The 115,343-nt window shown below is 67.5% G+C and carries 107 protein-coding genes, 3 tRNA genes and 2 pseudogenes (2 of these 112 running past the window's edge); 52 read left to right on the forward strand and 60 right to left on the reverse strand.

The features are described 5' to 3' along the window. The 4 genes from CJ177_RS21415 to CJ177_RS21430 form a co-directional block, all read right to left on the reverse strand. Positions 1-1,272, reverse strand: the 5' portion of a protein-coding gene (locus tag CJ177_RS21415; protein WP_179443258.1) for an Hsp70 family protein. Its footprint begins 189 nt before the window's first position; the window shows 1,272 of its 1,461 coding nt (coding positions 1-1,272); its start codon is at positions 1,270-1,272; its stop codon lies off the left edge, out of view. Between the two features lie 217 nt (positions 1,273-1,489). After that, entirely contained in the window at positions 1,490-2,176 is a 687-nt protein-coding gene (locus CJ177_RS21420; protein WP_095868538.1) for a dienelactone hydrolase family protein, read from the reverse strand. Between the two features lie 11 nt (positions 2,177-2,187). Continuing rightward, entirely contained in the window at positions 2,188-2,481 is a 294-nt protein-coding gene (locus CJ177_RS21425; RefSeq protein ID WP_005249047.1) for a putative quinol monooxygenase, read from the reverse strand. 60 nt (positions 2,482-2,541) lie between these two features. Beyond that, positions 2,542-3,039 (reverse strand): hypothetical protein, encoded by a 498-nt coding sequence (locus CJ177_RS21430; RefSeq protein ID WP_005249048.1) that lies wholly within the window; start codon positions 3,037-3,039, stop codon positions 2,542-2,544. A gap of 31 nt (positions 3,040-3,070) precedes the next feature. Here CJ177_RS21430 and CJ177_RS21435 point away from each other — a divergent pair, with 31 nt between their 5' ends. Then, entirely contained in the window at positions 3,071-3,979 is a 909-nt protein-coding gene (locus CJ177_RS21435) for an SDR family NAD(P)-dependent oxidoreductase (RefSeq protein ID WP_025431559.1), read from the forward strand. Positions 3,980-3,987: 8 nt separating this feature from the next. Here the strand turns inward: CJ177_RS21435 and CJ177_RS21440 are convergent, their stop codons facing one another. Together CJ177_RS21440 and CJ177_RS21445 are read right to left on the reverse strand one after the other, a co-directional pair. Then, the gene (locus tag CJ177_RS21440) at positions 3,988-4,827 is read right to left on the reverse strand and encodes an SDR family oxidoreductase (RefSeq protein WP_095868539.1); all 840 of its coding nucleotides are present in this window, start codon (positions 4,825-4,827) and stop codon (positions 3,988-3,990) included. 1 nt (position 4,828) lies between these two features. Next, the gene (locus tag CJ177_RS21445; RefSeq protein ID WP_095868540.1) at positions 4,829-5,272 is read right to left on the reverse strand and encodes a hypothetical protein; all 444 of its coding nucleotides are present in this window, start codon (positions 5,270-5,272) and stop codon (positions 4,829-4,831) included. A 116-nt stretch (positions 5,273-5,388) separates the two neighbouring features. Between CJ177_RS21445 and CJ177_RS21450 the strand changes: the two genes are divergently transcribed. Next, entirely contained in the window at positions 5,389-6,054 is a 666-nt protein-coding gene (locus tag CJ177_RS21450; RefSeq protein WP_095868541.1) for a TetR/AcrR family transcriptional regulator, read from the forward strand. A gap of 32 nt (positions 6,055-6,086) precedes the next feature. On the opposite strand, the gene CJ177_RS21455 is transcribed toward CJ177_RS21450, so the two are convergent. The 5 genes from CJ177_RS21455 to CJ177_RS21480 all read right to left on the reverse strand — a co-directional run bounded on the left by CJ177_RS21455 (position 6,087) and on the right by CJ177_RS21480 (position 14,552). Continuing rightward, positions 6,087-6,536, reverse strand: coding sequence for a thioesterase family protein (locus tag CJ177_RS21455; protein WP_005249053.1), 450 nt, complete (start codon positions 6,534-6,536; stop codon positions 6,087-6,089). A gap of 22 nt (positions 6,537-6,558) precedes the next feature. Continuing rightward, positions 6,559-7,473 (reverse strand): cutinase family protein, encoded by a 915-nt coding sequence (locus tag CJ177_RS21460; RefSeq protein WP_025431557.1) that lies wholly within the window; start codon positions 7,471-7,473, stop codon positions 6,559-6,561. 181 nt (positions 7,474-7,654) lie between these two features. Continuing rightward, positions 7,655-9,106: a glutamate synthase subunit beta gene (locus CJ177_RS21465; protein WP_005249055.1), complete on the reverse strand. Its 1,452-nt coding sequence runs from the start codon at positions 9,104-9,106 to the stop codon at positions 7,655-7,657. Continuing rightward, positions 9,099-13,697 (reverse strand): glutamate synthase large subunit, encoded by a 4,599-nt coding sequence (gltB, locus tag CJ177_RS21470; protein ID WP_095868542.1) that lies wholly within the window; start codon positions 13,695-13,697, stop codon positions 9,099-9,101. Before gltB ends, CJ177_RS21465 begins: the two co-directional genes overlap by 8 nt. A gap of 306 nt (positions 13,698-14,003) precedes the next feature. Then, positions 14,004-14,552, reverse strand: a complete 549-nt coding sequence (locus CJ177_RS21480; protein WP_095868543.1) for a TetR/AcrR family transcriptional regulator — start codon at positions 14,550-14,552, stop codon at positions 14,004-14,006. A 54-nt stretch (positions 14,553-14,606) separates the two neighbouring features. Here CJ177_RS21480 and CJ177_RS21485 point away from each other — a divergent pair, with 54 nt between their 5' ends. From CJ177_RS21485 to CJ177_RS21510, 6 genes are all read left to right on the forward strand, one after another. Then, positions 14,607-15,629 carry an FAD-dependent oxidoreductase gene (locus tag CJ177_RS21485; protein WP_095868544.1) on the forward strand — a complete coding sequence of 341 codons (1,023 nt, stop codon included), beginning with the start codon at positions 14,607-14,609 and terminating at the stop codon, positions 15,627-15,629. Positions 15,630-15,929: 300 nt separating this feature from the next. Then, positions 15,930-16,790 carry a glycoprotein gene (locus CJ177_RS21490; protein ID WP_095868545.1) on the forward strand — a complete coding sequence of 287 codons (861 nt, stop codon included), beginning with the start codon at positions 15,930-15,932 and terminating at the stop codon, positions 16,788-16,790. A gap of 70 nt (positions 16,791-16,860) precedes the next feature. Then, entirely contained in the window at positions 16,861-17,529 is a 669-nt protein-coding gene (locus CJ177_RS21495) for a hypothetical protein (RefSeq protein ID WP_025431553.1), read from the forward strand. Beyond that, positions 17,526-18,293: a hypothetical protein gene (locus CJ177_RS21500; protein ID WP_005249062.1), complete on the forward strand. Its 768-nt coding sequence runs from the start codon at positions 17,526-17,528 to the stop codon at positions 18,291-18,293. Before CJ177_RS21495 ends, CJ177_RS21500 begins: the two co-directional genes overlap by 4 nt. A gap of 117 nt (positions 18,294-18,410) precedes the next feature. Further along, positions 18,411-18,869 (forward strand): hypothetical protein, encoded by a 459-nt coding sequence (locus CJ177_RS21505; protein WP_061040765.1) that lies wholly within the window; start codon positions 18,411-18,413, stop codon positions 18,867-18,869. After that, on the forward strand, positions 18,842-19,885 hold the full coding sequence (locus tag CJ177_RS21510) for a DDE-type integrase/transposase/recombinase (protein WP_218835122.1): 1,044 nt from the start codon (positions 18,842-18,844) through the stop codon (positions 19,883-19,885). Before CJ177_RS21505 ends, CJ177_RS21510 begins: the two co-directional genes overlap by 28 nt. Before the next feature lie 63 nt (positions 19,886-19,948). Here the strand turns inward: CJ177_RS21510 and CJ177_RS21515 are convergent, their stop codons facing one another. Further along, positions 19,949-20,344, reverse strand: coding sequence for an SRPBCC family protein (locus CJ177_RS21515; RefSeq protein WP_037182051.1), 396 nt, complete (start codon positions 20,342-20,344; stop codon positions 19,949-19,951). 111 nt (positions 20,345-20,455) lie between these two features. Here CJ177_RS21515 and CJ177_RS21520 point away from each other — a divergent pair, with 111 nt between their 5' ends. Continuing rightward, positions 20,456-20,851: a VOC family protein gene (locus CJ177_RS21520; RefSeq protein WP_179443259.1), complete on the forward strand. Its 396-nt coding sequence runs from the start codon at positions 20,456-20,458 to the stop codon at positions 20,849-20,851. Here the strand turns inward: CJ177_RS21520 and CJ177_RS21525 are convergent. The 5 genes from CJ177_RS21525 to CJ177_RS21545 all read right to left on the reverse strand — a co-directional run bounded on the left by CJ177_RS21525 (position 20,841) and on the right by CJ177_RS21545 (position 23,492). Next, a complete protein-coding gene (locus CJ177_RS21525) occupies positions 20,841-21,524 on the reverse strand; it encodes a helix-turn-helix domain-containing protein (RefSeq protein WP_005249068.1) in 684 nt (227 codons plus the stop codon). The genes CJ177_RS21520 and CJ177_RS21525 overlap by 11 nt on opposite strands. A gap of 40 nt (positions 21,525-21,564) precedes the next feature. After that, the gene (locus CJ177_RS21530) at positions 21,565-22,026 is read right to left on the reverse strand and encodes an RDD family protein (protein ID WP_005249069.1); all 462 of its coding nucleotides are present in this window, start codon (positions 22,024-22,026) and stop codon (positions 21,565-21,567) included. After that, a complete protein-coding gene (locus CJ177_RS21535; protein ID WP_005249070.1) occupies positions 22,023-22,676 on the reverse strand; it encodes a hypothetical protein in 654 nt (217 codons plus the stop codon). Before CJ177_RS21535 ends, CJ177_RS21530 begins: the two co-directional genes overlap by 4 nt. Positions 22,677-22,730: 54 nt before the next feature. After that, positions 22,731-23,126 (reverse strand): DUF6292 family protein, encoded by a 396-nt coding sequence (locus CJ177_RS21540; RefSeq protein ID WP_005249071.1) that lies wholly within the window; start codon positions 23,124-23,126, stop codon positions 22,731-22,733. Positions 23,127-23,406: 280 nt separating this feature from the next. After that, positions 23,407-23,492, reverse strand: a tRNA-Leu gene (locus CJ177_RS21545). A gap of 256 nt (positions 23,493-23,748) precedes the next feature. Between CJ177_RS21545 and CJ177_RS21550 the strand changes: the two genes are divergently transcribed. The 7 genes from CJ177_RS21550 (at position 23,749) to pknB (ending at position 33,482) form a co-directional block, all read left to right on the forward strand. After that, positions 23,749-25,053, forward strand: a complete 1,305-nt coding sequence (locus CJ177_RS21550; protein WP_005263441.1) for a DUF3662 and FHA domain-containing protein — start codon at positions 23,749-23,751, stop codon at positions 25,051-25,053. A 256-nt stretch (positions 25,054-25,309) separates the two neighbouring features. Then, positions 25,310-25,774, forward strand: a complete 465-nt coding sequence (locus CJ177_RS21560; protein ID WP_005249074.1) for an FHA domain-containing protein — start codon at positions 25,310-25,312, stop codon at positions 25,772-25,774. Then, positions 25,771-27,240 carry a PP2C family serine/threonine-protein phosphatase gene (locus CJ177_RS21565; RefSeq protein WP_095868546.1) on the forward strand — a complete coding sequence of 490 codons (1,470 nt, stop codon included), beginning with the start codon at positions 25,771-25,773 and terminating at the stop codon, positions 27,238-27,240. The genes CJ177_RS21560 and CJ177_RS21565 overlap by 4 nt, the downstream gene beginning before the upstream one ends. Continuing rightward, positions 27,240-28,694, forward strand: a complete 1,455-nt coding sequence (locus tag CJ177_RS21570; protein ID WP_005249076.1) for an FtsW/RodA/SpoVE family cell cycle protein — start codon at positions 27,240-27,242, stop codon at positions 28,692-28,694. Before CJ177_RS21565 ends, CJ177_RS21570 begins: the two co-directional genes overlap by 1 nt. Then, positions 28,691-30,178 carry a penicillin-binding transpeptidase domain-containing protein gene (locus CJ177_RS21575; protein WP_005249077.1) on the forward strand — a complete coding sequence of 496 codons (1,488 nt, stop codon included), beginning with the start codon at positions 28,691-28,693 and terminating at the stop codon, positions 30,176-30,178. Before CJ177_RS21570 ends, CJ177_RS21575 begins: the two co-directional genes overlap by 4 nt. A gap of 2 nt (positions 30,179-30,180) precedes the next feature. Beyond that, positions 30,181-31,566 (forward strand): protein kinase, encoded by a 1,386-nt coding sequence (locus tag CJ177_RS21580; protein WP_095868547.1) that lies wholly within the window; start codon positions 30,181-30,183, stop codon positions 31,564-31,566. Next, positions 31,563-33,482, forward strand: coding sequence for a Stk1 family PASTA domain-containing Ser/Thr kinase (pknB, locus tag CJ177_RS21585; protein ID WP_005249079.1), 1,920 nt, complete (start codon positions 31,563-31,565; stop codon positions 33,480-33,482). Before CJ177_RS21580 ends, pknB begins: the two co-directional genes overlap by 4 nt. Positions 33,483-33,542: 60 nt before the next feature. Here pknB and CJ177_RS21590 read toward each other — a convergent pair whose 3' ends face one another. Further along, complete coding sequence (locus CJ177_RS21590; protein WP_095868548.1) at positions 33,543-34,196, reverse strand: aminodeoxychorismate/anthranilate synthase component II; 654 nt, start codon at positions 34,194-34,196, stop codon at positions 33,543-33,545. Positions 34,197-34,250: 54 nt separating this feature from the next. After that, positions 34,251-34,952, reverse strand: a complete 702-nt coding sequence (locus tag CJ177_RS21595) for a DUF881 domain-containing protein (protein ID WP_061701400.1) — start codon at positions 34,950-34,952, stop codon at positions 34,251-34,253. A 119-nt stretch (positions 34,953-35,071) separates the two neighbouring features. Between CJ177_RS21595 and crgA the strand changes: the two genes are divergently transcribed. After that, positions 35,072-35,335 carry a cell division protein CrgA gene (gene crgA, locus CJ177_RS21600; protein WP_005249082.1) on the forward strand — a complete coding sequence of 88 codons (264 nt, stop codon included), beginning with the start codon at positions 35,072-35,074 and terminating at the stop codon, positions 35,333-35,335. 67 nt (positions 35,336-35,402) lie between these two features. After that, positions 35,403-35,861 carry a PH domain-containing protein gene (locus tag CJ177_RS21605; RefSeq protein WP_005249083.1) on the forward strand — a complete coding sequence of 153 codons (459 nt, stop codon included), beginning with the start codon at positions 35,403-35,405 and terminating at the stop codon, positions 35,859-35,861. Here the strand turns inward: CJ177_RS21605 and CJ177_RS21610 are convergent. Together CJ177_RS21610 and CJ177_RS21615 are read right to left on the reverse strand one after the other, a co-directional pair. Beyond that, complete coding sequence (locus CJ177_RS21610) at positions 35,855-36,772, reverse strand: rhomboid family intramembrane serine protease (protein ID WP_005249084.1); 918 nt, start codon at positions 36,770-36,772, stop codon at positions 35,855-35,857. The two genes, CJ177_RS21605 and CJ177_RS21610, sit on opposite strands and share 7 nt — an antisense overlap. Before the next feature lie 13 nt (positions 36,773-36,785). Beyond that, positions 36,786-37,313, reverse strand: a complete 528-nt coding sequence (locus CJ177_RS21615) for a peptidylprolyl isomerase (RefSeq protein WP_025431550.1) — start codon at positions 37,311-37,313, stop codon at positions 36,786-36,788. 100 nt (positions 37,314-37,413) lie between these two features. Between CJ177_RS21615 and CJ177_RS21620 the strand changes: the two genes are divergently transcribed. Together CJ177_RS21620 and CJ177_RS21625 are read left to right on the forward strand one after the other, a co-directional pair. Beyond that, positions 37,414-37,974, forward strand: a complete 561-nt coding sequence (locus CJ177_RS21620; protein ID WP_095868549.1) for a hypothetical protein — start codon at positions 37,414-37,416, stop codon at positions 37,972-37,974. Between the two features lie 161 nt (positions 37,975-38,135). Then, positions 38,136-38,600: a hypothetical protein gene (locus tag CJ177_RS21625; RefSeq protein ID WP_005249087.1), complete on the forward strand. Its 465-nt coding sequence runs from the start codon at positions 38,136-38,138 to the stop codon at positions 38,598-38,600. Here the strand turns inward: CJ177_RS21625 and CJ177_RS21630 are convergent. The 21 genes from CJ177_RS21630 to dnaA all read right to left on the reverse strand — a co-directional run bounded on the left by CJ177_RS21630 (position 38,590) and on the right by dnaA (position 62,644). After that, positions 38,590-39,561 carry a helix-turn-helix domain-containing protein gene (locus CJ177_RS21630; RefSeq protein WP_005249088.1) on the reverse strand — a complete coding sequence of 324 codons (972 nt, stop codon included), beginning with the start codon at positions 39,559-39,561 and terminating at the stop codon, positions 38,590-38,592. The two genes, CJ177_RS21625 and CJ177_RS21630, sit on opposite strands and share 11 nt — an antisense overlap. Positions 39,562-39,611: 50 nt before the next feature. Beyond that, entirely contained in the window at positions 39,612-40,202 is a 591-nt protein-coding gene (locus tag CJ177_RS21635) for a chorismate mutase (RefSeq protein WP_005249089.1), read from the reverse strand. A gap of 19 nt (positions 40,203-40,221) precedes the next feature. Further along, on the reverse strand, positions 40,222-41,055 hold the full coding sequence (locus CJ177_RS21640) for a siderophore-interacting protein (RefSeq protein WP_005249090.1): 834 nt from the start codon (positions 41,053-41,055) through the stop codon (positions 40,222-40,224). Positions 41,056-41,149: 94 nt separating this feature from the next. Then, positions 41,150-41,222: transfer RNA gene (locus CJ177_RS21645), tRNA-Ala, on the reverse strand. Positions 41,223-41,342: 120 nt separating this feature from the next. Beyond that, positions 41,343-41,416 (reverse strand) — tRNA-Ile (locus tag CJ177_RS21650). A gap of 131 nt (positions 41,417-41,547) precedes the next feature. Next, positions 41,548-42,954, reverse strand: a complete 1,407-nt coding sequence (locus CJ177_RS21655) for a DUF3566 domain-containing protein (protein WP_257014621.1) — start codon at positions 42,952-42,954, stop codon at positions 41,548-41,550. Further along, positions 42,954-45,476 (reverse strand): DNA gyrase subunit A, encoded by a 2,523-nt coding sequence (gyrA, locus tag CJ177_RS21660; RefSeq protein ID WP_005249092.1) that lies wholly within the window; start codon positions 45,474-45,476, stop codon positions 42,954-42,956. The genes CJ177_RS21655 and gyrA overlap by 1 nt, the downstream gene beginning before the upstream one ends. Before the next feature lie 151 nt (positions 45,477-45,627). Beyond that, the gene (locus tag CJ177_RS21665) at positions 45,628-46,470 is read right to left on the reverse strand and encodes an MHYT domain-containing protein (RefSeq protein WP_005249093.1); all 843 of its coding nucleotides are present in this window, start codon (positions 46,468-46,470) and stop codon (positions 45,628-45,630) included. An 11-nt stretch (positions 46,471-46,481) separates the two neighbouring features. Next, complete coding sequence (locus CJ177_RS21670) at positions 46,482-47,033, reverse strand: ATP/GTP-binding protein (RefSeq protein ID WP_005249094.1); 552 nt, start codon at positions 47,031-47,033, stop codon at positions 46,482-46,484. Positions 47,034-47,046: 13 nt separating this feature from the next. Continuing rightward, on the reverse strand, positions 47,047-47,421 hold the full coding sequence (locus CJ177_RS21675; RefSeq protein WP_005249095.1) for a DUF742 domain-containing protein: 375 nt from the start codon (positions 47,419-47,421) through the stop codon (positions 47,047-47,049). A 7-nt stretch (positions 47,422-47,428) separates the two neighbouring features. Continuing rightward, a complete protein-coding gene (locus CJ177_RS21680) occupies positions 47,429-47,845 on the reverse strand; it encodes a roadblock/LC7 domain-containing protein (protein ID WP_005249096.1) in 417 nt (138 codons plus the stop codon). Then, the gene (locus tag CJ177_RS21685; protein WP_095868550.1) at positions 47,842-50,670 is read right to left on the reverse strand and encodes a sensor histidine kinase; all 2,829 of its coding nucleotides are present in this window, start codon (positions 50,668-50,670) and stop codon (positions 47,842-47,844) included. Before CJ177_RS21685 ends, CJ177_RS21680 begins: the two co-directional genes overlap by 4 nt. Before the next feature lie 424 nt (positions 50,671-51,094). Then, on the reverse strand, positions 51,095-53,137 hold the full coding sequence (gene gyrB, locus CJ177_RS21690; protein WP_005263473.1) for a DNA topoisomerase (ATP-hydrolyzing) subunit B: 2,043 nt from the start codon (positions 53,135-53,137) through the stop codon (positions 51,095-51,097). A 197-nt stretch (positions 53,138-53,334) separates the two neighbouring features. Further along, positions 53,335-54,273 (reverse strand): alpha/beta fold hydrolase, encoded by a 939-nt coding sequence (locus CJ177_RS21695; RefSeq protein ID WP_095868551.1) that lies wholly within the window; start codon positions 54,271-54,273, stop codon positions 53,335-53,337. A gap of 46 nt (positions 54,274-54,319) precedes the next feature. Continuing rightward, complete coding sequence (locus CJ177_RS21700; protein ID WP_061044798.1) at positions 54,320-55,438, reverse strand: PDR/VanB family oxidoreductase; 1,119 nt, start codon at positions 55,436-55,438, stop codon at positions 54,320-54,322. Beyond that, positions 55,435-56,343: a metal-dependent hydrolase gene (locus tag CJ177_RS21705; RefSeq protein ID WP_005249103.1), complete on the reverse strand. Its 909-nt coding sequence runs from the start codon at positions 56,341-56,343 to the stop codon at positions 55,435-55,437. The genes CJ177_RS21700 and CJ177_RS21705 overlap by 4 nt, the downstream gene beginning before the upstream one ends. A 124-nt stretch (positions 56,344-56,467) precedes the next feature. Continuing rightward, a complete protein-coding gene (locus CJ177_RS21710) occupies positions 56,468-57,031 on the reverse strand; it encodes a DUF721 family protein (protein ID WP_005249104.1) in 564 nt (187 codons plus the stop codon). Beyond that, positions 57,021-58,250 carry a DNA replication/repair protein RecF gene (gene recF, locus CJ177_RS21715; protein WP_061044797.1) on the reverse strand — a complete coding sequence of 410 codons (1,230 nt, stop codon included), beginning with the start codon at positions 58,248-58,250 and terminating at the stop codon, positions 57,021-57,023. The genes CJ177_RS21710 and recF overlap by 11 nt, the downstream gene beginning before the upstream one ends. Further along, positions 58,251-59,162, reverse strand: a complete 912-nt coding sequence (gene gnd / locus CJ177_RS21720) for a phosphogluconate dehydrogenase (NAD(+)-dependent, decarboxylating) (RefSeq protein WP_005249106.1) — start codon at positions 59,160-59,162, stop codon at positions 58,251-58,253. A gap of 62 nt (positions 59,163-59,224) precedes the next feature. Continuing rightward, positions 59,225-60,409, reverse strand: a complete 1,185-nt coding sequence (gene dnaN, locus CJ177_RS21725; RefSeq protein WP_005249107.1) for a DNA polymerase III subunit beta — start codon at positions 60,407-60,409, stop codon at positions 59,225-59,227. A 648-nt stretch (positions 60,410-61,057) separates the two neighbouring features. Further along, positions 61,058-62,644: a chromosomal replication initiator protein DnaA gene (gene dnaA / locus CJ177_RS21730; protein ID WP_005263480.1), complete on the reverse strand. Its 1,587-nt coding sequence runs from the start codon at positions 62,642-62,644 to the stop codon at positions 61,058-61,060. Between the two features lie 739 nt (positions 62,645-63,383). Here dnaA and rpmH point away from each other — a divergent pair. The 14 genes and pseudogenes from rpmH to CJ177_RS21795 all read left to right on the forward strand — a co-directional run bounded on the left by rpmH (position 63,384) and on the right by CJ177_RS21795 (position 75,851). After that, the gene (gene rpmH, locus CJ177_RS21735) at positions 63,384-63,527 is read left to right on the forward strand and encodes a 50S ribosomal protein L34 (RefSeq protein ID WP_005263481.1); all 144 of its coding nucleotides are present in this window, start codon (positions 63,384-63,386) and stop codon (positions 63,525-63,527) included. 27 nt (positions 63,528-63,554) lie between these two features. After that, a complete protein-coding gene (gene rnpA / locus CJ177_RS21740; RefSeq protein ID WP_095868552.1) occupies positions 63,555-63,932 on the forward strand; it encodes a ribonuclease P protein component in 378 nt (125 codons plus the stop codon). Then, positions 63,929-64,291, forward strand: a complete 363-nt coding sequence (gene yidD, locus CJ177_RS21745) for a membrane protein insertion efficiency factor YidD (protein ID WP_005249111.1) — start codon at positions 63,929-63,931, stop codon at positions 64,289-64,291. Before rnpA ends, yidD begins: the two co-directional genes overlap by 4 nt. A gap of 4 nt (positions 64,292-64,295) precedes the next feature. Then, complete coding sequence (gene yidC, locus CJ177_RS21750) at positions 64,296-65,408, forward strand: membrane protein insertase YidC (protein ID WP_005249112.1); 1,113 nt, start codon at positions 64,296-64,298, stop codon at positions 65,406-65,408. A gap of 19 nt (positions 65,409-65,427) precedes the next feature. Beyond that, complete coding sequence (locus CJ177_RS21755) at positions 65,428-65,982, forward strand: protein jag (RefSeq protein ID WP_005249113.1); 555 nt, start codon at positions 65,428-65,430, stop codon at positions 65,980-65,982. 641 nt (positions 65,983-66,623) lie between these two features. Beyond that, positions 66,624-67,661, forward strand: a pseudogene (locus tag CJ177_RS21760) (IS256 family transposase); the annotation flags it as partial. 115 nt (positions 67,662-67,776) lie between these two features. Continuing rightward, on the forward strand, positions 67,777-68,838 hold the full coding sequence (locus CJ177_RS21765) for a tyrosine-type recombinase/integrase (RefSeq protein ID WP_095868553.1): 1,062 nt from the start codon (positions 67,777-67,779) through the stop codon (positions 68,836-68,838). Beyond that, positions 68,835-70,778 (forward strand): tyrosine-type recombinase/integrase, encoded by a 1,944-nt coding sequence (locus tag CJ177_RS21770; protein ID WP_095868554.1) that lies wholly within the window; start codon positions 68,835-68,837, stop codon positions 70,776-70,778. The genes CJ177_RS21765 and CJ177_RS21770 overlap by 4 nt, the downstream gene beginning before the upstream one ends. Positions 70,779-70,825: 47 nt before the next feature. Further along, positions 70,826-70,900 (forward strand): transposase, encoded by a 75-nt coding sequence (locus tag CJ177_RS49420; protein WP_143548704.1) that lies wholly within the window; start codon positions 70,826-70,828, stop codon positions 70,898-70,900. Between the two features lie 115 nt (positions 70,901-71,015). Then, a complete protein-coding gene (locus CJ177_RS21775; RefSeq protein ID WP_095868555.1) occupies positions 71,016-71,420 on the forward strand; it encodes a nuclear transport factor 2 family protein in 405 nt (134 codons plus the stop codon). 730 nt (positions 71,421-72,150) lie between these two features. Beyond that, positions 72,151-72,834 (forward strand): 16S rRNA (guanine(527)-N(7))-methyltransferase RsmG, encoded by a 684-nt coding sequence (gene rsmG / locus CJ177_RS21780; RefSeq protein ID WP_029539744.1) that lies wholly within the window; start codon positions 72,151-72,153, stop codon positions 72,832-72,834. Between the two features lie 68 nt (positions 72,835-72,902). Beyond that, on the forward strand, positions 72,903-73,916 hold the full coding sequence (locus CJ177_RS21785) for a ParA family protein (protein ID WP_005249118.1): 1,014 nt from the start codon (positions 72,903-72,905) through the stop codon (positions 73,914-73,916). Further along, positions 73,913-74,995 carry a ParB/RepB/Spo0J family partition protein gene (locus tag CJ177_RS21790; RefSeq protein ID WP_025433644.1) on the forward strand — a complete coding sequence of 361 codons (1,083 nt, stop codon included), beginning with the start codon at positions 73,913-73,915 and terminating at the stop codon, positions 74,993-74,995. The genes CJ177_RS21785 and CJ177_RS21790 overlap by 4 nt, the downstream gene beginning before the upstream one ends. A gap of 157 nt (positions 74,996-75,152) precedes the next feature. Then, positions 75,153-75,851, forward strand: coding sequence for a hypothetical protein (locus CJ177_RS21795; protein WP_005249120.1), 699 nt, complete (start codon positions 75,153-75,155; stop codon positions 75,849-75,851). 18 nt (positions 75,852-75,869) lie between these two features. Here the strand turns inward: CJ177_RS21795 and CJ177_RS21800 are convergent, their stop codons facing one another. The 5 genes from CJ177_RS21800 to CJ177_RS21820 form a co-directional block, all read right to left on the reverse strand. Then, the gene (locus CJ177_RS21800; protein ID WP_005249121.1) at positions 75,870-77,069 is read right to left on the reverse strand and encodes an N-acetylmuramoyl-L-alanine amidase; all 1,200 of its coding nucleotides are present in this window, start codon (positions 77,067-77,069) and stop codon (positions 75,870-75,872) included. Positions 77,070-77,229: 160 nt separating this feature from the next. Continuing rightward, a complete protein-coding gene (gene trxA, locus CJ177_RS21805; RefSeq protein WP_005249122.1) occupies positions 77,230-77,553 on the reverse strand; it encodes a thioredoxin in 324 nt (107 codons plus the stop codon). A gap of 44 nt (positions 77,554-77,597) precedes the next feature. Beyond that, on the reverse strand, positions 77,598-78,581 hold the full coding sequence (gene trxB, locus CJ177_RS21810; protein ID WP_007301433.1) for a thioredoxin-disulfide reductase: 984 nt from the start codon (positions 78,579-78,581) through the stop codon (positions 77,598-77,600). Between the two features lie 111 nt (positions 78,582-78,692). Next, positions 78,693-79,880 carry a 4,4'-dithiodibutanoate disulfide reductase gene (nox, locus tag CJ177_RS21815; protein WP_005249124.1) on the reverse strand — a complete coding sequence of 396 codons (1,188 nt, stop codon included), beginning with the start codon at positions 79,878-79,880 and terminating at the stop codon, positions 78,693-78,695. 36 nt (positions 79,881-79,916) lie between these two features. Further along, complete coding sequence (locus CJ177_RS21820) at positions 79,917-80,888, reverse strand: NAD-dependent epimerase/dehydratase family protein (protein ID WP_095868556.1); 972 nt, start codon at positions 80,886-80,888, stop codon at positions 79,917-79,919. Between the two features lie 89 nt (positions 80,889-80,977). On the opposite strand from CJ177_RS21820, the gene CJ177_RS21825 reads away from it, so the two are divergent. Continuing rightward, positions 80,978-81,550, forward strand: coding sequence for a TetR/AcrR family transcriptional regulator (locus CJ177_RS21825; protein WP_095868557.1), 573 nt, complete (start codon positions 80,978-80,980; stop codon positions 81,548-81,550). A gap of 3 nt (positions 81,551-81,553) precedes the next feature. Here the strand turns inward: CJ177_RS21825 and CJ177_RS21830 are convergent, their stop codons facing one another. The 5 genes from CJ177_RS21830 to CJ177_RS21850 form a co-directional block, all read right to left on the reverse strand. Continuing rightward, entirely contained in the window at positions 81,554-82,300 is a 747-nt protein-coding gene (locus CJ177_RS21830; RefSeq protein ID WP_095868558.1) for a hypothetical protein, read from the reverse strand. A gap of 78 nt (positions 82,301-82,378) precedes the next feature. Then, entirely contained in the window at positions 82,379-82,960 is a 582-nt protein-coding gene (sigM, locus tag CJ177_RS21835; RefSeq protein WP_005249128.1) for an RNA polymerase sigma factor SigM, read from the reverse strand. A gap of 47 nt (positions 82,961-83,007) precedes the next feature. Beyond that, positions 83,008-86,886: a murein biosynthesis integral membrane protein MurJ gene (murJ, locus tag CJ177_RS21840; protein WP_095868559.1), complete on the reverse strand. Its 3,879-nt coding sequence runs from the start codon at positions 86,884-86,886 to the stop codon at positions 83,008-83,010. Positions 86,887-86,999: 113 nt separating this feature from the next. Beyond that, on the reverse strand, positions 87,000-89,390 hold the full coding sequence (locus tag CJ177_RS21845) for a DUF6049 family protein (protein ID WP_095868560.1): 2,391 nt from the start codon (positions 89,388-89,390) through the stop codon (positions 87,000-87,002). A gap of 2 nt (positions 89,391-89,392) precedes the next feature. After that, complete coding sequence (locus CJ177_RS21850) at positions 89,393-89,968, reverse strand: NUDIX hydrolase (RefSeq protein WP_005572816.1); 576 nt, start codon at positions 89,966-89,968, stop codon at positions 89,393-89,395. Between the two features lie 149 nt (positions 89,969-90,117). Between CJ177_RS21850 and CJ177_RS21855 the strand changes: the two genes are divergently transcribed. From CJ177_RS21855 to CJ177_RS21880, 6 genes are all read left to right on the forward strand, one after another. Next, the gene (locus CJ177_RS21855; protein ID WP_095868561.1) at positions 90,118-91,569 is read left to right on the forward strand and encodes a CCA tRNA nucleotidyltransferase; all 1,452 of its coding nucleotides are present in this window, start codon (positions 90,118-90,120) and stop codon (positions 91,567-91,569) included. 257 nt (positions 91,570-91,826) lie between these two features. Beyond that, a complete protein-coding gene (locus tag CJ177_RS21860; protein ID WP_095868562.1) occupies positions 91,827-95,963 on the forward strand; it encodes a bifunctional nitrate reductase/sulfite reductase flavoprotein subunit alpha in 4,137 nt (1,378 codons plus the stop codon). Between the two features lie 86 nt (positions 95,964-96,049). Beyond that, on the forward strand, positions 96,050-96,454 hold the full coding sequence (locus CJ177_RS21865) for a molybdopterin-binding protein (protein WP_005249134.1): 405 nt from the start codon (positions 96,050-96,052) through the stop codon (positions 96,452-96,454). Then, positions 96,451-97,260, forward strand: a complete 810-nt coding sequence (gene modA / locus CJ177_RS21870) for a molybdate ABC transporter substrate-binding protein (RefSeq protein WP_095868563.1) — start codon at positions 96,451-96,453, stop codon at positions 97,258-97,260. Before CJ177_RS21865 ends, modA begins: the two co-directional genes overlap by 4 nt. Next, positions 97,257-98,063, forward strand: a complete 807-nt coding sequence (locus CJ177_RS21875) for an ABC transporter permease (protein ID WP_005249136.1) — start codon at positions 97,257-97,259, stop codon at positions 98,061-98,063. The genes modA and CJ177_RS21875 overlap by 4 nt, the downstream gene beginning before the upstream one ends. Further along, on the forward strand, positions 98,060-99,139 hold the full coding sequence (locus CJ177_RS21880; protein WP_095868564.1) for a sulfate/molybdate ABC transporter ATP-binding protein: 1,080 nt from the start codon (positions 98,060-98,062) through the stop codon (positions 99,137-99,139). Before CJ177_RS21875 ends, CJ177_RS21880 begins: the two co-directional genes overlap by 4 nt. 21 nt (positions 99,140-99,160) lie before the next feature. Here CJ177_RS21880 and CJ177_RS21885 read toward each other — a convergent pair whose 3' ends face one another. Continuing rightward, positions 99,161-100,696, reverse strand: coding sequence for a DUF4185 domain-containing protein (locus tag CJ177_RS21885; RefSeq protein WP_095868565.1), 1,536 nt, complete (start codon positions 100,694-100,696; stop codon positions 99,161-99,163). A gap of 215 nt (positions 100,697-100,911) precedes the next feature. Here CJ177_RS21885 and CJ177_RS49210 point away from each other — a divergent pair. Next, positions 100,912-101,160, forward strand: a pseudogene (locus CJ177_RS49210) (hypothetical protein); the annotation flags it as partial. A 161-nt stretch (positions 101,161-101,321) separates the two neighbouring features. Beyond that, positions 101,322-101,732 (forward strand): PaaI family thioesterase, encoded by a 411-nt coding sequence (locus tag CJ177_RS21895; RefSeq protein ID WP_009476716.1) that lies wholly within the window; start codon positions 101,322-101,324, stop codon positions 101,730-101,732. Between the two features lie 8 nt (positions 101,733-101,740). On the opposite strand, the gene CJ177_RS21900 is transcribed toward CJ177_RS21895, so the two are convergent. Both CJ177_RS21900 and CJ177_RS21905 read right to left on the reverse strand, forming a co-directional pair. Further along, positions 101,741-103,039 (reverse strand): MFS transporter, encoded by a 1,299-nt coding sequence (locus CJ177_RS21900; protein ID WP_095868567.1) that lies wholly within the window; start codon positions 103,037-103,039, stop codon positions 101,741-101,743. Between the two features lie 10 nt (positions 103,040-103,049). Then, positions 103,050-103,991 (reverse strand): NAD-dependent epimerase/dehydratase family protein, encoded by a 942-nt coding sequence (locus CJ177_RS21905; protein ID WP_061044783.1) that lies wholly within the window; start codon positions 103,989-103,991, stop codon positions 103,050-103,052. A gap of 145 nt (positions 103,992-104,136) precedes the next feature. On the opposite strand from CJ177_RS21905, the gene CJ177_RS21910 reads away from it, so the two are divergent. The 3 genes from CJ177_RS21910 (at position 104,137) to CJ177_RS21920 (ending at position 105,764) form a co-directional block, all read left to right on the forward strand. Next, entirely contained in the window at positions 104,137-104,832 is a 696-nt protein-coding gene (locus CJ177_RS21910; protein ID WP_095868568.1) for a TetR/AcrR family transcriptional regulator, read from the forward strand. A 67-nt stretch (positions 104,833-104,899) separates the two neighbouring features. Further along, positions 104,900-105,505 (forward strand): YqgE/AlgH family protein, encoded by a 606-nt coding sequence (locus tag CJ177_RS21915; RefSeq protein ID WP_095868569.1) that lies wholly within the window; start codon positions 104,900-104,902, stop codon positions 105,503-105,505. Positions 105,506-105,587: 82 nt separating this feature from the next. Beyond that, a complete protein-coding gene (locus tag CJ177_RS21920; protein ID WP_005263530.1) occupies positions 105,588-105,764 on the forward strand; it encodes a hypothetical protein in 177 nt (58 codons plus the stop codon). Here CJ177_RS21920 and CJ177_RS21925 read toward each other — a convergent pair. Genes CJ177_RS21925 through CJ177_RS21935 form a run of 3 tightly spaced genes read right to left on the reverse strand, consistent with a single transcriptional unit; the run spans position 105,752 to position 108,816 of the window. Beyond that, positions 105,752-106,534, reverse strand: coding sequence for a Mut7-C RNAse domain-containing protein (locus CJ177_RS21925; protein ID WP_007301451.1), 783 nt, complete (start codon positions 106,532-106,534; stop codon positions 105,752-105,754). The two genes, CJ177_RS21920 and CJ177_RS21925, sit on opposite strands and share 13 nt — an antisense overlap. 9 nt (positions 106,535-106,543) lie before the next feature. Then, on the reverse strand, positions 106,544-107,536 hold the full coding sequence (locus CJ177_RS21930) for a bile acid:sodium symporter family protein (RefSeq protein WP_095868570.1): 993 nt from the start codon (positions 107,534-107,536) through the stop codon (positions 106,544-106,546). Next, entirely contained in the window at positions 107,533-108,816 is a 1,284-nt protein-coding gene (locus CJ177_RS21935; protein WP_005249149.1) for an MFS transporter, read from the reverse strand. The genes CJ177_RS21930 and CJ177_RS21935 overlap by 4 nt, the downstream gene beginning before the upstream one ends. A gap of 68 nt (positions 108,817-108,884) precedes the next feature. On the opposite strand from CJ177_RS21935, the gene CJ177_RS21940 reads away from it, so the two are divergent. Beyond that, positions 108,885-109,562 carry a FadR/GntR family transcriptional regulator gene (locus tag CJ177_RS21940; protein ID WP_025433638.1) on the forward strand — a complete coding sequence of 226 codons (678 nt, stop codon included), beginning with the start codon at positions 108,885-108,887 and terminating at the stop codon, positions 109,560-109,562. 32 nt (positions 109,563-109,594) lie between these two features. Here the strand turns inward: CJ177_RS21940 and CJ177_RS21945 are convergent, their stop codons facing one another. Beyond that, on the reverse strand, positions 109,595-110,566 hold the full coding sequence (locus tag CJ177_RS21945) for a DUF1648 domain-containing protein (RefSeq protein ID WP_095868571.1): 972 nt from the start codon (positions 110,564-110,566) through the stop codon (positions 109,595-109,597). A 22-nt stretch (positions 110,567-110,588) separates the two neighbouring features. Then, positions 110,589-110,990, reverse strand: coding sequence for an SdpI family protein (locus CJ177_RS21950; RefSeq protein ID WP_005249154.1), 402 nt, complete (start codon positions 110,988-110,990; stop codon positions 110,589-110,591). A 115-nt stretch (positions 110,991-111,105) separates the two neighbouring features. Here CJ177_RS21950 and leuS point away from each other — a divergent pair, with 115 nt between their 5' ends. The 5 genes from leuS to CJ177_RS21970 all read left to right on the forward strand — a co-directional run. Next, positions 111,106-113,970, forward strand: a complete 2,865-nt coding sequence (leuS, locus tag CJ177_RS21955; RefSeq protein WP_025433637.1) for a leucine--tRNA ligase — start codon at positions 111,106-111,108, stop codon at positions 113,968-113,970. 71 nt (positions 113,971-114,041) lie between these two features. Then, positions 114,042-114,188 carry a hypothetical protein gene (locus CJ177_RS48360; protein ID WP_231914445.1) on the forward strand — a complete coding sequence of 49 codons (147 nt, stop codon included), beginning with the start codon at positions 114,042-114,044 and terminating at the stop codon, positions 114,186-114,188. Between the two features lie 8 nt (positions 114,189-114,196). After that, positions 114,197-114,637 carry a hypothetical protein gene (locus tag CJ177_RS21960; RefSeq protein WP_231914446.1) on the forward strand — a complete coding sequence of 147 codons (441 nt, stop codon included), beginning with the start codon at positions 114,197-114,199 and terminating at the stop codon, positions 114,635-114,637. After that, complete coding sequence (locus CJ177_RS21965; RefSeq protein WP_257014624.1) at positions 114,619-115,254, forward strand: hypothetical protein; 636 nt, start codon at positions 114,619-114,621, stop codon at positions 115,252-115,254. The genes CJ177_RS21960 and CJ177_RS21965 overlap by 19 nt, the downstream gene beginning before the upstream one ends. Positions 115,255-115,297: 43 nt before the next feature. Then, positions 115,298-115,343, forward strand: the 5' end (the start) of a protein-coding gene (locus tag CJ177_RS21970) for a DUF5990 family protein (protein ID WP_061044775.1). It continues 404 nt past the right edge of the window; only the first 46 of its 450 coding nucleotides appear in the window; the start codon lies at positions 115,298-115,300; its stop codon lies beyond the right edge, outside the window.

Raw genomic sequence — 115,343 nt, forward strand, 5'->3', positions numbered from 1 at the left:
CGGCTGGGGCTGGGGCTGGTACGTGGTGCGCACCTCGGTCTGCGGCGGGATCACTGGTTCCTCGTCGACCACCGACGGGGCGGCTTCCAGAGGCGCGGGTACGTCCACGGTCGTCGTGGGCTGCGGCGGTATCACCTGCCGCGCTGCCGGCGCCTGCGTGTTCGACTGCGTGGCGGCCGGCTGTGCGTCCTCCTCCGAACCCTGCAGGAGGTCGGTGCCGACACCGAGTCCGAGCCCCACCGCGGCGACCACGGCCACGACACTGCCGGCGAGGACGAGGCCACGACGCTTCCGGATCGGCGCGTGCTCCTCGAACTCCGACTCGGGCTCGAACTCCGGCTCGGGCTCGGGCTCGAACTCCGGCTCGGGCTCCGGCTCGAACCGGTGCTCCGGCGCCATCGCTGCGCCGAACTCGTCGGACGCCGGGCGCGCCAGCAGGGCCGCACCCTCCGCCGCCACCAGTTCCGGCTGCGCGGGGACGATCACCGGGAGGTCGAGCCAGGACTCCATCACCGATGTGACCAACGGAATATGTGCGCCGCCGCCGATCAGCACCGCGGCGTCGGGGAGGCGTCCCGAGCGGCGAATGACCTCGCGGGTCAGGCGCGCCGACGTCTCGACCGGGCCGACGATGAGCGAATCGAAACTGTCCTGCGACAGGAGAAGAAGACCACCCTCGCCCGGCATGCACACCGCGCCGTTCGTGGACAGCTGTTCCTTCGCATCGCGGCACCGCGCGGCGAGCGCGAGCGCGGCGGCCGCGTCGGCCGGATGCGCGAAGCGGTGCAGTTCGAGTTGGTTGTCACAGATCAGCCGGTCGACGAGGTCGCCGCTGATCTGGTCCGACCGGGCACTGCTCAGCACCATGCCGGTGTCCCGGTCGACGACGGTGACGGTGAGACCCGAACTGCCGAGGTCGTAGAACACGAGCGTCGAATGGTCGCCGAGTTCGCCGGACATCTCGAGCATCTGGAGTGCGGCCGTCACTTCGGGGACCATCTGGAAGTTGCCGATCTGCAGGCGGGTCATCGCCGCCTGCACGGCACCGGCCTGCGCGTCGTCCTGGTACGCGACGCCGATGGCCTGCACTTCGTCGATCTCGTCGCGCTCGGCGAGCACCGTCCCGATGGATTCGGCAGCCAGTTCCGCCGGCCGTTCGAGTGTTGCGGTCACCGACCGCGATTGGAAGGTCGGGGTTTCGAGGCTCACGACGTCGTGGCACGCGAAGCGCACGGCGCTGGCGCCTACCGAGACACCGAGAACTGAAGTCATGCCGCCGACTATAACGGTTCGATCACGGGTCGCGCTCATGGAGCAGACCGGGCGGCACGTCACAGGCTTTCCGGGCGTACCCCCGTGACGCACATCGGGTTCCGTCCGAGACCTCGACACCGCAACCTACCGATCCGCACCACGCCGCGACGTGTCCTGGTGGTCGACAAACACAGCGCCGGCGTACACCTCACGCACCCGCCCGGCCGCGACGCCGTCAGTCGGTTGCGGCGAGGTGGGTGCCGAACCACTGCAGCGTTCGTGCCCACCCGTCGCGGGCGGCCGCCTCGTTGTACACGGCGGGACGGTCGTCGCAGTGGAAGCCGTGTTCGGCTTCGGCGTAGCGGACGATGTCGGTGTCCACCGGGGCGTGGGCGACCGCGGCGCGCAGCTCCTCGACTTCCTCGGTCGGAATCCCCTTGTCGCGGTCGCCGAACAGGCCGAGCCACGGCGTTCCGAGCTGCCCGGCGACGTCGAGTTGCGATGGATATCCGAAGCGTCCGTTCGCGACGCCTCCGCCGTAGAAACTCGCCGCCGCCCCGAGGTCGAGGCGCGTCGCCGTGTGGAACGCGACCGTTCCGCCCATGCAGAATCCGACGATCGCGGTGTTCCGCAGGCCGATCGAGGCCGCCGACAGAGCCGCGACGGCCCCGTCGACGTCCTCGTCGATGTGCGCAGCGGTGAGCTCACCGATCAACGACATCGCCGACGTCATGTCGTCGTACTCGAGCACCGGATCGCCGCTCCGGTGGAACAGGTGCGGCGCGACCGCGTGGTACCCGGCGGCGGCGAAACGGCGGCAGACATCGACGATGTGCCCGGTGACGCCGAACGCCTCCTGGATCACGACGACACCGCCGCGGACGGGACCTTCGGGGGTGATGCTGGTGAGTGGTGTGGTCACGAACTACGACTCTAGGAAACCGGCTTCAGCGGGTGGATCGCCGGTGCCCCGGCGAGGTGCTCACCGAACGTCCCGAGCGCGGCCTGGAAGTGGGGCGACTTCATGTGCGCGTCGACCGCCTCCTGACCGGTCCACACCTCGACGGTGACGAAGGTTCCCGCGACCGCAGCTGATTCGAACACCTCGTACGAGATGCAGCCCTCTTCCTTGCGGCTCTCCGCGGCCAGCGCGGACAGTCCGTCGCGGACGGTGTCCTCGGAACCGGGCTTGGCAGGAATGGTCGCTACGACATGCAGATCGGACATCGACTCCCTTTCGTGAACGCCACCTCGTGTGGCCGTCTCACGTAAGCACAGTTGGGTCGGCTAGGAAACCCGAAGTCGCGTCAAATAATCGGCGACCTTCGGTTCGTCCCAGCCGTGCGCTTCGCGGAGACCGTCCGCGATGGTCGCGAGATAGGCGGGTGCCGGTGCGTTCCGGGCGACGACGTCACCGCGGGCCCGGGTGGTGAACGTGCACATGGGGACACCGTTGCGGGAGCCGAGAGTGACCAGGCGGTCGTAGCAGGCGGGTTCCTGCGCGTGGATGTCCTCGAACTGCTCCTGTGTCACCAGGAATGCGCGCGCCGCGACCGAGCCGGGCGCGTCGGGGTCGTAGAACGCGCGGCCGCCGCCCCAGATGCGCGACTCTCCCGCGAAGAACACCGAGCCGGGTATCACCACCGGTATCGACTGGCGGGGGGCGCTCGCATCGCGGGCGCCCGTGTGCACGAGGTTGCCCCCGGCCGGGCAACCACCACGCAGGTAGCAGGTCAGACGCGTCGTCGCCATGTTCGATCCATAGCTGACGTACCAGATCAGCACACAAACGACCGTACTCGGACAAGATGGTCACATGAGTCTTCTCGGCGAAGTCAGGGGCTGGCGCAGCGGTTCTCGGAAGCATCACCGCCTGCGGGACCTCGACGGCACCCTCGTCGTCGTCACCGGCGGCGGCAGCGGGATCGGCCGCGAGACCGCGCTGGCGTTCGCGTCCGAAGGCGCTGTCGTGGTGGTCGCCGACCGCGACCTCGAATCCGCTCAGCAGACCTCCGATCTCATCAACTCCGCCCAGATGAAGGGCGGCGGTGCGGTGGCCATCTTCGGCGGCGGCTCCCACGCGTATCAGGTGGACGTCGCGGTGGAGGACGAGGTGCAGCGCTTCGCGGAGAAGGTGCAGGCCGAGCACGGCACCCCCGACATCGTGGTCAACAACGCCGGAATCGGATATTCGGGCACGTTCACGAAGACCCCGCAGAAGGATTTCGAGCGGGTGATGGACGTGAATTTCTGGGGTGTCGTGTACGGCTCCCGCGCGTTCTCCCAGCAGATGATCGACCGCGGAACCGGTGGGCACATCGTCAACCTGTCGTCCGCCGCGGCTTTCACGCCGCAAAAGCGGCTCACCGCGTACGCGACGAGCAAGGCCGCGGTGTTCATGCTGTCGGACTGCCTCCGTGCGGAATTGGTGAACCACGGCATCGGTGTCAGCGCCATCTGTCCCGGACTGGTCCACACCAACATCGTCAAGGCCACCGACTTCGCCGGCGCCACACCGGAGGAGCAGGCGAAGATGCGGGACCGGGCCGACAAGCTCTACCGCAGACGCGGTTTCACCCCGGACCGGGTGGCGACGCAGATCGTGAGGGCCGTCAAGCACAACAAGGCCGTCGTCCCCGTCACGACCGAAGCCAAGTTCGGGCGCGCGCTGAGCCGCCTGGCCCCGGGCAGCATGCGGCTCGGCGCCCGCTTCGACCTCGGCTGATCCGAACGTCAGGGGGTGGGTGCCTGCACCCGGCCGGTGTAGGCGTCCATGCTGTGGTACACACCGAGCCGGTCGGCCAGACGGTCCCAGGCACGCACCGGCAGCACGGCTTTCGCCACCCGCGACAGGTACAGCGACCGCGGCAGTATCAGCAACGGCTTCCCCTGCTTCATCGCCCGCCACGACCGGGCCGTGACGTCCTCCGGGCTCAGGATCGGGGCGAACAGGGGGTTCTTCACACCGTCGAACATGCCGGTGGAGATGTAGCTCGGACACACGGTGGTGACCTTGACGTGCCCGTGGCCGGCCTGGACCAGTTCCAGTCGCAGCGAATCACTCCACCCCAGGGCAGCCCACTTCGACGCCGCGTAGACGGCCATTCTCGGTGTCGCCACGGTCCCGGCGGCGGAGGCGATGTTCACTATGCGGCAGTCCCGGCCGCGGTCCTCGATCATGGCGGGCAGGAATTCGTTGGTGATGTACATCGGTGCGAGCGTGTTGACGTCCATCACGAATTTGGTGTCCGACTCGTGGTTGTGATCCCAGAAGTACTTGCCGCGCACCACACCGGCGTTGTTGACGAGCACGTCGGGACGACCGAACGCATCCCGTACCTCGGCGGCTGCCGTTCGGACGGATTCGAGGTCGGCGACGTCGACGACGTGTGCGCTGACGGTGCACCCAGATTCGCGCAGTTCCCGCGCCGTGCGTTCGAGCGCGTCGGCGTCGATGTCCCACAACACCACCGTTCCGGCGTGGTCGGCGGCGGCGAGCCGGGCGAACAGACGCCCCATCCCCATTGCCGCCCCGGTGATCAGGACCGTCTTGCCCGCTGCCGAGAATCCCACGTCATGCTCTCCTTCGGTCGAGACCGGCCGGGTCGGCGGGCTCGTGGTACAGGGTTTCGATCCGGTCCTTCAACGCGGCCTGTGCGCGTCGCAGCGCCTGCCACACCACCGGTGCGGCGACACCGCCGAGCAGTTGTCCGGCCGGTCTGCCGGGAGAGTCGTAGCGGAAGGCGACGGTGAGCTCCGTTTCGTCCGGGCTGAGCGCGTCGAACGTCCAGACCGATCCGTGCACACCGTGATCGGCCTCGACGACGAGCCGGCGACCTGGGTCCGATGCGACGACCCGGGCGCGGGACGGCAGCGCGATCGCACCGGGCACGGTCTCCGGATCGGCGAGGTACTCGAAGGCCATCGCGGGCGGAACGACGATCACCGTGGTGCTGCGTAAGCCGATCATCGAGCGCCCGGACGTGCGGGGGCCGGACAGGCAGAGCTGAATGGACAAGACGGATATCCCAACGTGTCGACGTCCGAGGCGGAGAGTGTGTGGTACATCTATGTACCGCATACTGCCGACCGTATACGGAAACGCAGTGACAGGGAAGACTACGATTCGATTCGATGACGAAACCCCAGCAAGACGCCGGTGACGGGCGCGCTGCCCGGTGGCGCGGCCAACGCGAGAAGCGGCGCTCGGAGTTCGTCGAACGGGCACTCGTCGCCATCGACGAAGAAGGTCCCGACGTGTCCGTCGCGACGATGGCCGTCTACGCCGAGGTCGCGCGAACCCGCATCTACCGGCACTTCGACGACAGCACCGACCTCAAGAACGCCGTCGCCCGGCGGGTCGCGGCGATGATGCTCCTCGAATACGCCCCCGTGATCACCGTCGACGGCGCACCGCACGCCATCCTCACCCGCGCCGCCCGCACCCACCTCGACTGGGTCACCGAACACGCCAACCTGTACCGCTACCTGATGTCGTTCTCCCCCGCGGCCGGAGAGGTGCGGCGGGCCATCAGCACCGCGGTCGCCGACATGCTCCACCCCTACCTGGACGCCCTCGGCGTCCCCTCCACCGCGACACCGCTGGCCAATGCGCTGATCGGGATGGTCGAGTCGGTATCCGCCGAGTGGATCGACCGGCCGGGCGGAACAGACGTCGGCGCGCTGACCGAACAGCTGGCCGCGTGGGCGTGGGCGCTGGTCGACACCACGATGCGCAGCCGCGGCGCGGTCCTCGACCCCGACCGTCCCCTACCGGCGCCCGACGACCTCCGCACGTGAGTGGGAAAGCGTGCCGGAACACACATTCCCACTCACGTGCGGGACCAGCGGGTCAGGTACTCGCGCTCGGTGGTGGTGATGCGGCGTAGCCGCTGGGCATCCACGTCCGCGACGGCCATCTGGGTGGTGGCGGTGACGGCGGGCGGGTCGGTGATCGGGGTACGGGCGCCCCGGACCTCGTAGCCGATGGTGAAATCCACCGCCCGGTGCTTGGCGATCCACATGGTGATCCGCAGGGGACTGTCGGAGTGCCGCAACTGTCCCCGGTACTTCACGTGGATGTCGGCGATGAACGCGCTCGTGATGAGCGACGAGTTCTCGCTGCCCTCGCTGAGCAGCCAGTCGATCCGGGCCTCTTCGAGCAACGTCACCATCCGCGCATGGTTGATGTGCTGAAAGGCGTCCATGTCGGACCACCGGACGGTCACGAAGGCGTCGTAGCCGACGACGGCGGCAGGGGTGTCAGTCACGTTGGACATCATCCCCTGCCGCCGTCGGCCGAACTCACGCGATGTCGCGCAACCAGTTCCTCAGCCACGTCGTGGCGGGCGTGCCCGATCCGTCGACCGCGTAGCTGGTGTAGTCCTGGTGAGCCTGCGACTTGTAGAACTGCTCCAGCTCGTCGATGCGCTTCTCGTTGGACTGCTCGTCCAGCTGAGCCATCAGGGCCGGCACACCGCCGACGGCGAGAATGTCGTTCCAGATCGCGAGCGCTTCCTGCTGGTAGCGCCCGAACAGGTTCGGCGTCGGATCCGACGTCTGCGCGAGGAATCCGGCGAGCCGCGTCACGAAGTCTTCCTTCGGCGTGGAGCAGTACAGGTCGCCGTACGCGCAGAAGGTGCGCGTGTTCTGGCTGACCCAGCCGAACCCGCCGATGCGGGGACCACCGGCGCCGCTGCCTGCGACGGCAGGGCCGACGAGGGCGTCGGACGGCGACCGCCGCGGATCGGACACGAGTCCGACGGCAGCGATCTTGTCCGCGGGCACCACACCGAGGCCGGTGCCGATCTCCGCAGCGAGATCACCCGCCGCGTCGGCGCCCTGGCTGTAACCGATGATCGACAGCTTCGTGTCGGGGCACTGCTGCGACATCGACGACAGCATGCCCTCGGCGTTGCTGACCGCCTGTGCCTTCGAGCGCCCGTACACCTCGGACTCCCACGGGAAGGCCGTGGCGGCGTACGTGACGTAGTCGGTGCGGATCGACGACGGCAGACCGTTCGTCACCGCGGACAGCAGACCCGGCGTGGGCCTGACGTTGTCCTTGGTGGACGTTTCCCACGTCCCCGGAATCGCTACCACGTACAGACTCGGGCAGGGGTCCGCGTTCGCCACTGCGCTCGTGCCCGCTACTCCCGATACCACCGGGATGGCTGCCGCAGCAGCCACTGCGGTCAGAAATGCGACAACCCGTTTCATTGCCATGGCCTCAACCTGTTCTCCCCTTCGCCGTCCTGCAGACGGGATGCTGCCAGGGCGACGTGACCTAAAGATGCACGATCGGTAAATGAACGTTACCGACCGAACGTGACCTCCGCACGATAAACCGACACCCCGGTAGGAAAACCTACCGGGGTGCGGATTGTACGAGCAGTTACAGCTACCGCTGCGGGGCGGTGGTGGTCTCGATCGGAGACGGCAGCGCCGACTCGCCCTCGAGGTACGCATCGACCGCGGCGGCCGCCGAGCGACCCTCGGCGATGGCCCACACGATCAGCGACTGTCCGCGTCCCATGTCGCCGGCCACGAAGACGCCGTCGACGTTGGTGGCCCACTTCGCGGAGCGGGCGACGTTGCCGCGCTCGTTGAGGTCGACGCCGAGATCGGTGAGCAGGCCCGGCTTCTCGGGTCCGACGAAGCCCATCGCCAGCAGCACGAGGTCGGCCTCGAGCTCGAAGTCCGAACCCTCGACCTTCTCGAAGCGACCCGACTTCATCTCGACCTCGTGGGCCTTCAGTGCGGTCACCTTGCCGTCGGCACCGACGAACCGTTCCGTGTTCACGGAGAAGAGGCGTTCGCCGCCCTCCTCGTGTGCGGACGCGACCCGGTACATCAGCGGGTACGTCGGCCACGGGGTGTGCTCGGCGCGGGTCTCGGGCGGTCTCGGCATGATCTCGAACTGGTGAACGCTCTCGGCGCCCTGACGGTGCGAGGTGCCCAGGCAGTCCGCGCCGGTGTCGCCGCCGCCGATGATGACGACCTTCTTGCCCTCCGCGGTGATGGTCGGCTTCTCCAGGTCGCCGAGCTGCACGCGGTTGGCGATCGGCAGGAACTCCATCGCCTGGTGGATGCCGTCCAGCTCGCGGCCGGGGATCGGCAGGTCGCGGGCCTCGGTGGCACCGCCGGCCAGGACCACGGCGTCGAACTGCGCGCGCAGTGCGTCCGCGGTGATGTCGACACCCACGTTGACACCCGTCTTGAAGACGGTGCCCTCGGAGTTCATCTGATCGAGACGGCGGTCGATGTGCCGCTTCTCCATCTTGAACTCGGGGATGCCGTACCGCAGGAGCCCGCCGATGCGGTCGGCCCGCTCGAACACGGTGACCATGTGGCCGGCGCGCGTCAGCTGCTGCGCTGCAGCGAGACCCGCGGGACCGGAACCGACGACGGCGACCTTCTTGCCCGTCGAGCGGGTCGGGTGCACCGGCTTGACCCAGCCCTCGTCGAAGGCGCGGTCGATGAGCTCGACCTCGACCTGCTTGATGGTGACCGGGTCCTGGTTGATGCCCAGGACGCACGACGCCTCACAGGGTGCGGGGCACAGCCGCCCGGTGAACTCCGGGAAGTTGTTGGTCGCGTGCAGACGCTCGATGCCGTCGTGCCACCGGTCCTTGTAGACCAGGTCGTTCCACTCGGGAATCAGGTTCCCCAGCGGACAGCCGTTGTGGCAGAACGGGATACCGCAGTCCATGCACCGACTGGCCTGAGTCTTCAGGGTGTCCGGCGGGAACTCCTCGTAGACCTCGTTCCAGTCGAGCAGGCGCAACGGCACCGGTCGGCGAACCGGAAGTTCGCGTGACGTGTGCTTCAGGAAACCGCTTGGATCACCCACGAGCTGCCTCCATCACTGCCTCGTCCACGTTCTTTCCATCCTTCTTCGCGGCCTCGATGGCCAAGAGCACCTTCTTGTAATCGCGGGGCATCACCTTCGCGAAATGATTGACCTGCTGCGACCAGTCGGAGAGGATGCGCGCGGCAACCTCCGAGCCCGTCTCGTCGCGGTGACGCTCGATGGCGGACTTCAGCCAGGTGAAGTCGTCACCCGTCAGGTCCTCGAGATCCACCAGTTCCGTGTTGAGGTTGTCCTCGAACACCTTGTCCGGGTTGTAGACGTACGCAACGCCACCGGACATGCCGGCACCGAAGTTACGACCCGTCGCACCGAGGATGACGACCTTTCCACCGGTCATGTACTCGCAACCGTGGTCGCCGACTCCCTCGACCACCGCGGTCGCGCCGGAGTTACGGACCGCGAATCGCTCGCCCACGACACCGCGGAGCAGAGCCTCACCGCTCGTGGCACCGAACAGGATCACGTTGCCGCCGATGATGTTGTCCTCGGCGACGAAGCCGGGCGCGGTCTCCAGCGGCGGGCGCACCACGAGGCGTCCACCGGACAGGCCCTTGCCGACGAAGTCGTTGGCATCGCCGTGCAGGCGCAGGGTCATGCCCTTGGGGACGAACGCACCGAAGCTGTTACCGGCCGAACCGGTGAACGTGATGTCGATCGTGTTGTCAGGCAGGCCCTCGCCGCCGTACGCCTTCGTCACCTCGTGGCCGAGCATGGTGCCGACCGTGCGGTTGACGTTGGTGATCGGCGACTCGAACGTGACCTTCTGGCCCTTGTCGAGAGCGTTGCGGCTCTGGACGATCAGCTGCTGGTCGAGTGCCTTGTCGAGGCCGTGGTCCTGGGTGCCCGTGCAGTACAGGTCCTGGTCCATGAACGCCGACTCGGTCTCGTGCAGGATCGGCGACAGGTCGAGGTTGCCGGCCTTGCTGCCCTTCCAGTGCTCGAGCGCCTTCGTGGTGTCGAGAACGTCGACCTGTCCGACGGCCTCGTCGAGGGTGCGGAAGCCGAGTTCGGCGAGGAGTTCGCGCACCTCTTCGGCGATGAAGAGGAAGAAGTTCTCCACGAACTCCGGCTTGCCGTTGAACCGCTTGCGCAGAACGGGGTTCTGCGTGGCGACACCCACGGGGCACGTGTCGAGGTGGCAGACCCGCATCATGATGCAGCCCGACACCACCAGCGGAGCGGTCGCGAAACCGAACTCCTCGCCACCGAGCAGCGCGGCGACCATGACGTCGCGGCCGGTCTTGAGCTGGCCGTCGACCTGCACGACGATGCGGTCGCGCAGACCGTTGAGCAGCAGCGTCTGCTGGGTCTCGGCGAGGCCGAGCTCCCACGGGGCGCCCGCGTGCTTCATCGACGTCAGCGGGGTGGCACCGGTGCCACCGTCGTGACCGGAGATCAGCACGACGTCCGCGTGCGCCTTGGACACACCGGCGGCGACGGTGCCGACACCGACCTCGGACACCAGCTTCACGTGGATCCGGGCCTGCGGGTTGGCGTTCTTCAGGTCGTGGATCAGCTGCGCGAGATCCTCGATCGAGTAGATGTCGTGGTGCGGCGGCGGTGAGATCAGCCCGACGCCGGGCGTGGAGTGCCGGACCTCGGCCACCCACGGGTACACCTTGTGCGCCGGCAGCTGGCCGCCCTCACCGGGCTTCGCTCCCTGCGCCATCTTGATCTGGATGTCGGTGCAGTTGGTCAGGTAGTGCGACGTGACACCGAAGCGTCCCGACGCGACCTGCTTGATCGCGGACCGCCGCCAGTCGCCGTTCTCGTCCGGGGTGAAGCGGGCCGGGCTCTCGCCGCCCTCACCGGAGTTGGACCGGCCGCCGAGGCGGTTCATGGCGATGGCGAGGGTCTCGTGCGCCTCGGCGGAGATGGAGCCGTAGCTCATCGCACCCGTCGAGAAGCGCTTGACGATCTCGGTGGCGGGCTCGACCTCGTCCAGCGGGACGGGCTCGCGGACGCCCTTCTTGAACTCGAAGAGGCCGCGCAACGCTGCGAGGCGCTCGGACTGGTCGTCGACCAGCTTCGTGTACTCCTTGAACACCTCGTACTGCCCGGTGCGCGTGGAGTGCTGCAGCTTGAACACCGTGTCCGGGTTGAACAGGTGGTACTCGCCCTCACGACGCCACTGGTACTCGCCGCCCACCTCGAGCTCGCGGTGCGCGCGCTCCTCGGGACGGTCCAGGTACGCGTTGGAGTGGCGAACCGCGACGTCGGCGGCGATCTCGTCGAGACCGATGCCGCCGAGGCTGGACTGCAAGCCGGTGAAGTACTCGTCGACCAGTTCCTGCGACAGGCCGATGACCTGGAACAGCTGGGCGCCGGTGTAGGACGCCAGGGTGGAGATGCCCATCTTGGACATCACCTTGAGCACACCCTTGCCCGCGGCCTTGATGTAGTTCTGGATGGCCTCGTCGAGGCTGACGCCCTGCAGTTCGTTGTTCTGCACAGCCTCGTCGACGGTCTCGAACGCCATGTACGGGTTGACCGCTGCCGCACCGAAGCCGATGAGGAGCGCCATGTGGTGCACCTCGCGGGCGTCGCCGGCCTCGACGATGAGGCCGACCTTCGTGCGGGTCTTCTCACGCACCAGATGGTGGTGCACGGCCGACGTCAGCAGCAACGACGGGATGGGCGCGTACGTCTCGTTCGACTCACGGTCGGACAGGACGACGAGGCGTGCACCGCCGGCGATGGCCTCCGACACCTGGTAGCGGACGTCGTCGAGGGCCTTGCGCAGACCCGCTCCGCCCTCGGCCACCGGGTACAGACCGCGGACGATGACGCTGCGGAAGTTCGGGAATTCACCGTCGTCGTTGACGTGAATGAGCTTCGACAGGTCGTCGTTGTGCAGGATCGGCTGCGGCAGGAAGATCTGCCGGCAGGACTCCGCGGTGGGGTGCAGCAGGTCGTGCTCGGGGCCGATGGTGCCGCCGAGGCTGGTGACGACTTCCTCGCGGATGGCGTCGAGCGGCGGGTTCGTGACCTGCGCGAACAGCTGCGAGAAGTAGTCGAACAGCATCCGCGACCGCGCGGACAGCACGGCGATCGGGGTGTCGGTACCCATGGAGCCGAGAGCCTCGGCGCCGGAGAGCGCCATCGGCTTGACGAGGAGGTTGACCTCTTCGTTGGTGTACCCGAACATCTGCTGACGCAGCACGACGCGCTCGTGCGACATGTAGGTGTACGGGCGGTCCGGCAGGTCGTCCATGTGGGTCAGACCCTGGTCGAGCCACTCCTGGTAGGGGTGCTCGGCGGCCAGTTCCGACTTGATCTCGTCGTCGCTGATGATGCGACCCTCGGCGGTGTCGACGAGGAACATGCGGCCGGGCTGCAGCCGGATCTTCTTCACGACGGTGGCGGGGTCGATCGGCAGGACGCCGACCTCGGAGGCCATGACGACGAGGCCGTCGTCGGTCACCCAGAGACGCGAAGGGCGCAGGCCGTTGCGGTCCAGGACGGCGCCGATGACGGTGCCGTCGGTGAAGCACACCGACGCCGGTCCGTCCCACGGCTCCATGAGCGACGAGTGGTACTGGTAGAACGCCCGGCGTGCGGGGTCCATGCTCTCGTGCCGCTCCCAGGCCTCCGGGATCATCATCAGCACGGCGTGCGGCAGGCTGCGGCCACCGAGGTGCAGCATCTCGAGCACCTCGTCGAAGCGCGCGGTGTCGCTGGCGCCCTTCGTGCAGACCGGAAAAATCTTCTCCAACTGTTCGCGGCCACCGAAGATGTCGCTGTCGATGAGCGCCTCACGGGCACGCATCCAGTTCTCGTTGCCGGTGACGGTGTTGATCTCACCGTTGTGGGCCACGCGCCGGAACGGGTGGGCCAGCGGCCACGACGGGAAGGTGTTGGTCGAGAAGCGCGAGTGCACGAGGCCGAGGGCCGACTCGACGCGCTCGTCCTGCAGGTCCAGGTAGAAACCCTTGAGCTGCGGAGTGGTCAGCATGCCCTTGTAGACGAACGTCTGGCTCGACAGGCTCGGGAAGTACACGGTCTCGCGACCGGGGCCGTCCTTGCCTGCGCCTTCACTGCCCAGCTCGTGCTCGGTGCGCTTACGGACCACGTAGGCGCGGCGCTCGAGGTCGAGTCCGGTGAGGGCGTCGTTCTCGCTGCCGATGAAGATCTGCCGGAACGTCGGCATGGCGTCGCGGGCCAGGGCGCCGAGCGACGAGTCGTCGGTCGCGACCTCACGCCAGCCGAGGACCTTCAGGCCCTCGCTCTCGACGATCTTCTCGACGGCGTCGGCTGCGCGCTGCGCGTCGGCCTTGCTCTGCGGCAGGAACGCGATGCCGGTGGCGTACGTGCCTTCCGCGGGCAGCGGGAAGTCGACCACGGCGCGGAAGAACTTGTCCGGGACCTGGAGGAGGATGCCGGCACCGTCACCCGTGTTGGGTTCGGAGCCCGCGGCACCACGGTGCTCGAGGTTCACCAGCGCGGTGATCGCCTTCTCGACGATGTCCCTGCTGCGGCGGCCCTTCATGTCCACGACGAACGCGACACCACAGGAATCGTGCTCGTTCGACGGGTGATACAGCCCCTGGGGGCCTGGAAGTTGCTTCATACCTAGCCTTCGTATGCCAAAAGATGCACCGACGACCAGCAGCGCTGATGGCCATCAACTTGCAATGCAGGTGCCGTCACGACGTGATCGGCACCACCGATCGGCTATCGCCCTTTTGCAGCACGCTGGGTGTGGTCCTCGCACCGGGCGACGTGGCTTTTCGGTCGGGTCGGACTTTCGTGGGTCCAACGTGTAACGAAAACGATAATTCAGAACCCCCGACGAAACACAACTTAGGTTGGCCTATTTACCCTCTGAACTGGGCATTGTCGAGGGCGGACCTCGTCCGACTGCACTGAGTACATGTTAAGTGAGCGCGCCGAGCACCGCTGTAATTCCCGCAGTCGGATCGAAATCGAGATCTGGGACGGTGAGTTGGTGAAGGATTACACCGTCCAGGTAGTCGGTGACGACGACGGCGTCGGCAGCGGGGTTCCTCGATCCCACGAGTTCCAGCATCTCCGCTCCCCATTCTACGAGCGCGCGGCGCGCATCACCGATCTTGTCGTCGAGGCCCGGCGTCACGGAGGCCTCCACGAACAGCGCGTAGCGGGCGCTCGTGCGCACGCGGTCCGGACCAGTGGAGAATCTCACGAACGCAACCAGCGCCTCGACCAGCGCATCCGTGCCGGCCGGCCGGAGGTGCGCGAAGTTCTGCCAGTCCTCCCGGTCACGTTCGACGAGCCGTGTGACGATCCCCTCGAGCAGCGCGCCCCGGCTGCGGAAGTAGTTGGACGTGGACCCCTGGGGCATCCCGACCAGCTCGTCGACGCCCCGGTGCGTGAGGGCCCGGACCCCTTTCGTGCCGAGAAGCGTGATGGCGGCGTCGAGCACCTGCTCCCGTTTGTCTGCCATACCCCGACACTACAACGGTAGTAAATTCACTACACCCGTAGTAGCGTGGTGGTCATGACGCACTCCGCAGCAGTCCTCGGCGGCGGCATCGGCGGACTCGCCGTCGCCCGCTACCTGTCCCGCGCCGGCTGGCACGTCGAGGTCTTCGAGCGTGCCGACACCCTGCCCACGTCGGGCACCGCGCTCGGCATGTGGCCCCAGGCGCTCGACGCGCTGGACGCGATCGGCGCAGGTGACCGAGTGCGCACGCTGGGATCACCCCAGCACCGCGGTTCGCTCCTGCGCCCCGACGGATCCGTGATCGGCACCATCGACAACCGCGACCGCACCGCCTACCTGCTGTCGCGGCCCGCCCTCCTGGCCACACTGGCCGAGACCCTGCCCGACGGAATGATCTCGTTCGGCACGCCCGCACCCACCCTCGACGCGCTCACGGACCACGACGTCGTGATCGGTGCGGACGGTCTGCGCAGCCCCACCCGCCGGCAACTGTTCGGCGAGAAGTTCGAGCCACGGTACGTAGGAGCGACCGCCTGGCGCGGGTGGGTACCCGGACATCGCGACACCGTCAGCGAAACCTGGGACACGGACGCGCTTTTCGGCATCACCCCGCGTGACGGCGATCTCGTCAACTGGTTCGCGTGCGTCCGCACCGACGCCGGACACCCCGGCGGCCTCGACTACCTCCGCTCGCGGTTCGGGAACTGGCACGCCGACGTCCGGGCAGTACTGGATGCCGCCACCCCCGACGCGATGCTCCACCACGACCTGTACGAATCCCCTGCGCTGCCGTCGTACGTGTCGGGCAACACGGCCCTGCTCGGCGACGCAGCCCACGCGATGGCGCCGAACCTCGGCCGGGGCGCCTGCGAGGCCCTCGTCGACGCCGTCGCGCTCGGCCGATTTCTCACCGCCGACACCGACATTCACACCGCGCTGCACCGTTACGACCGCACGCGGCGGCCCGCGACGCGGCGGCTCGTGCGTGGATCGCGCGCCATGTCCTCCCTCGCGATGACCGGCCGTCTCCGTCCGCTGCGCGATCTGACGGTGAAGCTGGCCGCGGGCCTGGCCTGACCGGAACGCGGGGGCGCGGGAACGCTTGCCCGTCTGGTACTTTGCCGCGGTAGGGGGACGAGAAAGAACCGGGGGCGGTCATGGGGGCGGTGGACGACGGCTGCGGCAGTGCGCCGGCAGCACGGACGTATCTCATCGGGGAAACAACACATCCACCTCGTCGGTGGAGGCATTCTGCTGTGCTCGCTTCCCTCTTTCGGTGCCTCTGAACTGCACCACTCTTGCGTTTGCTTCGTCAGCACCAGTCCGTTCGATCACCATGTCCGTTCGACTTCAGGAGTCCAAGACTTGAGAATCCGCATGCGCGCTCTGGCAGCCGCGATTTCGGTGTCCGCCGCCGCACTGCTCGGTGCCGCGACGGCACACGCCGCTCCGACCACCCCGCCGTCCACGTCGCAGCCGGGCGTCACCGACCCCCAGGCCGCGCCCACCACGTCGCAGCCCGGCGTGACGGACCCGACGACGCCGCCCACCACGTCGCAGCCGGGCGTCACCGACCCGGCGGCTGCGGCCGCGACGACGCCCGCTCCCCCGCAGGCTCCGCTGGCGGTGCCGGGTGCCGAGACGGTTGCGCCTGCTGCTCCGGACCTGGCAGCGCCCACCGCCGAGGGAGTCGTCGACGAGGCAGTGGTCGACGAGGCACCGGCCGCCCAGCCCGCGACCGTGTGGATCGACCCCGACGACATGCCGAGGGCGCACCAGGCACCCGTCGCCCCCGCCCTGCCCGTGCCGACGCCGGTGGTCGAGGTGAACGCGGCCGCCGACACACTGGTCGGCGCGGTTCCGGTGGCCGTCAACGGTCGCCAGTACGGCAACCCCGAGGGATACGTCGGCACCATCGGCTGGCGCGTCGGTGACGCCACCGGCACCGCGGGCATCGCCGTCGACCCGTCCTCGCCGACCGCGGCCACCGTCTCCGCGTTCTCGGCCGATTCCAATGCCGAGCACCCCACCAACTGGTCTGCACCCGTCGACGTCACACCCGTCGCCGCCGCGATCGCGGATGCGGCCCACCGGTACCCCGCCTTCGGGAAACTGGTCCAGACGATCGCATCCCTGCCCGCACCGCAACTGCCGCAGCTGCAGTCCACCGACAGCGGTCCGGCGACCACCACGATCGGCGGCGTGAACGTGCGCAGCCAGGCGACGCTGCACGTGTGACCGATTCCCTCGCGTGGAGCCCGCCAGGGGTCGGCTCCGCGCGAGGGAATGAGGTGTGGAGGATTCAACTGTGACAGAACCGCCGAACAGGGCACCCCTCGACCGCTTCTCACACTGGTTCCCGCCCTTCGCGTCGGCCCCGGCACCGCGGTCGACGGCTCCTGCCGCGGAAACCGAGCAGCAACCCCCCGCTCCGACGTGGCTGACCCCGGGCGACGAGCCCGATCCCACCCCACCTGTTCGCGGTAATCAGAGGCTAGTTGTCGCCGGCGCCGCCGCCGCGGTGATCGCCGTGCTCGCCGGTGTGGTCGCCGTGATCGCCTCGACGTCCGGTGATGCGAGTGGAACCCCCGTCGCCGCTGCCGATTCGGGCTGGTGCGTCGAATCCCGCGACGGCTCGACGGTGACCGGCAACGGTCCAGGCGGGACGTCCGACGGCGTCGCCGCGATCCTGGGCTTCGACCACGCGTACTACGTCGCACGGAGCGGCGCGAAGGCCCGCGAGGTGGTCGCCCCCGACGCGCCGGTGGGGTCCGCCGAGACCATCCAGGGCGGCATCGATTCGGTGCCCGAGGGCACCGAGCACTGTCTCGCCATCACCGAAACCGAACCCGGCCGCTACGCCGTGACGCTGTCGGAACTGCGACCGGACGGGTCGGCGAAGAAGTACGAGCAGGTCGTGACCACCGCGGACCGCGACGGTCGTACGTACATCACATCCATTGGAGACGCGAAGTGACCGACCAACTGCTGCAGGCACTTCCGGTGTCGACGCTCGTCCTCGGGGCGTGTGGAGGAGCCGGCGCCACCACGACGACGCTCGGGCTCGCCAACACCGCGGCAGCTCGCGGCGGCGCGGTCGTGGCCGTCGACGCGACACCCGCGGGCGGCGATGTCGCCGAACGCGGCGCCGACGCCGTGCTCTCCGTGAGCGGCCTCGAGCAACTGGTGGCCGCCGGCCCCGTCGCGGACGACGTGTTCGACGGGTACTGCTCCCGCACGAGCGTCGGGACCCGCATCCTGAACCGGATCGGGAATCAGACCGCGTCGGAACGTGAATTCCACACTCTCACAGGGTCACTACGCGCTCGCGGAGTAAGTGCCGTCCACGACCTCGGCCACCGGTTGCGTGCCGCGTACCTTGCGCCGCTGCTGGCCACTCCGTCGCCCATCGTCCTCGTCGTGCCGTGCCGGGCGGACGCGTTCAACCGTCTCCGCTCCGCGTTGCAGTCGATCGGTGACACGCTCGGCGAACCCGGGCTCGCCCGCACCGTCGTCACCGTGTCGAATCAGGACGCCACCGGCTGGCAGGTCGACATCGACCTCCTCCGCGAGTACCTGGGCGGACAGGTGTGGGGCATCGAGACCATCCCCTACGACGAACATCTGGGCATGGGGATCGTCATCGATCACAGCAAGCTGGCACCGGACACCCGGGCCGCGTACGAGCGGGTGTCCGCGGCAGCGTCGGCCATAGCCGAAGGTCGTCCGGAACGGGTCTGAGACATCGCGACCTCTACCTACATCCGCACACCTTTTGGCCAGCTTCACACGCAATTCGTTCGTTGCCAGGATGGTCGTGAGACACCGGGCAACGAACGCGGGGAAGTGGAGCCCGACATGATCGAGGCAGAGTTCGGACTAACCCCCACCGGCAGGCGCTCGTACCCGTTGGCCTACCGGATCGAGTTCCTGCGGCGCTGGGACGAGTGCATCGAACGAGGCGCCAAGGCTCGGCTGATGAGGGAGAACAACATGGACCGTGCCACGGTCCAGGCGTGGCTGAAGGCCCGCGATCGGGGAGAATTCACTGCAGCAATGGTGACCGCAGCAGAGAAGTCGAGGAGCCGTCGGATGAACAGTCGTGAACGGGCGGAGGTGGCCAAGCTCCGCGCGGAGAATGAACGACTCAAGGAGAAAGTCGTTCAGGCGGAGGCCGCGCAACAGATCTTGGGAAAAGCATTCGAGCTCTTGCAGGGGATCACCGAGCGCTCGACGGAAGACACGACGGAGATCCCGCCGGCCCTGATGAGCGCGAGCGAGTACGCGCAGTGGCTCGAGCGCAGAAAGCTGTCCTGATCGACGCTGTCACCGCCCTCCATGAGCAGGCCGGTATCCACGTCGCCCGGGCGAGTGCCCTGCTCGGTCTGGCCCGGTCGAGTTACAACCGGCTGGCCCATAACTACCAGCACTACCAGCCGGTCGAGCGGCCGATCCCGCACACCGATCGCTCTCAACCGGCGGCGTTGTCGGAGACCGAACGGCGGGTGATCATCGACCTGATACTTGCCGAAGAGAATTCGGATCGGTCTGTGGTGCAAACATATTGGCGTTCGTTCGATGAGGGGCTGGTGGCCTGCTCCGAGCGGACGTTCTACCGGGTCGCCCGGTCGCAGAATCTGACCGGGGATCGTCGGCGTACGCGCCGCGGCGGAAGCAACGCGCGACCGAAGCCGGTCGTGGCGACCGCGCAAGTGGGTCAGTTGTGGTCCTGGGACATCACGATGCTCCAGGGGCCGCGCAAGCAGGACCGGTACTTGCTGTATCTGGCGATCGACGTTTTCTCTCGTTACCCGGTGGCCTGGCGAATCGAGTACGCCGAGACGACACAGATGGCGGTGCAGATGTTCCTTGCCGCGTTCGAGAAGTACGGGGTGCCGCTGGTGTTGCATGCCGACAACGGGGCGTCGATGCGCTCGACCGGACTCCTCGATGCCCTGGAGTCGGCGGGGGTATCGGCGTCGTACTCGCGGCCGCGGGTCAGTGACGACAACCCGTTCTCCGAATCGCTGTTCAAAACACTCAAGTACGACTCGAGTTGCCCAGAACGGTTCGACGATATCGGTCACGCGCGGGAATGGACCGAGCAGTTCTTGCACCGGTATGCGAACGAGCACCGGCACGGCGGTCTGAGTCGGCACACACCGGCTGCGGTGTTCTTCGGCACCGCCGCCGCGATCCGTCGGTACCGTCAGGACCGGCTCGACCGGATCTGGACCGAACATCCCGAACGGTTCCGTCGCCGCCCCCAAGCACCGGAACTACCCCAATTGACAGGAATCAATATCAAGCACGACCTGCCTCAGGCAGGTTGACAACTTCCGAATTGCATGCGCCTGTGACCAATCGGTGTGCAAACGCGAAGGCCTGCGACCCCTTCACGCCTCCAGCAACCCCTTCAACCTCTGCAGGTCGGCGTTGACGGCCGCTGCGTCCTGCGCGAATTCGTCGGCGGTGACGCCGTCGCGTCGCCGGATGGTGAAGACGACTTCGCTGTGGTCGCCGTCGGGGATGACGCGCACGGGGTTGTAGACGGTGTCGCCGCTGGGGAGGGTGACGTCGTGGTCGAGGACGCCGTAGTCGTTGGCGGGTGCGAAGGTCACGGCGACCTGTCCCATCGGGGAGTCGGCGAGCCAGCGGTCGCCGTCCCGGGTGATATTGGTACTCAGGCCCGAAGCCCAGGCGGGGAGGTTGGCGGGGTCGCTCGCGTAGGCGTACACGTCGGCGGCGGTCCGAGCGATGAACACACTGACATGGGTTGATTCGGTGGTCATGACACCCAGCATCCCCGCTACACGGCACGGGTGATTGAAGAAATCGGACTCCGGTGCTCGATGTCCGAAACCTTCAATGCGGGTCCGCCTGAGATCGTTAGCGTTCTCGATATGACCGCAACATTCAGTGCCATCGAACTGGTCGTCCACGACCTGCCCACGTCGCTCGCGTTCTACCGGCGGCTCGGACTCGACATCCCCGCCGACGCCGATCAGGCACCGCACGTCGAATTCGAGTTTCCCGGTGGGGTCCGCCTGCTGTGGGACACGGTCGAGACCATCCGCTCGTTCACACCCGACTGGACCGAACCGACCGGCGGGCATCGCATCGGACTCGCCTTCGACTGCGGAACCGCCGCCGACGTCGACACGCTCTTCGACGAGTTCACGGGCGACGGCTACACCGGCCGGAAGAAGCCGTGGGATGCACCGTGGGGCCAGCGTTACGCCACCGTCGACGATCCCGACGGCAACCCCGTCGACCTGTTCGCCGCGCTCACACCGTGACCAGCTGACCGAACGTGCGGCCGGTCAACTCGTGCGCCTCGCGGATCAGGTGGGCCTGATCGGCGAACCCCGCCATGCCGGCGGCCTGAGCTGCGGGAATGGATGAATCCGCCAGCCCCAGTGCCGACTGCAACCGAAGGATCCGGGCCAGCATCTTCGGCCCGTAACCGAATTGCCGTCGGCACAGGCGGTGCAGTTGGCGCTCGCCGACACCGATCCGGTCCGCGACCTCACGGACGGACGTCTGCTGCTCCAGAAGACGCGCGATCGCGGGGATCCTGCTGTCCGGCGGCGGCCCCAGGAGCCGGCGAGATCTCGCGAACTCCTCGAGCGCCCGGCCGGGTTCGGCGTCGTCGGCGATCCTGCCGAGGAACTCCCTGGTGGCGCGGTCTGTCAGCAGTTCGGCGAGTGGCACCCGCAGATTGGTCAGCTCCTCTGCCGGCACCCCCAGGAGATCCGGCAATATTCCTGGGGAACAACGTAATCCGACGTAACGGTCGCCCTCGCGGCTGCGGGTGAGATACGGCCGGGAGTCGGGGCCGGCCACGACGACGTCGCCGTTCATCCAGATGAGGTCCATGCAGCCGTCGGGCAAGATGGCGGCCTCACCCCCGGCCGCGGTCTTCTGCCACACCACAGCGCCGGGAAACACCGACCGCCGCTCCGTGTACATGTCTCCATGCTAGGCAGCTGCTACGACACTCTGCGTGGCGTCAGATCTCCGGCTCGCCGGGATGTAGATCCGGCTCCCAGTCATAGACGACGGCGGTCCGCAGCAGAATGTCCTGCAGCGACCGGCGCCGGCCGTCGACTGCCGCCCACAACAATCCGAAGCCGAACATCACGCACAGCACCGCCCGGACGAAGGCGCGCAGCCAGCCGATCAGTTCGCCGTTGCGACTGACCACCCGCAGCCCCATCGTCACGGCACCGACGGTGCGGCCGCTCACCGACCAGCATGCCGTCAGGTACAGCACCGCCACGCCGACGAACAAGGTCGCGGAGAGCACGGCGTTGGCGTCGGGAAACGAGAATTCCTGCGGTGAGAACAACAAGCGCAGGAACAGCGCGCCCACGTAGATGCCGCCCATGACGGCGAGGACGACCCCCAGATCGATGCCGCAGGCCAGCCCCCTGGTGACGATTCCGGCGGAGCGATGGGCCGGCGCGCTCATGCATCGCCCGGTTCGTGCGCGCGCCCGAACAACTTGCCCACGAATCCTGCGACGGCGTCGTCGGCCTGCATGCCCTGGGTCCGCACCCCCCGGACCGCCTCGTTGGACATCGAGTCGGTCGACTCGCGGATGATGCGCGGCAGGTCGACGCCCTCGATCACCGTGTCCGCCAGAACCACCAGGTCGACGCGTCCGATGACGGAATCCACGTCGACGCGGTCGACGATCGCGCCCACGTCCACCCGCGCGGCGACGGCGTCGATGTCGACGCGATCGAGAATCTGCGGGATGTCGATGCGGGCGGCGATGGCGTCCACGTCGACCCGGTCGATGATGCGCTGGATGTCGATGCCCTCGGCGACGACGTCCAGGTCGACGTGATCACGCACGATCGCGGTGAGGTCCACCTCCTGAAGAGCGACCTGCACGATTCTCCGGAGCACCGCGTGCAGCAACCGATCCGCGAGTTCGTCCGCGTTGCGGAGCGTCTGGGTGCCGCGTTCCTCGAGGGCGACCAGCAGCGGGTCGACGCCCGGCAGGACTCGCGCAGTGTCGACGCCGAATCCGATCACACGTTGCAACGCACCGCCGGCAGTCGCGGCTACGCCGGCCGCGAGGCGCAGCGGATCGGGGGCTTTCCTGCCGTCCATACTCGTAATCCAAGCCGGTCCACGCCGAGGATGCAGGGGTTCCCGGAATCTGATTCACCCGCGGGGTGCGCCGGGGCCGTGCACGATACGTGGGGCGGGCTGTCCGGACGCCGGCCGAGGGGCCCAGTCGGCGAGTTCGGCGATCAACTCGGCGACCCGATCCGAGCAGCGCGCGGGATCCGGTGCCGGTCCCAATCCGAGTCCCTCGACCACCAGCACGTTCCCCTGGGTGAGTCCGTGGACCCCGAGCGACCACCCGAAATGGCGGTTCCAGGCCAGAACAGCCTTCCGGCCGCGGTAGTAGGGGATCTCGCAGGACAGGGTCACGACCGCGTCGAAAGCGGGGGTGCACCACCAGTCGACCGACAGGGCGCCCACCGTCGTCGCGACGGAACCGACGTACTCACCGACGTTTGCCGAGCTGGTGGCCCGGACCTGGCTGATGCTCATACACAACCCACTCTCGACATTCGCAGAAACCCAGCGGAAGGAGCCGGACGGCAGGTTCACACTCGAGTCATTCGTCACGGACCGCCGAGAGGACGGGTTCAGGTCCGGAAGGGCCGGAGGTTCGCGACGAGGCTTCTACTCCATCGTCGGGCTGCGACGGGGCGCCCGGTAGCCACCCTGGGGTGGGGATACACCACCCCCGCTCCTTGCGGGCAAAACACAAAGGCCACGAACTCGTGGAGTTCGTGGCCTCGATGTCGCGATTCCGGAGAATCGCTTGTGGTGGGCGAAGGGGGACTTGAACCCCCACGTCCCGAAGGACACTGGCACCTGAAGCCAGCGCGTCTGCCATTCCGCCACTCGCCCGAGCGACCCGGAAACATTAACACGAGGTCGCCAGAAATTACGATTCGTACAGGTCAGGACCCGAAAAGGCCACAAAAACACTCGTGCAGGCAAAGACCGATATCATGCAATGGCGTAGACCCGTGTCGTGGCCCGAGGCAATGACAGTACCGTGGGATCCACGCACGGCAGTGGCGCGACACGGACATGTCTCGTCACAGCCACCGCGCACCGAGGACAGTAAGGCCCGACAGCCAGGCACCGTGAGGAGGTTCCGATGGGGATAGTTCAACGTTTCGAGCGGAAGCTCCAGGGAGCCGTGGGTGACGCGTTCGCCCGGGTCTTCGGCGGCGGCGTGGTGCCACAGGAGGTGGAGGCCGCGCTTCAGCAGGAAGCCTCCGACCGAATCCAGCAGTTGGACGGTGGGCACCTGCTCGCGCCGAACAGCTATGTCATCGCCATCAACAACTCGGACCACGAAGAACTTGCCGCCGACAGGGACTTGACGGTCAAGGCCTTCGCCCGACACCTCGAAGACTTCATTCGCGACCAGGGCTGGCAGACGTATGGTCCCATTCATGTCGCGTTCGAACCGTCGCCTTCACTGCACACCGGGCAGTTCCGCACCCGGGGTTCGGTGGATCCGGATGCCGGCCGCCCAGGGGCGGCCACGCCGGGGCGACCCGAACCGCCAGGCGGTCCCGCACCGCGACCACAGGCACCGTTTGTACCCGTCACGTCGAATCCAGGAGCTGGCCCCATGACGCAGAACTCAGGCTACGACCCCAGCCGCGAACCAGCGGGCAACCGCAATCCCGACCCTCAGTACGCGCGCAACGGTCATGCCCATGCAGGTCAGGACCAGCGGTACCCGCAGGGCTACCAGAACGGTTACGACCGCGGCAGCTACCAGCAGGGCGGCTACGACCAGCAGCAGTACCCCGACGACCAGCGCGGCGGGTACCCCCAGGATGCGGCGTACGGCCAGGCGTACGACCAGGGCGCGCAGGCTCCCGGCTACGACCAGCCCGCGGACGCCGGCTACGACTACCAGCAGGGCGGCTACCAGCAGGGCTACGACCCGCAGGCATACGACCAGCAGGCTGCTCCGGCCCGCTACCCGGACGGTTCCTACGCCGACGCCGGCTACCAGCAGCCGCAGGGCTACGACCAGGGTTACGACCGCGGTGGCTACCAGCAGGGCGGTTACGACCAGCAGGCGTACGACCAGCAGGGCTACGCCGACTACGACCAGGGCGGTTACGGCCAGCAGGCCTACGCGACCGACGGCCACACGTTCACGGCGACGCTGCAGCTCGAGGACGGCAGCGGACGCCACTTCCAGCTGCGTGAGGGCAACAACATCATCGGCCGCGGCCAAGAGGCACAGTTCCGCCTGCCCGACACCGGTGTGTCGCGCCGCCACATCGACATTCGCTGGGACGGACAGGTCGCGATGCTGTCCGACCTCGGCTCGACCAACGGAACCACCGTCAACGGTGCCCCCGTGCAGGATTGGCAGCTGGCCGACGGAGACATCATCCGGGCAGGTCATTCGGAGATCCTGGTCCGAATCCTCTGAGGCTCCACCGAATCAGGACCCCCAGTAGGAACCGCCGATACCCGATCCCGAACTCCCTCACCGAGACACAACCGAGACGGCTTCGATACTGGACCGACACCGCGTCGGAGCCCGTGTCGGACGTAACACGGTGGGGACTCCGTATCGTTGTGGGCTGTCCGTATCCTGATCGCAGGGTGCGGGTTGCCCCTATGATGCTGCCAGAAAAAGACGCCGGAACCTCGAACGTTCCGGCCACAGAAGGAGGTGGACTGCCGTGCAAGGTTTGATTCTGCAACTCACACGAGCAGGGTTCCTGCTCCTGCTGTGGCTGTTCGTCTGGACCGTTCTGCGAGCGTTGCGCGGCGACATCTACGCCGGCTCCGGCGTCCGTGTGCCGCCCCGATATTCGCGCAGCGGCAATGTGCTGCCGTCGCTGGGGAAGACCAAGACGGCCAAGTATCTGGTGGTGACGCAGGGCGGCCTCGCCGGCACGCGCATCACCCTCGGCACCCAGCCCGTCCTCATCGGCCGGGCCGACGACTCCACCCTCGTTCTCACCGATGACTACGCCTCCACCCGCCACGCTCGGCTCTCCCCGCGAGGCGCCGACTGGTACGTCGAAGACCTCGGCTCGACCAACGGCACGTATCTGGATCGCGCCAAGGTCACCACATCTGTCCGCGTGCCGCTCGGTACCCCCGTACGGGTCGGCAAGACGGTAATCGAGTTGCGCCCGTGACCCTCGTACTCCGCTATGCCGCCCGCAGCGACCGTGGCCTTGTCCGTTCCAACAACGAAGATTCCGTGTACGCCGGGGCCCGCCTGCTGGCGCTCGCGGACGGCATGGGCGGGCACGCGGCCGGTGAGGTCGCGTCGCAGTTGATGATCGCGGCCCTCGCGCATCTCGACGACGACGAGCCCGGCGAAGACCTTCTCGGCAAGCTCGAGGCCGCCACCCGGGAGGGCAACGACTCCATCGCCGACCACGTCGAGGAGGACCCCGAACTCGACGGCATGGGCACCACCCTCACCGCAATCCTGTTCTCCGGCAACAAGCTCGGGCTGGTCCACATCGGTGACTCCCGCGCCTACCTGCTCCGCGACGATTCGCTCGCGCAGATCACCCGGGACGACACGTTCGTGCAGTCCCTCGTCGACGAGGGACGGATCACCGCCGAGCAGGCTCATACCCACCCGCAGCGGTCGCTCATCATGCGTGCCCTCACCGGCAACGAGATCGAGCCGACGCTGACGGTCCGCGAGGCGCGCGCAGGCGACCGTTACCTGCTGTGCTCCGACGGACTGTCGGACGTGGTCAGCGACGAGACGATCGAGAACACGATGCGGGAGGGCTCGCAGGACGAGTGCGCCGACCGGCTCATCGAACTCGCCCTGCGCAGCGGCGGCCCGGACAACGTGACGGTCGTCGTCGCGGATGTCATCGACCTCGACTACGGGCAGAGCCACCCCATCGTCGCCGGTGCCGCCTCCGCCGACGACGAAGAGGACACACCGCCGCCCAACACGGCCGCCGGGCGTGCCGCCGCGATGCGTCCGCCGCGGGCCACCCCGAAGCGGGTCGTCCCGCAGGTCGAGGAACCGCCGACGAAGAAGAAGCGTCACCGCATGTGGTGGGCTGCACTCGCGCTCGGTCTGATCGTCGTGGTCGCCGTCGCTGCCTTCGTGGGGCGGGCTCTGGTCCGCGACAACTACTACGTCGGCGCCGACGGCGAACGCGTCACGGTGCTGCGCGGAGTTCCCGGCTCGGTGCTGGGTTACTCGCTGCAGGAAGCGAATCTCGTCGGCTGTGTCAGCGATGCCGGCGAGCTGACGTTGATGTCGCCGACCGAATCACCGAACGGGTGCACCATCCTCGAGGTCGACGACCTCCAGCCGTCCGCCCGCGAGCAGGTGCGTGCCGGGCTGCCCTCGGGCAAGCTCGACGACGTCCGCAACCAGATGACGCGGCTCGCCCAGAACGATCTGCTTCCGGTCTGCGAGTCGGAGTCGTCCACCACCACGACGACCACTCCGGCACCGACGCCGGCTCCCGTCCCGGAGACCACGCCGCCGCCCGCGCCTGCACCTGTTCCCCCGGCCGAGGTACCGCCCGCTCCGGGGCCGACCACACCCCCGACTCCGACCGCCACCCCGGCGCCGACCGTGACCCAGATCCCCGGTCAGAACTGCAGGACGGCTAGCTGATGTCGGTCGCAAGTGCATCACCGGGGGCGCAGTTTCCCAGTCCCCCCGGCGGGTTCGCGCCAGCCCCCGTCCAGTCGACGCGTCGGGGCACCGAGCTGATCCTGATCGGTTTCGCGATCCTGATCACGACGATCTCGCTGGTACTGGTCGAGGCCAGCCAGGAACAGAGCATCACCTGGGACCTCGCCAAGTACGCCGCCGCCTATTCGGCGCTGTTCCTGATCGCGCATCTCGCGGTGCGCCGGTTCGCGCCGTACGCCGACCCGCTGATCCTGCCGATCGTCGCGCTGCTCAACGGCCTCGGACTGGTGCTGATCCACCGACTCGACCTCGCCGACGCACAGTCCGCCGCCTACTTCGGGTTGCCCGTGCCGTCGCCGGACGCCAACCAGCAGGTGCTGTGGACGACGCTGGCGATCGCCGGTTTCGTGGCCGTGCTGGTGCTGCTCAAGGACTACCGCCTCCTGGCCCGCTACAGCTACACGCTGGGCCTGGCCGGACTGGTGTTCCTCGCCATTCCGGCGATCCTGCCGTCCAGCTTCTCCGAGGTGAACGGTGCGAAGATCTGGATCCGCCTCCCCGGCTTCAGCATTCAGCCCGGCGAGTTCGCGAAGATCCTCCTGATCATCTTCTTCGCGTCGGTGCTGGTCGCGAAGCGCGACCTGTTCACCACCGCAGGCAAGCACGTGTTCGGAATCGACCTCCCCCGCGCCCGTGACCTCGGACCCATCCTCCTCGCGTGGATGGTGTCGGTGGGCGTGCTCGTACTGGAGAAGGACCTCGGCACGTCGCTGCTGCTGTTCAGCACCGTGCTCGTGATGCTGTACATCGCCACCGAGCGCGTCGGATGGCTGCTCATCGGCGCCGGACTGCTCGGAATCGGCTTCTTCTTCGCCTACCAGCTGTTCGGCCACGTCCGGGTTCGCGTCAGCACCTGGCTCGACCCGCTGGCCGACTACAACAACACCGGCTACCAGATCTCGCAGTCGCTGTTCGGGCTCGCCACGGGCGGCGTCGCCGGAACGGGGCTCGGCAGCGGACGACCCGCCCAGGTGCCGTTCGCGAAGACCGACTTCATCGTCGCCACGATCGGTGAGGAGCTCGGTCTCATCGGTCTCGCCGCCGTCCTGATGCTGTTCCTGATCCTGGTCATCCGCGGTCTGCGCACCGCGCTGGCCGTCCGGGACAGTTTCGGCAAGCTGCTCGCGGCCGGTCTGTCGTTCACGATCGCGGTGCAGGTGTTCGTGGTGGTCGGCGGAGTCACCAAGCTGATCCCGCTCACCGGCCTGACAACGCCGTTCATGTCGTACGGTGGGTCGTCGCTGCTCGCCAACTATCTCCTCCTCGCGATCCTGATCAAGATCTCCGACGCCGCCCGTGAGCCGGCCGTCCCGAAGAAGAAGGGCCCCGCACCCATCGCCGACGCCCCGACCGAGATGGTGCCGCGCTCATGAACACACCTCTGCGTCGCGTCGCGATCGCCGTCATGGTGATGGTGGTCGCCCTCCTCGCCAACGCCACCTACGTCCAGGTCATCAAGGCGGACAACCTGCGGGCCGATCCGCGGAACTCGCGCGTGCTGCTCGACGAGTACTCGCGCCAGCGCGGCCAGATCTCGGCGGCCGGCCAGGTGCTCGCGGCGTCCGTCCCGACCGACGACCGCTACAAGTACCTGCGCACCTACCCGCCCAACCCGGCGGCACCGTCCAGCCCGCTGGCCAACGCACCGGTCACCGGGTTCTACTCGATGCAGTACGGCAGCACCGGTCTCGAGCGGACCGAGGACCCGGTCCTCAACGGTTCCGACAACCGGCTGTTCGGACGACGCTTCTTCGACCTCGTGTCCGGGCGCGACCCCCGCGGCGGCAACGTGGTGACCACCATCAACCCGGTCATGCAGCAGGTTGCGTACGACGAGCTGACGGCGAAGGGCTACACCGGTTCGGTCGTGGCGATCGAGCCGAGCACCGGACGCATCCTCACGATGGTCAGCACCCCCAGCTACGACCCCAACTCGCTCGCCAGCCACGACGGCACCGAAACCACCCAGGCGTGGGAAGCCCTGAACGCCGACCCGGAGAAGCCGCTGATCAACCGTGCGGTGTCGCAGACGTACCCGCCCGGTTCCACGTTCAAGGTGGTGGTGACCGCCGCCGCGCTCGCCGCCGGAACCACCCCTGACACCCAGCTCACCGCGGCACCGCAGATCACCCTTCCCGGCACGTCGACGACGCTCGAGAACTACAACGGCTCCACGTGTGGCGGCGCACCCACCGCGTCGTTGCGTGAGGCGTTCGCGCGGTCCTGCAACACGGCGTTCGTCGAACTCGGTGTGAAGACCGGCACCGACGCCGTCAGCGACGAGTCCAGCGCGCTCGGCATCGGTGGGCAGATGCCCGGCGTCCCGTTCCCCGTCGCGGACAGCACGATCGGATCGATCCCCGACGACGCCGCACTCGGCCAGAGCAGCATCGGCCAGCGGGACGTCGCGCTCACTCCGCTGCAGAACGCGATGATCGCGGCTACCGTCGCCAACGGTGGCGTGCGGATGCAACCGCAGCTGGTGTCCGAACTGCAGGGGCCGGATCTCTCCAACCTCGCGACCACCAACCCGGTGTCCGAAGGCCAGGCGATGTCGTCCCAGGTGGCGGCCACCCTGACCGACCTGATGATCGGTTCCGAGAACAACACCAGCGGCGAAGGCAAGATCCCGGGCGTCCAGATCGCGTCCAAGACGGGCACCGCCGAGCACGGGACCGACCCTCGGAACACCCCGCCCCACGCCTGGTACATCGGATTCGCACCCGCCCAGAACCCGACCGTGGCCATCGCGGTCATCGTCGAGGACGGCGGAGATCGTGCACTGGCCGCAACCGGCGGCTCGGTGGCTGCACCTATCGGCCGTGCCGTCATCGCAGCCGGACTACAAGGGGGCTGATTGTGGCACTGAACAACGGCGCGCTGATCGCCAATCGATACCGTCTGATCCGGCTCATCGCCACGGGCGGAATGGGACAGGTCTGGGAAGCGACGGACAACCGGCTCAACCGTCGTGTCGCGGTGAAGGTGCTGAAGTCCGAGTTCTCGTCCGACCCGGAGTTCGTCGAACGATTCCGCTTCGAGGCGCGCACCACCGCGCAGCTGAACCATTCCGGCATCGCCGGAATCTACGACTACGGCGAGGTCCGCGACGCCACCGGCGATTCCACCGCCTACCTGGTGATGGAACTCGTCAACGGTGAGCCGCTCAACGCCGTCCTCGCACGGGTGGGCCGCCTCGCGGTGCCGCACGCACTGGACATGCTCGAGCAGACCGGCCGGGCGCTGCAGGTGGCGCACGATGCCGGAGTCGTGCACCGCGACGTGAAACCGGGCAACATCCTGATCACCCCCACCGGCCAGGTGAAGATCACCGACTTCGGCATCGCGAAGGCCGTGGAGAACTCGCCGGTCACGCGCACCGGCATGGTGATGGGCACCGCGCAGTACATCGCCCCCGAGCAGGCGCTCGGGCAGGACGCGACCTCGGCGAGCGACGTGTACTCTCTCGGCATCGTCGGCTACGAGGCGCTGTCGGGACGTCGCCCGTTCGTCGGCGACGGCGCGATCACCGTCGCGATGAAGCACGTGCAGGAGGCACCGGCACCGTTGCCGAGCGACCTGCCGCCGAACATCCGCGAACTCATCGACATCACGATCACGAAGGATCCGAGCACCCGCTACGCCAGTGGCGGAGAGTTCGCCGACGCGGTCGCGGCGGTCCGGGCAGGCAGGCGTCCCCCGCCGCCCGGCATGTCGGGTACCGGGTCGGGGCGGGTGCTGCCCCCGCCGATGACCGGTGCAACCCAGATGATGCCGCCCTCGCAGACCGCGTACGCGGGACCGGTCATGGGGCAGGTGCCACCGGACGACTCGAACGGTAACGGCAAGAAGGGCGGGCTGACCAGCGGCCAGAAGGCCGTGGCCTGGGGTGCGGGTGGTCTGCTCGTGCTGGCGGCGATCATCGCGCTCGCGCTCGTCCTGTTCGACGGTGGTGACACGAAGGAACCGACGTCGCCGGCGATTACATCCTCGCTGAGGACGATCACGACGACACCGCGGCCGACGACCACCACCACGACCGAGGAACCGACGACCACCACCGAGCCGCCGTACACGACGACCACCACCCAGCCGTTCACGACGACCACCACCCAGCCGCCGACCACGACGACGACAGAGCCGACGACGACTACCACCACCACGACCACCACTGCACCCACGACGACGACCACGACGACCACGTCGGAGGAGTCAACTACTCCGACCCCACAAGGACTGCCATGACGACACCGCGCAACCTCTCCTCACGCTACGAGCTGGGTGAGATTCTCGGCTTCGGTGGCATGTCCGAGGTCCACCTCGCCCGCGACGTCCGGCTCAGCCGTGACGTCGCGATCAAGGTCCTGCGCGCCGACCTCGCCCGCGACCCCACGTTCTACCTCCGGTTCCGCCGCGAGGCGCAGAACGCCGCGGCGCTGAATCATCCGGCGATCGTGGCCGTCTACGACACCGGCGAGGCGGAAACCGACGCGGGACCGCTGCCGTACATCGTGATGGAGTACGTCGACGGCGACACGTTGCGGGACATCGTGCGCAGCGAGGGCCCGATGGCGCCCCGCCGCGCGATGGAGGTCATCTCCGACGTGTGCGCGGCGCTCGACTTCAGCCACCGCAACGGCATCGTCCACCGCGACGTGAAGCCCGCCAACGTGATGATCAACCGTGCCGGCGCGGTGAAGGTGATGGACTTCGGCATCGCGCGAGCGATCTCCGACGCGTCCAGCCCCATGACGCAGACCGCTGCCGTCATCGGCACCGCCCAGTACCTGTCGCCCGAGCAGGCCCGCGGCGAGCAGGTCGACGCCCGCTCGGACGTGTACTCGCTCGGGTGCGTGCTGTTCGAGATCCTCACCGGAGAACCCCCGTTCAAGGGTGACTCCCCGGTCGCGGTCGCGTACCAGCACGTGCGGGAGGACCCGCAGACACCGTCCGTGGTCAACCCGGACATTCCGCGTGAGCTCGACTCGGTGATCCTCAAGGCGATGAGCAAGAACCCCGCCAACCGCTACCAGACCGCCGCGGACATGCGCAGCGACCTGGTCCGGGTGCTCGGCGGGCAACGCCCCAGCGCGCCGATGGTGATGAGCGACGAGGACCGCACCACGATCCTCGGTGCCGTCGACTCCGGCGCGGGGAACTACCGGCGTCCGCAGTCACCCACCCCGGCCACCGCGTCGAAGACGGACGGCGGCGAGCCCGACAAGAAGAAGAACCCGATGCGGGTGGCGTTGATGGCGCTGGGCGCCCTCATCGTCGTCGGCATCGTCGGCGCGTTCCTCTGGTCCGTGGGACCGGGTTCGAAGGCCGATCAGGTGACCATGCCGGACGTCACGAACCAGGCCGCGGACGACGCCGAGACGACACTGCAGAACCTCGGTTTCCGCGTCGCCCGGCAGCAGAAACCGGACGCCGTCGTGGCGACCGGCAACGTCATCACCACCCGGCCCGTCGGCGGGGTGCAGGTGGACGAGGGCAGCACGATCACCCTCGAGGTGTCGTCGGGCCCCGAACAGGTGAAGGTCCCGCGGCTCGCCGGCCTCACCCAGCAGGAAGCGCAGCAGGAGCTGAACGCGGTGGGTCTGCGACTCGACACCGCCGTCGCCCGCGCACCGTCGGACGTGTCCGACATCGACAAGGTGATCGAGCAGAACCCGTCCTCGGGGGCGAGCATCTCCCTCGATTCCGAGGTCGCCGTCACGCTGGGCACCGGGCCGGAGCAGATCCGCATTCCCGACGTGACCGGCCAGAAGGTCGAGGTCGCGCAGGCGAACATCGAGGGCGCCGGCTTCAAGGTGCAGATCCAGAATATCGATTCCGGTGTGCCGAAGGGACAGGTCGTCTCCACCGACCCCGTCGGCGGCTCCACCGCCGCCAAGGGCGACACGATCCAGATCCGGGTGTCGAACGGCAACAACATCGAGATGCCGGACCTGACGGGCAAGACGGTGTCGCAGGCGCTCGCCGAGCTGCGCAGCGCCGGCTGGAGCGGGTCGTCGAGTTCGATCAATCAGACGCAGACGTCCACCCTGGACCCGGAGATGGTCGGCAAGATCATCAGCCAGGAACAGCCGCCGGGATCGGAGATCACCAAGAACGGTGTCGTCTCGGTCGGTGTCGGCGCGCTGGGCATCCCGCGGTAGGCGGCTCCGCCGCCTGTGAGTGGTTGAGGAGTCTCAGGACTCGTCGACCACTCACAGGCGCTACGCGCCCAGCGCTTGCGCGACCTCGGTCTCGAGGGTGGCGACGAGGGATTCCTTCGGGGCTTCGCCGCAGACCGTGAGCCAGTTGGCGAGCATGCGGTGCCCGCCCTCCGTGAGCACGGACTCCGGGTGGAACTGGACGCCGTGGATCGGCAGTTCCCGGTGCCGCATCGCCATGACGATGCCGCTGTCGGTGTGGGCGGTGACCTCGAGTTCGTCCGGGATGGTGTCTTCCAGGACGGTCAGAGAGTGGTAGCGCGTGGCCGTGAAGGGGTCGGGCAGACCGGCGAGAACGCCCTCACCGGTGTGGTGGACGACGCTGGTCTTGCCGTGCAGGAGTTCGGGTGCCCGGTCGACGGTGGCGCCGAACGCGGCCCCGATAGCCTGGTGTCCGAGGCACACCCCGAGAAGCGGTGTCTCGGCCGCGGCGCATGCCGCGACCAGGTCCATCGTCGCGCCTGCCCGCTGCGGTGTGCCGGGGCCGGGGCTCAGCAGAATGCCGTCGAACTCGGCCGCTGCCGCCGCGACGGCGTCGGGCCCGGTGAGGTTCGGATCGTCGTTGCGCCAGACCACGGCCCGTGTTCCCAGCTGTCCGAGGTACTGGACCAGGTTGAACACGAAGCTGTCGTAGTTGTCGACGACGAGAATCCTCATGGAAGCAGGGTATTCTGCCCGCCTCGTGCTCTGCACGGCCGGGGACCGTTCAGGTCAGTGCCCCGCGTAACCGGGCACGGTGAGTTGGCCGGACGCCGCCTCCGAATAGCCGAGGCCGAACCGCGACGCGTACTGCTTGAACACCCGGATTCCGGGCTCGTTCGCGAGCGCCGCCTCCAGTCGCGCGGGGTCCCCGATCGCCGACATCACATACGGCGGGCTATAGGTGCGGCCGTGCAGCAACAGAGTGTTGCCGATGCAGCGCGGCGCCGACGTGTTCACGATCCGCTGGTCCTGCATGCTGATCGCCTCGGCGCCACCCACCCACAGCGCGTTCAGCACGCTCTGGACGTCCTGCTGGTGGACGACGAGATCGTCCGGCGACGCGTCGACGGGGTACTTGCCGTCCGCGTCGCGGGGGGCGTCGGTGAGCGTGACGGTGACTCCGGGCCCGGTCATCGGGGTGAGTCCGGCGTCCGTGGCGAGTGCCTTGGTGTCGGTGAGCGCCTGCGCGACGCCACTGTCGGAGGCCGCGGCCTCCTGCTGCAACGATTCGACTTGCGCCGCCAGCTGGTCGCGGGTGTCGGCCACCTGATCGGTCTCGGACTGTGCGTTGCGCACGAGGTCGGACAGTCGGGTGGAATCGCCGGCGCGGATTTCGTTGCCGTGCGACACCTGACGGGTGGTGGCCACCAGCAGACCGGCCACGAGACACACCACCAGCACCGCGATCCGCCAGAAGATCGACCTGGTCACCGGTGTTTCCGTCCCCTCGTCCTCGCCGCGCGAATCGCGGCTACGTTAGCGTGTACACACGCAGGTATTTCCGAATCTACCTGCCCACATTCCCGTAGAGCCGCACGAACGAGGACGTCATGCCGAAGTCGAAGGTCCGAAAGAAGACCGATTACACGATCAATCCTGCGAGCCGCACCCCGGTGAAGGTGAAGGCCGGCCCCTCGAGCACCCTGTACGTCTCGGTGATGCTCGGGTTCATGCTGGTCGGGCTGGTGTGGCTGCTCGTCTACTACCTGGCCGCCGACCAGCTCGAGTGGATGAACAACCTGGGTGCCTACAACTTCCTCATCGGATTCGGTTTCATGGTGGTCGGTCTGATCATGACGATGCGCTGGCGTTGACGATCACAATTACACCGATGTCATTCATCCCCAATGTGGACAACCCCTGTGGATAGCCGCAGGTCGAGTGCTGATGTCTGCTGACGAGGCGCCGTTGGAGTGGTCGACGCCCCTCGGCGCGGTGATCGCGCTCGCTGCGGGCGGAGTCGCTTTGGGGGTCGCGGGACTTGCCGTGTCGACCGAGCCGGCGGGCCGTGTTCTCGTGTGCGTCGCCGCCCTCGGGCTGCTGCTGACCGCCGCGTCGGCTCTCCGGCAACGCCCGCGTCTCGCCGTCGACAAGGAGGGCGGCGGGATCGTGGTGAACCGGCTGAGAGGCCGCCACGGGTATGCCCGCTCGGAGATCGACCGCGCGCGGCTCGTGCGCTATCCCCGGCTGGGTCGCCGGGTGCCGATGCTCGAGATCGACGTTCGCACCGAGGACGGCACCGAACGCCTCCTGATTTTCGGCCGCTGGGATCTCGGCACCAATCCGGAGGACGTGTTCGATGCCCTCGCGGTGCATCGTCTGGTGGGCCGGGGTCAGTAGCCGAAGCTCGCGCGGAGCTGCAGGGTGCGGACCGCGATGACGGCCAGTGGCACCAGCACCACGACGCCGAGGCAGATCCAGCCGACGGTGATTGCCTTCTCCCGGTTGTTCCCGGCACCCAGCAGCTGGGGTCCGTAGAGGATTCCCGCGGTGGCCGCGGCTCCGGCGACCAGGCCGCCGAGATGTCCCCACAGTGAGATGCCGGGGATCGTGATGCTGATGATCACGTTGACGGCGATCACCGAGATCACCGGTGCGGGGCTGCGTCGCAGCCGCAGGAGGATGACGGCCTGAGCGCCCATCAGTCCGAAGACGGCGCCCGACGCACCCGCGGTGACCGCGCCGAGCTGGAAAAGCATCACTGCGGCGGAACCGCCGAGCAGGGACACGAAGTACACGCAGGCGTAGCGGGCACGCCCGAGCACCAGTTCGGTGTCGCGGCCGATCACCCACAACGCGAACATGTTGACGGCCAGGTGAATGATGCCGAAGTGGAGGAATCCGCTGCCGAGCACGCGGACGATCTGCCCGTCCACGACAGCGGGTGGGAACAGCGCCCAGTCCGCGAAGAGCTTCGATCCCGCCTGGTTCTGCATGATGCTGCGGGACTGCGCCGCGGTGATCAGGAAGATGCCGACGTTCACGGCCATCAGGATGTACGTCACGAGCGGCACCGCACGCTGCGTGGTCACGGCGCCGGCGACGTTGCGAACCTGACGGACATCACGCTGCCCGGCGGCCACACAGTCGACACACTGGTAGCCGACGGCTGCTTCGCGCAGGCATTCGGGGCACGCGGGACGACCGCACCGATTGCACGACAGTGCAGTGGGACGATCGGGGTGGCGGACGCACCGCGGCTGGGGCGGAGTGCCCTCGTTCGCGGCACCGCCCCAGCCGGGGTTGGTCATGTGCTGCGAATCCCTACGCGATGGTGACGCTGTTGATCACGACCGGCTCGAGCGGACGGTCCGCGCGATCCGTGGCGGTGGTCGAGATGGCGTCGACGACCTTCTTCGACTCCTCGTCGACGACCTCACCGAAGATGGTGTGGCGACGGTTGAGGTGCGGCGTCGGGCCGGTGGTGATGAAGAACTGCGAACCGTTGGTTCCCGGGCCTGCGTTCGCCATGGCCAGGATGTACGCGCGGTCGAACTGCAGTTCCGGGTGGAACTCGTCGCCGAACTTGTAGCCCGGGCCACCGGCGCCGGTACCCGTGGGGTCGCCGCCCTGGATCATGAATCCGTCGATGACGCGGTGGAAGACGGCGCCGTCGTAGAACGGTCCGGAGTCGGTGCCACCGGCGTTGGCGGTGCTGTAGTCCTTCGAACCGTCGGCCAGGCCGACGAAGTTCTCGACGGTCTTGGGCGCGTGGTTGCCGAACAGCGCGATCTTGATGTCGCCGCGGTTGGTGTGCAGCGTTGCGGTTGCGGTCTGATGAGGTGAAGTCACACCACCATGTTGCCATTGTGGGGTTCCGTGTGGTTCCGCCGCGGTGACTCGAGTACTTCGGATCGGTTCGTGCTCCCGGTTCTTGTGACAAAGTGGGGACATGACACGAGCGACGGAGTCCCTCACGAATCTGCTTCCGACCGAACGCGCCGAGACCCTGCAGGAGCAGGTCTCCGAACGAGTCGAGACCGCTCTGGCCCACGTCGAGGATTCGGCTTCCCGCGTCAAGGAATCCGAGGCTGTCGATCAGGCGCGGCGCTACGCACGCTCGGCGGCACTCGCCACGGCTCGCGGCGCCGGCCAGCTCAGTCTGTTCCTCGGCCGTCAGGGGGCCTCGCTGGCCAAGAAGGGCTACGAACGCGCCCGGACCGTGCCGGTGAAGAAGGTCGCCCAGGATGTCGTTCGTCCCTTGACCTCGGCCGTGGCGCCGGTCGAGGAGAAGAAGTCGCGGAAGGGCCGTCGCGTCGCGATCGTCGTCCTCGTGGGTGCCGCTGTGGCCGGGGGCGCGGTGTTCTTCAAGAGCCGCCGCCGCGAGCAGCCGCGGGTCGCGTCCGCTCCCCCGAACCTGCGCGACCTCGACAGCGCGAACACGCAGGAACCCACGCCGCCCACGGCGACGAAGCCCCTCACCGCAACTGACCCGTCACTCCCGGGCCAGTAGGGCGCGCGCTCGCTCGGTGTCGCCCGGCGTCCAGCCGGGCGACTGAACGATCGGAAGGCACGGCCTCCGGCATCAGCGAATCCTTTCGTTTCACGGCTTGTACCAGGGGTATCCCGCAGGCAGATGCGCACCAGCGCGAGGATCCGTTCCGAGGAGCAGACATGACCGCCAGACGTATCGTCCACCGCATCGCCGCCGTCACGTTTCCGATCGCCGCCACCGCGGCTGTGCTGACGGCCGGCCCCGCCGGCGCCGATCCACCCCACCCCTTCGGCGGACCGGCTCTGACCATCGGATGTCCGAACCAGGGCAGCCTGATGTCGTTGACGGCGCTCACCGGACAGTCCGGGCCGGAGGCGTCACCGCCCATCGCCGACGGCGACATCCGCTTCGAGTCACGCCCCGCCGCACCACCGATCCCGGCAGCCGCGCAGGTCACCGTGGCCTGGGTCAACACCGACAGCGGACGGTCGGGGATCGTGAACCTCGGCGGTGTCTACCCCTTCCTGTCCGCGACGGTGAACACCGGCGTCGGGAACGTGGTGGCGACGGCGTTCGGATCGATCAATTTCGGCAGCAGCCCGATCTGCCAGGCGAACCCGGCCATCGGCACGTTCATTGCGTGAGTTCGGCGGCGTTGCAGCCGAACCGGCGCCGATAGTCGGCCGGTGCGACGCCGACCACCCGGTTGAAATGGTGACGCAGGAGCGCACCGGACCCGAATCCGCTGCGTCTCGAGATCGCCTCGAGACCGAGGTCGGTGCCCTCGAGTAGCTGCTGCGCGTAGAGGACCCGCTGCGTCGTCAGCCACTTCACGGGGGTGGTGCCCGTCTCGGCCGCGAACTTGCGTGCGAAGGTTCGCGTCGACATGGACGAGCGGGCGGCGAGCTCGTCGACCGTGTGCGGCAGCTCGAGATTTTCGCTCATCCACGCCATGGTCTCGCTCAGGCTGTCCGACGTGCACGCGACCACCGGCTGCTCGATGAACTGCCGCTGTCCCCCGTCGCGTTGCGGCGGCACGACCATCCTGCGGGCGATCGTGTTGGCGACGGTGGAACCGAGCTCCCGGCGTACCACGTGCAGGCAGGCGTCGATGCCGGCCGCGGTACCCGCACTGGTGACGAGGTTGCCCTCGTCGACGAACAGGACGTCGGGGTCGACGGTCGCCGTCGGGAACCGGGTGGCAAGTTCGTCGACGTACTCCCAGTGGGTGGTGCACTTGCGCCCGTCCAGCAGTCCCGCCTCGCCGAGCAGGAATACGCCCGAGCACAGGCTGAGGACGATGGCACCGGCATTCGCGGCCGCACGCACCGCGTCGAGCGCCTCCACCGGGAAGTCGGACTGCGCCCCCGGCGGCGGGACGACGACGAGATCTGCGTCGCGCAGGGAGTCCAGCCCGTAGTCGGCGGACAGCGTCAGTCCCGGCGTGATCGACGCGAGCGGTTCGCCGGGACGGATCCCGCAGATCCGGAAGTCGAACGGCGGAACCCCGTGTTCGGTGCGGTCGATTCCGAACACTTCACAGACCACCCCGAACTCGAACATCGAGACACGATCGAGGAGGAGCGTCGCGACCTTGGAGATCATGACCCCAGTCTAAGTGGCGACATCTTGTCGGACCATGTCGAAACGGCCAGTCATTCGCGGACTGGCCCACAGATCGACACGAGCGCACGCGCCAGCGTGGCCTGATGCAGCGGGTCGAGGCGTTGTTCGGCCGCCACCGCGACCGTGGCGTCGACGAGAGCGGGCACGCAACCCGGACCGGCGAGCACGGCCTCCTGTTCGCGCAGTTGCAGGAGTATGTCCGAGTTCTGGCGGTCGATCACCGGACGGACCTGCGTCAGGTCGGGCCGGACCGTCGGCGCCGCACCCGGCGCAACGCTCCACCAGGCGAAGAGGGCCCGCTGCACCTCCTTGTTGGCCTCGATCTGGTCGCGGAAGATCTGCTGAACCCGCGCCGCACTCAGGCCCTCGTCGTCCGCCTGCGAGCCGACCGCACCCAGGACCTGCGCCTCGCGCGCGGGATCGTCGATCGGTGACGGGGTGCCCCACTTGGCTGCCGCCACCGCGTCGGCCGTGGCGAGGCGCAGCGAGACCGCCCGGGCGATCGGTTCCAGCGGTCGGGTCTGCGCGCTCGCGGGCGCGGTACCGCCTGCCGTCAGCATCCCGAGCATCACCGCGGCGACGGCCGCGCGGCGGGCGAGTGCTGGCCGGACCGTGGTCATGGTGCGAGTGTAGGGCCGGTCAGTCGTCCAGCCCGGCGACTCCGCGTTTCCAGTAGCCGGTGAACAGCGAATCCATCCGGTCCCGACTCCACGCGCGCAGAGGCTTGATGTCATTCGCCTCGCCGGCCGCGAACAGGAAGGAGCGGCCGTCGGGCAGATCGAGCGACTGCACCGTCGACGCCAGGACGGACTCGCTGCCGTCGCGAACGAGCCACGTCACGTCCACGTTCTCGCGCACGGCCAGCGGGTAGCCGTGCTCGACGTCGTCGTCGGTCTCGATCACGACGTGCGCCGAGACGTCCGCCGGGGACTCGTCGAGCCACCGCGCGACCGCCGGAAGAGCGGTGGAATCGACCGCGAAGACGTAGTGGTCGAAGTTGTGGGCGAATGCCTTCGCGCCGGGCGGTCCGGCGATGGTCACCTCGTCGCCGATCGCGACCGTCGTCGCCCAGGAGGACGCGAGCCCACCTTCGTGCAGCACGAAGTCGAGGTCGAGTTCGCCGGCGTCGGCGTCGTAGCGGCGGACGGTGTACTTCCGCGTGGTGGGGAGCGGTCGCGGCCAGTCGAGCATCATCGCGTCGTTCACCACCGGGACACGGCGGGTGCCGTCCGGATCGGGGAACACGACCTTGACGTGATCGTCGGCCTGATAGGTGTGGAAGCCGTCGAGTCCGGGGCCTCCGATCGTCAGACGCACCATGCGGGGTGTGACGTACTCGCGTGCGCGGACCGTGACCGTGCGGACTCCGATCGGGTAACCGATTCGTGCGGTTCCCTCACCGGTCCGGTGGTGGGATGCGACGCGGCTGCGCGGGTCGAGGCGGTCACGGGCTCCGGGATCGAGTGCAGTCATGAAGTAAGGGTAACCTCACCCAACTCCGGTCCGCACAGCAGCGTGCCCCGAACTCTTCCGAATCCGGGGCACGCTGCTTCTGTATTTGTACTTGTGGAGCCTAGGAGATTCGAACTCCTGACATCTGCCTTGCAAAGGCAGCGCTCTACCAACTGAGCTAAGGCCCCGTTACCTCGTGCCACACCTCGTTGCCGCGGAGCAACTTGGACAATCCGATCGCCACCAGCACTCCGGCTCCCACAAACAGGAGGACCTTCATGCGAATGACCTTTCACCGGCACCAGGAGTGGGCCTAGGAGGACTTGAACCTCCGACCTCTTCGTTATCAGCGAAGCGCTCTAACCGCCTGAGCTATAGGCCCCTGAAGTCTGGAAACTCATCTCGCGCAGTTCCCTGAACCGAGTCGGAAGATTACCCCACCGGACCGGCAACTACCAAAACCGGTCCGGCGAGACGCTCTTTTCCCAGCTCAGCCCTCGTCGTTTTCCGCGTTCAGTCCCGGTCGGCGAGCGTCACTTCGACGCCCCCGACGAGGTCGGAACACAGGTTGTAGATGAAGGCTCCGATCGTCGCCAATGCGGTGAACAACACCATGTTCGCGAGACCGATGACGGCGGCGTATCCGAAGACCTGCCCGGCCGTCACGAGCCCGTCAGAGCTCGACTCCGCGACGATATCCGTGAACGCGTTGTTCAGCCGGTCCCACACGCCCATCCCGTCCAGGACGACGTACAGCAGACCGACGGCCACCATCCACACGAAGAACAGCGACACCGAAATGACGGACGAGATCTTCAGCGTCGACCACGGATCGATCTTGCGGACCTGCACCGTCGCCCGGAGAGCCTCGCCCTCCTCGACCCGCTGCGGGGCCACGGCGATCTTCGGCTGCTGACCCGTGGCCGCCGCCCCGGGCAAGGGGTGCTTGGCCTCGGACAGGTCCGGCATGTCCTTGGGGAGCACGTCCCGGTTGATGTGCCGGGTGGGTCCGTCGATCGCGGACGCCTTGGCCTTCGCGGCCTCCCGCTGAGTCACGGCACCGGCCGCGGCTGCACCGGACACCGCACCGACCGCCGCCGTGGCAGCGGTCGAGGACGGTGTGCGATCGGGCCCCTGCTTGGGCGCGGGCTGACCCTTCGCCGGCGCCGACGGGTTCTGTGCGGGCGCCTTCTGGGTGGGCACCGCTTGGGTGGCAGCACCCGCGTTCTGCGCGCCCTGAGGTCGTTGACCCTGCGCCTGGGGCTGCTGCGTCTTCTGGGTCGGCGTGGTCTGCGCCTTCTGGACGTCCTGGCCGCCGGGAGCCTTCGCTGCCGCGGCACCCGCCGCAGCCGCTGTTGCCGAGCCGTTGGCCGGGTTCGGCTGACCCTCCGGGCGCGAGGCCTGCTTGGCACCGGCCCCGCCCTGCACGGGACGCTTCAGGTTGGTCTGCGGCTCACGCTGCATTCCCCGCTGCCACGGCGGAGCCTGATTTCCCCGGATGGACTCGGTGGGGGCACCGCCCGTGGGAGCCCGGTTGCCGGACGCCTGCTGCGGCGGGCCCTGATGCCCGGGAGCCTGCTGATTCGGAGCGTGACCCTGCTGCGACGGCGGCACGGGCCTGCCCTGCGGGGTCTGCGTGCGCGGACCCTGATGCTGGGGCGTCGACGGCGACCGGGCCGGATCGGCCGGAACCTGCCGATCCGGTCGCCCGTCGGGAGCACCACCCGGCCGGGCAGCCGGCCCCGCCTGAGCGGGGCCACGACCGGCTGACGCCTGCGGCCCCTGCGGCGCGGAACCCTGCTGCGGGTTCGGTCGCGCCGACCCGTTCTGGGGAGTGCGGGAGGCCTGCTGCTCGGATGGCGCCTGATTGGCGGAACCCGGGTTCTGCCGGTCACTGCCTGGCTGGTTGGGAGTGCTCACTAGGACTCCTTAGCTCCTTTGCCGCTGCTCTCGGCGTTGTCGTCGGGTTCGTCCGGTTCGTCGGCATTGCGCGCGATCGCGAGCAGGGTGTCGCCTTCCCCGAGGTTCATCAAACGAACCCCCTTGGTCTGCCGACCGGCCTTGCGGACCTGCTTGGCGGCGGTGCGGATGACGCCACCGCCCGACGTGATCGCGTAGAGCTCGTCGTCGTCGTTCACGATGAGCGCTCCGACCAGGGTGCCACGTTTCCGGTCGTACTGGATCGTGAGTACACCCTTTCCGCCGCGTCCCTGGACCGGGTAGTCCTCCATGCCGGTGCGCTTCGAGTAGCCACCCGACGTCGCCACCAGCAGATAGGTGCCTTCGCGCACCACGTTCAGCGACAGCAGTTCGTCGTCGCCGTTGAATCGCATGCCCTGGACACCGGACGTGGCGCGGCCCATCGGACGCAGCGCCTCGTCGGTGGCGGAGAAGCGGATCGACTGTCCCTGCGCGGAGACGAGCAGCAGGTCGTCGTCGGAGGAGCAGAGGACCGCGCCGACCAGTTCGTCCTCGCCGCGCAGGTTGATGGCCACGATGCCGCCGCTGCGGTTCGAGTCGAAGTCGGTGAGCTTGGACTTCTTCACCAGACCGTTGCGGGTGGCGAGAACCAGGTAGGGGGCGTCCTCGTACGTCTTGATCTGGATGACGCTCTGGATGCGCTCGTCGGGCTGGAACGCGAGCAGGTTGGCCACGTGCTGTCCGCGAGCCGTGCGGCTCGCCTCCGGCAGCTCGTATGCCTTGGCCCGGTACACGCGGCCCTTCGTGGTGAAGAACAGCAGCCAGTCGTGCGTGGAGCTGACGAAGAAGTGCGAGACGATGTCGTCCTGCTTCAGCCCGGCACCCTGCACACCCTTGCCGCCGCGCTTCTGCGAGCGGTACAGGTCGGTCTTGGTGCGCTTGGCGTAGCCGGTCTCGGTGATCGTGACGACGACGTCCTCGCGGGCGATCAGATCCTCGTCGGCCACGTCACCGTCGGCCGCGATGATGCGGGTCCGGCGGTCGTCGCCGTGCTTGTCGACGATCTCCTTGAGCTCGTCGCGGACGATCCGACGCTGACGCTCGGGCTTCTCGAGGATGTCCTTGAGGTCGGCGATCTCCCGCTCGATCTCGGCGAGTTCGTCGATGATCTTCTGACGCTCGAGGGCGGCGAGGCGACGCAGCTGCATCGCGAGGATCGCGTCGGCCTGGATCTCGTCGACGGTGAGCAGCTCGATCAGGCCGGCCCGCGCGATGTCGACGGTCTGCGACGCCCGGATCAGCGCGATGACCTCGTCGAGGGCGTCGAGCGCCTTCACCAGTCCGCGCAGGATGTGAGCGCGTTCCTCGGCCTTGCGGAGCAGGTACTCGGTGCGCCTGCGGATGACCTCGACCTGGTGGGCTACGTAGAGCCGGATCATCTGGTCGAGCCGCAGGGTGCGCGGCACGCCGTCGACGATGGACAGCATGTTGCAGCCGAAGCTGGTCTGCAGCTGGGTGTGCTTGTACAGGTTGTTGAGCACGACCTTCGCGACCGCGTCACGCTTGACGGTGACGACGATGCGCATACCCGCGCGGTCCGAGGACTCGTCGTGGATGTCGGAGATGCCGGCGATCTTCGCGTCGCGCACCTGCTCGGCGATCGACGTGATCAGGTTGTCCGGGTTCACCTGGTACGGCAGTTCGGTGATGACGATCGTGGTGCGTCCCTTGGCGTCCTCCTCGATCTCCACCACACCGCGCATGCGGACCGAACCGCGTCCGGTGGTGTAGGCGTCGTGGATGCCCTGGCCGCCGACTATCAGGCCGTGCGTCGGGAAGTCGGGTCCCTTCACGCGTTCCATGACCGCGGTGAGGGTGGATTCCTCGTCGGCTTCCCAGTTCTCGAGCGCCCAGTAGATGGCCTCGGCGACCTCACGCAGGTTGTGCGGCGGGATGTTGGTGGCCATACCGACGGCGATGCCGCCGGAACCATTGATCAACAGGTTGGGGATACGGCTGGGGAGAACTGACGGTTCCTGTGTACGACCGTCGTAGTTCGGGGTGAAATCGACCGTCTCGTGGTCGATCTCACGCAGCATTTCCATGGCCAGCGGAGTGAGGCGGCACTCGGTGTATCGCATCGCGGCGGCGCCGTCGTTGCCGCGGGAACCGAAGTTGCCCTGGCCGTCGACGAGCGGGTACCGCAGCGACCACGGCTGGGCCATGCGGACGAGCGTGTCGTAGATCGAGGCGTCGCCGTGGGGGTGGTAGTTACCCATCGTCTCGGCGACCGGTCGCGCAGACTTCACATAACCGCGATCGGGCCGGTAACCGTTGTCGTACATCGCGTACAGAACGCGGCGGTGCACCGGCTTGAGGCCGTCTCGCACGTCGGGCAGCGCACGACCCACGATCACGCTCATCGCGTAATCGATGTAGCTGCTCTGCATCTCCTGCTGAATGTCGACGGGCTCGATGCGGTCGTGCCCCGGTCCCTCCGGCGGCAACGTTGTGTCAGTCATGAGCTCCTTCTTCTACTCGGCTTGACGTCTCCTCGCGGACTCGCGGTCCTGCACGACGTCGCGCAACCACCCGAGTCTATAGGTGCAGGTCAGCTGTGAGGGTGAAGGACTCGGGTGCACTCGTGAATCGGTGCCGCAGGAGTCGTCCGATCTACTGGAGTTCGAGCTCCCGGCCCTGGGTTTCGGCGGCGAGGGATTCGGCGGCGAGCATGTCGGCCTCGAGTTCGAGCTCGGCGGCGACGCGGTCGGGCGCCATCAGCAGGGCGGTGATCGGGATCGTGACCACGAGCATGCCCAGCACGAAGACGGGGAACAGGATCGAGAACACCTCGAGTCCGTCCGGGCGCGCCACGGCCTGGTCGACGGTGACGCTCAGCCCGAACACGCCGGTGTAGTGCATGGCCACCAGTCCGGCCGCCACGACCACCGACGCCACGAGTCGCAGCGTGCGGGATTCGAGGGCCGAGATCGACCACATGATTCCGGCGCCGACGACCAGGCCGATCACGGCCGACGCTGCCGTCAGCAGGATGTCGGATTCCACCGAACCCTGGATCTCGAGGGAGGCGACGATCGCGAGGTCCATTCCGGTGAGGCCGACGCCGAGGAGCACCGCACCGCCGGCGAGGCGGCCGATCTCCACCGACGCGCTCGGCCGCCGGTGTTTCGTCGGCGGCGGGCTGATGATCAGCAACGCCACCGCGGCGGCCGCGACGGGCACCACGAAAGAAACCGCGATCCACAGGACGTCGTAGCGCACCACGCTGCCGTAGACCTCGAACCCGACCATCGCGATGTAGTGCGGCAGCCAGGCGCCGATGCCGCCGATGGACAGCGCACCCCAGGCCAGCCAGAGGTACCGTTGCCTCGGGTTCGGCGCGGTCACCGCTTTGCGGGCGCTGGCGATCCCGACGAAGACGCCGATGAACGCCGTGACCGCGGCGAGTGCGACGATCCACGTGCCCATGGAGAAGTGCTGCAAGTCGTCCGACATGTTTCGAATCCTCAGTACGCGGCAGTGTGGAGCTTGGTCAGTGCGTATTCGGTGATCGCGACCAGGGCGCGTTTCGCCGATTCCCGGTCACGCGCGTCGATCGGGATGATCGGCACGTCCTCGGAGATCGCGAGCGCCGCACGGATGTCCTCGATCGGGTACCGCGGGGCGTCGTCGAATTCGTTGATCGCGACGAGGAACGGCAGTTGCCGGGCCTCGAAGAAGTCGACGGCCGCGAAACTCTCGTCCAGCCGGCGGGTGTCGATCAGGACGATCGCACCGATCGCACCGCGGATCAGGTCGTCCCACATGAACCAGAACCGGTGCTGACCGGGGGTACCGAACAGGTACAGCACCAGGTCGTCGGCCAGGCTGATGCGACCGAAGTCCATGGCGACGGTGGTCGTGCCCTTCTGCGGTGTCGCAGCCAGGTTGTCGACGCCGTCGCTGGCGTTGGTCACGAGCGCCTCGGTGCGCAGCGGGACGATCTCGGAGACAGCCCCGACCAGCGTGGTCTTGCCGACGCCGAACCCGCCGGCGATCACGATCTTGGTCGAGGTCACCCGATTGCGGGGATCAGATTTCGCGAAGTCCACTGAGGACCCTTTCGATGAGTTCACGACGTTCGGAGTCGGTCGAGTCTTCCTTCAGGGTGGCCAGGATCTGCAGATGACCGGCCTCGACCAGGTCGGCGACCAGGACGCGTGCCACTCCGAGGGGTACGCCCACCCGGGCGGCGATCTCGGCGACCGAAGGCGACTGCTGACACAACGCGACGATCGCGGCGTTGACGTCGTCGAGTTCCCACTGCCGGTCCACCGACTGCGGCAGTGCCTGAATCAACGCTTCGAGCGCGAGCTCGACCGCAGGCCGGGTCCGGCCCGACGTCAGCGAGTACGGGCGCACGATGTTCGGGCCCGGCTGCTCCGAGTGGTGGTCGTTCATGGGCATGGGCTGGTCAGAGACCCTGCGGGGTGCGGGCCGTGGCCTGCACCGATGCGCCGACGCGGTCGACCAGGATCGCCATCTCGTAGCCGACCTGTCCGATGTCGCACTCGGCGTCCGTGAGGGTCGCGAGGTGCGAGCCGTCGCCGACGCTCATGAGCAGCAGGTACCCGTGCTGCATCTCGACCACCGACTGCAGCACTCCGCCGCCTTCGAACAACCGGGACACACCGGCGGACAGGCTGGCCAGCCCCGAGGTGACCGCGGCCAGCTGCTCGGCCCGGTCGATCGGGAGATGGGCGCTGGCTGCCATCAGGAGACCGTCCGCGGACACGAGCACGGCGTGCGAGACACCGGGCACGTCACTGGCGAAGTTCGACACCAACCAGTCGAGCGGTCGCGTGACGTCGGATCCATGAGCGGTGTTCATCGGTCTCCTTCAATGCTGTTACGTTCCGCGAGCCTCGTGGCCCTGCCGTTTCGGACGCCCTGCTGGTGACGACTGAGATTGGCGCGAATTGTCTCAGGGTCACGCACCCGGCGCAGTGTCCCCGTATTGTGCGCGCCTTCGACCGTGCCGGGAACCAGCCGGTCGCCGGGACGCCGCTTCGGCAGTCCGATCTCCGGGTCGACCTCGACGGGAGTCTCGCTGATCCGTTCGGCGGCGGACCATCCGGCGTCGCCGGCGGAATGCCAGACGCCGGGTGCGCCTTCGGCGCCGGTCGGATCGGTCAGCCAGTCGGACACCATGTCGGAGAAGATCGGGGTGCCGCCGCCGGGCCGGGGTGTGGCCTCGGCCGATGGCGGATCGATCCGCGACTGGAAGAACGACGCGGTCTTCGCCGAGTTGGTGCGGTAGCGGTGCCGGACCGGTGCCTGATCGTCGCCGTTCGACGACGGGGGCGCCGGCTGTTCCGCGGTCCGCGCCTCGATGCGGTTCTCGCTACGTGGTGCCTGCGGTGCGTGCTGCGGCTGCGATTCCGCCGGTGCCGTCTCCGGGGTCGCCGCCTGCGGCCGCCGCACGGGCAGCTTCGGCATCGCCCCGGTTCCGCGGACGTTGACGGTGTCCTGGGACTGCGCGGCCGGGGCACCGGCCGACGATCCCGCGCCGGCCGCGATGCCACTGGCACCGGGCTGACGTCGGGGCAGGCTCGTGCCCGACGCCGTCGTCACCGCGCTCGCGGGTGCCGGGGTCGGCGCGGACGGGGGCGTGGACGGCGTGCGGGTCGGCAGTCCGTTGCGGGTTGCCGGCTGCTGTCCGTTGTCCTTGCCCTGTGCCGGGGGTGCCGGAATGGCGGTCCGGACCGGCGCCGCGGGAATCCTCCGCTGCGGTCCGGTGTCCTGCCGGGCCGCCTGCGACACGATCAGCGCATTCGGGATGTGGATGCTCACGGTCACACCCGGGTTGCGGGCGGTGTCGAACGTCGACCGCAGGCGCACGGTCAGGCCGTGACGCTTCGCGAGCCGGCTCACGACGAACAGACCCATGTGACGGGCGGTCTCGGGACCGACCTCACCACCCGACGCCAGACGCTCGTTGACGGCGCGCATGTCGTCGGCCGGGATACCGATACCGCGGTCCGCGATCTCGAGCAGCACCCCGCCGTCCACGGCGCGGGCGAAGCTGAACGTCACCACCGTGTCGGGCGGCGAGGCGCGCAGCGAGTTGTCGACGAGTTCGGCGAGCAGGTGCACGACGTCCGTGACGACGGTGCCGCTGAGCGCGCCTTCGGGGGTCGCACCCATCTGCACACGCTGGTAGTCCTCGACCTCGGAGATCGCGGCACGCAGCACGTCGCCGAGCGGGATCGGCGCAGCCTGCGAACGACGCACGCGGGTGCCGGCCAGAATCAGCAGGTTCTCACCGTTTCGGCGCATACGTGCGGCCAGGTGGTCGAGCCGGAACAGACTCTCGAGTCGCTTCGGATCCTTCTCCTCGAACTCGAGATTCTCGATCAGGCCGAGCTGCTGGTCGACGAGCGACTTGCTTCGGCGCGCGAGGGTTTCGAACATGTCGTTGATCTGCAGGCGCAGTTGCGCCTGCTCACCGGCGAGCTTGAGTGCCTGCCCGTGGATGTCGTCGACGGCGCGGGCGAGCTGGCCGATCTCCTCGGAGGAGTGCACGGCCACCGGCTCGAACGACAGTGCCCGTGGATCGTCGCTGGCCTTGATCTGCTCGATCGCCTCAGGAAGGTCGCGGCGGGCGGCCTTCAGCGCGCCGTACCGCAGGCGGCGGATCGGACCGATGAGCGACCGCGACACGAGGAGCGCGAGGACGAGGGCGGCGAGCAGGGTGCCGAGGACGATCGCCGTGTCACGCAGCGCGGCGGACCGGGTCTCGGCCGCGCGGACCTGCACGGTGGACGCGATGTCCTTCGCCGCCTCGCTGGTCAGCTCCTGGTAGACGTCACGGCTCGCGATGAGCGAGGAGCGCAGCTGCAGGATGGGCAGCATCCCGCCGCGCGCCGCGTCCGCGAGGCCCTGGTCGATGAGGGCGTTGCGGTCGTTGATGTTGTTTCGCAGCGTCTCGAGACGGGCATCCCCCTTGGGGTAGTACCGGTCGAGGACGTCGAGGAGGCTCGATTCGGCACCGGCGGCCGCGACGACGGCCGACGTGGGAATGTCGCCCGTGCGGGCCTTCTCCCGTCCGTCGGGACCGGCGTAGACGTCCTTCACGATCACGAGGCCCATGGCCTGTTCGAACAGACGACGCTGCGCCTGCCACGCGTTGGTCAGCTGGTAGCCCTTGTCGACGACTTCGCTGTCTTCGATGGGACGGACGATGTCGTCCACTTCGCGGATGAAGTCCGCGGCGAACGCGCGCTGGCGTTCCGCGAGCAGGTCGGTGGCGACGCCCGGGGAATCCATGAGATTCAGGAGCGCGCGACCGTCCGAGACGGTCTGGTTGATCGAACTCGCGACAGCGGGATCCAGCTCGGGGTTCCGGGCCTGCTCGGACACGTCGTTCATCAGGGCTTCCGCGTCCTCGCGGTCCTGCTTGGTGAGGGTGCCCGAGGCGTAACCACTGGTCACGGTACCCATCGAGGCCTCGAGGGCCACGATGTCCGGGACGACGACGATCTGGTCGGCCGCCTCGGTGAAGTGGACGGCGTTACTCAGCTCACCCTGCACACGGAGTCCGCCGAGCACCATGGCGACGGTGACGGGAACTGCGAGAACCGCGGTGACCTTCCACCGCAGGCCCCAACCCTCGATATCCCAGAACTTTGCCCGGGGCGGCGAATCGTCGCTCATCCCACGCTTCCTTTCCAACCACTCATAGCTTGTCGCTCTGTGCTCGTGACCGCGCCTGCGGCAGGACAGTCGTCCCGGCCCGGACGACACGCGTCGACAGAGGAAAGTGATCGATCAGTTGCGCTGTGCGCAGCGCTGCCCGACGCACCGATTTCCGAATGTAACGAGTTCATCACATCCCCATGGGGAACGTTCTTACCACAGAAATTCCCCGATCCTTACTTCCAAGTAACATGCGCACCACCGATCCCAGACGTTGCCGTCGCGGGGGGATCAGCGGACCAGGCTACACAGAATCGCGGTTCACAGTCGAGGACGGATTTCCGCGTCACCCGGTCCCGCAACCGGCCCAGACGGGTGCAGCCACCGGGGTCTTCCGACCGCCGGTGGCTGCACGATATCCGTAATCTCTTGTGCCGGATACCTAGACGTCGAGGAAGCGGACATCCTTGGCGTTACGGGTGATGAAGCTACGCCGGGCCTCGACGTCCTCACCCATGAGAACGCTGAACAGCTCGTCGGCTGCGGCCGCGTCGTCGAGCGTCACCAGACGCAGGACGCGCACCGTCGGATCCATCGTGGTCTCCCACAGTTCCTTGGCGTTCATCTCGCCGAGACCTTTGTAACGCTGGATGCCGTCGTCCTTGTTGATCTTCTTGCCGGACTCGAGGCCGGCCTTGACCAGGACGTCGCGCTCGCGGTCGGAGTACGCGAACTCCGGGTCGCTGCGCTGCCACTTCAGTTTGTACAGCGGGGGCTGTGCCAGGTAGACGTGGCCGTGCTCGACGAGCGGGCGCATGAAGCGGAACAGCAGCGTGAGCAGCAGCGTTGCGATGTGCTGGCCGTCGACGTCGGCGTCGGCCATCAGCACGATCTTGTGGTACCGCAGCTTCGCGATGTCGAATTCGTCGTGGATGCCCGTGCCGAACGCGGTGATGATCGACTGGACTTCCGTGTTCTTCAGCACACGGTCGATGCGTGCCTTCTCGACGTTGATGATCTTTCCGCGCAGCGGCAGGATCGCCTGATACATCGAGTCGCGGCCGGACTTGGCCGAGCCGCCTGCGGAGTCACCCTCCACGATGTAGATCTCGGACTTGCTCGGATCGTTGGACCGGCAGTCGGCGAGCTTGCCCGGCAGGCCGCCGAGATCGGTCGCGCTCTTGCGGCGCACCAGTTCGCGGGCCTTGCGGGCGGCGACGCGGGCCTGCGCCGACGACACCGCCTTGTTCACGATGGTCTTCGCGTCGGCCGGATTCGCCTCGAACCAGTGCGACAGGTGCTCGTTGCTCGCCTTCTGCACGAACGACCGGACCTCGGTGTTACCGAGCTTCGTCTTCGTCTGACCCTCGAACTGCGGTTCACCGACCTTCACTGAAATGATCGCCGCGAGGCCCTCACGGATGTCGTCACCGGTGAGCTTCGGGTCCTTCTCCTTGAGGAGCTTCTTGTCGAGCGCGTACTTGTTGACCGTCGCCGTCAGAGCGGAACGGAAGCCCTCTTCGTGGGTGCCGCCCTCGTGGGTGTTGATGGTGTTCGCGAACGTGTGGACCGACTCCGAGTAACCGGAGTTCCACTGCATCGCGATCTCGAGTTCGTGGCCGGTGCCCTTCGCGGTGAAACCGACGACGGAGTTGTGGATCGGCTGCTTCGTGCGGTTGATGTGCCGCACGTAGTCCTCGAGGCCGCCCGGGTAGTGGTAGACGCGGGTCTTCACCTTGTGCACGGCAGGCGCACCCGCCTCGGCGGACTCGTCCTCGGCGGTCTTCGGCGCGTCCGCGACCTGGCTGACGACCTCTTCGGTGACCTCGGCGTCGCTGACGCGCTCGTCGGTGAGGGTGATCGTGAGGCCCTTGTTGAGGAAGGCCATCTCCTGGAGGCGGCGCGCGACCGTCTCGAAGCTGTAGACCGTGGTCTCGAAGATGTTCGGGTCGGCCCAGAACGTGACCGTGGTGCCCGTTTCCTTGGTGGCCTCGCCCTTGACGAGTTCACCCGGCTTCGAGTCGGTGTAGGTCTGGTTCCATTGGAAGCCGTCGCGCTTGATGTCGACGTCGAGCCTGGTGGACAGCGCGTTGACGACGGAGATACCGACACCGTGCAGACCGCCGGACACGGCGTAGGAGTCGGAGTCGAACTTGCCGCCGGCGTGGAGCTGGGTGAGGACGACCTCGACGGTGGGGACACCGGAGGCGTGCATCCCGACGGGGATGCCTCGACCGTCGTCGACGACCTGGACGCCACCGTCTTCGAGGAGGGTGATCTCGACCTTGCTGGCGTGGCCGGCCATGGCCTCGTCGACGGAGTTGTCGACGACTTCCCAGATCAAATGGTGGAGACCACGTTCACCGGTGGAACCGATGTACATACCCGGTCGCTTACGAACGGCTTCGAGTCCCTCGAGGACGGTGATGGAAGAAGCGCCGTAGTCCTTGCTGGAGGTGCTTTTGTCTGACTTCTGGGCAGCCACGGGTGGGTAGCTCTCCTTCTCCGTCCAATGCCCGACGCAGGCGCCCACCGCCCTGGTCGGGCACGCGGGAGACGAGAATCGGGAATCTTGCCGCTAGTTACCTCGGCCATCTTACTGGTACGTCAGCGCCAGGAGCGTGCTATGACACCCCTGAGCGCCCCGTAGACGAATTTTCAGGGCGTCTCGGGAGTGAAAACCTAGGCCGAAGAGCTCTCGGACGGGCCGTCCGAGAGATCCGTCCACTGCCGGTCCTCGACGGCCAGCACGAACTCCGCGGCGAGTTGCGCGATGTCCTCGGCGTGGGAGATGGGCGACCAGTGCCCGGCGTCGACCTCTCGACGGCGCAGGTCGGGTGCCCATTTCTCGGTGTCCTCGTAGCCGACGGGCCGCACCGCCTTGTCGTTCTTGTTGAGGATCAGCTGGACGGGGACGTCGGTGTACCGCTCGCGCGGCCTCAGCAGACTCGTCCGGATGTTGGCGCGGTACAGCTTGAGACCGTTGACCATGTCGTCCGCCAGCGTCGGCGCCGGACGCACCAGCGCGGGATCGAGGCGGTCGAAGAACTTCAGGAACGCCGGCCAGTGCCGGGAGAACCAGAGTCGCAGCGGCAGCGTCGCCAGGCCCGGAATCTGGAACAGCACGGTGTAGCCGGACGCGACGGCCTGCGCGAGCGGCCCGCCGAAGCTGCGATCCGAGATGCGACGGCGCATCCACTTGCCGAGGTGATCGAGGTTGGGCCCGGAGACCGAGGTGAACGACGCGATCCGCGCGCGGGCCCCCGGTTCACAGACGGCCTCCCATGCCTCCACCGATCCCCAGTCGTGGGCCAGCACGTGCACCGGCCGTCCCGGGCTCACGGCCTCGATCACCGCGAACAGGTCGCCGGCGAGGGTGGGCAGCCGGTAGTCCTCGACCCGGGTGGGCACGGTGCTCCGGCCTGCGCCGCGGCTGTCGTAACTGACCACCCGGAACCGCTCCGTCAGAAACGGCACCACCCGGCTCCACAGGTCGTGGGTGTCGGGCCAGCCGTGCACCAGCACGATCGTCTCGCCGGCGGGGTTGCCCTCCTCGAACACGGCGAGTTCGACGGAACCGTTGGTGATCCGCCGGGCGGTACCGGATGGGGATGGAGTCATGGTGGGTCCTCTGATCGTCGTGCGGGTTCGGGTTTGACGGTGGGAACTACAGATCGAGGACGAGACGGCCACTGTCTGCGCGGGACACGCAGATCAGCATCTCGTTCTCCTGCTCGGCGTCGGTGAGCCGCGTCTCGCGGTGATCCGGGGTGCCGGAGAGTACCTTCACCCTGCAGGTGCCACAGAATCCCTGCTGGCACGAATACCCCACTCCGGGCATCGTCTTCTTGATCACCGTCAGTGCGGATTCGTCGGCGGGCACGGTGAGCACCTCGCCCGTGCTGACGAGCTGCACTTCGAATTCGGTGCCGCCCTGTACCGGCGGCGCCCCGAACCGCTCGAAATGCAATGCAGTGGCCGGGCTTCCGGGGAATGCACGGCGTACCGACTCCAGCATCGGCGTCGGCCCGCAACAGTAGACGGCGCCGCCCGGCGCTGCACGCTCCAGCAATTCCTCGGCGGTCGGCAGTCCGAATTCGTCGTCGGGACGGATGAAAACCCGTGACCGATCGAACGTTTCGATCTCGTCGAGGAACGGCATCGACTCCCGTGACCGGCCGGAGTACACGAACTGCCAATCCATTCCGAGTTCGCGCGCCGCCCGGACCATCGCGAGGATCGGCGTGATGCCGATGCCGCCGGCGACGAAGAGCGCACTCCCTTCGCCGACGAAGGGAAACCCGTTGCGGGGGCCGCGAACCGTCACCTGGGCGCCCGGTTCGAGCGCGTGCATCTCGAGGGATCCGCCACCGCCGTCGGGGATCCGGCGAACGGCGATACTGTAGCCCGTGCGATCGGCCGGGTCCCCGCACAGCGAGTACTGGCGTCGCAGTCCGGACGGCAGGTGGAAGTCGAGATGCGAACCCGGCTGCCACGCAGGGAGTTCTGCGCCGCCCTCGGCTTCGAACCGTAATTGGACGACGTTCTCGTCTCGCGCGACGACATCACGTTGGGAAACAACCATTTTCATCGCCACGTCCGGATTGTGACCAGCGACGCCCGGGTTGTATTCGTACGCGGTGAGAACACGGAGGTACTTGGCGGCCACAGCCTCGGTGATCCGCATCGCGCGGTCGGGGCGCGGTCGCCCCTTGATGTCCGGGGGAGCGTCGTAGCGGGGCAGGCCCTGCCCGGTGAGCACGTGCCGCACCTGCGACAGCTTCATCGCTCGGCCGCCTGAGCCGCGGGCGAGGACGCCAGGTACTTCACAGCCTGCGCCGTCGAACCCTCGTTGCTCGGGTGATACGAACGCCTGAAGTACGTAGACATCCGCTTGCCGAGTTCCCGGGCCGTCGGGAGGGTGCCGCGCTTGCCTGCTGCGAAGAAATCGGTCAGGTGCGGCTTGCGCCGGTGCGCCGACCACTGGGCGAGCTCCGGATCGTTCCGCATGAGGAAGCGGGTGCCGCGCACCCACAGCCACACGATGACCGGGGTGACGATCACCTGGGTGCGGATCCGCCGGGACTCGCGCTTGTCGAAGTACCGCATGACGTCGTAGGCCACGGAGCGGTGCTCCACCTCCTCGGCGCCGTGCCAGCGCAGCAGGTCGAGCATCGTCGGATGCATGCCGGCGCGGTCCAGTCCCTCGGCGTTGAGGACCCAGTCGCCGAGGAACGCGGTGATGTGCTCGATGGCGGCGATGACCGCCAGCCGCTCGATCAGGTAGTTCTTCTCCCGCAGACCGGTCAGCGGTCGCGGTCCGAGGATCTTGGAGAAGGTCCATTCCATCTGCTCGGTGAAGGGCGACGGGTCGAGACCCTTCTCCTTCAGGTGCGCCAGCACGCCGGTGTGAGCGTTGGCGTGCATCGCCTCCTGGCCGATGAACCCGACGACGTCGTCGCGGAGTTGCTCGTCCTCGATCAGCGGCAGTGCCTCTTTGAACGTCTCGACGAACCACTCCTCACCCGCGGGCAGGAGTAGGTGCAGGACGTTGAGGACGTGCGTGCTGAACGGGTCCCCCGGGATCCAGTGCATGGGGAGGTTCGACCAGTCGAACTCCACGTTCCTGGCCTGCAACAGGATGTGGTCCGGTTCGGGGATCGCGTTCCGGGGTGCAGTCGGGGCGGACATCTCACTACTCCTTCGTGCCGGCGGCTGCGCCACGACGAAGGCTTGTGGCGCAGTTCACTCGAAAACTTGGAGTAACTGTAACACCGGGTAATAGACAAAACTAGGACCGAACGTCCGCTCCGGCCTATCCGTAGGTGTCCCGAGGGCCGCGCCCCCGGATGTGCCGTTCCCCTTTTCGCCAGCTCGGGGCCGTCGGACCGGTGATCCGCAACGACTTCACGACGCCGTCGCCGACGGCCGCGGCGATCTTCGCGAGAATCTGTGACTGCATCATCCGAAGCTGCGTCGCCCAGGCCGTCGACTCCGCGGAGACGCTGAGAATCCCGTCCCGCAGCCCCGTCGGTTCGGCGTGCGCGGCGATGTCCTCACCGACCACCTGCACCCACCGACCGAGAACCGTCCCCTCGGACACCTTGGGCGACCAGCCGCGTTGTTTCGCGATCGCGTTGGTCAGCGCACCGAACGGCTGCGGGTCGCGGTCATCCGGCCCGGGACCCGACCATCCGCGTCGACGCCGGGCGCGCAGGGCCCGGACACCGGTTCCGGACCGGCGGCCCTGCCCGACGGATTTTCCGCTCGCCTTCGCCGCGGCACGCGCCTCCTCGAGGGCCCGCCGGGCGAGGTCGATTCCCTTCACCTCCGGTTCGGGGGCCGCAGCCGGTGCGGTCGGTTCGAGATCATCCGTCACGGCGGTCCTCCGTCTCTTCCACAATGTGCGATATTCGTCCTCGATCGGTGTCGCGGGCCTCCACGCCGAATCGGACGGCGTCGAGCTCCTCCGGAACATCTTCCGGCACGGCCGCCGTGATGAGCACCTGTTCCGCATCCAACGCGACCTTGGCGAGTGCGCGCCGTCGACGTCGATCGAGTTCGGCGAACACGTCGTCGAGCATGAGGACGGGATCGCTGCCCTCCGAACGCAGCAGGGCGAATCCCGCCAGCCGCAACGACAGCGCGAACGACCACGACTCACCGTGACTCGCGAATCCCTTCGCCGGGGTGTCGCCGAGTTGCAATTCGAGATCGTCACGATGCGGGCCGACGAGACACACACCCCGCTCGATCTCCTTGGAGCGCATCACGGACAGCTCCTGAAGGAACCGCTCCTCGAGAAACGCGATATCGCCCGCATCGGGCACTCGAGCCGGTTCGGTGAACTCCGGCGGCAGCGACGAGCCCAGACTCGAGCGGTAGCGGATGCTCGCGGGCCTCGACTCCGGCGCCAGCGATTGGTATGACTCGGCCAGATGCGGAGCGAGATCGTGGACGAGGTGAAGCCGTCCGGCGAGCAGCTGCGCGCCGTGTGCGGCGAGATGTCCGTCCCAGACCTCCAGCGTGGCAAGGGCACTCGCGCCGTCCTCGCTCGGCTGGCCGCCGCGCGACACCCGTCGCAATGCGCCGCCTGCGGTCTTGAGCAGCGCCGACCGCTGCCGCAGCACCCGGTCGTAATCGGCGCGCACCGCCGCCATCCGCGGGATACGGGACGTGAGGAGCTCGTCGAGGTAGCGCCGCCGATCACCCGGATCGCCGCGGACCAGCGACAGATCCTCCGGCGCGAACAGCACCGTCTGCAGAATCCCGAGAATCTCCCGCGGCCGCCGGGTGGGCGACTGGTTGATCCGTGCCCGGTTGGACTTGCCCTCGTTCAACTCGAGATCGACGGTCAGTTCCCGGCCGGCGTTGACGACGGTGGCCCCGGCGAATGCCTGACCGGTGCCCGTCCTGATCAGCGGGGCGTCCGAGCTGACCCGATGAGACGAGAGGGTCGACAGGTAGCCGAGCGCCTCGAGCACGTTCGTCTTGCCGTGACCGTTGGGTCCGACGAAGACGGTGCAGCCCGGACGCAGGGTGAGACCGAGGGCGTCCCAGGAACGGAAGTCTCTGAGCGAGAGTGCGCGAACGAACACCTACGTTCCAGAACCGGCTTCTGCCTCGCCTGCCGCCTTCTTCACGGCGTGACCACCGAACTGGTTGCGCAGCGCCGAGACGGCCTTCATCGCGGGGGAATCATCCTGACGGGACGCGAAGCGCGCGAACAACGCGGCCGAGATCACCGGTGCGGGCACGGCATGATCGATCGCCTCGAGCACCGTCCAGCGGCCCTCACCGGAATCGTCTGTGTAACCGGAGATCTCGGCGAAATCGGGATCCTCACCCAACGCCTTGACGAGCAGATCCAGCAGCCACGAACGAACGACCGTGCCCTTGGTCCACGCGCGCAGCACACCGTGGACGTCGGTGACGAGGTCTTCCGCCTCGAGCAGTTCGTAGCCCTCGGCGTACGCCTGCATCAGCCCGTATTCGATGCCGTTGTGGATCATCTTCGCGTAGTGGCCGGCGCCGATCGGGCCGGCGTGGACGAAACCGTCCGCACGCTCACCCTCGGGACGGAGGGCGTCGAAGACCGGCAGCGCCCGCTCGACATCCGCGTCCGATCCTCCGACCATCAGCCCGTAGCCGTTCTCGAGTCCCCAGACCCCACCGGACACACCGCAGTCGAGGTAGCCGATGCCGCGGGAACCCAGCAGCTCGCCGTGGATTTTGTCGTCGGTGTATCTCGAGTTGCCGCCGTCGATCACCAGGTCGCCGGTCTCGAGCACCGACGACAGTTCGGTCACCGTGTCCTGGGTGATCCTTCCCGCCGGAACCATCACCCACACGACTCGCGGAGACTCGAGTCGTTGCGCGAGTTCCGCCAGCGACGCCACATCCGTGACCTCGGGGCGGGGGTCGTAGCCGACCACCTCGTGCCCGTGCGCGCGCAACCGCTCGCGCATGTTGAATCCCATCTTTCCGAGCCCGACCAACCCGATCTGCATCGTGATCTCCGTCCACTCGTGAGATTTCGTTCGGCAGTGCTGGTTTCGCTTCCGCGAATCCGTCAGCCCGGGAGACGCACCGGCATCAGCAGGTACGTGTACGCGCTCTCCGGCGCCGCGAAGTTGCCGGAATCGTCGGGTTCGATCTCGTCCTCGGTGGCCGGACGCAGCACCGCGGGGCGGCTGGGGGTCGTGAAACCGAACAGCACCTGCTCGCTGTGCAGCGAAGACAGTCCGTCGATCAGGTAGCCGGGATTGAAGGCGATGGTGAGCGGCTCACCCTGGAACACCGCGTTCAAGCCTTCCTCGGCGCGACCTGCGTCGTCGCCACCGGCGGAGAGGAGAAGCCCCTCGGTGGAGAACTGCAGGCGGACCTGCGCACCGCGCTCGGCGACGAGGGCCACACGCTTGATGGCCTCGACGAGCGGAGCGATCTCGACGGTGGCCAGCGCGGTGTGCTCGGACGGCAGCAGCTGCCGGAACTTCGGGAACTCGGCGTCCAGCAGCCGGGTGGTGGTGCGGCGGCCGTCGTTGACGATGCCGAGGAGGCCGTCGTTGCCGACCGCGGAGCCCGAACCGAGCGCGAGCTCCACCGGCGAAGTGGCATCTCCTGCAAGCGTTTTCGCCGACTCGGAGAGCGTCTTGGCGGGGATGAGGACGGCCGCGGTGGTGTCGGGGTTCGCCGGCGACCACTCGAGTTCACGGACCGCGAGACGGAACCGGTCGGTGGCGGCGAGCACGATCGCGTTGCGTTCGATCTCGACCCGGATGCCGGTGAGCATCGGCAGGGTGTCGTCCTTGCCCGCCGCGACAGCCACCTGACTGATCGCTTCGGAGAAGACGTCGGCGGGAATCGAGCCGGTCTGCTGCGGCAGCTGCGGAAGCTGGGGATAGTCCTCGACCGGCATGGTGGGCAGGGAGAACTTGGCGCTTCCGCACGTGATCAGTACGCGGGTGCCTTCGAGGGTCACGTCGACCGGCTTGTTGGGGAGCGACTTCGTGATGTCGGCGAGAAGCTTGCCGGAGACGAGGACCTGACCGGCGCTACCGACCTCGGCTGCGACCCTGACCTGGGCCGATACCTCGTAGTCGAATCCGGAAACCGTCAACCCTTGCTCGGTCGCGTCCAGGAGAACACCGCCGAGAACGGGGACAGGAGGCCGCGACGGCAGACTGCGAGCGACCCATGCCACTGAATCAGCGAATTCTTCCCGGGAGACACGAAACTTCAGGCTTCCAAGCTCCATCGCCGGGTTGTTCCTCTCGGTAGGCACGGTTGTTCGCCACGGTCGGCCCGTGACCACAGCACTGCAGTCTTTCACAGAGCGGCGATGCATAACCGTATGCCCTCGAGGGCGAACTTGAAAGCGGAACGGTCGCGTCCTCGAGTCTCCGCCAGAGGCCTGTGAACCGACGCTGTCCCCAACCCTGTTTTCAAAGAGGTTTTTATAAGAATTAATGAGAAGTACTATTAGGTCCTGTGGAATCTGTGGACGAAGGCGTGTAGACGCTGGTCCGTCCGCGTCGTCGTATGGGGAATTCTCGAGGACAAACTCGAGGACCGATCCGGCACCCATGTGGACTACTCGAGGTTGTTCAAAGTTCTGCACGTTCTGTCCACAGAGATTCCACCTCATCCCCACACTTATCCACAGGTGTGCATGCTTTATCCCAGGTCCCGGCGTCGGCGTGTTGCACCGGCGTGTCGTGTCGGCGAGGGTTCGCGCGAGCCTCGAGTAGGCCCTCGAGCGGTACCTCGAGGACCCGCTCGAGCGGCCCCTCGAGGACCGGCTCGAGGGGCCCTCGAGTTACCCGCGGGAGAGTGTTTCCCCCGAAACGACCTGTGCCCCCGGTAGGCGAACTACCAGGGGCACAGGAGAGGCAGGTGTCGGCGACTACCTCTTGGAACGCTGTTTGATCCGGGCGGTCAGCTCCTGGACCTGGTCGTAGACCTTCCGACGCTCCGTCATCTCCTTGCGAATCTTCTTGTCCGCGTACATGACGGTGGTGTGGTCGCGGCCGAACGTCTGCCCGATCTTCGGCAGGGACAGATCGGTGAGCTCGCGGCACAGGTACATGGAGATCTGCCGGGCGGACGCCAGCGGACGTGCCTTGCCGGGGCCGCAGAGGTCGTCGATGGACATGTTGAAGTACTCCGCGGTGACCGCCATGATCGTCGCCGCATTGATCTCGAGACTCGACGAGTCCGGCATCAGGTCACGCAGCACCACCTCGGCGAGCGTGAGGTCCAGGGGTTGCCTGTTCAGGGACGCGAACGCCGTCACACGGATGAGGGCACCCTCGAGTTCCCGGATGTTGCGTTCGATCCGGGAGGCGATCAACTCGAGGACGTCGTCGGGCACCTCGAGCCGGTCCATTCGGGCCTTCTTGCTGAGGATCGCGATGCGGGTCTCGAGTTCGGGCGGCTGAACGTCGGTGATCAGGCCCCATTCGAACCTGGTGCGCAGTCGTTCCTCGAGTGTCGCCAACTGCTTCGGCGGCCGGTCGGACGAGACGACGATCTGCTTGTTCGCGTTGTGCAGGGTGTTGAAGGTGTGGAAGAACTCCTCCTGGATACCTTCCTTACCCTCGATGAACTGGATGTCGTCCACCAACAGCACGTCGGTCTCGCGGTAGCGGCGCTTGAACGCCACCTTGCGGTCGTCGCGGAGGCTGTTGATGAAGTCGTTGGTGAACTCCTCCGTGGAGACGTACTTCACCCGCATCCCCGGAAACAGCCGCTGGGCGTAGTGGCCGGCGGCGTGCAGGAGGTGCGTCTTGCCGAGGCCGGACGCTCCCCACACGAACAACGGGTTGTACGCGCGCGCCGGCGCCTCGGCGATGGCGACCGCCGCGGCGTGGGCGAACCGGTTGGACGAGCCGATCACGAACGTGTCGAACGTGTACTTCGCGTTGAGGCTGTTACCCCCGGTCGCCGACGGTGCCGGGCCCGAGGGCGGCTTCGTGAAGTACGACGGCCAGGATTCGTGGACGCTGGCGAGGGCCTCGCGGTCGTCGTCGACTTCCTCGAAGTCCGTCGTGTCCGAGTAGGGCTGATCCTCACCGGAGCCGAACCGGCGCCTGCGGAACGAACCGGAACTGGTGACGGAAGGCTCGAGGTGGCGAGGAGTGTGGATAGGTTCCGGCTCCGGCCGGTGGTCCCGGCTCGGAGGCTCGGATTCGGGTTCGTCGTCGACCGGGGCCGCGATACGCACACCGAGGCCTTCGACCTGCTCCCCGAGATGCCGGCCGAGGGCGTGGAGGATCGGCTCACGGAGATCCCGCTCGATCGCCTCCTGCGCGAAGGGCGACGGAACGGACAGGAGCGCGAAGCCCTGTGCGAGCGTCAGCGGTTTGACGAGCGCCAACCACGCCTTCTGTCCCCTCGTCAACGGCGGCAGATCGCCGCCGGGCGAATCGGATGTGAGGTCTGCGACGACGTCGATCCAGATCCGTGCGAGCGCATTCGGATCGTCGTTCACGTGGTTCCTCCCCAGTGTGTTCGCGGACTCGGCGCCAGCGGTGCCGAGTCGAGTGTCGGTGCCGTCGTCGAGGTGGAATTGGGAGCTTCCCCGACCTGAGGATGGACCCCGTACGGACCTACGAATATGCCATCTGAACTGTGTTTCCACACAATTATCCACAGATGTGGACAAACCGCAGACGCCCCCTGTCGAGACGCCGTTACGTGGCAAGGAGTCCAGATTGAGCGCGCTGACCTGCGCTTATGCATGCGAAACCTGGATGAGCGGGTTCGAGGACCCGGGAAGTGAAGGGTGTCAACAACCCTCGTGGCGATCCGAAGCGGCACACCATCTGTGCCCTGTGGATGAATTGTGGTGAATATGCAGATGAGAACGGTGAAGTCGAGAGCTGGGCACTCGATCAGGGTTCATCGGCGAGACCATGCATAGACGCTAGCAACAGTGTCGGCAACCTCACAGCGGTTTGGCACATTGGAAGTTGGGGTGCAAGCATTTGTCGATCCTCGGCGTGTCGGTCAACCGATTCGCGGGGGAATCGCAGGTGAGCGAGTTTGACCTGACCGTGAGTGGTAAGTACTCTCGAACAGTCACCCTGTGGTGAGGTGGCGGTTTCGTGCTGGCTCGAGTCCAGTTTCGAAGTCGTTCCATCCCCACCCTGTGGATGAACACCTGAGTTTTCGCCAATGTTAGATCCATGACGCCGGGAGGCGTCGATGAACTTCGAGGAGTGTTGACCGTGGCCAAGGGCAAGCGGACGTTCCAGCCGAACAACCGACGCCGCGCGCGCGTTCACGGCTTCCGTCTTCGTATGCGGACCCGTGCGGGTCGTGCAATCGTTTCGGCGCGTCGCCGTAAGGGCCGCGAATCTCTCACCGCCTGATCCCGACACTGGGTTCGGGAGCTCGGGGTGTTGCCTGAGCCGCACCGATTGCGTCGTCATTCAGATTTTTCGTTGACTGTGCGACGTGGTCGTCGGATGGGAAGACGCGACCTGGTTGTGCACGCATTCGACCGTGCGCAGGCAGATGAGCTGGTGAGTAGCGGCGGTCCGCGATTCGGACTGGTTGTGAGTAAGGCTGTCGGGCCGGCGGTGATTCGACATCGAGTCGCACGCCGGCTTCGTCATATCTGCATCGACCTCGTGGACGTGGTTCCACGGGGTACCGATGTGGTGATTCGGGCTCTTCCGGGAGCTGCGACTGCAAGTAGCCGGGACCTGGAGAAGCAACTCCGTACAGGTCTCCTTCGATTGGACCTTCTTGCGCCCGTGAGTAACTCCGCATGAAAAGCGCACTCCACGAGTCGCGCGCCGACACGGCCGAGGGCACCTCCTCGGCCGCATCCGCATGGAAGTCGGTCCGTGCGTTACCGGCGCGCACTCTCATATTCTTCATCGAGCTCTACCGGACGTATGTGTCGCCCCTGAGGTTGCCGACCTGCCGGTTCATGCCGACCTGTAGCGAGTACGCGGTGGAATCCCTGCGTACCCACGGGGCGATCAAAGGCCTTTTCTTGACGGTGGTTCGGTTGGCGAAGTGTGCCCCCTGGCACCCTGGTGGGTGGGACCCGGTCCCTGCCCGTCACGACCGTCATGCGGGTGGCCGTTGCTGTCCGGCGAACGTGGACGAACAGAGGAGTACATAGAGCCGTGCTCGACTTCATTTACTATCCGGTGTCCGGGATCCTGTGGGTCTGGCACAAGATATTCGGTGCCATTCCCTTCCTCGGGCCGGACAGCGGTGTCACGTGGGCGCTCTCCGTGGTGTTCCTCGTGTTCACCCTGCGTGCCGTGCTGTACAAGCCGTTCGTCAAGCAGGTTCGCACGACCCGCCAGATGCAGGAACTTCAGCCGCAGATCAAGGCTCTGCAGAAGAAGTACTCGGGTGACCGCCAGCGTCAGGCCACCGAGATGCAGAAGCTCCAGAAGGAGCACGGGTTCAACCCCATCATGGGCTGCCTGCCGGTTCTCGCACAGGCTCCGGTCTTCATCGGCCTGTTTCACGTGCTTCGCTCTTTCAACCGCACAGGCACCGGCTTCGGGCAGCTCGGCATGTCGGTCGAGGCGAACGCGAACACGCCGAACTACTTCTTCAGCGTCGAGGACGTGCAGTCCTTCCTGAGTGCCCGACTGTTCGGCGCACCCATCTCGGCCTGGATCACCATGCCGAAGGAGCAGCTCGACGCGTTCGCTGCCTACGGCCCGATCCCCACGGTGTTGAACATCGCCGTTGTCGCGGTTCCGCTGATGGTCATCGCCAGCATCGCGACCCACTTCAACTCGCGCGCCTCCGTCGCGCGGCAGAGTCCCGAGGCTGCCGCCAACCCGCAGTCCGCGATCATGAACAAGCTCGCTCTGTGGGTCTTCCCACTCGGTGTGCTCGTCGGTGGCCCGTTCCTCCCCATCGCGATCCTCTTGTACTGGGTGAGTAACAACATCTGGACCTACGCGCAGCAGCACATCGTCTTCCGTCGTATCGACGAAGAAGAGGAAGAGAAGAAGCAAGCTGCCATCGCACGCCGGGCGGACAACGCTCCGAAGCCCGGTGCACGTCCGGATCTCACCAAGAAAAAGAAGAAGTCCGCGACCGCAACGGACGGTTCTTCCTCGGCGGACGAGCCGGAGATCGTCGAGGGCGTCGTCGAAGACAGCGCCTCCGATCAGGTGAGTGGTGATGGTTCGGCGACGGGTACGTCGAAGCCGAAGCCCGGTGCCCGCCCCCAGTCCAACCGCGGAAAGTCCCCCAAGCGCAAGCGGCGCTGATTCAGAAAAGAGAACGAGCATGGCTAGTGAGCCTGACATCGCAGTGGACGGAGATGAGACAGACGTGACTGCAACGACGCAGAACCCGGACACCGAGGTGGATTCCGATTCTGACGACTACCTGATCGAGGAAGGGGAAATCGCCGGCGACTACCTGGAGCAGCTGCTCGACGTACTCGACTTCGACGGCGATATCGACCTGGACGTCGAGGGCGACCGTGCTGTTGTCAGCATCGACGGTGGAGACGATCTCACCAAGTTGGTCGGACGCAAGGGTGAGGTGCTCGACGCACTCCAGGAACTGACTCGCCTGGCCGTGCAGCAGGCGACGGGCGAACGTAGTCGCCTGATGCTCGACATCGCCGGATGGCGTGCCGGCCGTCGCGCCGAACTGACCGAGCTGGGTTCCTCGGCTGCCCGCCGCGTCCTCGAGAGCGGCGAACGCGAGGAGCTCGCTCCGATGACGCCGTTCGAGCGCAAGATCGTTCACGACGCAGTCGCGAAGGTCGATGGCGTTTCGAGCGAGAGCGAAGGCGCCGAGCCTTCACGTCGCGTGGTCGTCATTAAGGACTGATCCACACACGCATCACCAAGGCGGGGCTCCCGGATAATCTCTGGGAGCCCCGCCTTTTTCTCTTATCCGCGTGTCGCCATCCGTCACTGTGGCTTCGTTTCGTTTCACGTGAAACACCCACCCCTCCCCTCCCCCACCGAGGGTCGGGTGTCCGCAGCGAGATTCGGATGCCTTCTCCGCTCACTGCGCTCGATCAACCGTCCCGCAGCGTCGCGCAAGATCGGCGCCTTCAGGGGCGAGGGTGAGGAAGTTCAACTCCGCTGTAGGTCCCGATCTGATGTTCTGGTGTTCGCAGCAAATCAAGCGGTGTAGTCGATGCTTCAGGACCGGATCTGCACCTCGGCGTCCCCACGGTGGATGGCCAATGTGATGCTGCGGTGGCTTGGACCTGATCGGGATCCGAGAGAGTGTGATGTTTCGCCCACGCCCGCCGCGGTTCGGCGACCAGGATATGCGGGTGTTTGACGAGGTGCCACCAGTCCGCCAACAGGTCCACCGCTCCGCGGGCACCAGCATCGCAGTAGGCGTCCCGTGGAGTGGTGGGGTTTGGGACTGAGCGGCGCGGCTCCGACGTAGAGAGGGCCATCGGCGGGATCTTCGGTGTGTACGGCCAAGCACGCATCGAAGAAAGAGGTCCACCGATGGCCCTGTCCCAGTCTGCCCTGTCCGAGCTACTCGACGCATTCCGTGCCGGAGAAGGCGTGGATCTGATCCGTGAATCGGTCCGGATGGTCATGCAAGAACTGATCGAAACCGAAGCCACCGAACAGATCGGCGCGGGCCGCTATGAACGCACCGAGGCCCGCACCGCCGAACGCAACGGGGCCAGGCCCCGGCTGGTGGCCACCCAAGCCGGTGACGTCCAATTGCGGATCCCGAAACTGCGCAAGGGCTCGTTCTACCCCTCGATCCTCGAGCCCCGCCGACGGATCGACCAAGCGCTGTACGCGGTGGTGATGGAGGCCTACGTGCACGGAGTTTCCACGCGCAGCGTGGACGACCTCGTGGCGGCTCTGGGAATCGATTCGGGTATTTCCAAGTCGGAGGTGTCGCGGATCTGCGCGGGCCTCGACGAAGTTGTCGGCGCGTTCCGGACCCGCCCGCTCGACCACACCGCGTTTCCTTACGTCTACCTCGATGCGACCTACCTGCACGTACGCAACTCCTCTTCGCAGGTGACCTCGATGGCGGTCGTGGTCGCCACGGGGATCACCGCCGAGGGTGCGCGTGAGGTCCGCCCCCGCGAGCGGGTGGTACCCCCAGGCCTCGATGTCGGGGACAGTAAGGACGAGGTGTTCTGGCGCGGCTTCCTCGCTTCGCTGAAGAGACGCGGCCTGTCCGGTGTCCGACTGGTCATCAGTGACCAGCATGCCGGGCTGGTCGCGGCACTGCTGCGTTCGTTCCAGGGGTCGGGGCATCAGCGGTGTCGGGTGCATTTCGCGCGAAACCTGTTGGCGCATGTCCCCAAGTCGCACTCCGACATGGTCGCCGCGGTGTTTCGCACGATCTTCGCCCAGCCCGATCCCGCGACCGCGGCCTCGACGTGGGACGAGGTCCGTGATCAGTTGGCTGGCCGGTTCCCCAAGATCAGTCCCTTGATGGGCCAGGCGAAGTCAGAGGTCTTGGCGTTCAGCACATTTCCGCGGGCGCATTGGTCGAAGATTTGGTCGACGAATCCGTGATCGGTTAACCGGCTCTCGGGCGACACGATTCTATCCGCGGCGTGAGGTCCGGGGCCGATGGCCGGATCGGGCGCATGCTGACGGTGGCGGCTCGATCGGAGAGGAGCAGGCGATGGCCGTTCGGGTGCACGCGGTGGACGACGGTTATGTGGTGGTCGGCGAGTGGGAGGGTTGCGCGGCAGCGAACGCGTTCCTCAAACATCTGGCCGGGCGTGCGTTCAGCGTGGCGACGGTGCGGGCGTATGCCTTCGATGTGCTGAACCTGGCGCGGTTCCTGATCGCCCGCGATCTCGGATTGGCGGCGGTGACGCCGGTGACCGTGTTCGAGTGGATCGACTGGCAGGGCGTGCGCCGTGATCCCCGACCCGGCGCAACGACGAGGAACGGCCGGCAGCGCACGGCGGCGGCGTCGACGATCAACCGGCGGGTCGCGGCGGTGCGGGCGTTGTTCGAGTACCTGGTGATGACCGGGGTGCGCGCCGACAACCCGGTGCCCTCACCCCGGCGGGGTCAAGGGTTACGTCCGTCGGGGCGGGGTTTGCTCGGGCATCTCGGGCCCGGCCGGCCCAGGGCCGGAGGCCGGCTGGTGCGCCAGCCGCGGTTGCTGCCCGAATCCCTCGACGCCGACGCGGTGGACGTGTTCGTCTCGTCGCTGCGCACCCATCGGGACCGGGCGATGGTGTGGGCGATGCTGCTCGGGGGTCTGCGCAGCGCCGAGGTGCGGTCGCTCCGGTTGGTGGAGGTGGATTTCGGTCGACGCCGGCTGCGGGTGCTCGGCAAGGGTTCGAAGGAGCGTGTGGTACCGGTCGATGCGGTGTTCTTCACCGAACTATCGGCCTATCTGCGCCTCGAGCGGCCACCCGGGTTGGTCACACCGGAGTGCTTCGTCGTGCTGCGGGGCCCCACCGTGGGGGCGCCGGTGACCGAGGCCGGGCTGCGATCATTGTTCCGGCGGCACCGGGACCTGTCCGGCGCGGGTCGGGTGCGTCCGCACCGGCTGCGACACACCTACGGCACCGAACTCGCCTCCGCGGGAATCGATCTGATGGTGCTGCGGGAGTTGATGGGGCACGCGTCCCCGGAGACCACCGCCGAGTACGTGCACCTGTCGATCGAGCAGCTCGCCGCCGAATACGGCGCCGCCCGGGCCAGTCTCGCCGGGGCACGGCGATGACCACGGCATGGCCGACCGTATTCGACCCGGATACGGTGCTGGCCGACTATCTCGACCACGTCGCCACCCTCGGGCTGGGAGGAAGAGCCGTCCGCGGCCGCACCCGCATCGCAACCGCATTCCTGGCCGCGCACCCGGATCTGCGGGAATGGATGGCCCGGCCTGCCTCGGACCGGCTTACCGAACTCCGCAGCACCGGGGCTTGGCCGCTGTTGTGTCACCTCATCGGGCGAGACGAGCTGCGACTGGACCTCGAGTTCGCCGCCGTCAAGAACCTCACCGGACTCGGGAGTGCCATCGAGGCCCGCGACCCGGACGGGTTCGCCGCGGCCCGGACCGCCGGACTGGCATTGGGCTGGACACCGTCGTGGGTCGAGACCGTCCTCGGCGAGTGCCTGGCGGTGCTGCTCGCCTGGCATGGCGGACTCGTCAGCGGCATCACGAACGACACCGTCGACGATTTCGATGCCGTATTGGCTGCAACACAAGCTATTCCGCCGTCGTCACGGCGGGCCTACCGCAATCGGATCGCGGGTCTGCGGCAGGTGCTGTTCGAGGCCCGCATCGTCGATATTCCACCACGGCGCCGCGTCTGGGCCCGCAGCTACGCCCAACGGTTCGCCGACGTTCCGATGGCCGACGCGATCCGCGAGACGTTGTTGCGCTATGTGACCGTCCGAGCCGCCGTGCTTCGCCCGAAATCCGTCGAATCACTGATCAACGACCTGCTGCCGTTCGCGGACTACCTCACCACACACCACCGCGACCTGACCTGTCTGCGCGAGCTGGACCGCAGTCACATCGAGGGCTTCCTCGTCTGGAACCGCACCCGCACCTGGCGTGGCCAACGCGCCGCCGCCGGCGCCGGTCGCACCATCTCGAGGGCCGTGATCCAATCGACGGTGCTGAGCCTGCGCAACTTACTCGACGATCTCACCGAATGGGGCTGGGAGCAGGCGCCGCCGCGCCGGCTGGTCTTCGCCGCCGACGTCCCCAAGCTCGACCAACCGTTGCCCCGCGCACTGGCACCCGACGTCGACGGCGCGGTGATGAACGCTGTTGCCGGGTTGGAGGATTCGTTCTCCCGCATCGGGTTGACGGCGCTCCGCGGGGCGGGGTTGCGGGTCGGGGAATTGCTCGATCTCGAGCTCGGTAGCGTCGTCGACTACGGCCCGGCCGGGACCTGGCTGAAGGTGCCGCTGGGCAAACTCGCGACCGAGCGCATGGTGCCGCTCTCGGCCGCCACCGTCGCGGCGTTGGACGAGTGGACGACCCAACGCGGCGTCTGCCGACCACTGCCGCATCCGCGCACCGGAGCGTTGACCGATTTCCTGTTCGTCGCGCACGGCCGCCGACTCGGCCAGACCCGGCTGCGCAACGGGCTGCTCGCCGCCGTCGAACGGTCCGGGTTGCGCGGCACTGGCGGCGGGCCCCTGATTGTCACCCCGCACCAGCTGCGGCATACCTGGGCCACCGAGCTCGCCAATGCCGGTATGAGCCTGCAGGCGTTGATGGCGCTGCTCGGGCACGTCACTCCTCAGATGACCCTGCGTTACGCCACCCTGGCATCGCCGACGTTGCGCGACGCCTACGACCAGGCCATGGGCAAGGTGCGCCGCCGGTTCACCCTTACCCCGGTTGGCAAGCCGATCGTTCCCGACACCGTCAGCTGGCTCGGCAGCGAGATGCTCAAAACCCGTGTTGCCCATGGCTACTGTTCTCGGCACGAAGCGGCCGGGGCCTGTCCCTATGCCAACATCTGCGAGACCTGCGACAACTTCGTCACCGGACCCGAGTTCCGCGGCGCGCTCGAGGCGCAACGCACCGACGTCCAGGCCCTCGAAGCCGATGCCTGCGACCGCGGCTGGCCCGACGAAGCTGCTCGCCACCACCGCGTTGCAGACGCCCTGACCGATCACCTCCACCGGCTCGACCGCTGACTCCAGATCGGCCAGTCTGCGATTGACCCACACGCGAAGGCCGGTTAATGGAGCGGGTGAACAAGGAGATCAAGCGCAGAGCCCGCGTCGTGGGCATCTTCCCGAACGAGGGTGAGTGTTAGCGATGTCCTGAGGCATACCACTCAGGGGTATTTGTTCCGCGCGATGAGTTTCGACGCTCCTCGAAGTCCACATCATTGAAGCGACCGAACCGGTGCCGTCACCTGGATGGAGTGAATGATGACCGAGGACGAACGTCAGATCCGGAATCTGATCGACCGTTGGGCCGAGGCTGTGCACAGCGGCGACATGGCCGGTGTTCTCGCCGACCACTCCGACGACATTGTGATGTTCGACGTGCCACCGCCATATGAGGGTGCTCGCGGAATCGATGCGTATCGCGAGACGTGGCCGCCGTTCTTCGAATGGCAGTCGAACGGTGCCCGATTCGAGATGGTGTCATTGGATGTGACTGCCGGTGAGGATGTCGCGTTCGCCCATGCACTCCTCCGCTGCGGCACGGAAGCGGAGCTCGCCGACAATCCAGGGAACCGGCTTCGCCTCACCGTGGGATTGCGGAAGGAGGACGGTCGTTGGCTCGTCGCTCACGAACACCACTCCTTTCCAGACACCACAGTCTGACGCCGGTTGATATGGCGCCGCCGCCGGATCGTCGCTTTCACTCGTTTTCGAAGTAATTTAGGTTGTAGTTTCACCCACCCAACCACACCCGGGAGTTTCGTCACTGTGATGATTGAGAAACCGGGATTCCTCGGAGTGACACTGCCGAGAGGTAGCGTCGAGTAGGCGTGGATCGCTGCTACTCGTTGGAGAGGTCCGGCTCGATTGTCGTTCTCTGAAACCCTCCGTCCGCCGGCTTGGGAAGGCCGCCGGGTGATGCGCGGAGTCGGTCGGTGTCCCTCGTCTGTTCCACGTGAAACACGAGTGTCAGTTCTTCCACGTGAAACTGCCCGCACCAAACGGCATGAAATAGGCAACCATCCGATGCGCTCGCGCCGGACCATGTCGGCCTGGGCTAGGGCTGGGTTCGAGTCACGTCCGTGGACGGTATCGCCTGTTCCACGTGAAACATCAGCGCTGCGATCTCGCCGTAGTAGATCTGCGGAACCGTTGCCGGCGATGTGCGCGAGATCGACGTCCGAGAGGGTTCACCGCCGAGGCGACGGTCCGACCTCCGGGGTCGGCGGGATGTACCACCGATAGAGACGACCCAACCCCTCCCCTCCCCCACCGGAAGGGGTGCGGCTCGACACTGTTCCGGCGTTGCGCGTTCGAGTTAAGGGACATAGTCGCGAGCGAGGGCGGATAATGAAGAAGCTGTGTTTGTTGATTTCGCGTTATTCGCGGGAGGATGTTTCACGTGGAACCGAATGGTGGAGAGCCGGCCGAATGGGACGAACAAGCGGCGGCACGCCAGGTGTTCGGTGAACGATTCGATATTGCGGAGCGCTATTACAAGTCCTTGGCGAGCGACGGTGTCGAACGGGGGTTGATCGGACCGCGAGAGGTTCCGCGACTCTGGGAACGTCACCTCCTCAACTGTGCCGTCGTCGGTGAACTGATCGCCGAGGGTGAGTCCGTCGTCGATGTCGGAAGCGGTGCCGGGTTGCCCGGTATCCCCCTCGCGATTGCCCGACCCGATCTCCGTATCACGTTGGTGGAGCCGCTGCTGCGACGGTCGGTGTACCTCGCCGAGTTCGTCGAGTCGAACGGCCTGGACGTGCTCGTGGTTCGGGGCCGCGCCGAGGAGTCGGGTGTGGTGAAGGAAGCCGGTGGCGCAGACGTCGTGACTTCCCGAGCGGTGGCACCGTTGGAGAAGTTGGCCAAGTGGTCGCTGCCGCTTATCCACGAGCATGGGAGAATGCTCGCATTGAAAGGTTCGAGCGCCGCCGAAGAGATTTCCCGTGATCGCGCTTCCCTGACTCGGTTGGGTGCTGGCAAGCTGGATATCGTGGAATGCGGAGTGGGCCTGCTTCCTGTCCCCACCGTTGTCGTTCGGGCAGAACGTGTACCGAAACGCCGTCAGCGTCGATGACGATGTGCACGGTGACTAGGGAGTGAGTATGTCGAGTAACGAGCGATTCCCAATCGAAGGAGTAGTCAATGTCGGGTGGGCCTGAATCCGCCGTTTCACGTGAAACAACTTCACGTGAAACCGACCATCAATCCGACCAGGCGACGAGCTCCGGGAACGGAGACGACGGATTCACGGCCCCTTACAACGGAATCTCCGTCGAGGAGACTCCGATCGGTGCTGCCGCGCACCGCGCAAGCCAGGTGCTGCACCCCCACTCGGTGTCCCTGCCGAAGCCGCCCGAACGGCGGATCCTCACGATCGCCAACCAGAAGGGCGGCGTCGGCAAGACGACGAGTGCGGTCAACCTCGCATCCGCCCTCGCGGTTCAGGGACTCACCGTTCTGGTGATCGACCTCGACCCTCAGGGCAACGCCAGCACCGCGTTGGGCGTCGCTCACCACTCCGGCGTGCCGTCCAGCTATGAGCTTCTCCTCGGTGAGGTGACGGCCGCGGAAGCGATCCAGAAGAGCCCGCACAACGACCGGCTGTTCTGCATCCCGGCCACCATCGACCTCGCCGGCGCCGAGATCGAATTGGTCTCCATGGTCGCCCGCGAGGGGCGGCTGAAGGGCGCACTGTCGGAGAAGGCTCTCGGCGAGGTCGATGCCGACTTCATCCTGATCGACTGCCCGCCCTCGCTCGGACTGCTCACGGTGAACGCGATGGTCGCGGCCAAGGAAGTCCTGATTCCGATCCAGTGCGAGTACTACGCACTCGAGGGTGTGGGACAGCTGCTGCGGAATATCGAACTGGTGCAGGCGCACCTCAACCCGGACCTCCACGTGTCGACGGTCCTTCTCACGATGTACGACGGGCGCACCAAGTTGGCGGACCAGGTGGCCGAAGAGGTTCGCACCCACTTCGGCGACGCCGTCCTGCGCGCTGTCATTCCCCGCAGCGTGAAGGTGTCAGAAGCTCCCGGGTACGGCATGACCGTGCTCGATTACGACCCCGGTTCGCGGGGCGCAATGAGTTACCTCGACGCGGGACGTGAACTCGCAGCACGCACCGCACACATCACGAAGCAGGAGCAGCGATGAGTCAGACGCGTAAGGGTGGACTTGGCCGTGGACTGGCTGCGCTCATTCCTACGGGACCGACCACGACGGGACCGGGGCTGGGCAACGCCGCCGCCGACGTCGTGATCGGGGCGGACCGGCGCAACGTACTGACCGCTCCCGCACCGAACTCGTCGGACGCTGCAACCGACAAGAAGACGGCTCCCGCGTCCACGGGAAACAACGGAGACAGCAACGGCGCCGACGGCGCGTCGGGGAACGGTGCTGAACCCCTCCCCTCCCCCACCGGAGCGGTGTACCGGGAGATCGCTCCCGACCTGATCGAGCGGAACCCCAAGCAGCCGCGTCAGGTGTTCGACGACGACGCTCTCGCCGAACTCGTCCACTCGATCCGCGAGTTCGGGCTGATGCAGCCGATCGTGGTGCGTCCACTCGACGACGGCAAGTTCCAGCTCGTCATGGGCGAGCGTCGGTGGCGTGCCAGCCAGGAGGCCGAGCTGGAGACGATCCCGGCGATCGTCCGCGAGACCGGCGACGACGCGATGCTCCGCGACGCGCTCCTGGAGAACATCCACCGCGTGCAGCTGAACCCGCTCGAAGAGGCGGCGGCGTATCAGCAGTTGCTCGAAGAGTTCGAGGTGACCCACGAGGAACTGGCGGCGAAGATCGGCCGCTCGCGTCCCGTCGTGACGAACATGATCCGACTGCTGAAGTTGCCGATTCCCGTGCAACGACGCGTCGCTGCGGGCGTGCTGTCCGCCGGTCACGCTCGCGCCCTGCTGTCGCTCGAGGCAGGAGCCGACGCGCAAGAAGTGATGGCAGCACGCATCGTTGCGGAGGGCATGTCTGTTCGCGCGACGGAGGAGGCGGTGACGCTCGCCAACCGCAGCGACGACCAGGCAGCCCAGCCCGCCCAGCGTCGTAAGCCGATCCAGATGCCGGGACTGCAGGACGTCGCCGAGCGGCTGTCGGATTCATTCGACACGAGGGTCACGGTCAGCCTCGGCAAGCGCAAGGGCAAGATTGTGGTCGAGTTCGGTTCGGTGGACGATCTTCAGAGGATCGTTGGGATGATGGAGGCACAGAAGGCCGATTCATGAGCGCCTGACGGAGGTAGAAGTACCCGCGGATGATCCGTCACTGTGACAGTGGCCGATGACGGACCGAGTCCGGCAGAACTATCGGGGGCGAAAAACGTTGAATACCAGAGGATGTCGAATGATCTGCGGTAGTGACATATGGAGGCTGAGCTAGCCAGTGTCGACTCACGTCACATCGCTCACTCTCGACGGCTTGGACAAGCTCTCCGCCCACGCTCGTCGCTGTGTCTTCTGGGAAATGGATCCGGCGGCGATCCACAGTTCGCGCGGATTCTGCGACCAGGAGTTCGAGAAGGAAGCCTGGCTCTCGATGGTCATGCTCGAATGGGGATCGTGCGGTCAGGTGGCCGTCATGGACGGGAAGCCGGTCGGCAGCGCCCTCTACGCTCCCCCACGGACGGTGCCGCGCGCTCAGCTTCTCCCGACCGCTCCCGTCGGTGCCGACGCCGTTCTCCTCACGAGCCTCCGGCTCGAGCCTGCCGGCGAAGAACAGAATCTCGGAACCACGTTGATCCAGGCCGTGGTGGCCGATCTGGTGCGCCGCGGTGTTCGCGCCCTCGAGGCGTTCGGTATCCGCAATACCGACGGAACCGGGCCGATCGACACACACGGGATGGCGTCAGCCACTGCGGCCCGTGAGTGCTCACCCGAGGAGTGCATGATCCCGGCCGATTTCCTCGAGGACAACGGCTTCGAAATCGTCGCGCCCCATCACCGGTTCCCGCGCCTGCGGCTCGAGCTGAACCGGGATCACGGATGGAAGGAAGACGTGGAGGCTGCCCTGGAGCGCCTGATCCACACGGCGTCGGTGAGCATGGTCGACATCGGGGAGCGCACACCCGTCGGTGCGCACTGAGCGCTCGGGAACGAGAAGTCAGGAACGTTCGGAGGAAGACAGCTCTTCGGCGAGCAACTCGGCGAACGTGAACGTTCCGGTCGGCTGATCGTCCTGACCGAGCAGGTACAGACGCTTCACGGAGATGAGGATCGCTTCGGCGATGGCGTCGCGTGCCCGCGGGTTGGAGAGCACCGCGGCATCGAGGTCATTGGTGAGGTACCCGAGGTCGATCTGCACGGTCGGCATGTTCGTCAGACGCAGCAGGTCCCAGGTGCGGCCGTGGGTCCGGCAGTCCTGCAAAGGCGTGCGGGCCACGATCTCCCGCTGGATGAATCCGGTGAGAACCTGACCGATCATCGACGTCGAACCGTGCGAGTTGCCGAAGTGGAAGCTCGCGACACCGTTGGCGGACGGGCTGGTGTTGCCATCGCAGCGCAACGAGATCATCAGGTCGGCGTCGAAGGCGTTCGACGTGGATGCGCGTTCGATGTCTGTGGGGTTCGCGTGGTGCGGGCGGGACAGGAACGTTTCCATGCCCGTCGCGGCCATGCGGCCCTCGAGGCGGCTGGCGAGGTCCCACAGGATGTCGGATTCCGAGATCGTGCCGTACGGGGACCGCACGATGGTGCCGTAGGTGTCGCCGCCGAGGCCCGGATCGATGACGATCCGCTTGCCGCTCAGCTGGGGTCCGGAGCTGCGAACCATTTCTTCTTCGCTCATCGCATGCGGTGAACCACCGGTGACGCGGGTGCCGAGCAACTCGAGCGACCGCAGGGTGGCCGGACCGCAGATGCCGTCGGCGGCGATCCCGATCTCCCGCTGGAACGAGGACAGCGAGTCGTGGGTCTGCGGGCCGAAGAAGCCGTCGACGCGTCCGACGTAGAAGCCGAGATCCTGCAGGCGGGTCTGCAGGGTGGCGACGTCGTCGCCGTAGAGCGGTGCGGACAGCTGGTAGATCAGCGTGCGCGCGCCCAGGCGGTACGACGCCTCTTTCATGGACCGGTAGGTGGCAGGACCCACGATTCCGTCGACGAGAAGCCCACGCTGCTGCTGGAAGGCCCGTACGGCGCTGTCCAGGTGATGATCGAACACGGCGTCGGGAGCAATCCAGTGCGAACCGTTGGTGCCCTCGCGCCGGCTGTCGGCGACTCCGTTGTGCAGGAAACCGAGACCGGCCAGAGTGCCCCGAATCTCAGCGACGGCCGGACCATGGTCGCCGTGACGGAGTCGGTGCATGTTTCAGGGCCTCTCAGTCCGAATCAACGAGTACATACTCGGTACAAACAAAACGATCGATGTGTTCCGGTCGGTCTAGCTGATGCGACTGGAGCACATCGATCGATTGTCTCAGAGATTCCCACAAAATCGGGAATCGCGCTGGGTGTTCGGGTGTCGATCAGAGAACGTCGGCGAGCTCTTTCAGCAGCGCAGCCTTGCCCTTGGTGCCGACGATCGTGTTGATCGGCTTGCCGTCCTTGAACAGGATCAGCGTGGGGATCGACATGACCTGGAAGTCGCGGGCAGCGCCCGGGTTCGCGTCGATGTCGAGCTTCGCGATGGTCAGCTTGTCGCTGTGCTCACCGGCGATCTCCTCCAGGACGGGGGCGATCATCTTGCACGGGCCGCACCAGGTGGCCCAGAAGTCGACGAGGACGGGCTTGTCGCTGGAAATGACGTCCTGCTGGAACGAATCATCGGTGATGGTGACGGTGTTCGACACGGGGATTTCCCTTACTCGAGGTGGTCGGTGGGTGTGTGGTGAGCTCAGGCGTCGACCGGCGAGCCGGCGGCGGCGACGGTGTTGGCCGTGATGTCGCCGCGCTCTGCGAGCCAGCGCTCGGCATCCATGGCCGCGGAACATCCGGTCCCCGCGGCGGTGATCGCCTGCTGGTAGATGTGATCGACCAGGTCGCCGGCGGCGAAGACGCCGTCCACGGAGGTGGCGGTGGTCGGCGTCTTGACGATCACGTAGCCGGCGTCGTCGAGGTCGACCTGTCCCTTGACCAGTTCGCTGCGCGGGTCGTGGCCGATGGCGACGAACATGCCGGTCACGTCCAGCGTGGACGTCTCACCGGTGACGGTGTCGCGGATCACGAGGCCGGTGACGCTGTTCTCGCCCAGCACCTCGACGGGCGCCGCGTTGGTCACGAACCGGATCTTCGCGTTCGCCTTGGCGCGCTCGAGCATGATGCGGGACGCACGGAACTCCTCGCGGCGGTGCACCACGGTGACGCTGCGGGCGAAGCGGGTGAGGAAGGTGGCCTCCTCCATGGCGGAGTCGCCGCCGCCGACCACGACGATGTCCTGATCCTTGAAGAAGAACCCGTCGCACGTGGCGCAGGCGCTGACGCCGCGGCCGAGCAACTTCTCTTCACCCGGAATCCCCAGGTAACGGGCTGCGGCGCCCATTGCCAGCACGACGGCGTGCGCCTGGTAGGTCTCGCCGTTCACGACGACCTTCTTGATCGGGCCGGTGAGGTCGAGTTCCTCGACGTCCTCGGTGCGGATGTCGGTGCCGAAGCGCTTGGCCTGCTCGCGCATCTGATCCATCAGGTCGGGGCCCATGATTCCCTCACGGAATCCGGGGAAGTTCTCGACCTCGGTGGTGGTCATGAGGGCGCCACCGAACTGGGTCCCCTCGAACTGCAGCGGTTCGAGTTCCGCGCGCGCCGCGTAGACGGCAGCGGTGTATCCGGCAGGTCCCGAACCAACGATGATGAGTTCATGAACCGTCGATGGAGTGGTCATGCGGGCCTTCCAGTAGTGAGGGGTGCTCAGTCGTATGGATCAACACAAGACTAAAGGGTGTTGTTCCCCGACTGCAGGTGATACCGGTCGCTCCCCTCGCAGGCGCCCTGATCAGCGCAGAGTCTCCCGGATGACGCAGCGGGTGCCCGTGTAGATGGTGGGCATGCATTTGTTGCAGTGGATGCAGAGTCCCTCGGGCACGTGCCGGTCGCGGAACTTGTTGACGAGATCCGGGTCGCGGAGCAGGGCGCGCGCCATCGCGACGAACTCGAACCCTTCGCCGAGTGCGTTCTCGATGGTGTCCAGCCTGTTGACGCCGCCGAGGAGGATGAGCGGCATCGACAGGGCCTCGCGGAACTGCCGGGCCATCGGGAGGAAGAAGGCTTCCTCGAACGGGTAGGTCGGAAAGATGCGCGGCCCGTAGACCTTCAGGCCCCAGCCCACCAGCTTGGGCTGTGAGGCAACGAATTCCGCCATGGGGACCTCGCCGCGGAAGAAGTACATCCCGTTGAGCAACGAGCTGCCGCCGGTGAGCTGCAGTGCGTCGAGGTGCCCGTCGGCTTCGAGGAGCTGCGCGATGCGAAGACTGTCGTCGAGCCACAGCCCTTTCGGAACACCGTCCGTCATGTTGAATTTGGCCGTGACGGCCACCGAGTCGCCGACGGCGTGGCGCACTCTCTCGATCACCCGCCGGGGGAAGGCTGCCCGCCGCTCCAGGCTGCCCCCGTACTCGTCGGTGCGCTTGTTGAGGTTGGGACTCATGAACGAGCTGAGAAGATAGTTGTGGCCGAGGTGGACCTCGATCGCGTCGAATCCGGCCTCGACGGCATTGCGGGCCGCGTCCTCGAAGTCGCGGGTGACCTGGTCGAGTTCGTCCCGCGTGGCACCCTTCACCAGACCCATGGCGGGCGGACTGAGCCGCGTGGACGGCGCGAGGGTCTTGGTGCGGTTGGACAGCGTGTTCGCGACGAGACCGGCATGACCGATCTGCGCCGCGACCGACCCCCCTTCGGCGTGGACGGCGTCGGTGAGCCGGCGCAGATCGGGGACGCGGGCACGGTCGAGCACAAGAGTGTTCGCGTGGACGCGGCCGCCGGGTGAGACGGCGCAGTACGCGACGGTCGTCAGTGCGGCACCACCGCGAGCGACCTCGGCGTGGAAGTCGACGAGCTGGTCGGTGACCCGGCCGCGCGGCATGACGCCCTCGAACGTGGCCGCCTTCACGATTCGGTTGCGCAACGTCAGGGGTCCCAGGCGGGCCGGCTCCCAGATGCCGGGGTGAGGTGGTGGAACGGTCATGGTGGTCTGCCTTCGAGGGTGGGGGTGTGAGGGCGTTCAGGCGAAGGTCGCGGCCAGCGCCGCGCGGGCAGGTCGCCAGGTGAGCCCGAGCTCGTCGCGGGTTCGCGAGTCGTCGGTGGGGGTCGCGGAGGTGAGCAGCCAGGCGGCCTCGTAACTGAGCCCGGCGCTGAGGGGTGTGAACTTGCCGATCACGTCGGCGATCCGCCCGAGCGTGCGAAAGCTGCTGCCCGACAGCGGGATGCGCCGGAGTCGACGGCCCGAGGAGTGTTCGAGGACGTCGATGAGCTGGTTGAACTCGACGAGTTCGCCGCCGCAGACGTATCGCCGGGGACCGTGGCCGGGGTGCATCGCGGCGGCGTGGACCGCGGCCACGTCGCGGACGTCGATCATCTGCATGCCACCGTCGAATCGGGGTGCCACCCCGCCGCTGATGATCGCGCCCCATCCCTGTTCGGTGACGCCCTGCGTGGATCCGAGCCCGGGACCGACGACGCTCGTCGGGTAGGTGATGATCACGGGGGCGCCCGCGTCCTGGAGCGCTCGGGCGATGCGATCGGCCGCGGCTTTGGTGCGGCCGTACGCGCTGCGACCCGACGCCGTCGGACTGTCCGGTCCGATGACGGCGTCGGGCGACGGAAACAGGGCGCTGAAACTCGCGACGTGGATGATCGGGTCGAGTCCGAGGAAGGCCGCCCGGGTGAGGATCGCGGCGGTGGCCTGCGTGTTGATCTCCCACATCAGTTGTTCGCGTCGGTCGTCGGTGCCCACCACCCCGGCGGCGTGGAGGAGGGCGTCGCAGCCGTCGAGGAGGCGTCCGACCGCCTGGGTGTCGCGGATGTCGCCGACCACCTGCTCGATCCGCGCGGCGTCGTCCCCGGCCGCCGCCAGCAGGGCGTCGGGAGATTCGGCGGGCAGCACCAGCAGTCGAACCGTGTGGCTGGCGGCGAGGAGCGCCAGCGTGGTGTGGGCGCCGACGTATCCGGTGCCGCCGGTGACCGCGATCTTCATGTGTCCGCCCTGTTCGAATTACGGTGCCACTGGACTCGTAATAGGCACGATATAGCGCGGAAGGCACTTCTGTCCCACAATTCGAACCAATGAATGCAACTGGAACCGGCCGCCCCCGCGACCCCCGGATCGACACCGACGTCCTCGCGGTCACCCGGGCGATGCTCGTGGAATCGGGCTGGGAACAACTCAGCATGCGGGCCATCGCGACCCGCTCCGGGGTGAGCAGGGCGTCCATCACCAGACGGTGGCCGTCGAAGGCGCACCTCGTTCTCGACGCCATCCTCGGCGCGACACCCGACCTGACACCGTTCGAGGGCACCGATCGCGAAGGCTGGGTCCGCTGGGTGGTGACCGGCAGCGCCGAATTGTTCTCACGACCGGAGGTGCGAGCGGCCACGCCGGGTCTGCTGGCGGCGATCCGGGACCACGACGATCTCCGGACCGCGCTCTGGCGGGGATTCAGCGGGCCGAGTACTCAGCTGTTCGGGAGCGAGGGTGGCCCGGATGAGTCGAGCACCGCGACGGCGGTGCTGGTGCTCGCCGCAGGTGCCGCACTGTTCACGAGCCTGATCGCCGTCGAGGACGACACTCCGGAACTGCGTGCGAAGATCCTCGAGCTCCTCATGCCGGTCGCGCGTTCGGAGCGGGAAAGATCCTGATAATCAACCGATCTCGGTGACAGCGATCGTCGCCGGATCTCCCGCGCCGCACTCGCGGCCCACCACCAGGGCCGTGATCTGCGGCGGACGCGGCGCAGCCACCAGCAGCAGTACCCCGGGAACACCGTCGAGGCGAACCTCACCGGACCCGAGAAGGGGGCGGGACGTTTCGATGCCGTTGGCGCGCAGGCATTCTGCGAGCTGTGCGGGATCCTCGAGTGGTCCGAGCTGCCGCGAACCGATCACGGTGAGGAGGCGTCCGGAATCGAGATCGGTGCCCAGATCGAGAACGGCTGGTGCCGGTGAGGTTTCGGAACTGGGCAGGGCAACGGCCGGCTCGGATTCCCGGCTGTCCGGCGTGACGACCGCGACGGCCACCACGACCGCTGCCGCCGCCGCGAAGGTCCCCGCGGCCGCAGCCGCCCACTTCCGTCGCCGGGCGAGCGGCACCACGGTGGCCTCGGCAGGTGTGTCCCGTTCCGCCGCGAGAGCGCGGTTGATGCGGTCGGCGACGTCGGCGGGAATCGGGGTCGAGACGGAATGATCGCGTCCGAGCGCGCCCAGCTGATCGGTGACCCGGTCGAGTGCGTCGATCACGGCCATGGCCTGCGGGTCTTTCCGGACGAGCGGCCACAGGCGATCGCTGACCGACTCCGGCAGCACCCCGGCGTGGAGATCGGCGAGCAGGTCCTCGGAGTACGGCGGTGCGGGCAGCGCGGCATCGGAAGGGTCGGGTTCACGGTCGGCCATGGCACCTCCTCACCGGTTCATTGTGGTCCGGGACATCGGGACACTTCCCCGCCCCTACTACGTTTTGACGCCCCGGAGTCACGATCGGTTCCCCTCCACCCGAAAATATTCGAGAGAGGAGGCCAGCTTCTTCCGGCCGCGGGCGCAGCGGCTCTTGACGGTGCCTTCCGGAACCCCGAGAAGCGCGGCCGCCTCGCTGGTCGAACGGCCCTCGAGGTCGACAGCCACGATCGCGGTCCGCTGGTCCGGGGGGAGCTGCGCCAGTGCGCGCTCGACCACCAGGCTGAGCTCCACCTCGGAAACGTAGTCGCGGGTGTCGCGCGGTTCGTCGTCCTCGTCGGCGGACAGGGACACCGCCGGCCGAGCCTTGTTCCGGCGGATGCGGTCGAGGCAGGCGTTGACCACGATCGTGTGCAGCCAGCTCCGGACCGCGGCGTCCCGGCGGAACGAGCCCGCGTTGCGGTGCGCGGACAGCAGCGCCTCCTGCAGGGCGTCCGCCGCGTCCTCGGTGGTGTAGCTGGTGCGTTTGGCGACGTGCCACAGATGGTCGTAGTGCCGTCCGAGCAGTGTCTCGAATGCGTGCCGATCGCCGGCGACGTGCGCAGCCAACAGGTCGACGTCCGAGGGCTCACCCTCGGAATCCCCCCGGAAGATTCGCACCGGCGGATGTTAGCTCAGTTCGCCGATCCGCGAGCACCGGGTGCCGACTACGTCGCGGCGTTGAAACCGATGTCGGCGATGGACGATTGGTTCTTGCCACCGGAATTGCTCAGGCCGGTGATCCACACCAGGACGTTCTTGCTGGGTCCCTCCGACTTCACCGGGATCTCGGTGACACCGTTGCCGAGGACCTTCGAGCCGAGCACCTGCGTCTGGTCGAGGGTCGGGTTCTCCGACGGCGCGCTGCGAATCTCGACGTTGGTGCCCGGTGTCGGCGAGTTGATCCACACGCTCGACAGTGTCGCCGGCTCGTCCAGCGTGACCATCAGGCCCACACCGTTCTTCAGCGCGGGGAACGGCTGGAAGTACGAGTCGGTGCTCCACACGGTGGACGTGTTGCCGTCGACGGCCAGCCGGGCGTTCGCGGCGGAGTCGGGTGTGCCCTGCGGCGAGAACACCGTCGCCCCCGAGGGGCTGACCGGCGCGACGTTCGCGGCCGGGGCGGGCGCGGGCGCGGGCGACTCGGGGTTGGGCGGGGCCTCGGCCGACGTGGTGAGCCCGAAGTCCTGTTCGGTGAGCGGCGCGTCCGAACTACTGCCCGTGAGGAACGTCGCGAGCCAGAAGCCCAGGAGCGCCAGCACGATGATCGTCACGACCGCGAGGCCCACGAGCGCCGCGATCATCCGGTTGGACTTCTTCTTCTCCGCCTCCAGTGCTTCCGGGTCGGCGAGAGCGTGATCGGTCGTGCCGGGGCCACGTTGCCCGAGCCTCAGCACGGGGATGAATTCGGTCTTGTCGTTGACGACGGACGCCTGGTCGAGAATGTGCTGCACGGTGGCCGCCGTGCGGATTCCCCCGTTCGGCTCGAGTGAGCGCAGCGCCACCGCGGAAATCTCGAACGGGACCTCCGGCCGGATCACCCGCGGTCCGATGGGCTGCCCGCTCGAGTCGCGGTCGGCCAGTCGCATACCGCCGACGCTGCCCGGACGGTTCGAACCCGACGGGTCACCCGCGGGAGCGGACGGGTCGCCCAGCGGCCAGCGCGCGGTGATGAGGGCGTAGAGCATGGCGCCCAGTCCGCGCACGTCGGAACTCGAGTCGGAGTCGGCGAGCGTGGCCGGGAACGCCAGCACGGCATCGCCGTTGATGCTGATACGGACGCGGTCGGGGTGGTCGATGGACAGTGCCCCACCGGCCCGGTGCGCGGTCTCGGCGGCCGCGGCGAGCGCGCGGATGGCACTGGCGGCGCCGATCGGAGACGGCTTGGTGTCGGCCATCTCCCGCAGCGAGCGGCCCGGGGTCCATTCGGCGACGACGATGCCGCCGGAGCTACCGCGGACCACATCGAGCACACGGGCGAGTCCCGGCGAGTTGATCCGGCCCAGTCGCAGGGTGCGCGACAGAATGGCTTGCGGGCCTTCGGGACCGGCCGAGGTGGAGCGCTGTTCGGCATCCACGAACGTCAGAGCCACCTCGCGGTCGAGCTTGACGTCCAGCGCCTGCCAGAACTGCAGTCCCCGCGAACCGCCGTGCGGTGTCAGCAGGCGGTACCGACCGCCCGCGACGGACGCGCCGGGAATGAGCTTGGGGCCACGGGGAGTACGACGAGGACCTGCGCCGGGCTCACGTCCGGGCGCCGGTGTGATCGGGATCACACCGGTGTCGTAACTGAGATCCCGTGCGGGGGCCGCGCCCATGTGACGTGTGTCTCTGGGCGATTCGCCTGCGTCGTCGGCGGGAGTCTTCGGCGCAGCCTTCGTCTGCGCATCCGCAGGATCGCCGGTCTCCTTGCTCTGCCCTGTTTTCGGAGTGTCTGCGGAGCCCGAGGACGTGGCTGCGTCCTTCTTCTGCGGTGCGTCGGTGCCGGCCTGCTTGTCGGACTTCGCGGAGTCGGTGGAGGCCGACTCGGACGAGATCCGGGTGGTCGGGGCGTCGACGCCGTTGGGGGCGGCGGCCGAATCGCGTTCGGACGCTTGCACCGTAGAACCTCCGGCTCTCTTGCTGCCGGCCACGTCGTCGTCGCTCACCCTCACTCCTTCATTCTCGAATGCCCAACTCCGACCAGTACCGGGCGGCGATCCGACCCGCTCGTGTCCAGGGTACGGGAGTCCACCGGGTCGTTCGATACCACGCGGCTGTGCCCCGAAGTCGTGCGGTGTGGCGCGGACCACGGGAATCAGTTCTGTTTCGGCGTCTGCGAGCGGGTCGGCCTCCGGTTCCGGTGCGGCGCCGCGGCCGCGCAGGGCGCGAACCTTGCGGGCGACGGCGACGGTGATGGACACGATTTCGGGGATCTTCGCGAACCAGAGGATCACGAAGGTGACGACGAGCATGAGGACACCGCTGATCATGACCCGGACCATCGAGCCCGGACCGCCGAACAAACTGGTGAGGCGGTCGAGCCCGAGGAGGCGGTCGGCGCCGAGCATGACGAGCGCACCCGCCATCGACGCGAGCACCACCACCCACACCGTCTTGCCGACGTTCGCCATCTGCAGGTTGCCGAGACTGCGGTGCAACAGCCAGCCCCCGACGAGCGCGCCGGTGATGTAGCCGAGGCCGTTGGCCACGCCGAGCAGGATCACCACCTGGTCGTCGCTGGAGGCGATCATCGGGGTGAGCGCCGACAGCGCGATCTTCACCGCGGTGATCCCCAGGACGATCCACGTGGGGGTCCACGCCTGCTCGCGGGCGTAGAACACGCGGAGCTGGATCAGCACCAGGGAATAGGGAATGAGCGTGAAGGCCGACCAGCTGACGGCCTGACCGAGGCGTTCGGCGTCACCGGTCCCGAAGTTGCCGTATCCGTAGAGCGCCTGGCCGATCTCGGGGCCGGCGAACGTGAGGAACGTGATGATCGGGATGAGGGAGATCATCGTCAGGCGGGTGGCGACGGACAGGTCGTCGACCACGGCCGGGGTGTCGTCGGCGGCGGCGTTGCGGCTGAGTCGCGGCATGATCGCCGTCAGCACCGTCACACCGAGCACGCCGTACGGCAGCTGCAGCAGGAGCCACGCGTTGTTGTAGATCGCGGGACCCGACGCGTCCGCGTGTGACGAGATGCGGGTGGCGACGATCATGCCCGCCTGGCTGATCAGCACGTACAGGATGATCGCGACGGCCATGCCGCCGAATTGCTTGAGCCGGTCGTCGAGACCCCACAGCGGTTTCAGCGAGATGCCTTCGCGCCGGATCGCAGGCACCAGGCTCATCGCCTGCACCACGACACCGAGCGTGACGCCCACACCGAGGACCAGCAGTTTCGGGTCGCTCATCCGCACCGGGTCGAGGGTGATCTCCCCCGGTGTCGCGTAGTAGATCACCAGCACGGTGAGCATCACGACGTTGTTCAGCACCGGCGCCCACGCACCGGGTTTGAACACCTGCCGGGTGTTGAGAATGGCCGTGAGCAGCGCCGACAGTCCGTAGAACAGGATCGCGGGCAGGAGGAGATAGGACAGAGCTGTGGTGAGGGACGTGTTCACCTTGCCGTCGGCCGACAGGAAGACATGCGTGGTGAGCACGGGTGCGGCGGCGGTCGCCAGCAACGCCGCCGTTCCGAGCAGCACACACGTGGCGGTGAACAGGCGTCGCACGAACGCGGCACCCTGGTCCGGGTCCTCGCGTTCGGCGCGCACCAGGACGGGCACCACGATCGCGGTGAGCACCGCTCCCAGCACGAGCTCGGAGATCATGTTCGGGATCTGGCTGGCGACGGTGAACGAGCTGGCCACCGACCCACCCAGCAGCGTCAGGACGAGGAGCTGCTTGGCGAATCCGGTGATGCGGCTGACGAGCGTCGCCACCGCGATCGAACCGGTGGACGCCAGCAGTCGGGAGTTGCTCTGCTTCTGCGGCGCGGTCGAGGGCCCGGAGTCCCGGACCGGAGGCGGCGAGGGGTCGACCCGGATGGCCGCGAACTGCACTGTCGGCGCCTCGTCCGGCCGGATTTCCCGAGCCCAGTGGTCGCGCTCCCACGGCGCGACCCGGGGATGGGAGCGATCGGGAAGCCTCTGGCCCCTGCTGGGCAAGTTCCCGGTCATGAACGTTCGTACCCTTCGTCAGCTGGATCCGGCTGGCCGCGGAATCGATGCCACAGCCGGCGGCCGGCGAGGAACAGCAGCAGAGCACCCGCGCATGCTGTCAGTATCGCCAACGCCTGCCCGTACGCGTTGGACCGTACCGTCACGCTGGTCGGCTCTCCCAGTTGCTGTCCATCGGCGGTGGTCAGAGAGAATTTGACGACGAGCTTGCGGGAGTCGTTGGCCTCGGTGGGAACGGTGAGGGTGCGGCTGCCGCGCGGAGGCAGCGTGGTGGGGCCGATGTCGGTGATGGTCATCCCCGACGGCGCATCCACCTGGAGACGGACGGTGATCCCGACCGGCAGGTCGTTCCTGGCCACCAGCAGCAGTGGGCTCTGTTCCGACGCCAGCGTGTAGACACCGCCCGGCGACACGACGGTGACGGCGCCGAACAGGTCGTCCATGGTTTCGGCCACCTCGTCGGCGCGCACGTCGGACGCCTCTTCCGCGGACCGTCGTTCGTCGTCGCGTCGATGCGCGAGACTCATCGAGCGCAGCAGGTCCTCGCGCAGCGGTGCCGTGAAGCGCTCCGGGGTGAGCGGGGCCTGCGGGTCGTCGACCAGTGCGGTGTTCAGTGCCTCGATGCGGGGCGTCTGGGTGGCGGCGGCGTCGCGGATATGGGCGGGGACGCCGTCCTCGGCGGCCTGATCCGGGTACTCCAGCGTGGCGACCTCGGGTGATCCGGGCTGACGTCCCAGCAGCGCGGGCAACGGGCGGGGGGTCGCCAGCCCGGAGCGCATCAGCGAGGACACCGTGGACAGCAGCGTCTTCGCGTCCTCGGCGCCGGCCGTCCACAGCTGCGGCGGCACCACCATCAGCGAGCGGGGGGTGCCTGCGGCGCGTGCGGCCTCCGGTTCGAGGGCAGACCACGACACCGCACCGAGTGCGTCCTGCAGTCGGGCGGTCTGGGAATCGTCCGAGAGGTCGTACCGGGCGCGCTGCGGGGTGTACGAGGGGGTCTGCGGTGTCGTTCCCATGGCCGCGAGCGCCGTCCCGACCGAGGGATCGAACAGCAGCGCGTCGACGCTTCCGGTGGCCGCGGGCGTCTCGGTGGCCGCGGGGGTCGTCTCCCCGTTCGCGGGAACGGGGACGGGGGGTGGTGTCGCCTCGATGACGTGGACGCTGTCGCGGGGCGTCGTCGTGTCGACGGAATTGGCGGCCACGAGCGTGGTGGTCGCCTCGTCTCCGCGGAGCATCTGCGCCGTCGCATCGTCCAGCACGCCGGCGTCGCTCCACACGAAATTGCGCAGCGACGTGACCCCCAGCACGTTGTCGACGATGTCCGCGGGGGCTTCGACGGCGGTCGCGGTCAGGTCCGGGTTCGCGACCTCGGTGATCGCGGACAGGTCGGCCTGCGCGAACGGCACCGACGTGGTGCACATGGACGCGGCCAGCGACCGGGCGCGGTCGAGCCACGCCGACGCGGCATCCTTACCGGTGCCCTCATGCGCGGAACCGGTGGGATCGGACGGGTCGTCCACCACCAGGTATCCGCGCGTCATGTTCTCGACGGTGATCAGCAGGTCCGGGTCGACGGCCAGACACAGACTGTCCCGGAGGGTGTGGTCACGGTCGACGCTCTCCCGGGTGGCGAACTCCGCCGCGCTCAGCAGTTCGTCGAGCCGGCCGCCGTCCGCGAGCGACGTCGCGAGGTCGTCGTCGACGAGACGGACCGGTTCGGTGACGGAACCGGGCACCCCCGCTGCGAGCCGGGGCCGGTCGGCGAGCGGCCACAGCATGGTGACCGCGACGGGACTGGAGATGTCCGGGGGCACGGCCGGAGTGCCGGGGACCCCGAACACGGGGAGCAGGAATCGGGCGTCGTCGAGGCGCGCGGCCCCGCCGTACTCGGGGGTGCCGTTCACGTTCACCATCAGCGGGTACACGCCGGGTTCGGTGATGTCGAGAGAGACGTCGGTGTCGGACCGTAGTGGCAGCGACAGCGTGAACTGCTTGCTCTGCCCCTCGTCGAGGCGGCCCGCGACCGTGTCGAACATGCCGACCGTGTCGTACCGGGACTGATCGAGGGTGAGGGACGTGCGGAGGCCCTCGCTGCTCGCGACTGCGGGAGCGCGCTGCAGTCGCACGCTGACGTCGCGGACCGTGCGGTCGCCGATGTTCTTCACCGAGCCCGTGACGGTGACGAACGGGTCGCTGGTGGTGGTGACCGTGGACGGCGTGACGTTGTCGATGTGCAGTTCGAGGAACTCGGGGTCCTCGTCGACCGTCTGGGTCCCGGCGCTCTCGGGCGGCACGGGGTCCTGGGCCGACGCCACCACGGTGCTGGTGGGAGCCAGAACGACCGCGAGTGCGGTCAACGTCACGGCACCGACCCGACGCAAAGCCATCCTCATCCGGCGTCTGGCCCCTTCTGGAGCTTCAGGTCGGGGGCGGTCGGGGTGGTAGTCATCTTGGAGATCAAGTCACCGGCGATTTCTGCGAGTTTCCGTTCGTCTGCGTAGGCCAGGCGTGATCCCAGCTCGGCGAGCGGCACCCACGCTACCTCGGTGACTTCCACGTCTTCGTCCGACAGTTCCCCACCGAGGCATCTCAGCAGATAGTGGTGGACGGTCTTGTGGACCCGTCGGCCCTCGGTGACGAACCAGTAGTCGATGCTGCCGAGCGACGCGAGGACGGTGCCCTGGATGCCGGTCTCTTCCTCGACCTCACGCATCGCGGTCTGTTCGGCGGTCTCGCCCTGCTCGATGTGTCCCTTGGGCAGCGACCACAGCAGCCGCCCGCGTCGGTCGGTGCGTCCGATCAGCGCGGCGCACAGATTCTCCCGTGGTCCGCCGAGACCGTTGACGACGAGCCCGCCCGCCGAGGTTTCGCGAACCGTCCTCATGTGGGGTTTCGCGGGTTTGCCGACGGCGCCGCGCCGCCGCGAGTTGCGGCGACTCCTGTTCGCACGTTCGGCAGCAGACACCCCATCGATAGTAGTTGGCTTTGCCGTCTCCACCGGAACGCCGCACCCGAACCGAGACGCTTCGTGACACACCTGTGGTGAACCGAACGGCGAGGTGACAGCGTGTATGCGTATCTCGCTATTTGCGCACCTCGGTAAGCTTCCTGGACGTGACTGCCCCTTCTCTCGACGACGAGCGCCGTACGCGACTGCTTGCCGGCGCCGCGGTGACGCTGCGCGAGCTGTCCGAAGTCCTGACGCCGCTCGGTGAGAGGTTCGCTGCCGCCGGTCACGAGTTGTACCTGGTGGGGGGCAGTGTCCGGGACGCGATCCTGGGCCGCCTCGGCACCGACCTCGACTTCACCACCGACGCCCACCCGGAGCGGGTGCAGAAACTGCTGTCCGGCTGGGCCGACAACCAGTGGGACACGGGCATCGAGTTCGGGACGATCAGCGCCGCCAAGGCGGGCCAGCAGATCGAGATCACGACGTATCGGGCCGACGCCTACGACCGGGTGTCACGCAATCCCGTCGTCCAGTTCGGGACGAAGCTCGAGGACGACCTGGTGCGGCGCGATTTCACGGTCAACGCGATGGCGGTGCGGATCGGTGCGGACGGCTCGCAGGACTTCGTCGACCCCCTGGGCGGCATGAACGCGCTGCTGGCCGGGGTGCTGGACACGCCGTCGGCGCCGGAGAACTCCTTCAACGACGACCCGCTGCGCATGTTGCGGGCCGCCCGGTTCGTGTCCCAGCTGGGATTCACCCTGCACGAGCGCGTGCATCAGGCCATCGTCGACATGGCGCCGCAGATCGAGCGGATCACCGCCGAACGCGTACGGGCTGAACTCGACAAGCTGATCCTCGGCGAGTTCCCGATCGACGGCATGAACGTGATGTGCGAGACGGGTCTGGCCGACTTCGTGCTGCCCGAGGTGCCGCAGATGAAGCTGGAGATCGACGAGCACCACCAGCACAAGGACGTGTACTGGCATTCGCTGACCGTGCTGAAGCAGGCCGTCGACCTCGAGGACGGCGACCCCGACCTGGTGTTGCGGTGGGCGGCGCTGCTGCACGACATCGGCAAACCGGACACGAAGCGCAACGAGCCGGGCGGCGGCGTGAGCTTCCACCACCACGAGGTGGTCGGCGCGAAGATGGTCCGCAAGCGGATGCGGGCGCTGAAGTATTCGAAGCAGATGGTCGACGACGTCTCGCAGCTGGTGTTCCTCCACCTGCGGTTCCACGGCTACGGCAAGGGCCAGTGGACCGATTCCGCCGTGCGCCGGTACGTGACGGATGCCGGCCCGCTGCTGCCCCGGCTGCACAAACTGGTCCGCGCCGATTGCACCACCCGCAACAAGCGGCGGGCGGCCGCCCTGCAGGCGACGTACGACGACATCGAGGAGCGGATCGCCCGGATCGCCGAGCAGGAAGACCTGGCACGGGTGCGCCCCGACCTCGACGGCAACGCGATCATGGAGTTGCTCGGCATTCCCGCGGGCCCCGACGTCGGGAAGGCGTGGAAGTACCTGAAGGAGCTCCGGCTCGATCGCGGTCCCCTCAGCCGCGACGAGGCCGAGGCCGAACTGCTGTCGTGGTGGGCCACGCAGCAGGGCTGACCGATCGTCGATCCGGTCGGGTCGACGTCGTCATCTCCTTACTCCGCTTTCGGGCGGCCACTCACCTGAAGTGACGACGGTCACAGGACCTGGTGATTCTGCCGTGCCGACATCACCACCCGGCCCGGGCCCGGGTGCGAGAGACGTCACCGAACGCTCACGGGGGTTAATCCCGACGAAACACGGTTCACGGCAGCATTGATACAGGTCGTGAGCCGGGTGGACAGGCGGCGACCGTGCAGGTGAGGAGCTAGTCGATGCAGCAGCAGAAAGCCGGGACTTCCACAGTGAAGACCGCCTGCTCGTACTGCGGTGTCGGCTGCGGCATGGTGCTCGAGGTCGGGATCGATCCCGAGACCGGTGCGCGCCGCGTGCTCAAGGCGTCCGGCGACAAGGACCATCCCACCAACTTCGGGCGGCTGTGCACCAAGGGTGCGACGAGCGCCGAGATGCTGGTGGCCGGTGGCCGGATGGAAACCGGGTACGTCCGCGACGAGCGGGGGGAGGCACCCACCTCGATCGACGTGGGCGCCGCCATCAGCGAGACCGCCCGCCGGCTGAAGGAACAACTCGACGAGCACGGACCGGACGCCCTGTCGTTCTACGTCTCCGGTCAGATGTCCATCGAGGCGCAATACCTGATCACCAAGCTCGCGAAGGGCTTCGTCGGCACCAACCAGATCGAGTCGAACTCGCGGCTGTGCATGGCCAGCGCGGGCACCGGCTACAAGCAGTCGCTGGGCGCGGACGGCCCGCCCGGCTCGTATCAGGACTTCGACAAGGCCGACGTGTTCTTCGTGATCGGCGCCAACATGGCGGATTGTCACCCGATCCTGTTCCTCCGGATGATGGACCGCGTCAAGGCCGGGGCCAAGCTGATCGTGGTCGACCCGCGCCGCAACGCGACCGCCGACAAGTCGAACCTGTTCATGCAGATCGCGCCCGGCACCGACCTCGCGCTGCTCAACGGCCTGCTGCACCTCCTGGTGAAGAACGGGCACACCGACCCCGAGTTCATCGCCGAGTTCACCGAGGGCTGGGAGGTGATGCCGGAATTCCTCGAGGAGTACACGCCCGAGAAGGTCGCGGACATCACCGGCATCCCCGAATCCGACATCCGTCAGGCCGCCCAGTGGATCGGTGAGGCCGAGAACTGGATGAGCTGCTGGACGATGGGCCTCAACCAGAGCACCCACGGCACCTGGAACACCAACGCGATCTGCAACCTGCATCTGGCCACCGGTGCGATCTGCCGGCCGGGCAGCGGCCCGTTCTCCCTCACCGGTCAGCCCAATGCGATGGGTGGCCGCGAGATGGGGTACATGGGTCCCGGTCTGCCGGGGCAGCGGTCGGTGCTCGCCGCCGACGACCGGGCGTTCATCGAGGATCTGTGGGAGCTGCCGGAGGGCAGCATCCGCACGGAGGTCGGCACCGGAACCGTCGACATGTTCGAGCGGATGGTCGCGGGTGACATCAAGGCCTGCTGGATCATCTGTACCAATCCCGTTGCCACCGTCGCGAACCGGCGGACCGTGATCGAGGGCCTCGAGGCCGCCGAGCTCGTGGTCACACAGGACGTCTTCCTCGACACCGAGACCAACGGTTACGCCGACATCCTGCTGCCGGGGGCGCTGTGGGCGGAGTCGGATTCGGTGATGATCAATTCCGAGCGCAACCTCACCCTGTTGCAGCAGGCCGTTGATCCGGTCGGCCAGGCGCTGCCCGACTGGCAGATCATCGCCCGTGTCGCCTGCGAGATGGGGTATGCGGACGCGTTCACCTACGACTCCTCGGAGGACGTGTTCGAGGAGATCAAGCGCACCTGGAATCCGAAGACCGGCTACGACCTTCGCGGCGTCTCCTACGACCGTCTGCGGGAGACACCGGTGCAGTGGCCGAGCCCGCCCGGCAACCGCACCGATCGCAACCCCCTCCGCTACGTCAACGACGGTGTGAGCCAGAACCTGCTGTCGGCTCCCGACGGTTCACTCCCCCGGCTCGCGTTCGCCACCGCGAGCGGCAAGGCCGCCTTCTTCCCGCGCCCGCACATGCTGCCCGCCGAGATGCCCGACGACGACTACCCCTTCGTCCTCAACACCGGCCGCCTGCAGCACCAGTGGCACACGATGACGAAGACGGGCAAGGTGGCCAAGCTCAACAAACTGAACGCCGGCCCGTTCGTCGAGATCAATCCGGCTGATGCGCAGAAGCTTTCGATCGCCGACGGCGACAAGGTGGAGGTGGCGTCCCGGCGCGGTCGCGCGGTACTTCCCGCCGTCGTCAGCGACCGCGTCCTCGCCGGCGGGTGTTTCGCCCCGTTCCACTGGAACGACTCGTTCGGTGAGTACCTCAGCATCAATGCCGTCACCAACGACGCCGTCGATCCCACGTCCTTCCAGCCGGAGTTCAAGGCGTGCGCCGTCTCCCTGACCCGGGTGGCCCCGGTGGCGGCGCCGGAGGTCCCGGAGACCGGCGGGGCGCTCACCCTCGCGCAGGGTTCGCCCGCCGCGGAGATGAGCCGCATTCTGGGCCTGGACGACTCCGCCTCCCCCACCTTCGACGAACACGAACGCATGTACCTCGCCGGGCTGCTGTCGGGGCTGCAGTCCACCGAGATCCAGGGAGTTCCGGTCCTTCCGCGAAGCGCACCGATCTCCGGGTCCAAGCGCGTGTGGCTGGACGGTCTGATGGCGGGGCTGTTCTCCCGTTCCGACGTTCCGCAGAGTGCCGTGGTGCCGGACGCGAACACTGAATCGGTCCAGCATCCGGTGGTGGTGGTGTGGGCGTCGCAGACCGGCAACGCCGAGGAGTTCGCCGCCGAATGTGCCGAACAACTCGAAGCGGCCGGCCACGGCACCCGCCTGATGAGCATGGACGACTACGACGTCGCGGGCCTCGCCGACGTCCGCGACCTCCTGATCATCACCAGCACGTTCGGGGACGGCGACGCCCCCGACAACGGCAGCAGCTTCTGGTCCGCGCTCAGCAGCGACGAGGCCCCGAAGCTGTCGCAGACCCGATACGCCGTACTGGCTTTCGGCGATTCCAACTACGACGACTTCTGCGGGCACGGCAAGCGGATCGACGCCCGGCTGGAGCAGCTGGAGGCGAAGCGCCTCACCGAGCGGGTCGACTGCGAACCCGACTACGAGGAGCAGGCACATCAGTGGCTGACCCAGGTCCAGAAGCTGGTCCGGGACCGTGCGGCGGCCGACGGTGCGACCGTGATGGCGCCCGCACCCGCGCCTGCCCGGCCCGCACCGAAGAAGGCGGCGACGTTCACACGGAAGACGCCGTTGATCACGCGATTGACGAAGAACATTCCGCTCAGCGCCGCCGGATCGTCGAAGGACGTGCGGCAGTTCGGTTTCGAAGTGAGCGATCCGGAGTTCTCCTACGAGGCGGGCGACGCTCTCGGTGTCTGGCCGACCAACAGCGACGCCGTCGTCGACGAGTGGCTGAAGGTCACCCGGTCGATCCCGGACACGCCCGTGACGTTGCCGGACCTGCCGGAGATGACGCTGCGCGAGGCGCTGCGCACGAAGCTCGAGATCACGAAGGTGACCCCCGAGTTGCTGCGTTTCGTGCAGAGCCGCACCCAGGACACCGAGCTGGCGCGGCTGTTGCGCCCGCAGAACAAGATCGCGCTCCAGCAGTGGTTGTGGGGGCGGCAGTCGATGGACGTGCTGGCGGAGTACGGGGTCGACGCCGGCGCGGACGAGTGGCTGAGTGTGCTCAAGCGCCTCCAGCCCCGGTTGTACTCGATCTCGTCGAGCCCCAAGGTCGACCCGGGTGAGGTGCAGCTGACCGTCTCCGCGGTGCGCTACAACCACGAGGGCAAGAACCGATCCGGGGTCTGCTCGACGTTCCTCGCCGATCACTGCGACGAGGCCGACGTGCCGATCTTCGTGCAGAAGTCGGCGCACTTCCGTCCCCCGCAGGCCGCCGATGCACCGATGATCATGGTCGGTCCCGGCACGGGTATCGCTCCGTTCCGCGGATTCCTGCACGAACGCCGCGAATTGGGTCACACGGGCAAGAACTGGATGTTCTTCGGTGAGCAGCACGAGGCTACCGACTTCTACTACCGCGAGGAGATGGAAGCTATGCACCGCGACGGATTTCTCACCCACCTCGATGCGGCGTTCTCCCGGGACCAGCGGCAGAAGATCTATGTGCAGGACCGCATTCGCGAGCACGGTGCCAAGCTGTGGGGCTGGATGCAGGAGGGTGCGTCCCTGTACGTCTGCGGCGACGCCAGCCGCATGGCGAAGGACGTCGACGAGACGGTCCGTGAGGTCGTCCGCACCCACGGGCGACTGGACGAGGAAGACACCGAGCTGTACATGAAGCAGCTCGCGACCGACAAGCGCTACGTGCGGGACGTGTACTGATCCGCATCTGCGGAAAGCTGCACTTGATCGGTCCGTATTTGCCGACATAGGATGTCGGTCATGACGCATGCGCGGACAATTCTCGGATGACGGGTATCCGGATACGACAGGCCGCGGAACTGCTCGGCGTCAGCGACGACACGGTCCGGCGGTGGATCGACAACGGCAGCCTCGCGGCGGAGAAGGACGAGTCGGGCCGCAAGGTCGTCGACGGCCCCGCGCTCGCCGAGTTCGCGCGCGCCAACGCGTCGAAGTCACCCGATCTGCTCGGATCGGAGTCCTCGGCGCGCAACCGATTCACCGGCATCGTGACCGCGGTGGTGATGGACAAGGTGATGGCCCAGGTCGAGATGCAGTGCGGCCCTTTCCGCGTCGTTTCCCTGATGAGCAGTGAAGCCGTCCGCGACCTCGGGCTCGAGCCCGGCAAGGTCGCGGTAGCCGTCGTCAAGTCGACCACGGTGATCGTCGAAACACCTGGAGGAGTTACATGAAGATGTCCTGGCGCCGGGCCACGACGGTGGCTGCTGCGGCCGCGCTCGGTCTCGGTCTTCTGACCGGCTGCGGTTCGAACGACGACAGCGGCGCCTCGGGTTCCGCCGAGTCGACGTCCGCGTCCGCGTCGGGTGGCGACATCACGGTGTTCGCGGCGGCGTCGCTGAAGGGCACGTTCACGGAACTCGGCCAGATGTACGAGACCGCGAACCCCGGATCCCACGTCGAGTTCAGCTTCGCCGGTTCCTCCGACCTCGCCGCTCAACTCGACCAGGGCGCGTCCGCCGACGTGTTCGCGTCCGCCGACACCAACAACATGACGAAGGTGGTCGACGCCGGGCTCGTCGCGGGCAGTCCCGTCGACTTCGCCACCAACACGCTGACCATCGTCACGGCACCCGGAAACACCAAGGGCATCAAGTCCTTCGCGGATCTGAACCGTGAGGGGACGCTGGTGGTCACGTGTGCCCCGCAGGTTCCGTGCGGTTCCGCGACGCAGAAGGTCGAGACCGCGTCGGGTATCGACCTCACCCCGGTCAGCGAGGAGTCGTCGGTCACCGACGTGCTGAACAAGGTGACGGCCGGTCAGGCCGACGCCGGCCTCGTGTACGTCACGGACGCGGCGAGCGCGGGCGACAAGGTGACGGTCGTGGCGTTCCCCGAGGCCGCGCAGGCAGTGAACACCTATCCCATTGCGACGCTGTCCGCTTCGAAGGCACCGGACGCGGCGCAGGGCTTCGTCGACCTCGTCACGGGACCCGACGGTCAGGCAGTGCTGGCAAAGGCAGGATTCGCCCAGCCGTGATCCGGGCGGCGCGCGTCAGAGTCCCGTCCGGGCTTCCGGGCTGGATCTTCGTCCCGGCAGCCCTGGGCGGACTGTTCGTCGTCCTGCCGCTGTTCGCGATGCTGGCGAGCGTCGAGTGGTCGCGATTCTTCCAGCTGGTCACGTCGGAATCCTCGCTCGCGGCACTGGAACTGAGCCTGCGGACCGCCGCCCTGAGCACCGTACTGTGCGTCCTGCTGGGGGTTCCGATGGCGGCCGTGCTGTCGCGCAGCAGTTTTCGTGGCCTGCACGTGCTGCGGTCGCTGGTGCTCCTGCCGCTGGTGCTTCCGCCGGTGGTCGGGGGTATCGCCCTGCTGTACACGTTCGGCCGGAAGGGCCTGATCGGGCAGCACCTGGAGGTCGCGGGCATCCACATCGCGTTTACCACCACGGCCGTGGTGCTCGCGCAGACGTTCGTCGCGCTGCCGTTCCTCGTGGTGAGCCTCGAGGGTTCGCTCCGCACCGCAGGCAGCCGGTACGAGCACGCCGCCGCGACGCTCGGTGCGAGCCCCACCACCGTCTTCCGGCGGGTGACACTTCCGCTGGTGCTGCCCGGGCTGGTGTCCGGGGCGGTGCTGTCGTTCGCGCGGGCGCTCGGCGAGTTCGGGGCCACACTGACGTTCGCGGGCAGTCTGCAGGGCGTCACCCGAACCCTGCCGCTCGAGATCTACCTGCAGCGTGAGACGGATGCCGATGCGGCCGTGGCGTTGTCGCTGGTGCTCGTCGTGGTCGCGGTGCTCATCGTGGTGGGTTCGCGGGGCTGGGCGTCGAGGGCCGCGCTGTGACCGGCCTGAGCGTCGAGGCGCGGGTGGATGCGCGTGGCGTCGACGTGGGGTTCGACCTCGGCGAGGGTGAGGTGCTGGCGGTGCTCGGACCGAACGGTGCCGGCAAGTCGACGGCGCTCTCGGTGGTCGCCGGCCTGGTTCGCCCCGATGTCGGACGCGTCGAACTGAACGGTCGCGTGCTCACCGACACCACCCGGGGCGTCGCAGTGCCCCCGCACCGGCGCGGGATTGCGCTGCTCGCACAGCAGGCGCTGTTGTTCCCGCATCTGACGGTGGCCGCCAACGTGGCGTTCGCCCCGCGCAGTGCCGGCCGCGGACGTCGGGAGGCGCGGGCGATCGCCGAGAAGTGGCTGGACGCAGTGGATGCGACGCAGTTCGCCGACCGCCGTCCGCACGAGCTGTCCGGGGGGCAGGCGCAGCGGGTCGCGGTGGCCCGGGCCCTTGCGGCCGAGCCCCAGGCCCTCCTGCTCGACGAACCCATGTCAGCCCTCGACGTGGCCGCGGCGCCCGCGTTGCGCGTGCTGCTCCGGCGGGTGCTGCGGGAAGGGAACCGGACCGCGGTCGTGGTCACCCACGACATCCTCGACGCGCTGGCGCTGGCCGACCGCGTGATCGTCGTCGAGGGCGGCCAGGTGGTCGAATTCGGTTCCGTGCGAGACGTGCTGACACGCCCCCGCAGCGCGTTCGCCGCGCGGATCGCCGGGCTCAACCTGGTTCCCGTGTTCGGGGCGCAGGACGGCTTCGAAACCGAGACCGGTGTTCGGCTGCACGGTCTGGCCGACGCGGATTTCGTGCCGGGCGCGCCGGCGGTCGCGGTGTTCGCCCCCCATTCGGTCGCCGTCCACCGGCGCTCACCGGAAGGAAGTCCGCGCAACGTCTTCCGGGTGTCCATCTCGGAGATCGAGGTGCGTGGGCCGACGGTCCGGGTTCGCGCCGCCGAAGCCGGAGGCCGGTTCGAACTCAGCGCCGACGTGACGGCGGCGTCCGTCGCGGAACTCGATCTGGTGCCGGGCCTGGACGTGTTCTTCGTCGTCAAGGCCACCGAGGTCGCCCTCCATGCCGTGCGTACTTGTTAACCGCGGGCGGTTGACAAGTACTCACGGGTGCAGGGACGCGTGCATCAGGTAGACGTTGTAGCTGTCCCACTCCGAGATCGTGAAATACAGATCCTTGTCCGTCGACCACGGATGCATGAAGCCGCCGTACGCCATCGGGTAGTCGGCCGTGTCGACGAGCGTCGCGCCGGCCGACCACACACCCTGTGGGCTCGACGACTGCCGCAGGATGATCGAGCCGCCGACGGGCTCGAGGTAGCTCATCAGCCAGGTGCCCGCGGCCGCGTCGTAGCGGACGGACAGTTCGCTGGCCACCCCACCGACGATGGGGGTCGCGAGGTGCTGGGACACGGGGGTCCACGTGCCGTCCGACCAGTACTGGTACGACGTGGTGTTGAGGACCTGATCGACCGGAACCCGGGCCAGGCCGATCGTGCCGATCCGCCCGTTGGGGGTGCCGAACATGTACACGTAGTCGCCCTGCGGCACCATCGCGGACACCTGGAATCGGGCGCCGAAGATGTTGTCCCACTTGGCGTGCTGATCCTTGGTCCAGGTCTGCCCGTTGTCGTCGGAGTAGGCGATACCGCCGTAGTTCGTGTACCACATGCCGGGGACCATGCTCCAGCGCTTCACCGACATGTAGCTGAGGTACTGACGGTCACCGATCGCGAACCCCGACGTGGGGATGGTGGTGGTCTCGAAGTTGTTGATGTGCCTGCTGTCGATGATCTCGGCGGCATGGCACCGGCTGTCCTGGACCATGCTGTCGATGGTCATGCCGTCGGACAGGTCGGTGTCGGTGCTGTGGCCGAGAACGTTGCTCCGCCAGTCCTCGCCGAAGGCGCCGGGCGGAGCCCAGTCCTTGCCGAACGTGTCGCCGAACGCGACCGCGACCTCGCCGGGCTTCGTCTCCCAGGTGATGCCGAGGTCGGTGCCGTCGACCTGCCAGCGCTTGTCCGTGCGGTTTTCCGAACCGCGGCCCGTCAGTTGCGACACCAGCCGGACGTCGCCGACCTCCGGCTTCGCCACGGGTGCGGTGACGGAACCCCGTTCGGCCGGGTTGATCTGGACGGGCGGCGCCGGCTGCGGTTCGGGTCCGGGGCCGCCGGGAACGGGGATGGGAATGGTTTCGGGACGCGGATCGATGGAGATCTTCGGGATGGGCAGCGCACTCGAGCCGGACGAACCCGACGACCCCGCAGAGCCGGAAGAGCCTGCGGAACCGGAGGAACCGGGCTCGGCCTCCGGCTCGTCGACCGGATCGGTGAGGTCGGGGCACGGGTCCGCGCACGGGTCGGCGGGAAGGTCCTGGGCGACGCGCGTCTGGTCGGCGGTCGGTCCGGGGACCGGCACCGGCACGAAGTCGGGGTACGGGATCGGGATGCTCACGGTCGGGGGAATGGGCGGAAGCAGTGGGCCGCCGCCCGGACTCGGCGGTTCCTTCGCCGGGTTGAATCCGGTCTCGCCGCACGCGTTCACGGGCAGCCACGGAGTGGTCTCGGCCGCGGCGGGGGCAGCGGTGAAGCCGATCGTCGCGGCCACGACGGCGGCGACGCACAGCGGCACTCCGGCCACAGACCATGACTTCTCGACCACGGGACCCCTCCAGATCGGTGGTCGGAGTGATGGTGGACCGACCTGCACGTTCGGGTTGAAGATAACACCCGGCGACGGCATCCTCAGTGCACGAGCCCGGCCCGTCCGGTCACAGTGCGGTCTCACTGTCGCAGAGGGAAATTTCTTCGGGTGCGGGTGGAACCGGATCCGATTCCGCTGCGTCATACCTTCATATGGATCCTCTCGAGTATTCGTTCGGAACCGGTGCCGACGCCCCGACGGCGTGGACGTCACCCGCCGATCTCGACCTGGGGTCGTCCGGCGGTGTCGACGCCGTGCGCTTGGATTTCGACGGCGACGGCCTCCTCGACGACGCGATGTGGGATTCGGACGGCGACGGCGTGGCCGATCGGTCGGTGCTCGACTACGACGCCGACGACGAGGCCCGCTACTTCACCGACCCGTCCGGCAACGGGACGTGGAATGTCGAGATGACGATGGCCGAGCCACCGGTGATCGCGGCGGTGCATACGTGGCGCCCCGATCCGGTGATCGGCAGTGCTGAAGCCATTGACGTCAGGGCCGAAGCGGGGCACGGTGGGTTGGGATTTCAAACTGACCGAGTGTTCGAGGAGAAGCCACCATGACCGATCTGACGCGGGAGGCGGCGAGCGCCTTCGTCGCCGCTGCCGGCCTGGAACTCGACGAGGTGTCGGGGACGAAGGTCGTCGGCCACATCGACCTGTCCGCCGACCACCACACACCGTGGGGCGTGGTCCACGGCGGCGTCTACACGACGGCGGTCGAATCGGCCGCGAGCATCGGTGCGAGTACCGCCGTCGCCGACCGTGGTGAGTTCGCGGTGGGCGTGCACAACGGCACCGACTTCCTGCGGGCCCGCACCGAGGGGCGGGTCGACGTGGTCGCGGTGCCCATCCAGCAGGGCCGGGTGCAACAGTTGTGGTCGGTGGTGATCACCGCGACCGACACCGGCAAGGAGGTGGCACGCGGTCAGGTCCGACTGCAGAACGTGCCCATGCCGGGGTCGAAATAGCCCGGTTCTCAGGCAGGTTCGCGCCGGGAGTTGAGCAGGACGCCGAGCAGTCCGAGGCCGTAGGCCGCGCCACCCGCGAGTACCAGTCCGAGTGATCGGCCGTCGGGGGCGATCACGAGGGAGGCCGCGGCGATCGACGCGATGAAGGCCACGTTGAACACCGTGTCCTGCAGCGCGAACACCTGTCCCCGGCGGGCGTCCTCGATCTCGATCTGCATCGCCGCGTCTCCGGTGAGTTTGATGGACTGCCCGGCGAATCCGAGGATGAGCGCGCCGCACAGCAGCGACGCCTGCGTGAGCGTCGCAACGAGTGTGCACTGCACGACGAGGGCGAGGATCAGGCCGCCGACGATGGTGTGGGACCGTCCGACGCGCGGAATCAGGAACGGTGTCGAGATCGCCGCCAGCAGCATGCCCGTGGCGGTGGCGCCGACCGCGACACCGAACCCGGCCAGACCTCCCGGCAGGTCGCTGACGGTGGCGGTGTCGCGAAGCACCAGAACCATGATCAGCGTGTTGACACCGAAAACGATCCGGTGCGTGCCTATTCCGATCATCGCGGTCGTGACGCCCGGTGACTGCCACACGGCGACCGCTCCGTTGCGCAGTCCGGCGGCGACGGCGCGGATCGCCCCGTATGCGGGCTTCTCGTCGGCGTGCGGACCGAGGAGCCGATGGTGGAAGCGCGACGCCGCGAACGCGGCCACCGCCGAACCGCAGGCGGCTGCCGCGACGGCCATTCCCGAGCCGCGGTCGCCGGCGCCCACGAGGGAGATGATGGCGACCGATGTCGCGGCGCCGAGTGCGGCGACGACGGAGCCCGCGGTGGCGAGCACCGAATTGGTGGCCACGAGCCAGGACCGGTGCACCACTCGCGGCAGCGCCGCCGAGACTCCCGCGAGAACGAACCGGCTCACTCCGATGGCGGCGAGGGCGAGAAGGAGCAGCGCGGACTCACCGGTGCCGGTCTCCAGCAACACGGCGGTCAGCAGAATCAGCAGTCCGCGCAGAACATTCGCCCACAGCAGCACGGCGCGGCGGTCCCAGCGGTCGAGGAGCGCGCCCGCGTACGGTCCGATCACCGAGTACGGGAGCAGCAGTACCGCGAAACCGGCGGCGATCGTGACGGGATCGGTTGCGCGCTCCGGGTTGAACAGAATCGCGCCGCCGAGCGCGGTCTGGAACATGCCGTCGCCCAGCTGACTGGCGAATCGCACCGTCGCGAGACGGGCCAGCCCGGGTGACCGCCGGAGGGTGTACGCCGTTCTGCGCCACGCCTCGCGCCGGTCGCCGAGCTGTTTCGCCATTCACAGGACCCTATCCGGCGGCCGCGACCGACCTGTCCTGCCACCACCGGACGGTCTCCTCGGCGGCCCGGTCCAGCGGTGTCGGGGCCAGTCCGAGCCGGGCCTCGCTCTCGGACGAGTCCATCACGAACGGCTCCTCGAACTGGTACAGCATCTCGGCCAGCTCGCGGCTGCCCTGGTGTACGAGCCCGCCGCCGCGGATCACCCAGCCGGGCAGGGTGCCCACCTTCGGGACGGGAACCCCGGCGGCCTTCGCGTAGGCCTCGACCATCTGCCGCTGGGTGACGGCCGGGACCGTCGGTGCGTGCAGCACCGAGTTCCACAGCGCGGGGTCGTGGGCGGCGACGATCATCGCGGCCGCGAAGTCGGGAACGTACGTGAACGAGTGGGGCAGGTCGGCGGAACCGAGGACGCGCATCGTCTTGCCCGCGAGGACGACGGGCACCATGCGCTCGCCGGCGTGTGCGTTCAGCACCTGCGGTCCGAAGAAGTCGGACGCGACGACGCTCACGGTAGGGGTCGAGGACTCGGCGCGGGCCTTCAGCAGCCGGGTCCGGACGCCGCGCTTACCCGAGTCGGCCGACCGCGGGGTGTGCTCGGTCATCGGCTGCTGCGACGTGTCGTACGAGTAGAGGCTCTCGGGGAACACGACGACGGCGCCCACGTGGCCCGCGGCCTCGAGCACGGTCTGCTCGGCGGCGGGGAGTTCACGCTCCCACGCGTCGGCGCTGTAGGCGGCGTGGATGCAGTGGTAGACCGCGACTGCTCCGTCGAATGCCTCACGCAGCGCGTCGGCGTCGGAGACGTCGACCTTCCGCCGCTCGATCAGGGGATGGTCCGGGCCGCTGCCCGAGCGGGTGAGGACCCGCACGTGCCGGCCCTGTTCGGCGAGCTGCAGGGCGACGGTCCAGCCGACGGGTCCTGCTCCGGTGACGATCTCGATGTTCGACATGTCCGCTCCTGCTGTGTGAGTCGATTTCGGCGATGCGAGAGCACTGCTCTCTGTCTGATTCGAGAATGCTCTCCCTCGACCGCATTGTCAAGAGCAGTGCTCTCGTTTGTTGACACCGCTCTCTGAAATTGCCACGCTGGACCCCATGCCAGGAACACCACGAGAGCGCGCCCGCGAGCAGACGTTGCAGGACATCACGAGGATCGGACGCGAACAGTTGGCCGCGGTCGGCGCCGCCGCCCTGTCGCTACGGGCCGTCGCACGCGACCTCGGCGTCGTGTCGTCCGCCGTCTACCGGTACGTCAAGAGCCGCGACGAACTGCTGACGCTGCTCGTCGTCGACGGATACAACGAACTCGGCGACGCAGCGGAGGCGGCCGTGGCGTCCGCCGCCGAACCGCGGGAACAGTTCCTGGCGCTCGGCCGTGCGGTGCGCGAGTGGGCGCTGCGTGAGCCCGCCCGCTACGGATTGCTGTTCGGCAGTCCGGTTCCCGGCTACCAGGCGCCCGGCGAGCAGACCACGACTCCGGGGACACGAGTGATCTACGCACTCGTCGGGATCTTCGACAATGCGTTCCGGGCGGGCAAGCTCGAGGCGGCCGCCGCGGCGCCCATCGACGACGAGCTCGCGGCAGACCTCGACCGCATCCGCGCCGAACTCGGACTCACCACCCCCGACCATCTGCTCGCCCGCGGCGTCCTGGTCTGGTCGGCGCTGTTCGGGGCGGTCAACTTCGAGGTGTTCGGGCAATACGGCGCCGACACGTTCACCACACCGGGGGCACTGTTCGAGCACCACCTCGCGGTCCTGGCCGAGACTGCGGGGCTGCCGGCGGCGTAAAGCGGCGAACCGGACGCAGGTCGCGTCCTCCGTCACATCGCGTCCGCCGCGGTGGGATGATGTTCAGGTGGCGCACGCAGAAGAACCCGAAGATCGAACGGCGTCGACGGAACCGGTGGTCCGGCCCGGCAGCCTGTTGGTCTCGTCCACAGATCTCGTCGAACCCGCATTCCGTCGCACCGTGATCTATGTGATCGAGCACAACGACGCCGGCAGCCTCGGCGTGGTCATCAACCGTCCCAGCGAAACCGCGGTGCAGGACGTGCTGCCACAGTGGGCGCCGCTCGCCGCGCGCCCGTCCGCGCTGTACGTCGGCGGACCCGTCAAACGGGACGCCGCACTGTGCCTGGCGACACTGCGCACCGGTGCGCAGCCCGACGGTGTCGCGGGTCTGCGCCGGGTCCACGGCCGCGTGGTAATGGTGGATCTCGACTCCGACCCCGAGGTCATCGCCCCGCTCGTGGAGGGTGTCCGGATCTTCGCCGGCTACTCGGGATGGACGTACGGTCAGCTCGACTCGGAACTCCAGCGCGACGACTGGATCGTCATCTCGGCGCTCGCATCGGACGTGGTCGCTCCCGCCCGGGTCGACGTGTGGGCGCAGGTGCTGCGCCGGCAGCCGCTCCCCCTCGCCCTGCTCGCCACTCACCCGATCGACGTCGAGCGCAACTAGACACACCCCGCGCACGTCCCTGGACTGTCGGGGACCGGTGGTATCAACAGAGGTGGGGAACGAAGTGAGGAGGACAGCACACGTGATCGACACCTGTCACGGAACATTGATCGTGCACACGCTCTACGGAGCAGAGTGCACGGACGAGTCGTGCGTCGAGTTGTCCGAGGCCCGGCACGCACTGATCATCGACTGCGACGAATTCGGCGACTGCGTGTGCTCGGCGGAGTTCGCCGAGCAGCTGCGTCACGCATCCTGAGAACCCACCTCGAGCGTCACCCCGACCTCCGACAGGCGTCGGCGCAGCTTCGGAAGATGGCTGCCCGGCCAGTACAGCTGCGCACAGTCCCGGCACCGGCTGAACTCGTGTTCGTTGCCCGCGACGCCCGGTGGTGCCTCGGCGAGCGCCTCGGCACGGGGAACCGGCGCGAGAAGGCCGTTGCATCGCGCGCACCGGGTGAACGGCGAGATCCGCGACCGAAGGTCGAAGCGGTCCAGCACTTCCCGCAACTGCCGGCGTGGGTCCGTTTCGTGCAGGAACGCGCCGTGGGTGAGCGCCGACCTCTTGAGTAGGCCGGTGTCCCGGGTCAGGACGATGCGATGCTCGGACAGGGAGATGTCCACCAGTTCCGGGTCGGCGAAGTCGTTGCGATAGCGGGTGTCGAAGCCGAGCAGGCGGAGGTAGCGGGCGAGGCGGCCGAGATGCACGTCGAGCACGAACGTCGGGTCGCGCAGCGGTCGGGGACGCAGTTTCGTGACTCCGGTCAGATCGAGGCGCTCGAACATCGGGTACACCGCGACGCGTTCGCCGCCGCGCAGAAGGTGGGCGAAATCGACCGACACCTCGTCGACGAGGATCAGATCCACCTCGGTGTGCGGGACGCCCAGCGCCTCGATCCGGTCCTTCACCGACGGGGTGCCGTCGAACTCGTGCTCGAAAGTGTGCTTGCGCCGTACCGGCGGCAGAAAGTCGTTCAGCTCCTCGTAGAAGCGGAACTCGCAGTGACGAAGTGGCTCGGGCATCGGCATTTCACGTCCTCATGCCACAGTACTGGCCGACTCCTCGCGGCTGCCCCTCGAATACTGCTGCGCGAGCGCGGCGCAGACGATCAGCTGGATCTGGTGGAAGATCATCAGCGGCAGCACGATCAGCCCCACCGGCTGTCCCACGAACAGGACCGAGGCCATCGGCAGACCTGTGGCGAGGCTCTTCTTCGATCCGCAGAAGACGATGACTATCCGGTCGGGAACGGAGAATCCCAGCTTCCGGCCGGCCAGGGCCGTGGCGGCGAGTACGACGGCGAGGACGACGCAGCACACCAGCACGACACCGAACACCTGCCACGCCGTCACGGTGTGCCAGATCCCCTCGTTCATGCTCGCGCTGAACGCGGAGAAGACCACGAGGAAGATCGAGCCGCGGTCCACGATCCGGGTGGGCTCGGAGTACTTCTGCAATAAGTCGATGACGAACGGCCGGATCAGCTGGCCGACGAAGAACGGCAGGAGTAGCTGCAGCACGATGTCGAGGATCGACGAGAAGTCGACGTGGGCGTCGCCGGTGGTGGTCATCAGCAGGATCACCAGCGCCGGTGTCACGAACACACCGATGAGATTGGAGAACGACGCGCTCACGATCGCCCCGGCCACGTTGCCCTTGGCGATGGACGTGAACGCGATCGACGACTGGACCGTCGACGGAACCAGGCACAGGTACAGGATGCCGGTGTACAGGTCCTCGCTGAGCACCCCCGGCACGAGGACGCGCAGCGCGAGCCCGATCAGCGGGAAGAGCACGAACGTCGCGGCGAACACGACGGAATGCAGCCGCCAGTGTTTCAGCCCCTTCAGCGCCTCCTGCGGCGACAGCCGCGCCCCGTACAGCAGGAACAGGATGCCGATCGCGATCCGGGTGGCCCAGTCGAGCACCGTCTGACCGGTCCCCGACACCGGGAAGACGCTCCCCAGGATCGCCACGGCGACGATGCCGAGGACGAACCCGTCGAGGTAGAACCGGCTGAGGAATTTCACTGCGTCGTGGGTAGAGCGGCGTGGTCACGACTCTTCGTGCGGACGCTCAGCACCGCGAGGACGCCGCACAGGACGGCGCCGATGATCGCGAGTTCGATGATGGCCACGTGCATGCCCTGGACGGTGATGGCGATGCCCGCGCAGATGGACGGCACGGCGAGACCGACGTAGCCGACGGTGAAGAACGCGGCGAGCGTCCCGCCCTGGGCGTCGGGGGCGTGCTCCGCGGCGGCGGCACCCACGGCCCGCATCGCTCCGGCGAACGAGAGTCCGTGTCCCACACCGACGATGACGGTCACGACGCACAGCAGGGCGAGGGACGGCACGAAGTCGACGACGAGCAAACCGATCATGCCTGCGCCGACGGCGCCGATGCCCAGGGTTCGGCAGAGTACGGTTCCGAGCCGGTTGGCCACGAGTTGCGCGGTCACCGAGCAGATCATGACCAGTGCGGCGGCACCGCCGGCGACCACGAGGTTGCTCACGCCGAGCAGGCCGATGATCCACGTCGGGACCACCGACTGGAACAGGCCGACGGCACCCCACGCGAGTGCGACGCCGAGGGAGGACAGCCAGAACACCTGGCGGATGGGTGCGGGGACGTGCGGGACCTGGAACAGCTGGGTGGGTCGTGACTGCCCGCCGGTGGGTGCGGGCAGCAGCAGCACCATGATCAGCGCGGGCAGGAGTGCCAGCGCGAACAGCACGTACGGCAGGACCAGGGCGTGCGGCAGGTACTGCGCGACGGCCCCGCCGAACAGCGGACCCAGCGACGCACCGAGCGCGGTGGTGAGGGTGGCGGCGAGACCCGCGCGGCGGAGGTTCCGGGCCGGTTCGTGCTCGATGAGGGCGGCGGACCCGGCGGCCGAGCAAGCACCGACGGCGATGCCCTGGGCGACTCGGCCGAAGAACAGCCAGATGGTCGAGTCGGCGAACGCGAGGACCACGGCGCCCAGCAGGCTGAAGGAGATGGCGGCCAGCAACACGAAGCGGCGTCCCAGTGCGTCGGACAGCGGGCCGAAGAACAGCAGCGAGGGAAGCAGTCCGGCGACGTAGACGGCGAAGATCAGCGTCTGGACCAGCGGGGTGAATCCGAACTCGTGGCGGTAGAGCGAGTACAGCGCCGTGGGGATGTTGGCGCCGAGGAGCAGCACGACGAGGAGGTAGTTCAGGCCGTGGAAGTGGCGGCTGGTGGTGCGGGCGGTGACGGTGGGGACGGTGCCGGCGTGAGCGGTTGACGTGGACGTGTGGGGTCGCCTCCTCAGGCTGTCCGAATACATGGGACGTCCTACGTAGTTTAGGCGGGCCGGTCGTGAGTCGCGAGCCGGCGAGGTGTGAGGATGAGTACATGACAGTGGTTCGGCGCGAGTCCGCGTATCAGCAGTCCCTGGACTGGATGCGTGGCCGGATCGCCCAGGGCGACTGGACGGTGGGCGAGCGCATCCCGACGGAACCCGAGCTGATGACGCTGCTCGGGGTCGGGCGCAACACCGTGCGCGAGGCCATCAAGACCCTCACGTCGACGGGCATCCTCGAGATCCGGCGCGGGTCCGGAACGTTCGTGCGAGCCCGCACCGACATCGGCGGGCTGCTCGGGCGGCAGGTCGCGGTCGCCGAGATGCTGAACGTCTTCGAAGTCCGGCGAGCGCTCGAGACCGAGGCCGTCCGCCTGGCATGCGGTCGCCGCACGGACGACGATCTGCGGTCCCTGTCTGCGCTACTCGACGAGCGGCAGCGAACGACGGATCAGCCGTCCCGGTTCGCGGACGCCGACCTCGCGTTCCACCTCGGGGTCGTGGAGGCCGCGCACAATCCGGTGCTGTCCGACCTGTTCGCCGGCATCCTCGAACCCACCCGCGCCACGTACGACTTCACCGAGGGCGTCCACCCCCCGTCGCTGACCACCGACGACCACCGTGCCGTCGTCGACGCGATCGCCGCCCGCGACGAGAACGCCGCGGTCCGGGCCGCCCTCGGCTACCTCGACCGTGTGCTCGACGCGGTGCACCAGGCCTCCCGCCCGTGAGTGGTTGACGAGTCCCTGCACTCCCCGGCCACTCACAGGCGGCGGAGCCGCCGGTCGGCGAACGCGTTCAGCGCCCCGGCCATGTCCTCGGCCCGTGCGCTGGTGACGGTCAGCCGGTCGCCGCAGGCGGTCGTGACGATCACGGCGGGACCGGTCCTCGTCACGACGCCGTAGTTCCGTCGGCCCTTCACCTTGAGTCCCCAGCCGCCGAAGTCGTCGAACGGCTTGATCACGTCGACGCGGGCGCCCTCGATCTCGTCGACGCCGTACTGCAGGGCGGTCATGCCCATGTTCACCACCCGGATACCGGACCGATCGACGATCACCCGGAAGCGAAGCAGGCTCACGATCAGCACCCCGACCGGCACGAACACCGCGAGGGGCCACCACCCGTCGACGAGCAGGCAGACGGCGACAGCGGGCGCGACACCGAGCAGCAGGAGCAGCACCAGCGAGCCGACGGTGCCGAAACCGACCGTGTCCGCGACCGTCGCCGGGTCGTCGGCGCGCGGCAACCGGGGGTCGGGAGGACTGGTGGCGGACACCCGGGGCCGGTAGTCGCGTAGCAGGGCGGCGCCGAGCAGGCCGACGACCGCGCCGATCACGACGCCGAGGCCGAGCGACCACAACGGAAGTTCGGTGTCCGAGGCGTCGGCGACGTCGAGTTGGACGTAGAGCAGCACCACCTGCACCGTCAGGATCAGACCGACCACGGACAATCCGACGACGAGCATCGTGCGACGCATCATGAGCATCGCCTGGGCCAGGGCGGCGATCGCGGCGCATCCGCCACCGAACAGCACCGTCACCAGGGCAAACGTCCAGGCGCTGGACATCGGGGTGGCGAAGCCGTCGGGCGAGGTGGTGGTCCAGTGGGTGGCGATCTCCGCCGGAAGCCGCGGTTCCCAGACCTTCGTGAGGATCACCCCGCACAGGGCGGCGACCACCGGCAGCAGGAGCCCGAAAACTGCGCCTGCGGGGTCGACGACGCGCGAGGACTTCACCGGACGGGCCGTCGCCAGCCGATCAGGACGGCTGGCAGGCGCCCTTCAGCGAGCACGCACCGCAGGAACTGCCGCACCCGCCGGTGTCGGCAGCGGGCACCGCCGCGGCGGCACGGGCACCGAGCGATCCGCCCGTCGCCGCGGTGAGAGCGGCAGCCACGACGCTGACGAGGACGGCGCCGATTCCGAAGACTCCGCCGATCAGGATTCCGGCGATTCCGCCGATGACGAGGAGCCCGGCAGCGGCAAGCAGGGTGGGCCCTGCGACCTTGTTGGCCAGCGCAAACGTCTGATCGTCGCGCATCGTCTCGGGGGTGCGGACACCCGCCCACCGGTTGCGCGGGAGCCGCTCGGCGAGGCCTGCAACGGCGACACCGGAGACAGCGACGGCGAGCACGAACAGCACGACGGAGGCAATCAACACGAGACCAGGATACGGCGGACCCGGACGCGCAGGTGAGCCCGGGTGGGGTGAGGCTCTACCCTGGTTGACGGTATCCCCCTAATTCAGAATGTCAGCCAAGTAGATAGCGACCACAGTGACCGAGCACGTGCAGCCCGCCAACCCGTCCGACGCGACCCCGCAGCACCGCTACACCGCGGAACTCGCCGGCCAGATCGAGCAGCGCTGGCAGGACCGGTGGAGCGAGGAGGGCACGTTCAACGCGCCCAACCCGGTCGGTCCCCTCGCCGGCGACGTTCCCGCGGACAAGTTGTTCGTGCAGGACATGTTCCCGTACCCGTCGGGGACGGGTCTGCACGTGGGCCACCCGCTCGGCTACATCGCCACCGACGTGTTCGCCCGCTATCACCGCATGCAGGGCCACAACGTGCTGCACACCCTCGGCTACGACGCGTTCGGTCTGCCTGCCGAGCAGTACGCGGTGCAGACGGGCACGCACCCGCGGACCACCACCGAGGCCAACATCGTCAACATGAAGCGGCAGCTGCGCCGCCTCGGGCTCGGCCACGACGAACGCCGTACGTTCGCGACCACCGACACCGACTTCTACCACTGGACGCAGTGGATCTTCCTGCAGATCCACGACGCGTGGTTCGACAAGGAGGCGGGCAAGGCCCGGCGCATCTCGGAGCTCGAGGCCGAGTTCGTGTCGGGTGCGCGGTCGCTGGAGGACGGACGGGACTGGGCGTCGCTGTCCGTGTCCGAGAAGGAGGCGGTCCTCGACTCCTACCGCCTCGTCTACCACTCCGATTCGATGGTCAACTGGTGCCCCGGTCTGGGCACGGTGCTGGCGAACGAAGAGGTCACCGCGGACGGTCGCAGCGACCGCGGCAACTTCCCCGTGTTCCGTAAGCACCTGCAGCAGTGGATGATGCGCATCACCGCGTACTCGGACCGTCTGGTGGACGACCTGGAGTACCTGGACTGGCCCGAGAAGGTCAAGACCATGCAGCGCAACTGGATCGGGCGCTCGCACGGTGCGCAGGTGAAGTTCGCCGTCGGGGTCGAGCGGAGCGAGGGTGAATCCACGGTCCACGACGTCGAGGTGTTCACGACGCGTCCGGACACACTGTTCGGCGCGACGTACGTGACGCTGGCCCCGGAGCACGAACTGGTGGACGACATCGTCGCGGCCGAGTGGCCCGAGGGTGTCGATTCGCGCTGGACCGGCGGTGCTGCAACTCCCGCCGAAGCGGTTGCGGCGTACCGGAAGTCGATCGCGTCGAAGTCGGATCTCGAGCGTCAGGAATACAAGGAGAAGACGGGTGTCTTCCTCGGCACCTACGCCGTGAACCCGGTGAACGGGCTCGAGCTGCCGGTGTTCATCGCCGACTACGTCCTCACCGGCTACGGCACGGGCGCCATCATGGCCGTCCCCGGCCACGACCACCGCGACTACGAGTTCGCGACCGAGTTCGGCCTCGACATCGTCGAGGTGATCTCCGGCGGCGACCTCACCAAGGACGCGTACACCGGCGACGGCACCATCGTGAACTCCGATTTCCTGAACGGGATGAGCGTCGCCGACGCCAAGAAGGCGATCACCGACCGCCTGGAAGCGGACGGCACCGGCAAGGGCACCATCCAGTACAAGCTGCGCGACTGGCTGTTCGCGCGCCAGCGGTACTGGGGCGAGCCGTTCCCCATCGTGTACGACGCCGAGGGAAACGCGCGCGCCCTGCCGGAATCGGCTCTGCCGGTGGAGCTCCCGGAGGTCGAGGACTACGCACCCGTGTCGTTCGATCCCGACGACGCGTCCTCGGAGCCCTCTCCCCCGCTGGCGAAGGCCGTCGACTGGGTCAACGTCGAACTCGACCTCGGTGACGGACTGCAGACGTACCGCCGCGACACCAACGTGATGCCGCAGTGGGCGGGCAGCTCCTGGTACCAGCTGCGGTACATCGACCCCACCAACCCGGACGTGTTCTGCGACAAGGAGAACGAACGGTACTGGACGGGTCCGCGTCCGGAGATCCACGGACCCAACGATCCCGGCGGCGTCGACCTGTACGTCGGCGGTGTCGAGCACGCCGTGCTGCACCTGCTGTACTCGCGGTTCTGGCACAAGGTGCTGTTCGACCTCGGCTACGTCAGCTCGAGCGAGCCGTACCGTCGCCTGTACAACCAGGGCTACATCCAGGCGTACGCGTACACCGACGCGCGCGGCGTCTACGTGCCTGCCGACGAGGTGGAGGAGAAGGACGGCAAGTTCTTCCACCAGGGCGTCGAGGTCAACCGCGAGTACGGGAAGATGGGCAAGAGCCTCAAGAACTCCGTGTCGCCGGACGAGATCTGCGAGGAGTACGGCGCCGACACGCTCCGCGTGTACGAGATGTCGATGGGTCCGCTGGACACGTCCCGTCCGTGGGCGACCAAGGACGTCGTCGGTGCGCAGCGCTTCCTGCAGCGCGCGTGGCGTGTGGTGGTCGACGAGGAGTCCGGTGCAGTCCGCGTCACCGACGACGCCCCGACGGAGGACACGCTGCGCGCGCTGAACAAGGCGATCGCCGGTGTCGGCGAGGACTACACGGCCCTGCGGGACAACACGGCGGCGGCCAAGCTGATCGAGTACACCAACCACCTCACCAAGGCGTACCCCGGCGGTGCGCCCCGCTCGGTGGTGGAGCCGCTGGTGCTGATGCTGGCACCGCTGGCCCCGCACCTCGCGGAGGAACTGTGGTCGCGGCTCGGGCACGAGAAGTCCCTGGCTCACGGACCCTTCCCCGTGGCCGAGGAGAAGTGGCTGGTGGAAGACACCGTCGAGTACCCGATCCAGGTCAACGGCAAGGTCCGCAGCCGCGTGACCGTCGCCGCCGACGCCCCGCGCGAGGAGATCGAGAAGATCGCGCTGGCCGACGACAAGATCGTGGCGCTCCTCGACGGCCAGGATCCCCGCAAGGTGATCGTCGTCCCCGGCAAGATGGTCAACATAGTGCGCTGACGCGCCCGTGAGTACTTATTAACGTTGGGCGGTTAATAAGTACTCACAGGCGCGAAGCGCACAAGGCCGTGATGGCTCCCCGAGACGGGACGGTGGTCGACGGGCTCCGTGAAGTCGACGTCTACGACCTGCCGACCGCGTGCACCGCGGACGTCGCCGGCATCTACCTCACCTGGGACGTCGATCAGGATTCCTCGTCGAGCAGCGGGACTTCCTGAACTCGTTCGTGGTCCGCGGCGGCCGTGTCGTCGTCAACGGGCACGTACAGCGCATCTTCCTGGACGGACTGACCAGGTGGCGCAAGCTCGAGTTCCGCGGCCCCTCGGATCTGGCGCTGACGCGTGTGACGGACCATCCTGTGTGGGCCGGCACCGATCCGAAGGCGTTTCTCTACAACACCGGCCGCCGCGGACCGGTGCCGTTCGCCGAACTCGAACGGATCGGCGTCGCGGGGTTCTACGGCCGTTGCTGTTATCTGGACCTGCCGGACGGCGCGCGGGTTGTGCACACGATCGGCCGCACCCGCGCCTCGATCGACTACGAGTACCCGCTCGGCGCCGGTCGCGTGCTGGTGCACGGCGGCAACGACCTGCTCCAGTTCTCGGGTGCCGATCGCGGCACCGCCGACCTGCGGACGCAGATCGTCCGATGGCTGGCGGCACGATGACCCGCGCCGCGACCGTCGCCTTCCTGCACGGTGGCAGCCACGCCCAGTTGGCCACCCTCGCCGATCCCGCCCTGGAGCCGTACCGGATCCGCCCGGTGCACGTGCGCACCGGCGACCTCGACGACATTCGCGACGTCGACGTCCTGGTGGTGGCGGACCGCCTGCGCCCGGACTTGCTGACACGGTGGACGGACACGATCACCGACTGTCTCGGCCGCGGCGCGACGGTGGTCGTCTTCGGCGAGAACAACTCCGGGGACTGGCTGCCCGGCGTCCGCGAGGTCAGTCGCCCCACCGTCTTCTGGTGGTGGCGCACCGGCGAGGATCACCGACTGCGGCTGCGGTCCCCGGACCATCCGGCGTGGGACTACTTCTCCGAACATTCCGTGATCTGGCATTACCACGGCGTCCTGGAGCCGCCGGGTCGCGCGGTGAGCCTGGTCGATCTGCACACCGAGGACGGCGAGCGCGACGGTTCGGTCCTCTTCGTCGACGAGACCACCACCGCGGGGCGGCTGCTCGTCACCACGATGGACCCCGTGTACCACCACGGATCCGGATTCATGCCCGGCGCAACGCAACTGTTGTGCGCTGACGCGCCCGTGAGTACTTGTTAACCACGGGCGGTTGATAAGTACTCACGGGTGGTTTGATACATAGGTGCAACTCGTGATCGAGGCAACCGACCTTCCCGGATCGTCGTGCC

Origin of the sequence: Rhodococcus sp. ACPA1, assembly GCF_002300195.1 — a bacterium.
Classification (GTDB): Bacteria; Actinomycetota; Actinomycetes; order Mycobacteriales; family Mycobacteriaceae; genus Rhodococcus_F; species Rhodococcus_F opacus.

Excerpts from the sequence above, each read along its gene's own strand:
- trxB (WP_007301433.1), bottom strand. The coding sequence starts at position 78,581 with ATGACCACTCCATCGACGGTTCATGAACTCATCATCGTTGGTTCGGGA.
- CJ177_RS21425 (WP_005249047.1), bottom strand. The coding sequence starts at position 2,481 with ATGTCCGATCTGCATGTCGTAGCGACCATTCCTGCCAAGCCCGGTTCC.
- gnd (WP_005249106.1), bottom strand. The coding sequence starts at position 59,162 with ATGCAGATCGGGTTGGTCGGGCTCGGAAAGATGGGATTCAACATGCGC.
- yidD (WP_005249111.1), top strand. The coding sequence starts at position 63,929 with ATGAAAAGCGCACTCCACGAGTCGCGCGCCGACACGGCCGAGGGCACC.
- CJ177_RS21790 (WP_025433644.1), top strand. The coding sequence starts at position 73,913 with ATGAGTCAGACGCGTAAGGGTGGACTTGGCCGTGGACTGGCTGCGCTC.
- CJ177_RS21620 (WP_095868549.1), top strand. The coding sequence starts at position 37,414 with ATGACACGAGCGACGGAGTCCCTCACGAATCTGCTTCCGACCGAACGC.
- CJ177_RS21905 (WP_061044783.1), bottom strand. The coding sequence starts at position 103,991 with ATGTCGAACATCGAGATCGTCACCGGAGCAGGACCCGTCGGCTGGACC.
- CJ177_RS21485 (WP_095868544.1), top strand. The coding sequence starts at position 14,607 with ATGACGCACTCCGCAGCAGTCCTCGGCGGCGGCATCGGCGGACTCGCC.
- CJ177_RS21640 (WP_005249090.1), bottom strand. The coding sequence starts at position 41,055 with ATGACTGCACTCGATCCCGGAGCCCGTGACCGCCTCGACCCGCGCAGC.
- CJ177_RS21820 (WP_095868556.1), bottom strand. The coding sequence starts at position 80,888 with ATGAAGATCGCGGTCACCGGCGGCACCGGATACGTCGGCGCCCACACC.
- CJ177_RS21530 (WP_005249069.1), bottom strand. The coding sequence starts at position 22,026 with ATGAGCGCGCCGGCCCATCGCTCCGCCGGAATCGTCACCAGGGGGCTG.
- pknB (WP_005249079.1), top strand. The coding sequence starts at position 31,563 with ATGACGACACCGCGCAACCTCTCCTCACGCTACGAGCTGGGTGAGATT.
- gyrA (WP_005249092.1), bottom strand. The coding sequence starts at position 45,476 with ATGACTGACACAACGTTGCCGCCGGAGGGACCGGGGCACGACCGCATC.
- CJ177_RS21665 (WP_005249093.1), bottom strand. The coding sequence starts at position 46,470 with ATGTCGGACGACTTGCAGCACTTCTCCATGGGCACGTGGATCGTCGCA.
- CJ177_RS21515 (WP_037182051.1), bottom strand. The coding sequence starts at position 20,344 with ATGACCACCGAATCAACCCATGTCAGTGTGTTCATCGCTCGGACCGCC.
- CJ177_RS21775 (WP_095868555.1), top strand. The coding sequence starts at position 71,016 with ATGATGACCGAGGACGAACGTCAGATCCGGAATCTGATCGACCGTTGG.
- CJ177_RS21675 (WP_005249095.1), bottom strand. The coding sequence starts at position 47,421 with ATGCCCATGAACGACCACCACTCGGAGCAGCCGGGCCCGAACATCGTG.
- CJ177_RS21925 (WP_007301451.1), bottom strand. The coding sequence starts at position 106,534 with ATGCCGATGCCCGAGCCACTTCGTCACTGCGAGTTCCGCTTCTACGAG.
- CJ177_RS21800 (WP_005249121.1), bottom strand. The coding sequence starts at position 77,069 with ATGCACCGACTCCGTCACGGCGACCATGGTCCGGCCGTCGCTGAGATT.
- CJ177_RS21845 (WP_095868560.1), bottom strand. The coding sequence starts at position 89,390 with ATGGCTTTGCGTCGGGTCGGTGCCGTGACGTTGACCGCACTCGCGGTC.
- CJ177_RS21575 (WP_005249077.1), top strand. The coding sequence starts at position 28,691 with ATGAACACACCTCTGCGTCGCGTCGCGATCGCCGTCATGGTGATGGTG.
- CJ177_RS21830 (WP_095868558.1), bottom strand. The coding sequence starts at position 82,300 with ATGGCCGACCGTGAACCCGACCCTTCCGATGCCGCGCTGCCCGCACCG.
- CJ177_RS21455 (WP_005249053.1), bottom strand. The coding sequence starts at position 6,536 with ATGATGTCCAACGTGACTGACACCCCTGCCGCCGTCGTCGGCTACGAC.
- CJ177_RS21965 (WP_257014624.1), top strand. The coding sequence starts at position 114,619 with ATGGCTGGCGGCACGATGACCCGCGCCGCGACCGTCGCCTTCCTGCAC.
- rsmG (WP_029539744.1), top strand. The coding sequence starts at position 72,151 with ATGTTTCACGTGGAACCGAATGGTGGAGAGCCGGCCGAATGGGACGAA.
- CJ177_RS21865 (WP_005249134.1), top strand. The coding sequence starts at position 96,050 with ATGACGGGTATCCGGATACGACAGGCCGCGGAACTGCTCGGCGTCAGC.
- CJ177_RS21610 (WP_005249084.1), bottom strand. The coding sequence starts at position 36,772 with ATGACCAACCCCGGCTGGGGCGGTGCCGCGAACGAGGGCACTCCGCCC.
- CJ177_RS21570 (WP_005249076.1), top strand. The coding sequence starts at position 27,240 with ATGTCGGTCGCAAGTGCATCACCGGGGGCGCAGTTTCCCAGTCCCCCC.
- CJ177_RS21460 (WP_025431557.1), bottom strand. The coding sequence starts at position 7,473 with ATGAAACGGGTTGTCGCATTTCTGACCGCAGTGGCTGCTGCGGCAGCC.
- CJ177_RS21825 (WP_095868557.1), top strand. The coding sequence starts at position 80,978 with ATGAATGCAACTGGAACCGGCCGCCCCCGCGACCCCCGGATCGACACC.
- CJ177_RS21590 (WP_095868548.1), bottom strand. The coding sequence starts at position 34,196 with ATGAGGATTCTCGTCGTCGACAACTACGACAGCTTCGTGTTCAACCTG.
- CJ177_RS21770 (WP_095868554.1), top strand. The coding sequence starts at position 68,835 with ATGACCACGGCATGGCCGACCGTATTCGACCCGGATACGGTGCTGGCC.
- CJ177_RS21895 (WP_009476716.1), top strand. The coding sequence starts at position 101,322 with ATGACCGATCTGACGCGGGAGGCGGCGAGCGCCTTCGTCGCCGCTGCC.
- CJ177_RS21525 (WP_005249068.1), bottom strand. The coding sequence starts at position 21,524 with ATGTACACGGAGCGGCGGTCGGTGTTTCCCGGCGCTGTGGTGTGGCAG.
- CJ177_RS21765 (WP_095868553.1), top strand. The coding sequence starts at position 67,777 with ATGGCCGTTCGGGTGCACGCGGTGGACGACGGTTATGTGGTGGTCGGC.
- CJ177_RS21695 (WP_095868551.1), bottom strand. The coding sequence starts at position 54,273 with ATGACTCCATCCCCATCCGGTACCGCCCGGCGGATCACCAACGGTTCC.
- CJ177_RS21535 (WP_005249070.1), bottom strand. The coding sequence starts at position 22,676 with ATGGACGGCAGGAAAGCCCCCGATCCGCTGCGCCTCGCGGCCGGCGTA.
- gltB (WP_095868542.1), bottom strand. The coding sequence starts at position 13,697 with ATGAAGCAACTTCCAGGCCCCCAGGGGCTGTATCACCCGTCGAACGAG.
- CJ177_RS21910 (WP_095868568.1), top strand. The coding sequence starts at position 104,137 with ATGCCAGGAACACCACGAGAGCGCGCCCGCGAGCAGACGTTGCAGGAC.
- CJ177_RS21435 (WP_025431559.1), top strand. The coding sequence starts at position 3,071 with ATGAGTCTTCTCGGCGAAGTCAGGGGCTGGCGCAGCGGTTCTCGGAAG.
- CJ177_RS21680 (WP_005249096.1), bottom strand. The coding sequence starts at position 47,845 with ATGAACACCGCTCATGGATCCGACGTCACGCGACCGCTCGACTGGTTG.
- CJ177_RS21700 (WP_061044798.1), bottom strand. The coding sequence starts at position 55,438 with ATGAAGCTGTCGCAGGTGCGGCACGTGCTCACCGGGCAGGGCCTGCCC.
- CJ177_RS21900 (WP_095868567.1), bottom strand. The coding sequence starts at position 103,039 with ATGGCGAAACAGCTCGGCGACCGGCGCGAGGCGTGGCGCAGAACGGCG.
- CJ177_RS21480 (WP_095868543.1), bottom strand. The coding sequence starts at position 14,552 with ATGGCAGACAAACGGGAGCAGGTGCTCGACGCCGCCATCACGCTTCTC.
- CJ177_RS21940 (WP_025433638.1), top strand. The coding sequence starts at position 108,885 with ATGACAGTGGTTCGGCGCGAGTCCGCGTATCAGCAGTCCCTGGACTGG.
- CJ177_RS21705 (WP_005249103.1), bottom strand. The coding sequence starts at position 56,343 with ATGTCCGCCCCGACTGCACCCCGGAACGCGATCCCCGAACCGGACCAC.
- CJ177_RS21860 (WP_095868562.1), top strand. The coding sequence starts at position 91,827 with ATGCAGCAGCAGAAAGCCGGGACTTCCACAGTGAAGACCGCCTGCTCG.
- CJ177_RS21625 (WP_005249087.1), top strand. The coding sequence starts at position 38,136 with ATGACCGCCAGACGTATCGTCCACCGCATCGCCGCCGTCACGTTTCCG.
- CJ177_RS21635 (WP_005249089.1), bottom strand. The coding sequence starts at position 40,202 with ATGACCACGGTCCGGCCAGCACTCGCCCGCCGCGCGGCCGTCGCCGCG.
- CJ177_RS21630 (WP_005249088.1), bottom strand. The coding sequence starts at position 39,561 with ATGATCTCCAAGGTCGCGACGCTCCTCCTCGATCGTGTCTCGATGTTC.
- CJ177_RS21935 (WP_005249149.1), bottom strand. The coding sequence starts at position 108,816 with ATGTATTCGGACAGCCTGAGGAGGCGACCCCACACGTCCACGTCAACC.
- CJ177_RS21490 (WP_095868545.1), top strand. The coding sequence starts at position 15,930 with ATGCGCGCTCTGGCAGCCGCGATTTCGGTGTCCGCCGCCGCACTGCTC.
- nox (WP_005249124.1), bottom strand. The coding sequence starts at position 79,880 with ATGACCGTTCCACCACCTCACCCCGGCATCTGGGAGCCGGCCCGCCTG.
- CJ177_RS21550 (WP_005263441.1), top strand. The coding sequence starts at position 23,749 with ATGGGGATAGTTCAACGTTTCGAGCGGAAGCTCCAGGGAGCCGTGGGT.
- dnaN (WP_005249107.1), bottom strand. The coding sequence starts at position 60,409 with ATGGAGCTTGGAAGCCTGAAGTTTCGTGTCTCCCGGGAAGAATTCGCT.
- crgA (WP_005249082.1), top strand. The coding sequence starts at position 35,072 with ATGCCGAAGTCGAAGGTCCGAAAGAAGACCGATTACACGATCAATCCT.
- CJ177_RS21755 (WP_005249113.1), top strand. The coding sequence starts at position 65,428 with ATGGCTAGTGAGCCTGACATCGCAGTGGACGGAGATGAGACAGACGTG.
- CJ177_RS21540 (WP_005249071.1), bottom strand. The coding sequence starts at position 23,126 with ATGAGCATCAGCCAGGTCCGGGCCACCAGCTCGGCAAACGTCGGTGAG.
- CJ177_RS21505 (WP_061040765.1), top strand. The coding sequence starts at position 18,411 with ATGATCGAGGCAGAGTTCGGACTAACCCCCACCGGCAGGCGCTCGTAC.
- CJ177_RS48360 (WP_231914445.1), top strand. The coding sequence starts at position 114,042 with ATGGCTCCCCGAGACGGGACGGTGGTCGACGGGCTCCGTGAAGTCGAC.
- CJ177_RS21685 (WP_095868550.1), bottom strand. The coding sequence starts at position 50,670 with ATGAGCGACGATTCGCCGCCCCGGGCAAAGTTCTGGGATATCGAGGGT.
- CJ177_RS21785 (WP_005249118.1), top strand. The coding sequence starts at position 72,903 with ATGTCGGGTGGGCCTGAATCCGCCGTTTCACGTGAAACAACTTCACGT.
- CJ177_RS21450 (WP_095868541.1), top strand. The coding sequence starts at position 5,389 with ATGACGAAACCCCAGCAAGACGCCGGTGACGGGCGCGCTGCCCGGTGG.
- modA (WP_095868563.1), top strand. The coding sequence starts at position 96,451 with ATGAAGATGTCCTGGCGCCGGGCCACGACGGTGGCTGCTGCGGCCGCG.
- CJ177_RS21520 (WP_179443259.1), top strand. The coding sequence starts at position 20,456 with ATGACCGCAACATTCAGTGCCATCGAACTGGTCGTCCACGACCTGCCC.